Source organism: Collinsella aerofaciens ATCC 25986, assembly GCF_964237925.1.
GTDB lineage: Bacteria > Actinomycetota > Coriobacteriia > Coriobacteriales > Coriobacteriaceae > Collinsella > Collinsella aerofaciens_BJ.
Genome location: NZ_CAXSKI010000001.1, coordinates 1 through 115,343, shown reverse-complemented (window position 1 = coordinate 115,343; position 115,343 = coordinate 1). Strand labels below are relative to the sequence as shown.

Sequence of the window (115,343 nt, the reverse complement as noted above, 5' to 3'; positions counted from 1 at the left end):
GCGGCGTCTTAAAGCCAATGGCAAAGGCCTTGTTTTCGTCGTCGCACGCCAGGTACAGCAGGCGAGCGCCCGAGGCGGTGTGGCGTAGCACATAGGCGTCCGAGTCGAGCTCGGGCACGGTCTCGCAGCGCTCGACGGCAAAGCCGTGGCAGGTAGTGCCGGGTACCAGCAGCGCGGCGGCAGCGGCGCGCGGGTCGGTTGAGGTAGTGGGCATATGCAGTCTCCTTTGACGCCCCATCGGGGGCGAATCGAGTCGAATCCTCGAGAGTATACCCATATGGGGCCGCGACCCTGCGGCGAACTGAAGACGATGCCAACGGATTGGGTAAAGGCCCCGCGTGCCCGCCGCGCGAGCGTGAAAACTTGGACGCCTATCGAATGAGAGTGGATTTTCGGACGGAATCAGCCTCAAACGCCCAAAAACCGTCCAAATATCCACCCTCATTTCCCGACCGTCCAAAATCCACGCTTATCCGCCGCCCGCACATCTCTCATCTCTCATCTCTCATCTCTCATTCGTCACGAATACGAGAGATAACAGAAAGACGAGAGATAAATATGAGAGATAACTGAGCAGCAAAGAGACAAGCAATCATGGTATTATCTCAATACCGATTGTTCTACCAGCAAAAACATGTTTATATGAAACAGATGGCAGACATCTTATCTTTCATCTCTCACTTATCTCTAATATGAGAGATAACAGAAAGATGAGAGATAGTTACGAGAGATAACTGAGAGACGAAGGAAATCCATTCGCGGCATTCTTCGCAGAACCAAGCGAAAGGACGTGCAGATGAACGAAAACGAACTGACCGGTCTGCTCGAGTCTTTAAGGCGCATGGGCTCGGACGATCTTAACGTCGAGGTCAAGGAGAGCGCCACGACGCTTTCCCGCGACGTGTGGGAAACGGTGAGCGCATTCGCGAACACTGCCGGCGGAATCATCGTGCTCGGAGTGAGTGAGCGCGCAGGTTTTGTCCCGGTTGAGAACTTCGAGACCGAGAAAGTGCTCAACCAATTTGTGTCAGGCATGGGTGATGCGGGCGGTCGAGGAAAGCTGGCCAATCCGCCCAAATACACGATCGAGCGAGTGGAGCTTCAGGGCGTCATCGTTCTCGTCATTACGATTGAGGAGCTCGATCCGTCGAGCAAGCCCTGCTATGTCATAGAGCGGGGCGCCCAGGGCGGCAGCTACAAGCGCATCGATGACAAAGATGTCCCGCTTTCGTCGACCGAGGTGCTCGCATTGGCGTCATACGGTCGAGCGACTCCGAGCGATCGCGACGCGGTGGCGGGCGCGGGCGCGGACGATCTCGACGAGGCGCTGGTCGACCGTACGATAGATCGGGCTTTCTCGTTGACGCCCCGGGCAATGCGCGGCGCACCGGACAAACAAACGAAGCTGGAGCGCCTAAATTTCCTTGATTCCCAGGGCAATGTCACCAAGGCTGGACTCCTAGTTGCGGGCACCTACCCTCAGCAGTTTTATCCCAAGCTCTTTATCGACATGGCTGTCTATGCGGGGACCCGGAAAGGCACGGCGGGGTCGCTGAGGTTCATGGACCGCACAATCTGTGAGGGAACGTTGGGCGAGATGATCTCGGATGCCGTCGCGGCCGTCGCCAAGAATTTGCGGCGAACCTCGACCGTCCAAGGCGTCTCGCGTGTCGACTCGCTGGAGATTCCCGAGGAGGTTCTGCGCGAGGCAATCGCCAACGCCGTAATCCATCGAGAATACGGGGATCGGTTCTGTGGACAATCGATTACCGTCGACGTCTTTGACGATCGTGTCGAGGTGGCGAATCCTGGCGGCCTTTACGGGGGAAAGACTCGCGAGAACTTGTTTGACGGCAGCTCCCGATGCCGTAACGCGACGCTCGTGAAACTCATGTCGATTGTCCCGCTGCCGGATGGCGCAGGTTCGCCGGCTGAGGGCAATGGCTCGGGCATCCCGATGATGATCGATGCCATGCGCGCGCATGGTCTGGCCGAGCCCCTGTTCTGCCCGGGGTTCGATTGGTTCAAGGTCGTACTTTACCGTTCAAAGATCGAGCCGGTCGATCATGGCGGGGGCTTAATTGTGACGGCACTCAAACACTACGGCGAGCTGGGGACGCGTGAGCTGGCAGAACGCACGGGGCTTACAATTTCCCAGGTTAGGTCGCGCGTCAACGCGCTCATTGCTCAAGGCGAGCTTGAGCCCACGGCGCCGGCGACGAGCCGCAACCGCAAGTATCGACTGTCAGAGCGCGTGGAATAAATGCGTTAGTGGACGAGGCGACCCAATAATCGACCCTCAATTGGCGCCCACTAAGGTAAAGCGGTTGTTGCTCAGTCGACGGTGATGCTGAAGACTCGGCTTACGCCGGCATGGCCCCGAACCCGTCCATCAAGAACAGCCTAAGAACCAGCTTGATGACATATCCCGGTTTGACTTCTGCCGCGTCAAAGACGTGGCGCTCGGCGAGCTCGCTGCAGTATGCATAGATGTCGCGGATAAGGCCCGCGCCCGAAAGCGTAAACATGTATCCTGCGTCTGAAAGCGCATTGGGTGCGGCGGGCAACTTGGCCATGTGGCAGAACGTTTGCAGGTCGGGCGCCATAACATTCTGGTAGTCGAGGTGGCCGTTGGCATCCTGTGCGGCAAGCTCCAATTGGCGCACAAAATCCAGCGCCGCCGCTAACACAAAGCTCGGTGTAGGCGCATTGACGTCCTGAGTGGTCGCCACAAGCCTGCCCGCCGCTTGCGTGACAAGCCAAGCGACCTCGCGCTGGCAACGCACGGCCTTGCGCGTAACCGGCTTGATGGACGAAGAAGAAACGCTCCCCTTAGGCGGATTCGAAGCAGCCATAAGACCCTCCCATGAACAATCCGGCCCAACAAGCCCGGATGAAACACGTGCTACATCAGTATACAGGGGAGTGGGGTACGAGCGAGCCAGCGGCAAACCGAGAGCATCAACGATGCGCCGATCGCGGGATTCAGGGATCTTCTGGCCGGGCCAGGATCGGGTGAAGCAAGATCCCAATAAGACCTTTGCGCTTTCGGTCCATAACTCTAGAAAGAGCTTCTACACCGATGTACCTCCGCTCTATTTGGACGATGGTACGTGGGTCATTAAGTACTCGGTTCAAGCGCCGGGTACCGTTGGTTCTCGAGACCAGAATTACAACCGTAAAATGCTCAACTGCACGGAATGTGGCGTCCCAGTTGGAGTCATATTTGCAACCGAGGTGGGCTATAAGGTGCTCGGCCTTGCGTTTGTTGAACGGTTCGAGCCAGAAAACGGATGGTTTGGACCCAATACGGTGTTTCTTGAGGCCCATCGCATTGAGTTCGATCACTCGGAAAAGAAGCGTGAAAAGGCGGGGCTTCTGCCGTATTAGCGTATTTGGCTTTGGCGGTCTTTTAAGATCGTGTTATTTGATCGGATCGCGTTGCGATGCAATCTCGCGCCCACCCGCCGGTGCATGCTCTTCCTAATTTGTATAGCGAGAGGGGAGCGTGTATGAGCTGGCGAGGCGATATTGCGATGGGGAAGTACGGAAAACTGCCGTGTGCCCTTATAGACAACAATATGTTTCCGAACGTAGAGGTTGATTGCGGGTCGTTTGCTGTCGCCTGTCCTTGCTGCGGCTCGCAAATATCGTGTCTCGACATTCGGTTCATCGATGCACGTGACAGGTTCAGCGACGAAGTGAGGAAACGTACGGGCGTTCATATGCTGGTGTATCCGGAGCAATGCCCTGTTTGTGGCCTCGATATCGTGTACGACGCCGGCGACGAGGGATAGGTGATGCGGAGGAGCTGGCTGTGAAGGCCTCTCCGTCTCTACAAATAAACCCCCTCACCGAGTTGCCTGTGGAACTCGGCGTGATGGTCGCGTGCCCAGGTAAAGAGCGCCTGGTCAAAGTCGGTGCGCGTGGCTGGGATGCCAAAGACGCCGGCAACTTCGACGCGCACAAACTCCAGTGCCGGCAGCTTGTTGATGGCGGTGAGGGCAAACGGGGACGAGGGCTCTTCGAGCAGATAGCGACTGCCTTGCAACGCGTCGCAACTGGTGCACGTGTTGCCGAGCGACGGGGCTTTGGAGGCTCGCGCGCCTACGGGCTTGTAGCCGCAGCGCTTATGAAGGTAGTCGCGGATCTCGCCCGGCACGCAGCCAAGAGCGGGCACGATGGCGAGTGCGTTGGCGCTGGCCGTGTCGATGACAATGTGCCCGGCTTCGTTGGGCGCGTGCGCGATGGCGATGCTCTCGTCGTTATCGGTTCGATAGGGAATGCCAAAGGCCGCGACCGAGGTCTCTTTGTGACACTTCCAGCACTCACGCTTGCCCAGTACTAGATATATATACGGCGCTGAGGGGTCGGATCGGTCAACACCGGGCAGCCACTCGGCAAAGGGCTCGGGGTTGACGCCGCTGGGTACATACCAGATCTTCTTGGTCCGGTCCCATTTGGCGTCCAGCGCCTTGGCTTCTTCTTTGTGCGAAAAGGGGACATCGAGCTCGGTGCGCATAGCGGCTCCTTGGTGCGCGGGTGCAAGTGCTCCAAGGATACCGCAGCGGCGGTTGCTCGATGCGTGCGGCTGTAGATGGCCGAGTTTGTGCTGGTGGCCGGCGGTGTTTGCGGTCTTTACGGGGCGGTTGCGGCGCGGCGTTGGGCCCGTTGGACGAGTGTTTTGGCCGCCTAAGAAGTCGCGGGGCGCTTTGGCGGGGCCGTGCCGTCAAGCAAATGGGCAGGTGCGTGGCCGGCTTTTGGTCAGTTGAGCGGCAACCTTGTCAAAAGCTTGACGAATTTGCGTCTAGCGGTGAATCTCGGGGACGATACGGACACGACGGCGGCTGTGGCAGGTGGCCTTGCCGGCATCGCGTACGGATGGCGAGCCATCCCTGATGCCTGGCTCGAGAAACTGCGTGGGCGCGACGTGATAGAGCGTTGCCTCTTCGATTGATGCACGTGCAATGGACTCCGTCAAGCTGGCAAACGAGCAGGCGCAGCCACTTCAGCAGACGGGAAGCCGTCTGCTAGGCTCTGGTAGCTCGCCCGCTGATCCAGGTTGACCAGGGACCATTACGCCATCGCGGCATCCACCTTCAACATGCTCGAGGCACCGCCCCAGACACGTCGGCGCGATGCCTCGATGGCAATGTGCCCGGCTGACAGTGGCTCCATGCACGAGAGGTGGCGTCTTCTAGCTGTCCGGCCCGATTGGCTGGCGGAGAAAAGCGTGGTAGCGCTGCGCAGAGGGGCTGACAAGGTGGGAGCATCCCTCTGCCGTCCCGCATAGACGTACCATGGTAGGGCGATGCACTTGCTTTTGAAGACGATGCGCTCGCTCTGCAATTCGTAGGGGGCAATGAGCCATGAAGTACGGAATGAGGAAGCCAAGTATCAAGAAGTCGATAAGTGCCAGGACAAGGGGCCGGGCTACCCGTGCGGTGAAGAGGGCGCTCATCCCTGGATACGGCAAGAAGGGCATGGGCCTTCTCCATCCGAAGAAGGCCCTCTACAACAAGGTCTACCGCAAGACCACCTTCGGGCTGGGCGACATCCTCAAGCACCTCAAATGACCCAGGGGCCCCGCAAAGCGGCGTCGCCCTATAGATGATCGCTCCGGCACACGGCGCAATCTGGCGCGACAACCCCATGCAGATCGTCGACCTCTATGACAGGTGGTCGCGCGAGTACCAAGAGGACCAGGTCACGGTGGTCTACGACACGATGTGGGAGGGCACGACCAAGATCGCTCACGAGATTGCGGCAGAGGTCGCACGTCAGAGCCCGAGCACCGTCGTGAAGGTCTTCTCGATTGCGCATGCCGACAAGAACGAGATCATGACCGAGGTCTTCAAATCGAAGGCGATCGCGGTGGGTTCGCCGACGGTGCTTGGCAGCGGTCAGCGCCCTCATTGGTGCAACGGAGGATGCCGGGGGAGAAGGTGCTGGGCCTGCCATGAGAAAGTACGTGTGCAACGTCTGCGGCTACGTCTATGACCCGGAGAGGGGAGACCCCGACAACGGCATCGCTCCCGGGACCGCCTTCGAGGACATCTCAGATGACTGGACCTGCCCTGTCTGCGGGGTCCCCAAGGAGGACTTCAGCCCGGCGGATTAGCCAGAGCCGGGACATGGGGCATGAGAAGCGGGGAGGCGCGCCGAATGACGCACCTCCCCGCCTGCTTGCGCATGCATTGTCGAGGCACCAAGGAGACGCCGCGACAGGTGACACTCATGTTTTGCATAGTTACTTGAGACGCGCCCAACATGCTGCAAGACTGGTGGCAACAGCAGCGTTTGGAGGCATCATGCCGCACACCAGAAAGCTCGAGCCGGACATCCGCTGCCCGCTCGAGTACGGACTCGAGGTCTTCGGAGGGAAATGGAAGAGCCGCATCCTCTGCGTGCTCTCGAAGAAGCAGACCCTGAGATACGGTCAGCTGAGGGAGGAGATGACGAACATCTCCGATGCCGTGCTGTCGTCGTCCCTGAAGGAGCTCCTGCGTGATGGCCTCGTGCAGAGGAGGAGCTTCGACGAGATACCCCCGCGCGTGGAGTACTCGCTCACGGAGCGCGGCGAGTCCGTCGTCCCGATCCTGCGCGACATATGCAAGTGGGCGGGACTCACAAACCGCGAGGTGACGACCGACGCGCCGAGGCAGTGCCAGGTCTGCGACTTTGTGGACGTGAAGGTGGTGCCGGCAAGGACAGACGCACCGCTCGTCCCAGGAACCCGCAGGTAGAGACCAGTTACGGGCAACAAGAGCAACTCAAGTTCCGCCCCATATCTTCCTCCATCCGCGTGAGTCTCCTATCTTGAGCGGCATCCGATACGCAGAGCAGCGCGGTGCTGCTCGGGAGAAGGAGGAAGCCATGCTTAACGAGAACGTCATCAAGGTCCTGAACGAGTCCATGTGGGACCTCGCGACCTGCGCGGACGGAAGGCCCAACGTCGTGCCCGTCGCCTTCAAGGAGATCGACGAGGAGGGCAACCTCCACATCGGCGACGTCTTCCTGCAGACGACGCTTGCGAACCTAAAGGCCAACGGCGGCAGGATCGCCCTCTCCGCCTACAACCCCAAGACCCTCGAGGGCTACCAGATCAAGGGGACGGCAACCTACACGGCCGAGGGCGCCTACGTCGAGAAGTTCAAGGGCGAGGTCGAGTCCATGTTCAAGGGTGCAGCCACTGCCAAGGGCGCGCTCACGGTCGTGCCGGATGAGGTCATCGTCACGACGCCGGGTGCCGACAACAAGAAGGTGCTCGTCTAGCGCAGCATGAACCGCCCGAGCTCGGAGCGCTTGGAGATGCCGAGCTTGGCGTACGCGCTCGAGAGCCTGTTCTTCACCGTGCCGGCAGAGATGCCCATGTGCCGCGCTATCTCGGCGTTGCTCCATCCGCGACACGCCAGCATCGAGACGGCGAACTCCGTGGTCGAGAGGTTGTCTGCCACGCTCTCGCCGGCATCCGGGTTGTGGATCCTGCGCCAGCCGTAGCTGAAGCGGTACGTTATCTCGATCACTCGCGAGAAGTCCTCGGGGTAGCCGGCCTTCAGGCACTTCTCGACAAGTCCCTGCAATAGCCCGTGGTGCTCGCCTATGGTCTCGTACAGCCCGTCTGGCCTCGACAACGCCCACGCGCGCTCGAAGTGCTCCCTGGCGTGGTCGGACTCCTTCAGGCTCATGTATCCCATCGCCTCCCCTAGGTGTAGGAACGTCTCCGATATCGGATAGCTTCCACGCTTCATGACCAGGGCGTTCTCGGCCATGCCCACGCATTTGCCCCAGTCTCCGTTGAGGTAGGAGGCATGTGCGAGCAGGTAGCTCGCAAAGAGGCGCAGGCCCTCGGGCAGGCTTGCCGCGCACGACGCGAACTCCTCCATCGAGAAGGGCGTTGGGAGGTGGAGGAGGACGCCCGCCGCGGCACCAAAGAGCATGCGAGACGCGCGAAGCGGCTCTGACTCGCCCTCGTCGGCATCCGCCGAGCCTTCTGCCACGATCGCCCCCAGGCACGATCGCGCCTGGGCGATGTGGTTGAGCGAGAGGCTCGCGAAGCCGCAGATGAGATTTCCCGAGAGACGCAGACCGACGTCGTCGGCGTCGAGATACGCAGTCGCCGCGGCGTCCGCCGCTTCGGCCTGGCCCCGGAAGTAGAGAGCCTCGGCGCGGGCGATGGCCTGGACGTCAGGGTCGTCGAATGACGCCACCGCCGCATCGAGGCAGCCCGGCTCAAACGACGTGCACATGAGCGGCATGGGCAGCCGGGGAAGTGCCACGTTCTCGGTCTCCAATGTCTTCTCCTCTCGCCAAACGTATCTTCGCCGCTCAGCTGTCCGTTGTGCAAGGCGGAATCGGGGACCGCGATGGGGGAGACGAGGCGGGGGTCTTCCGGTTGGCCGTTTCGCCCCCCAAACGACACTACCGACTTCGTCCGCGAGAGCGTAACATTGTGGCGGATAAGACCCCGGACGAAACGGAGCCGCCCATGAAGTCCCTCTGGAAGACACTCTTCCTGTGTGTCATCTCGCTTGCTCTGGCAGGAATCGTTCTTCCCGCGCAGGCGCTTGCCGATGACGGCCCCACCGAATCCGTCACTATCACGCCCGCCAGGGTTCTGAGGGTGGGGATCTCCGGTCGGGCCTGGAACGACTCTGATGCGTTCGCTTTCAAGGTGACCGGCTTGAACGGCGCGCCCGAGCCAGCCGATACCACCATCACGGTGACAAAGGAGGACACGCTCTCCTTCTTGCCTGACCACGCCGAGATCAAGGTCGGTGCCATCACGTTCACGGAGCCTGGCACCTACCGCTACGAGGTGACCCAGGTACAGGGCTCGGATCCCGACATCGTGTACGACACGCACGTGGGCGCGTTCGAGTTCGTCGTCGGGCGCGTGCAGGGGGAGCTTGTCGCCGTGGGCAACGGGTTCTGGTCGCCGACCTTCACGAACTCCTACGAGCCCGCCCTGAACTTCACGGAGGCAGGTGGCATCACTCTGTCCGCGGTGATGAACGGGCGCGACTCCGTCTATCCCGAGTACATGGTGACCGTGGTGCCTGAAGACCAGGCGTCTAAGGCGCTGCTCCTCGGGAGGCAGGTGGGGCAGTACGTTGGAGTCTTCAGGTTCCCCAGCGCGAAGGATGGCCAGCCGGCAACGGTGGACTTCTTCGAGGTCCGCGACGGAAAGCCGATTGTCTTCACCAAGGAGGACGTCGGCAAGACCTACAGGTATTCGCTGGTTTCAGCTAAGGGCCTCAGCTACCCCGCCACCGCCTACGACATGGCCGAGCGAACGCTTGCCATCGAGGTGGGCAGGCGTGACGACGGACGTGTAACGGCCACCACGACGGTTACGACGGCTGGTGCGGATAGCGAGACCTACGTCTACACGGCAGGCGAGAAGCCCGCGAGGGCCGCGGTCGTGTCCTTCGTCAACACGTTCGCGCCGCGGGGCCAGGTACGGCTTGGGGCGAGGGTGACCCTCACCGGCCGCGAGCTTGCGGGGGGCGAGTTCTCCGTCGAGCTTCTCGACGAGCAGGGCAACGTCTTGCAGACTGCCGCGAACGCAGCGGACGGCTCAGTGACGTTTGCCCCCATCACCTATACGCGCATGGGAACGTATCGCTACTCCATCCGCGAGGTCGCGGGAGACGAGGAGGGGATCACGTACGACGCGAGGGTCTACCAGGTGACGGTCGTCGCCGAGCAGATAGACCCGGACGGCAGCCTCATACCCGAGGTCTCGTACGGTGATGGAGTCAACGAGGCCGTCTTCAACAACGCCTACGTGGCGCCGGAAAAGCCGAGCAGCTCGCCGAGTCCGAGAAGCCTGGGGGGGGTCACAGCTGCGCGTCGCCGAGGAGGCCCCCGCGCAGACGGCTTTGAAAGATGAGCCCCGCTCACCCATTCCTGCTACCGGTGACCCTTGGGCGACTCCGCATTTCCTGGGGATCGCTGCCGCGGGTGCTGCACTTCTCGTCCTTCGGGCCCGCCTACGCAATCAGTGACAGGTCCGGCGCATGACGAGGCGGTCGCCCGGCGTGTGAAATGGGCTGCCCTTCGTGCTCCTGGACTCGGACGTCGTCTGCAATGCGCTCGGCGCATGCGGCTACCAGCTGGTCTTCTCTTCGTCGGTCACGGCGCCCGATGCCTCGTCGACGAGATAGAAGCCGAGAACCTCGGCGTCCCTTCCCTCGTCCTGCGGGTACCACTTCTCGAGCACGAACTCCTCTGAGGTCAAGCCCTGCCCGTCGGTCTTCTCGCCGTTCGAATAAAGCCGGTACTCGACCGTCACGAGCTTGCCGTTCTCCTTGTCGGATGCCGTTCCCAGCCTTGCGTACATGTCGCCCTTCGCGTTCTCGTCGAAGAGAATGGCGTCGAAGACGTCCATGTCGGGCACGATGCCGTTGTCCTCCAGATAGACCGCCAGCGAGCGCATCCTATCCTTTGTGGCCTCCAGCTGCGCTTCCGCCTCGTTGCCAGAAGCATCCTGGCTTGAGCCATCGGCAGCCGTGTCGTTCGTTCCGGAGGCCGTGTCTTCCCCAGAGCCGGAAGCATCGCCTCCGGCTGAGGACGACGAGTCATTCTCGGGTGCGGGACTCTCCGTGTCGTAGAGGGCCGCCTCGCTCCACTTCTCCATCAGGAAGGGGCTGTTTGTCCTCCAATAGTCGGTCGTCGTGTCGCGTGGGTCGTATCCCGGCCACGCAACGGCGAGATAGTCGTAGACCTTGTCGGCGAACTGGTCGGGGACGCCCTGTGCCACGGCACGCTCCTCGCCGTCGTGCATGAGGGGCCCATCAATCAAGAGCTGGGCGCCAAGGCTCAGGGCAGCCAGAACGATGAAGAGGGCGAGAATCCCCCTGGCAAGCCTTGCTCCCTTCCCGTTCGCGCTCTGGAGAGGGGTCTTTCGGGCAACGCGCGCGATGGCAATTCCCAGCACGACAAGGGATGCCACAGCCAAGAGACCCGCCACCGAGGCGTAGCCGCACCTGAGCATCCAGCCTGCATCCGCATCCACGCCGTACAGCATGCCGCAGTAGGCGAGGACATGTGCCGCCATGAGGGAGAGGGCAAGCTGCAGCGCCGGATGGAGCCTCTTGGGGCCGCGGATGCCCGCCACGACGGCGCGCGCCTTGTCGACGTCCGCGTAATCGAGCCAGGATGCGGCTTCCTTCTCGTCTGGAAAGCCCGCGAACCGCTTGACGGGGACGGCGGCGTAGCGCACGAGCGCCTCCTCGGCGTTCTTGCCGCCCTCCGGAATCGCCGTCACATAGGAGAGGAGATAGAAGAGCTTGAGCTCGTCTCCCTCGAGAAGCGCGCTGTCGGCGTGCGAGAGTGCGGCGGCGGCCGCCTCGATCTTTCCGGTCTCGATGTCGGCGCGAGCCATGCCGAGGAGAAGCTCGCATGCCTTCTTCGGGTTCTTCCCGGAGCGCCCGTGGTAGAGCCTGAGCGCGTAGTCGTGCCGAGAGGTGGGGGAGAGCTTCCAGAGGTGCCGATGCATGAGGACTGCCGAGGAGAGCAGGACTCCCCATCCGAGCACGATGGCGGCGCCGAGAAGCGCGAGAAGGGCGCCTACGCCCGCGAAGGCATCGAGATTCGCGAGGAAGAACACCGTCGCCGCGATGACGAGGGCAACCGAAAGAATCCGAGGACCGATATCGAGGACATCCGCCAGACGTGCGGTGGCAATCCCCTCCTTGTCCAGGGCGAGGGGGTCTGGGATTTGCTCACTGCGGTCGTAGAGGTCTGCCCTTTTCGTGTCTGCCATGGGCTCCAGCCTTTCTCGAGCGCCTTGTCCCGCACCTCTCCTATTCCGCCTGCGCTGCCGTCATGTCGATGACGCTAGCTGCGCGCACGCCGGACTTCTCGCTGCCCTTAGCCCACAGGTCAAGTGCCTGCCAGCCAAAAAAGCCGCGCCTCCGATTGGGCGAAGGCGCCTTATTGGAAGGATACCAACGAGCGCTGCTCAGGACCATCCTGCCGAAGCACTCATCCCACTTGGTGAAGTAATCGGGCCGAAAGCTCAGCCGTCGCTCCTGTCCGCTGGCAGCTCGAATTCCCCTCGGTGGCCTTGTCTGTGTGTCAGATTTCCAAGATAGACAATGCATCGTGATACAATGCAATTCGATAATCGCGTTGTCGGGAATCCCTACTGCTGACCTGTCGGAAGGAGAACCGATGCCAAGCAATGCGATACTCAACCATCAACGGAGACGTCGGGCAGTTCTCGCGGCCTTGTCCGCGCTTGCCCTCGTCGTTGCGTCTGTGCTCCCCATGCCCGCCCTAGCGGCGACGAGCGACTCAGATGCCGGAAGCGGCTGGGAGATCCCCAAGTCCAAGACGGCGAAGTGGCTCGAGGAGGGCAAGACCGCCGAGGTCACGCTCCAGCTTCCGAGCGCCGAGGCCGTGATGTCCTCCGACATCGTCTTCGTCGTCGACAACTCCAGCTGCAGGGACGCCTCCATCGCCGGCGCCACCGACACGCTCGACCGCCTCGTCGACGAGGTGAAGGGCGTCGACCAGGTGCGCGTGGGCGTCGTGTCGTTCAAGGGCGACGGCCACGTCGAGAAGGACCTCGCCACGCTGACCGCAGACAACGTTGGCGACTTCAAGAGTGCCATCACCGGTGGGTACACCGGCACCATCAAGTCCGGCACGAACATGCATGACGGCCTGCTCAAGGCCCAGGCCATGCTCGACGCCGATTCCGCCACGCCAGCGAACCGCAAGTACGTCATCCTCGTGAGCGACGGCCTGACGCGCCTGTTCACCGGCTCCGACGGCCAGGTCAAGGACATCTACTACCAGTACACCTACTCGGACCAGAACTCCCTGAGGCCCGCGAGCGACTTCAAGGCGACGGACTTCTGGTACTTCGGCATGATCGACGAGTGGCGCCAGGCGCGTACACCCGACTCCACGTCGTACGCGATGCCGTACGGCGATTGGAACACGTACTACTCGCACCTTAAGCAGTGGGTGGCTGCCGACGGCGACAAGTACGCGCTGAACTTCACGACGTACGGAAACGACGGCGGCGCCGCTGTCGTCAACGGCCAGCGGGTGAGAAACTCGGCGGGCGAGATCACCGACCCCAACTTCACCTACATCGAGCATGGCACCCAGGCCGACCACGCTATGGCGCCCGACCGCGCGGTCTATGAGGCGTACAACACGTGGCAGGCGCTGAAGGGCGCCGGCTACAACTGCTTCGCGGTGCGCACCGGCAGCGACTCCGACTTCTCCGTCAAGTTCATGAACGAGCTCAACGGCGGCAACAACCTCGGCTTCTCGCAGATCGCCGACAACATCCTGTACGCATGCGGCGCAGGCTCCACTATCACCGACTCCATGGGCAAGAGCGAAACCTACGACTTCGACTTCGTTCCCGACTCCGTCGCGCTGAGCGTTGGCGACGAGCAGCTCGAGGCCACCGCTACCGGCGAGAACGCCTGGAGCTTCCACAGCAAGGGCGACACCAAGGCGCGCTTCACCTTGGTCTACGACCCCAGCGCGGATGCCTACACGCTCACTGCCAACGAGGCCGTGTCGAACTTCGCGCCCGTGAAGCTGACTTACAAGATCACGCTTGCGCAGGCACCCACCGAGCCGGGCGACTACTCGCTGGCGGCCAACGGGAAGGCTACGCTCTCGCCCGTCAACTCCGCTGGTGTACAGGGTGCGTCGGAGGACTTCGAGGTCCCAACCCTGGCCTACTCGGTTGCGGCGCCTACTCCCGAGCCCAAGCCCAAGCCGGAGCCCACGCCCGAGCCCAAGGACGAGGGTACTCCTCAGCCAAAGCCCGAGCCCAAGCAGCCGGCCAAGGCTAGTGCCGAGAAGATGCCCAACACCGGTGACTCCACCCCCTCGAGCGCGCTTGGGGTCTCCCTTCTCCTTGCTGGGGCCATTGCCACAGTGGCTGGCGTGAAGATCGCAAAGAGGCGCTAGCTGTTGTGTGCCAAGACGTTGTTTACGCCGACGATGCGTGACATCGGGGGCAGGCCCCCGCACGCGCTGTGCGGACGGTCCCAATTGTAGTGCTCCAGGAAGGGGACGAGGGCGGAGGCCCTCGCCCCCTTCGCTCTCCCATGCGCGGGCGTACTGCCACTCCTGCGCCAGCGTGCGGTTCATGCGCTCCACCTTGCCGTTCTGCCGGGGGCTGAAGGGGCGGGTGTACTTGTGCTTGACGCCCCGGCCCTCCAGCAGCGCGTTGAAGTCCCCGGAGCGGTAGGCCGGCCCGTTGTCGGTCATGACCCGCTCCACGGAGACGCCCAGCCCCTCGTAGAACGCGAGCGCCCGGGACATGAAGCCGCAGGCCGTGCCCTTCCTCTCGTCGGGCAGCAGCTCGGCGTAGGCGACGCGGCTGTTGTCGTCGACCGCCACGTGCAGGCACGAGAGCCCGGCCCCGCCCGGGGAGCCGCAGCCGCGCCCGAGGGCCCTGTGGCCGCCGCCGTCGGGTATGCGCGCCACCTTCTTGACGTCGACGTGGACGAGCTCCCCGGGGCGCTCGCGCTCGTAGCGCACGGCCGTCACGGGGCCGCGCCGCCGCACCTCGCCCGTGACGCGGTCGATGTCGGCCAGGCGGGGCAGGCTGTGCCTGGCGACGATCCGGGCGCACGTGCGGGCCGGCACGCCCGTCTCGGCCGCCAGGGCGAGCGGCGCCAGCAGCATGGCCCTGCGGGCCTCGCAGGCGCGCTCCTCGACCTCGGGGGGGCGTGAGCCTGGCGAGCCTGCGCGGGCGGCTGCTGCGGTCGGCGAGTCCCTCGCCTCGCCTGGCGCGGGCGAGCCACTTGGAGGCGGTCTGGCGGCTGACGCCCATCTGGCGGGCGGCCTCGGCGACGCCGAGGCCGGACCCTATGCGCGACACGAGCGTCTCGCGCCCCTTCGGGGTGAGTTTTGCGTTAGGATGCTGGGACATGGGAGGCCCCTCCTCTCTGGGAATCTAGACAACTCACAGCTTGGCAGGGGCCTCTCTATTTGTCACCACTCGGGTGTAAACAACCTGTTGACACTAAACATCTAGACGTCGACGAATGAGCGCTTTGGGTGCGCCATGGCGAAAAACCGCCGGTCGTTTATCGAAACCTTTTCCGCGCCGCTGTCCGCTACCGACGCGCATGCTATCTTCGCGCCATGAGCTACTTTATCGTTTCACATAACGCTGCCTTGGCGCTTTTGGCGCATATTCCGAACCCCCGCTTTGGGGATTCGGAACCAGAGGTCGTGTCGATTGCAAGCGCCTGCGCGCTCTGTGACCAAGAGGCGCAGGAGTTCATCGATCACTACGACCTTGGGATTGACGTGCTGGACCTGATGGTGCCGAAGCGAGCCGACCGCCGGCGGACCAAGCACGTCGCGACGCACCTGTGCACCAATGAGCTCCCGGCGGGTTCGTTTATCTCGCTGGGCCACTGGAGAGGCGACCTGGGTGCATACGTGTGCTCTCCCGAGCTGGCGTTTTTGCAGGCTGTGCACGACGGCGATGCGGCGGAGGCGATTTATGCCGGCTACGCCATGACGGCGGACTATCGGCTGGATAACCTTGCTCCCGGTGGGGTGACAAGCAGAGATATGGGCATGCGCGACGGCAAGCTTACGACCATGGAGCTCATTGCGGCGTATATCGAGAAGTCCCCTAAGGTGCGAGATATTGCGAAAGCCAAGGCATTGCTTGCATACGTGATCGAGGGGTCGCGCTCGCCAAGGGAGTCGGGGCTTTGCATGTTTATGTCGCTACCTGCGCGCTACGGTGGGTATGCGCTGGGCAAGGCCGAACTGAACAAGAAGTACTTCATTCGCGATGGGTACAACGATGGGCGCAAACGTAAGCTACGCGTGTTGGAGCGCATGCCCGATATTACGCTTACGGCGAAAGCCGAGGTGGGCGTGGACAAAGTGAGGGCCGGGCTGCCGCCCGAAGTCCTTACCGCACTGGTCGATTACGATAGCGATGCCATCCATGACGGGAGCGATAAGATCCACAAGGACGCCGAGCGCCGCAACGAGTTGCAGCTGCTCAATGGGGTGGCGTACTTTACGGTGACTACCGACCAGGCAAGCGACTACGAAAAGCTCGTTCGACTGTGCGAACGCATCCGGCGCAAGCTGCACCGGAATAAACGCCCCGTCTTTAACAGGGCAATGAACGAGAAACAGCGATATCTCGCTCTTGCGCGCGTCGAAACGAAGCGGTTTAAGCTTTGGCAAACCGTAATCGAGGCACATCTGCGTTGGTAGACGCGATTGTCGGGCGTGTAGCCAAGGCCCCTATTTCCAGGTCTAATACTTTTCCCGAGAAGTGAACGAGTCAAAACGGACCCTCGAAGCATCGACACTTTTAATGGCTCATTTCCTGCGGTTTTGTCGTTGGAATCCTGCGGTTTTGATGCCAGAAAGTGTGGGTGCTTCGAGGGTCCAAATAAGGTCGTTCACTTCTTGGGAAAAGTATTAGACCTGATTATAGGAAGGTCGATCAGATGTGGCTGCGAGGTCCATCCGAGCCCGATTGTGGTGATCGCCGGGGTTGTTGGGGCGGTTTTGGCCTTGGTTGGGGTGTTTTCGTCGGCGCAGAAGCGACTTCTGGCACGGTTGGGGTGGTTGCTGGCGTTGTTGAGGTGGCCTTGGGTGCTGCGGTGCCTTTTTGGTTTGGCGACATAAAACAAAACAGCCCAGAGACATAGCCTCTGAGCTGCGAACATTTGGTGGGCGTTAGAAGATTTGAACTTCTGACCTCTTCCGTGTCAGGGAAGCGCTCTCCCCCTGAGCTAAACGCCCGATCAAGGGTGCGCGAATGCGCAGGGAATAATATAGCGGAGCCAGGACCTGGTGGCAAGAGCATTTTTAAAAATCGTTAGCTTGTGGAGTAAGGCTCCGCGTCGATCTTGTCTTTTTAAGAGCTCGTAGCCGTGGTCCGCTTGATGCATAATGCGTTAGTCGATACGTCATGGAGTCGTGGACGAACGTCATTGACGGATTTGTCTTACCGATAAACGGCCAAGCTGTCAGCTTACGTCCTTACCGTGGTAAGGTAAGCCGAATTGTTTCCAGATTGTTTCGGGGGAGTGGAATGAGCAGAGAGCACGCTGAGCAGCTCGAAAACGCAAAAGCTTCGGTGCCTATGACCGACATTTCGAACGTTGAGGTGCCCGAAGGTACCGATGAGTTCAGTCGCAGCATTCGTCGCGCGTGGCGTGGACGTCTCAATAATGCCTCGACGCGCAAGATGATAACGGGCGTTCTGGCTACGCTGATGGGCGGTTCGTTTTGGGGCTTCTCGGGCACCAGCGCAAGTTTTCTGTTCGACACCTACCACGTCGACACGCTGTGGCTTATGAGCGTGCGACAGATTCTTGCCGGCCTGCTCTTTATGGCCGTGGTCGTCACGCGCGATCGCACGCGTCTGGTTAAGCTCTGGACCACGCCTGCCGACCGTAAGCAACTTTTGTTCTTTACCGCCTTTGGTCTGCTGTTCAACCAGTTTTGCTATCTTTCGGCCGTGCGCCTGACCAATGCCGGAACTGCGACGGTGCTCCAGTGCCTGCAGCTGGTCATCATCATGGGCTACACCTGCGTGGTCGATCGCCGCATGCCGCGCGCTCGCGAGGCGATCGGCATTGGTCTGGCCCTGGGCGGCACCTTTTTAATCGCTACCGGCGGTGATCCCACCAGCCTGAGCATCTCGCCGCTCGGCCTGGTTGCGGGCCTTATGTGTGCGGTCAGCGCCACCTGCATGGCGGTGATTCCCGCCAAGATCCTGCCCGAATACGGCAGCCCCATCGTTACAGGCTCTGCCATGCTCACGGCAGGCGTGGTCTCGTGCGTTTTCGTGCAGCCGTGGGCTCATATGCCGGCGCTCGATGCTGCCGGTATCGAGGCGCTCGCGGTGTTTGTGGTCATTGGCTCGTTTTTTGCCTACATGCTGTATATGCAGGGCGTTAAGGACATCGGCTCGGTGCGTGCGAGCCTCATCGGAACCGTTGAGCCGGTCTCGGCGACCATCACCAGCGCCGTTATGCTGGGCACGGTATTTTTGCCGACCGACTTAATTGGCTTTGCCATGATCATCGTGATGATGTTCCTGACGGTATAGCTCACGCCGCTTCCAAGACGGACACGGTGTTGCACCACAATTCCGCGAATTGGTGCCTGCATCTGGAGTTTAACTGACGATGCCAAATATGCCATAAACTAATAGCGTTATTGACTTTTAGTATTGCGAGGACTCCTCTATGGCTGGTAACCACTTTAAGAACGGCGACGGCGAGCGCTCTGCAGTTCCGCCGCGTTCAAATGGGGCTGGAAACGCTGGCGTACCGAGTGGATCCAGCCAAAACGGTGCTGGCAACCGTACGTCTCCGGGCGAAACGGCGATGTTTGCCGCTCTGTACGAACAGTCTCAAAAGGCAAAACAGGCTGGTCGCGTAGGCAGGCAGGCATTTCCGGGCGGGGCGGGCTCTGCGGCTTCGTCGGCCGGGGTCCGTCCGGCGCCAACGGGCGGTGCGAATGTTGCCGGTCCCACTGGCCCCGCTAACAACGCAAATCGCGCCCACAACGCCAGCCCCATCAACTCTGCCAATCCCGCCAATAGTGCTTCTTCTGCTGGAGACGCAGGGCTTACGGGTAACCTAGGCACCATCTATACAGGCGCTTCCGAAACCGGCACGTTTGCCCGTCTTGATGACGACGGTGCCGAGTTTAAGGGTTCGGGCTCTAAAGAAGATTATTACGATTTTGGCTTGAACTACGGCGGCGATTCCTCGACGAGCTCGACCTCGAACGGCCTGGTTCGTCATCGCCATCGCAAAGGCGAGCGCAAGAAGCGCCGCGTTACAGCCGTTGTCGCTGCCATCGTTGTGGTGGTTCTTGTCGCGTTTGGCGTGAGCGGCTTCATGCTGCTTAACTCGGCAAAAACCGTGAAGAGTCAGGCAAAGGAAACTGTCGAGATTGTCGGTGGCCTTAAGGACAAGGTCACGTCGGGCGATTTTTCGACCCTGCCCGACGATGCGAAAAAGATCGACGAGCTCTGCAGCAGCATGAAGAAGGAGACCTCGAGCCCGGTGTGGACGATGGCTTCATTCATCCCAGTGTACGGCAGCGACATTAACGCCGCCCGCACCATGGTCGACGCTCTGTCCGATGTTTCGAGCGGCGCGCTGGTCCCCATGGCCGATAATCTCGCTCAGGCAACGCCCGGCAAGCTGTTCCAGAACGGGACAATCAACGTGTCCGCGCTGCAGGCGGTCGCCGATTCGCTCTCCGATAGCTCAAAGGTGTTCAAGAGCGCCAACAAAAAGGTGCAGAGTATTGGCGATACGCATATCGCCCAGGTGACCGAGCTGGTCGATAAGGCAAAGGACGGCTTTGCCGTCCTGGACGGTGCAGTCGACGCGGCGGAGAAGGTCGCCCCCGTTCTGCCCCAGATGCTCGGCGCCAACGGCCAGACGCGCAACTATCTTGTGTACGCCATGAACAACGTCGAGATCCGTGCTTGCGGCGGTTTTGGTGGTTCGCAAGGTTTGATTTCAGTCACCGATGGCCAGATGTCAATCGGCGACTTTGTTCCCCGCATTGGACTCAGTGAGGACGAGGCGGTCGAGAGCGTCGACGAAGAGGACGAGGCGCTGTTTGGTGACCACAGTAACCTATACAACTCTGGTAACACGTATTCGCCCGATTGGCCCCGCAACTCGCAGCGTGTTGCCGCACTGTGGAAGTCCCAGTATGGGCAGGACGTCGATGGCGTCGTCGGCATCGATCCGGTGTTCTTGCAGTACCTGCTGGGCCTTGTCGGTAATGTCTCGCTGCCCGATGGCACGGTCGTCGACGGTACCAACGCGGCGAAGGTTCTCATGCACGATGTGTATTGGAACTATCCGGTCGAGGAATCGGACGGCATCTTTGCATCTGTTGCCAGCGCCGCCTTCGACAAGATTCTCGGTGGCATCGGTGACGTCGACGTTACGAAGCTTGTCGGTGCATTCGAGCGCGGTGCCGAAGAGGGCCGTCTGATTGCTTGGATGAGAAACGATGATGAGCAGAATGCCATCAAGGAGATGGGCATTGACGCTTCGCTGCCCGATCCGGATGACCCGAGTGCCGATCCCGTTGCCGGCGTTTACTTTAACAACCTGAGCTTCTCCAAGCTCGACTGGTACCTGAACGCCGACACGCAGATTGGCCAGGGCGTGAAGAACGGCGATGGCACGTACTCCTATCGCATCACCGTTACCCTGAAGAACATCATGACGCAGGAGGAGGCTGGCAAGCTGCCCGACTACGTTGCGGCGAGCGCACGCGATGCCGCACGTGACGACGAACGTCTGAATGTCTCGCTGTTTGCCCCGACGGGTGGCAGCATCAGTGACCTTACGGTTGAGGGGACCCAGTTTGGGCTAGGTGCCGCAACTTGGCATGGAATTCCCTTCTATTCGGGAACCGCTGACCTGCATGCGGGCGAGACGACAACGATCACGTATACGTTGACCACGTCGGCTGAGGCGGGGGACAAGCCGCTTGCGCTGCGTCAGACTCCTACGTGCCAGGCAGCTCGCGACAGCGCTTCGGCGTAGGGTTTTTCTGGTAGCCCAGATAATCGAGTACCATTTTGGGGCGGACAGGCAATCTGTTCGCCCCTGTTTTGTAAGGAGAGTACATGAAGTACTTTGGCACCGATGGCTTTCGCGGCGAGGCCAACGTTGGGCTGACGGTAGAGCACGCTTATAAGATCGGCCGCTTTGTGGGTTGGTATTACGGTGCCAACCGCGGGGCCAAGGCGCGCGTAATCGTGGGCAAGGACACGCGCCGCTCGAGCTATATGTTCGAGGCGGCGCTGGTGAGCGGTCTGGTCGCGAGCGGCGCAGACGCCTATATGCTGCACGTGATTCCCACGCCGGGCGTGGCACATCAGACCGTCGAGGGCTGCTTCGATTGCGGCATCATGATCAGTGCGAGCCACAATCCGTTTTGCGATAACGGCATTAAGCTCGTCAACAGCGACGGCTTTAAGATGGACGAGGACGTGCTGGAACTCATCGAGGACTATATCGATGGCAAGAGCGAGGTGCCGCTGGCCACGGGTAACCACATTGGTGCCACAGTGGACTACATGCAGGGTCGCAACCGCTATATTGCCTCGCTCATTGCAAGCGCGAACTTTTCGCTGCAGGGCGTCAAGATCGGTCTCGACTGTGCCAACGGCTCGGCTTCCTCGGTTGCCAAGCCGGTGTTCGATGCGCTGGGCGCCGATGTGCGTGTAATCAATGCCGCGCCCGATGGCTTTAACATTAACGTCGACTGCGGCTCCACGCATATGGAGCGCCTGCAGCGCCACGTGGTGGAGCAGGGCCTGGACGTGGGCTTTGCCTATGACGGCGATGCTGACCGCTGCCTGGCGGTGGATGAACGCGGCCGCGTGGTCGACGGCGACCAGATTCTGTACGTGTGCGGCGTGTATCTGAACAAGCACGGGCGTCTCTCGGGCGGTACCGTGGTGCCGACGATTGCCAGCAACTTTGGCCTGATCAAGTCACTGGAGCTTGCCGGCCTGAGCGCCGTGACCAGCGGCGTGGGCGACCGCCACGTGTATGCCAAGATGCGCGAGGGCGGCTACAGCCTGGGCGGCGAGCAGACGGGCCATACGATCTTTGGCGATATCGAGCGCACGGGCGACGGCATTATGACCTCGCTGCGCGTGATGGAAGTGATTCGTGCCGAGCGCGAGACGCTCTCGCAGCTTACGGCTCCGTGCAAGCTGCTGCCGCAGGCGCAGATTGCCGTGCGCGTGGCGGACAAGGACGCCGCGCTCGAGAACATGGGCGTGCAGAACGCCATCGCCGAGGCTGAGGCGTCGCTGGCGGATGAGGGCCGCGTGCTCGTGCGCAAGAGCGGAACCGAGTCGGTGATTCGTGTGCTGGCTGAGGCTCCGGACCAATCGGCCGCCGACGCCGCCATGAAGCGCATCGCCGCCGCACTGGAAGCTCTGTAGTTACGCGGTTTTACCAAACCGCGTAACTGCTCGACGTTGCCAAGACGTCGGCGTCAACCTAGTTGTTGGGCAACCTAGTCATTTGGGACGTTCTTAAATGACTAGTCGTTTGGGACACTCTTTGCCGGGTTGGTGGCTGGGTGCGAAGGGGCGCCGCGGGATAGATCCTGCGGCGCCCCTCTTGCGTTGGCGTGTTGCCTAGGCTTTACAGCTCGTAGAGCGTGGTGAACTTGTCCTGCAGGTAGCTGCAGTAGTAGCGGGCGTCGAATGCCATGCCGCAGGCGCCCTTGATGAGCTCCGGCGCGTCCTTGGCGCGGCCCCACTGCCAAATGTGCTCGCCCAGCCAGGCGCGGACGGGTGTCAGGTCGCCGCTCGCGCAGGCGCTGGTAAGGTCGACACCGTCGCGGCACATGGCCGGCACGAACATGGCGTCGTAGGCGCTGCCCAGCGCATAGGTGGGGAAGTAGCCAAACGAGCCGCCGCTCCAGTGCGTATCCTGCAGGCAGCCACGCGTGTCGTCGGGAACCGGAATGCCCAGGTACTCGTCCATAAAGCGATTCCAAAGCGCGGGGATATCCTTGGCTGTAGCCTCACCGGCAAACAGCATGCGCTCAATCTCGTAGCGCACCATAATATGCAGCGGGTAGGTGAGCTCGTCGGCCTCGGTACGGATCAGCGACGGCTGAGCGATGTTCACGGCGTGGTAGAGCGCATCTTCGTCCACGTTACCGTAGACCTCGGGCGCGTGACGGCGCAGCACCTCGAGCAGCGGTCCCATAAAGGCGCGGCTGCGACCCACGGTGTTCTCAAAGAAGCGGCTCTGGCTCTCGTGGATGCCCATGGAGGTGCCACCCTCCAGGCACGTGCGCGCATAGGCGGGGTTCACGCCCAGCTCGTACATGGTGTGACCGGCCTCGTGGATGATGCTGTAGACGTTGGAGATGCAATCGTCCTCGTAGATGTGTGTCGCGATGCGCGCGTCACCCACGGCAAAGCCCTCGCTAAACGGGTGCTCGGTAAAGGCAAGCGTGGTGTCGTCCAGGTTCAGGCCGACGAGCTTCATCAGGTCGAAGCTCATGGCGCGCTGGGCGGCCTCGGGCACGCGGGCGTGCAAAAAGTCGGCAGCGGGCTGCTGGCCGCGCTCGCCGATGGCGTGCACGAGCGGCACGACCGTGGCCTTGACCTCCTCGCAAAACGCGTCGAAGCTCTCGGCAGAAAGGCCGCGCTCGTACTGGTCGAGCCAAACGTCGTATGGGTCGCGCTTGGGGTCCATGAGTTCGGCCTGATGCTTAAGTTGGGCGACGATTCTATCCACATAGGGCTCAAAGCTCGCCCAGTCGTTGGCCGTCTTGGCCTTATGCCACACGGCGTCGGCCTCGCAGGTGAGCCTGGTCCAGGCCTCGGCCTCCTCGGTAGGAATAACGCTTGCCTCGCGCTGGTCGCGGCCGAGCACGCGAATCTCGTCGAGCAGCTGCGGGTCGTCTACGTGTCCGCCTGCAACCGTCTCGCGCGCTAACGAGCGTACGAGCTCAACGGACTTCTCGCTGGTCAGCAGCTTGTGATGCTCGCCGGCAAGCGTGCCCATGGCGTCGGCACGGGCGGCAGCGCCGTTGGCAGGAGCAATCGTCGCCCCATCGAACTCGGCAATCTTGAGCAGGTACTCGCGAGTCCACAGCTTGCCCTCGAGTTTGCGGAACTTTTTGACGGCCTTGTCGACTTTAGCGGCCTTGACGCCCTTGGCGGCTTTTGCCACGGCGGCCTTGGCCTTCTTATCGAGTTTCTTTCCCATACCGTATCCTTAATCTCGCAGGCCGAGCGCCGCAGGCGGGTGCGCGGCCAGTTTGCACAGCTACCTGCCTTGTACCCAGCGCGAACAAAACGGAACGCGGCGATGCGCTCGCGAAATGTGTTATCCTATAGCCCAATGCGTTGACGGAGAGGGTTTTGCCCGCCGCGTCGCCGGCAAGAGAGGGAAGGTCATGGGCTGCAAGCCTTCCTGCGGTGGCAAGGGCCAAGCGTTCACTCCCGAGCAGCGACCTCAACGGGCACGCGGCCAGTGGCAGCAAAGTCCCAGTAGGGAAGCCGTGAGCCTCGCGACAAGGGGCGCAGAGTGGGCACGGCGGGCCAGACATCCGCCGGGTCAAACAAGGTGGTACCGCGGAATTCAACCGTCCTTGGGCAATGTACATGCCCGAGGACGGTTTTTTGTTACCGAACCGGGCCGCACATCCGCAGCTATCGGGTGCTAGCCGCCCCGGCAAGCGAGATGCGCGAGAGACGAAAGGGAAGACATGAGTCTGATTGATGATCTGGTCAAACTCGAGGAAGAGGCCAAGGAGCTCGTCACTAGCGCTGACGACGCCGCCAAGCTCGAGGCCGCGCGCGTTGAGCTGCTCGGCCGCAAGGGCCGTATCACCGGCCTGATGCGCATGATGGGCAAGCTCGCTCCCGAGGATCGTCCCATGATGGGCAAACGCGCCAACGAGATGCGCCAGCTGATCGAGGGCATGCTCGACGAGCGCACCACCGAGATGAAGGCCGCCGCCCTCAAGCACGCACTCGAGCACGAGGCCGTCGACATCACGCTGCCGGGCATCCGTCCGCAGATCGGTCACCAGCACCTGATCAAGCAGATCATCGAGGAGGCCGAGGACATCTTCTGCGGCATCGGCTACACCGTCGAGTCCGGCCCCATGGTCGATACTTCCTACTACAACTTCACCGCGCTCAACGCGCCCATGGATCACCCGAGCCGCTCGGCTCGCGACACGTTCTATGTGGTCGACAACAACCCCGGCAGCGTCGCGCATCCCGAGGCTCACGCTCACGGTGAGTCCGACGTGCTGCTGCGCACCCAGACCTCGGGCGTGCAGATCCACACCATGGAGTCGCAGAAGCCGCCCATCTACATGATCTGCCCGGGCACCGTCTACCGTCCCGACACGGCCGACGCCTGCCACCTGCCGCAGTTCAACCAGATTGAGGGCCTGGTCGTCGACGAGGGCATCACCTTTGGCGATCTTAAGGGCACGCTCGACTACTTTGTTAAGTGCATGTTTGGCGAGGATCGCAAGACGCGTTACCGCCCGCACTTCTTCCCCTTCACCGAGCCCAGCTGCGAGGTGGACGTGAGCTGCCACGTGTGCGGCGGCAAGGGCTGCAACTTCTGCAAGCACAGCGGCTGGATCGAGATCCTGGGCTGCGGTATGGTCGACCCCAACGTCCTGATCAACTGCGGCATCGACCCCGAGAAGTACACCGGCTTCGCCTTTGGTATTGGCGCCGAGCGCGTCGCGGCACTGCGCTACGACCTGCCCGACCTGCGCACGTTGATGACTGGTGACATGAGGTTCTTGAACCAGTTCTAGAACGCTTTCTTCTTAGTTGCAGTTTCCGGCTCAAAGCCGCATTTATGAAAGGAGACCAGTTAGATGCGTGTTTCTTACGACTGGCTCAAGACCATGATCGATATTCCGGAGGATCCCAAGACCCTTTCGGACGAATATATCCGTACCGGCACCGAGGTCGAGGCGATCGACACCGTGGGCGAGTCCTTCGACCACGTGGTGACCGCCAAGGTGCTCACCAAGATCCCGCACCCCGATAGCGACCACATGTATGTGTGCTCGGTCGACGTGGGCGACAAGAATCTCGACGCCGACGGCAATCCCGCTCCGCTGCAGATCGTCTGCGGCGCGCAGAACTTCGAGGCCGGCGACCACATCGTCACGGCCATGATTGGCGCCGTGCTTCCCGGCGACGTCAAGATCAAGAAGAGCAAGCTTCGCGGCGTCGTGTCCATGGGCATGAACTGCTCCGCGCGCGAGCTCGGCCTGGGTGGCGACCACTCCGGCATTATGATCCTGCCCGAGGATACGCCCTGCGGCATGCCGTTTGCCGAGTACGTGGGCTCGAGCGACACCGTGCTCGACTGTGAGATCACGCCCAACCGTCCCGACTGCCTGTCCATGATCGGCATGGCCCGCGAGACCGGCGCCATCTTCGACCGCGATTTCCACGTTGAGCTGCCCGCCATCAAGGTCGAGACCGGCCGCGCGACCGACGACGAGCTTTCCGTCGAGATCGCCGACGAGGGCCTGTGCGACCGCTACGTTGCCCGCATCGTGCGCAACGTCAAGGTCGGCCCGTCGCCAGACTGGATGGTCAAGCGCCTCAACGCCCTAGGCGTGCGCCCGCACAACAACATCGTCGACATCACCAACTACGTGATGATGCTCACCGGTCAGCCGCTGCACGCCTTTGACCTGGACACCTTTGCCGAGCGCGATGGCCACCGTCGTGTGGTGGTTCGTGCCGCCCAGCAGGACGAGAAGTTCACGACGCTCGACGGCGAGGAGCGCGTGCTCGACGCCGGCATGGGCCTCATCACCGACGGCGAGCGCCCCGTGGCGTTGGCCGGCGTTATGGGTGGCATGGATTCCGAGATCGAGGACGATACCGTTGACGTGATGGTCGAGAGCGCCTGCTTCAACGCCGGCCGCACCTCGCACACCAGCCGCGACCTTTCGCTGATCTCCGACGCCTCCATTCGCTTTGAGCGCCAGGTTGACGAGACCGGCTGCGTGGATGTTGCCAACGTTACCTGCGCGCTGATTGAGGAGATCGCCGGCGGCGAGGTCGCTCCCGGCTATATGGACGTGTTCCCCGCGCCCAAGACCATCGACAGCATCAAGCTGCGCCTGGCCCGCGTGCACGCCATCTGCGGTGCCGACATCGAGTCCGACTTTATCGAGCGCTCGCTCACCCGCCTGGGCTGCACCGTCGAGCGCGACGGCGAGGACTTTATGGTCACGCCGCCGAGCTTCCGTCCCGACCTGCCGCGTGAGATCGACCTGATCGAGGAGGTCTTGCGCTTATGGGGCATGGGCCGCGTGACGGCGACCATTCCGGCTGCCAAGAACCACATCGGCGGTCTGACCCGCGAGCAGAAGCTCACTCGTAAGGTCGGCGAGATCCTGCGCGCCTGCGGCCTCAACGAGACCACGACTTTTGGCTTTGCCGCCCCGGGCGACCTGGAGAAGATCGGTATGTCCACCGAGGGTCGCGGTTGCCCCGTGGTGCTCATGAACCCGCTGGTAGCCGAGCAGACCGAGATGCGCCGCTCGCTGTTGCCAGGCCTGTTGCAGTCTGTGGCCTACAACGAGGCCCACGGCACGCCCAACGTGCATCTGTACGAGGTCGGCAGCTTGTTCCACGGTCGCGAGAACGCCAGCCTGCCCAAGGAGACCAAGTCCGTGGCGGGCGTGCTCTCGGGCCAGTGGAGCGAGCGGTCCTGGAACATGAAGTACCGTAAGCTGCGCTTCTTCTTTGGCAAGGGCATTGTCGAGGAGCTGCTTGCTCAGCTGCGCATCGAGAAGGTTCGCTTCCGTCCCGTCGAGGGCGAGGGCTATGCCTTCCTGCAGCCGGGTCGTGCGGCTGAGGTTCTGTCCGGCGGCACCGTGCTGGGCTGGGTTGGCGAGATCCACCCCAAGGCGCGCGAGGCCATGGGCATCGACGAGGTCGTCGTTGCCTTTGAGCTCGACTTGGACAAGCTGATCAAGGGCGCCCGCAACCAGGAGAACTACCGCGAGTTCTCGCAGTACCCGGCCGTTGAGCACGACCTTGCTATCGTGGTCGACAACACTGTGACCTGCGAGGATCTTGAGCGCCGTATTACCAGCGCCGGAGGCAAGCTGCTCGAGGGCGTGCGCCTGTTCGACGTCTACCGCGATCCCGTCCGTATCGGTGCGGGCAAGAAGTCCATGGCCTTTGCGCTTACGTATCGCTCCGACGACCACACGCTCACCAGCGAAGAGGTCGAAAAAGCGCACCAGAAGATCGTCACCAAGGTGTGCAAGGGCGTAAACGGCGAGGTCCGCGGCTAGGTCCTGCGCTGGGGTATGGGTCAGCGGTGGCTGCTGCCGAGTCCTACGTGACTGCTGTGCCCGGTATAAGGCACCGTTGAGCCTGCATATATGACACGCGCATTACATAACGGCGTGCTGCTTTGTCGGCAGTGCGCCGTTTTGCTATGATAGCCCGCGGCGTGTTACGAATCTGACATTACGTAACACTGGAAAGGTGATTCAAGCGGCGTTGCAATTCCGTGCGCCGATAACCGGGAGGCGTACATGCACATTCCAGATAATTATCTGTCCCCGCAGACCGATGCCGTTATGGCGGTGGCGATGGTGCCCGTTTGGATCCACTGCATCAAGAAGGTGCGCGCCACGCTCGATCGCGAGCACATGGCGTTCCTGGGCATCTGCGCCGCGTTCTCCTTCCTGCTCATGATGTTCAACGTGCCGCTGCCTGGCGGCACCACAGGCCACGCCGTTGGTGGCGCACTCATCGCGCTGCTGCTGGGCCCCGAGGCCGCGGCTATCGCGGTTTCGGTCGCGCTGGCGCTGCAAGCGCTGCTGTTTGGCGACGGCGGCATCCTGTCCTTTGGCGCTAACTGCTTTAACATGGCCTTCGTGTTGCCGTTTGCCGCAGCCATCGTGTTCCGCGCGCTTAACAGCCGTTTGCACGACAAGAGCTGGGGCACCTCGGTTTCGGCCATCGTAAGCGGCTGGGTCGGCCTGTGCCTGGCGGCCCTGTGCGCAGCAATCGAGTTTGGTATTCAGCCGATGCTTTTCACGAATGCTTCGGGCGCTCCGCTGTACTGCCCCTTCCCGCTGTCCATTGCCATTCCGGCCATGATGATCCCGCATATGTTGGCAGCCGGCGTGGTCGAGGGCGTGGCGACTGCCGCGATCTACGGCTTTATCAAGAAGACGGCGCCGAGCGTTATCGTCGGCCCCGAGGCCGCCGATGGACAGCTTGCTGCCGAGGGCGCTGCTGCCAAGAAGACCTCGCTGGTCCCCACGCTCATCTTGGTTGCCGTGCTTGTCGTGGCCACGCCGCTGGGCCTGCTGGCCACGGGTGACGCCTGGGGTGAGTGGGACGCCGAGGGCGCCGCGACCGCCGTTCAGGAGGTTGGCGACGACAGCCTGCAGGCTTCGGTCGGTCTCGACACCCCGACCTTTGCCGATGCGCTGCCTACGGGTGATTACCTGCAGGCCTATTCCGAGGAGCAGGGTCTCGGCTTTGCCGGTCAGGCTGCCATGTATATCCTGTCCGGCGTGATTGGCGTGGCGGTGCTCACCATCGCATTCCGTCTGATCTCGCTGACGGTCAAGGAAAGCGGTGCTCATGGCGATGGTCGAGCTGCCTAGCTGGCTTGCGGTCGAGCAGCGTTACGAGCCCACGGGCGCTCGTCATCGCGTGATGCAAAAGAACGTCCTGCACCTGGCGAGCCTGCTTGAGCGGGTTCGCCTGGGTGGAGGCGTACACGAGGGCGGGTCGATGGTCGACCGCGCCCTTTCTTGCGTTTCGGCTCCGGTACGCCTGGTGGGGATGTTCGTTTGCGTCCTGTGCGTGTGTCTGACGCAGAGCCCGCTGTACCTCATGTTGATGGCGGCCATTGCGCTGGTGCTCGTTGCCGTGCGCCCCGTACGCGGGCTGCGGGCAACCTTTGTGCCGGCGCTTGGCGCTGCGGGGCTCGCGGTGGTTCTAGCGCTGCCTGCCCTGCTGCTGGGCGCGTCTGCCACGGGCGCCATGCTCAAGATTGCACTCAAGACCTTCATTAATGTGTCGCTGGTGCTGGGTGTTTCGTGGACCCTCACGTGGAGCCGCATGTCGTCGGCGCTCAAGATGCTGCATCTACCCGACGAAGTTATCTTTACGTTTGATATGGCGCTCAAGCACATCGAGGTGCTGGGTCGCACGGCGCACAATCTGTGCGAATCGGTCATGCTGCGCAGCGTTGGCCGTGCGCCTGAGGGATTTTCGCGTACGGATTCGATCGCGGGTATCATGGGCATGACCTTTATCAAGGCGATGGAATGCAGCCGCGCGATGGACGAGGCTATGCTTTGCCGCGGCTTTGCCGGCGCGTATCCGGCGCCCGCACGCGCCGGGTTTGGCTGGCGCGATGCGGTTTACGCGGCCGGCGTGGCGCTGCTGGCAGTGTTATGCGCGGTGCTGTAGGCGCTGCTGGTTCCGGCTGGGGATGCAAATAGGGAAGGGCGACGTTTTGACGATCGATATGAATAATGCGGCGGGCACGAACGGTGCGGGCGGCGCCGAGGTCACGCCGCTCATCGAGCTGCGCGACGTAGTGTTCTCCTATGCGGGACATACGGTTGTCGATGGCGTGTCGCTGCAGGTCGATCGTGGCGAACTCGTTGCCCTGCTCGGTCCCAACGGCTGCGGTAAGACGACGATTATGCGCCTTATTAACGGCCTTGAACTCGCGGACGCAGGGGCATACCTGTTTGACGGGCATGTGATCGATGCGGCGTTTCTAAAGGATTCCGCTGTCGCTCAGCGTTTTCATCAGCGCGTGGGCTTTGTGTTCCAGAATGCCGACGCCCAGCTGTTCTGTGCTACGGTGGGCGAGGAAGTTGCCTTTGGTCCCGCGCAGATGGGGCTGCCGGCAGACGAGCTCGAGCGCCGCGTGCACGATGCCATGGAACTGTTTCAAGTTGCCGACCTTGCCGACGCCTCTCCCTATCAGCTCTCGGGCGGGCAAAAGAAGCGCGTTGCGCTGGCTGCGGTGGTGTCGATGAACCCGGATATCTTGGTCCTCGACGAGCCTACCAATGGGCTCGACGAGGATTCATGCGACATCGTGGTCAACTTCTTGCTGGCCTACGTCGCGGCGGGTAAGACGGTCTTGATGAGCACACATCACCAAGATTTGGTGCGACGCTTGGGTGCCCGCGCCATCTATATCGATCGATATCACCATGTGGTCGAGGCGCCTTCGCCGTCGTATGGAACCGAAAGCGGTGCTACGGACTAGTTGCTGCGTAGAGCGTGCGTAGCCGCCCGCGCGGCTTTGCCGTGATGGTATAGTTATCCAGGTTTTTTATGGGGGTGGCTATGCCAAGCTGGAACATTCATATCGCTCAGACGGAGCGTTTGCTGGAGCGCACCGGTGCGCTTGCCAAGAGCGTGCGCGACCGCAATGCCTTTTTGTTTGGCTGCGTGGTTCCGGATATCTTCGTGGGCTATATGGTCCCTGGCATCGCTGATCCCATCCCGTACCGCATTACGCACTTTGCCAAGCCTGAGCCCATCCCTAAGCCTCGTGAGCATGAGTTCTGGGATACCTATGTGGCACCGTTGCTTAAAAGTTCGCCCACCGGTGCGCCGGCCGCGGCGACCTCGATTATCGAGGAACGCGAGCGGCTGAACCGCGTGCACTATCCCCAGCGCTACAAGGATGCCGAGCCGGTTGCCGGTCCCGGCGCCTGTGAGTTCTCGCTTGCGTCCGAAGATGTGGCGCAGTCGCTGCTCGATTTAACACTGGGCGTCTGGTCGCATCTGGTGGCCGACACGGTTTGGAATACGCGTGTGAATCAGTACCTGGAGGCGCATGGCGGCAAGCCGTGTGAGGAGTTCCGCATTAAAAAGCAAGGCGACTTTGACTGGTTTGGCAAGACGCTGGGCATTGTTTCCATCCCGCGTGCGACCGATCGCCTGTATACCGCTGCGACGCGTTTTGGGCAGTATCCCATCCATAAGGAGTATGTGCTCAAGACCATCGGCGTCATGCACGAGATCGTGCGCGAAAACCCCGGCGAGCCCGATCATCCGCCGTATCGCCTGCTAACCGAGGAGTTTTTCGATGCAACGTTTACCGAGGTCATCGAGCTAACCGAGGCAGGCTTTGCGGCTCGCGTTGCTGCTTCTGACGTTCCGGCAGTCCCCCTGATCGCTAGCTGCTAGCCGGCCGGCTTTACGGAGAACAGTTCATCCCAATTGACCAACAGCTCCCGTCGCAGCGCATCTTCGGTGGTGCGTTCCTGATCGGTCTTTGGGATGTAGGGGAGCCCCGCCTTTTTATGGATGAGCTCGGCGATGTTGTTAAAGCTCTTCGTGTCTTTGATTTGCTCATAGGTTATCTGGATAACGTCATAGCCCATGCTTGTGAGGGCGGTGGTGCGCTCGGCATCAGAGAGACTTGCGGCTTCGCCACCGTGGGCGGAACGGCCTTGGCATTCCAAGATGACGCCCATGCTGTTGGTGGCACTTTCGATGAGGATATCGGCGTAGCAGCAGGTTTTGTCATACAGTGAGCGCGCGGCGTCGCTGAGTGGGATGCGCACGTTGTTTGCGATGTTGATGCCCATGCCGCCCTCGTTGCGGGGGAGCGAGACAAGCATGGAAGTCTGTACTTCGAAGGGCGAGGCGGTCTGCCCCGTCATGTGCTCGGCCGCCCAGCGCAGTTGTTTAACGCCGCGCAGGCCTGCGGCCTGCTTGGTGAACGCGGCGATATCCGCTGCGGAAAGAAGCGGCGTGCGCTTCCACAGGTTGGTATCCTTGCCGTTGACGTCGATAACCCGCTCCCAGCCGCAGTTGGGTGGAATGAGCTTAAGCGAAATAGCTTCATCGAGTTGTTGTTGCGTTCGCTCGCAGGGCTTAAACACTGCAAAGGAGCCGCACATCTCGTAGCAAGCCATGAGTAACTGGTTGCGTGAGACCTGCGTAGCAAGGTTGAGCAGCGTAAACTCGGGCGACGTGACATCAAATCCATGCTCAGTCTGCCTAAACGACCCAGGAGGCGGCTCTTGGGTTAGCAGACGGCTATGAAATAGCTTTCCGTTCGCGCGCTGTTTTCTTTCGCCCACGAATCTCCAAACTGGTGTGCCGAGCAAGTCTTTAAATACTGGTTGTTTTGAGTAATGCACCAAGCGATGGTCATGGTCGGGCGGCAGGATTGCCGGATAGAGTCCTAGTATCTGGGGCGGGATGCGATAGTACTGAAAAGCCGTGGGTCCGCAGGCAAGAAATGACATAGCGATCCGATCGTTTGAGCGTAGTTTGGGCTAGAAAAGCTATCGGTTTCGGAAGTGCGGGGAAAAAGACAAACAGGTCAACCACAAGCGGTATTTGAGCCAACTTTATCAGGGGTTTTGTTGAAATAAAAGGGCTTGTGTTCGGAGGTAAGCAATTTTTCCCCGCACTTCCGAAAACGCGGTCGATCTGACTCTTGTTAAAACGATTTAGCAGCGTCGGTTAAGGTGTGGGTTTGCTACCGGCCGAACACTTTTAGCGCTTGGGGCTTTATTTTTTGGGCCTCGGAGGGCGGATTTCGCGCTTTTGGTAAAGAAATGGGTGCGTGTCATGCCGTGCGGTAGGCATCGGCGCACAGAAAAAGGGCCCGGAAGGCTTTGCCTTCCGGGCCCTTTGCAATGCAAGTGTGCTTGCAAGTGCGATTTAGCGCACCTGAGCGACGTAAGCGACGTTGGTCGAGGAGACCTTGTCCTCGAGCTGGACGCTCATGCGGGGATCGCCGGCGGTAGCGACGGTCAAATCGCCAGTCTTGACGTAGCCGAGCTCCTTAGCGGTCTCAATCGCCTTGACGATCGTGCCGTTGACGGTGCCCTGGGTAATCTCGGCCTGGTGCGGGATAACGCCCCAGTACATGATCATCTGCTGGACGGCCCACTCGTGGCGGGAGAACGCGCAGATCGGCATGTTGGGACGGAAGTGCGAGATCAGGCGAGCGGTACGACCGGTGGTCGTCGGCACGGTGATGCACTTGGCGCCAACGGTGGTGGCCATGTTCACAGCGGACATACCCACAACGTTGTTGACGACGCGGGTGCCGTGAGCGTCAGCCGGAACCTCGAGCGGAGCGTGAGCCGGGAGGTACTTCTCGGTCTCGAGAGCAATGCTGGCCTGCATCTTGACGGCCTCGACCGGGTACTTGCCGGCAGCGGACTCGCCGGACAGCATGACGGCGTCGGTGCCGTCGTAAATGGCGTTAGCAACGTCGGCAACCTCGGCGCGCGTCGGGCGCGGGTTCTGCTGCATGGAGTCGAGCATCTGCGTAGCGGTGATAACGGGCTTGTAGGCCGCGTTGCACTTAGCGATGATCTCCTTCTGGATGTGGGGAACGAGCTCGGGCTTGATCTCGATGCCCAGGTCGCCACGGGCGACCATGATACCGTCGGAAGCCTCGAGGATCTCGTCGAAGTTCTCGACGCCCAGGGCGCACTCGATCTTCGGGAAGATCGTCACGTGCTCGCCACCGTTCTCGCGGCAAAGCTCGCGGATGCCGCGGACGGACTCGCCGTCACGGATGAAGGAAGCGGCGATGTAGTCGATGTTCTCGGTCAGGCCAAAGAGGATGTCCTGACGATCGCGCTCGGTGATGGCGGGCAGCGAGATGTTGACGTTGGGCATGTTGACGCCCTTGCGCTCGCCAATCAGGCCGTCGTTCTTGACGACGCAGGTCATGTCCTGGCCGTCGACGGACTCGACCTCGAGGGCAACCAGACCGTCATCGATCAGGATGAGGGAGCCCTTCTCGACCTCGGAGGGCAGAGCCAGGTAGTCGAGGGAGATGTGCTCAGCGGTGCCATGGAAATCCTCGGACGTGGGCTGAGCGGTGACGACGATCTTGTCGCCGGTCTTGACGGCAACCTTCTTGCCGTCGACCAGAAGGCCGGTGCGGACCTCGGGGCCCTTGGTGTCGAGCAGGATGCCGACGGGCATACCGAGCTCCTTGGAAATACGACGGACGCGCTCGATGCGACCGTGGTGCTCGTCGTAGGAGCCGTGCGAGAAGTTAAAACGGGCGACGTTCATGCCCGCCTTGATCATCTCGCGGATGGTCTCGTCGCTATCGCAGGCGGGACCCATGGTGCATACAATCTTGGTGCGCTTGTACATTCAGACCTCCATCTGACATCGTCTTGCGCTGATAGATAAACCATAAGAAATAAAACTGAGATGATTATAACGAAATGCCGACCGAATACCCCAAAAAATCGACCGTATGCCGAATTAGAAGTTCATTTTTTGCGGAAAACGGTATATGCAAAAACTTTACCAACCGTTCTAACCGCTGCTATCTGGGCGATATTTTAGTTCGATGATGCGCCGAAGAAAAAACGTTTTATCAATCTTGAGCATCACACTGTCTGCACCGTTGCGCCTGTGCCGTGTTTCCAGATGGAATGTTTTGGCTAGACGCGTCGCTTTGGGGTACCATAGCTCCACTATCAACTGCCGCTCAGCACGGCAGCCTTGATGAGCCCTTGCCCTTCTCCTGGGAATTATGATCGGGCATCAATCTGCTGAGTGGCCCGAATCCCAGGAGGGGACTCTATATGCAAAAGGAATACCTGTCCGCCGCGGCGGAGGTACTCAGCGACCAGGGTGTCGATGAGAACCTCGGCCTGAGCAACGACGAGGCGTCGTCGCGCCTCGCCAAGACAGGCCCTAACAAGCTTGAGGAAGCCGAGAAGACGCCGCTGTGGAAGCGCTTCTTTGAGCAGATGGCAGACCCCATGGTCATCATGCTGATCGTTGCCGCCGTTATCAGCGCACTTACGGGCATGGTCAAGGGCGAGCCCGATTTTGCCGACGTCGCCATTATCATGTTCGTCGTTATCGTCAACTCGGTGCTGGGCGTGGTTCAGGAGGCTAAAAGCGAGGAGGCCCTCGAGGCCCTGCAGGAGATGAGCGCGGCGCAGTCCAAGGTGCTGCGCGACGGCAAGCTCGTGCACCTGCCGAGCGCCGAGCTCGTGCCCGGCGATGTGATCATGCTCGAGGCGGGCGACTCCGTCCCGGCCGACTGCCGTGTGCTCGAGAGCGCCACGATGAAGATCGAGGAGGCCGCCCTTACCGGCGAGTCCGTGCCCGTCGAGAAGCATGCCAACGTCATTGAGCTCGCCGCCGGCATCGACGACGTGCCGCTCGGCGACCGCAAGAACATGTGCTACATGGGTTCCACCGTGGTATACGGCCGCGGTCGCGCCGTCGTGGTCGGCACCGGTATGAACACCGAGATGGGCAAGATCGCCGGCGCCCTGGCCGAGGCCAAGGAAGAGCTCACGCCGCTGCAGGTGAAGCTCGCCGAGCTCAGCCGCATCCTTACCATCATGGTTATCGTCATCTGCGTCGTCATCTTTGGCGTCGACATCATCCGTCACGGCGTGGGCAACGTCCTCACCGACCCGACAGCCTTGCTCGATACCTTTATGGTCGCCGTCTCGCTCGCCGTCGCTGCCATCCCCGAGGGCCTGGTCGCCGTCGTGACCATCGTGCTGTCGCTTGGCGTGACCAAGATGGCCAAGCGCCAGGCAATCATCCGCAAGCTTTCCGCCGTCGAGACCCTTGGCTGCACACAGACCATCTGCTCCGACAAGACCGGTACCCTCACCCAGAACAAGATGACCGTCGTCAAGCACGAGCTCGCTGCGCCTAAGGAGAAGTTCCTGGCCGGCATGGCTCTGTGCTCCGACGCCCAGTGGGACGAGGAACTGGGCGAGGCTGTGGGTGAGCCGACCGAGTGTGCGCTCGTCAACGATGCCGGCAAGGCGGGGCTCACTGGCCTGACTGCCGAGCATCCGCGCGTGGGCGAGGCCCCGTTTGACTCGGGCCGCAAGATGATGTCCGTGGTCGTCGAGACCCTGGACGGCGAGTACGAGCAGTACACCAAGGGCGCGCCCGACGTGGTGATCGGCCTGTGTACCCATATCTACGAGGGCGACAAGGTTGTCCCCCTGACCGAGGAGCGTCGCGCCGAGCTCGTGGCCGCCAACAAGGCCATGGCCGACGAGGCCCTGCGCGTGCTGGCGCTGGCGAGCCGCACCTACACCGAGGTCCCGGCCGACTGCAGCCCCGCCGCGCTCGAGCATGACCTGGTCTTCTGCGGCCTGTCCGGCATGATTGACCCGGTCCGCCCCGAGGTCGCCGACGCCATCCGCGAGGCGCACGACGCCGGTATCCGCACCGTCATGATTACGGGCGACCACATCGACACCGCCGTGGCCATCGCCAAGCAGCTGGGCATCGTCACCGATCGCAGCCATGCCATCACCGGTGCCGACCTCGATCGCATGAGCGACGAGGAGCTCGACGCGCACATCGAGGACTACGGCGTGTACGCCCGCGTCCAGCCCGAGCACAAGACCCGCATCGTCGAGGCATGGAAGTCACGCGACCAGATCGTGGCCATGACGGGCGACGGCGTCAACGACGCCCCGTCCATCAAACGCGCCGACATCGGCGTGGGCATGGGCATCACCGGTACCGACGTCACCAAGAACGTCGCCGACATGGTACTTGCCGACGACAACTTCGCCACCATCATCGGTGCCTGCGAAGAGGGGCGCCGCATCTACGACAACATCCGCAAGGTCATCCAGTTCCTGCTTTCGGCCAACCTTGCCGAGGTGTTCTCGGTGTTTATCGCCACGCTCATCGGCTTTACCATCTTTCAGCCGGTGCAGCTGCTGTGGGTGAACCTGGTCACCGACTGCTTCCCCGCGCTCGCGCTGGGCATGGAGGATGCCGAGGGCGACATCATGAAGCGCAAGCCGCGCAACGCCAAGGACGGCGTCTTTGCCGGACATATGGGTCTGGACTGCGTGGTCCAGGGCCTGATCATCACCGTGCTGGTGCTGGCGAGCTTCTTTGTGGGCGTGTACTTTGACATGGGCTACATCCACATCGCCGATATGATCGCCGGCAATGCCGACGAGGAAGGCGTGATGATGGCGTTCATCACGCTCAACATGGTCGAGATTTTCCACTGCTTCAATATGCGCAGCCGTCGTGCGTCGCTGTTCACCATGAAGAAGCAGAACAAGTGGCTGTGGGCTTCCGCCGCGCTGGCACTGGTGCTGACGGTGATCGTGACCGTGCAGCCGACGCTTGCCGAGATGTTCTTCGGCCCTGTGACGCTTGAGCTCAAGGGCGTTCTTGCCGCGCTGGGTCTGGCCTTCCTGATCATCCCGCTTATGGAGATCTACAAGGCGATCATGCGCGCGGTCGAGAAGGAGTAACGTACCTGTCCGGGCCCGACCGCCTGCGGGGTTTCCACGGGCACGTCCTCGCCGCTTTGCGGCTGCGGGATGTGCCCTTAGGAAACCCCTCCCGGCGGGCGGGCCCTGCGGTATCCTTGCTGGCTTTTCTCCCGTGCGGATGAAAAGGGCTGAGGGAAAGTTTGTGAGCTGGTCGGGCTTTGCCCGGCCAGCTCTTTTTGATTTAAAATACCTGCTCAGTTGTGATTTATGGTGCTGGGAGGCGCTTGTGGGCAAGGCTAAGGCTAAAGCGAAGAAAAAGACGACGGGGGCGCGGGCTAAGCGCGATCGTCGTCGGAAGCTTGCGACCGAGGCCCCCGCATCAGCCGAGGAGCTGCTGGCAAACGTGCCGGGACTCGACGCGCTGCAGGATGTTCCGGCGTTCGATGACCTGCCGGTCGATGAAGCTCAGCAGGCGGCATTTGACGACTTTTGCGCACATGCCGAGGAGCCCGAGCAGATGCAGCTTGGCGCCGTGGTGCGCTTGGATCGCGGGTTTCCGCTGGTGGCGACTGCCGATGACGCCTTCCGCGCCGAGCATGCCGTGGGGTTTGCCAAGTCGCGCGGCGAGGACGAGGTCCTGCTGCCTGCCGTGGGCGACCGTGTGGCGGTGCGCCGCGCTCCCGGGCACGATATGGGCGTGATTGAGTGCGTGCTGCCACGCCGTACGAGCTTTGAGCGTTGGCGCGGCCGTGCCCGTGGAGAGCGCCAGGTGCTCTGCTCCAACGTGGATAGCGTGCTAATCGTGCAGGCGCTCGGTGCCGGTGAGGTGCTGCTCGACCGCGTGGCGCGCTCGCTGGTGTTGGCGCTCGACTGCGATGCCGAGCCGGTGGTGGTGCTCACCAAAGCTGACCGCTGCGATGCCGAGGAGCTCGAGCGCGATCTGGACCGCGTGCGCCGCCTAGTGGGCCCGGACGTGCGCGTGATCGTGACGTCTTCTGCCGAGGGCCGCGGCCTGGACGAGGTCCGTGCCTGCGTGCCTGCCGGGAGCTGCGCCATGATTCTGGGCGAGTCGGGTGCCGGCAAGTCGACGCTGCTCAATGCACTGCTGGGCCACGATACGTTGGCGACCGGCGGTGTGCGCGAACGCGACGACCAGGGCCGTCACACTACCGTCGCGCGCGTGATGGTGGCGCTGCCGGGCGACGCCGGCGTGATCGCCGATGCCCCGGGCCTGCGCAGCCTACCGCTCGTGGGTCACGAGCGGGGTCTGGCGTGCGCCTTCCCCGAGATTGTCGAGGCATCGCACGCGTGCCGGTTTGGCGATTGCACGCATACCCATGAGCCGGGCTGCGCCGTTCGCGAGGCCGAGGACGCCGGGCAGATCGACAGCCTGCGTCTGGAAACGTTCCAAAACCTGGCGTCATCCATGCGCGTGAGCGCTCAAATGCTCGATCCCGATGTCCATCTGTAATTGATTTTTCCTATGACAGCCGTCTCCCAACTGTTCGGGAGACGGCTTTTTTGCTGCGGAAAAGCCTCGAAACATGCAGTTTGCTGACGTGCTGACCAAAACCTTGCCACGAGCTTGACGGGCTGGTCAGCTTTTGGTCAGCGATTGGTTTGACATCGAAAACCAAGATCGCGATTGCGCCGCTTTGCACTCTGACCACCCAGACAATGGTGGTACGGGCATTCGCCCGGCACTGCCATGAGAGGAGCGGCCGTGAACAAGAGCAAGCGCATCGCCATCAGTCTGGTCGCGGGCGTGCTCGCTGCTCTGCTCTGCATGGTTTACGGCTCGTCGATCCGCTCGCAAGCCGAACAGGTCCAGGCTGAGACCTTGGCCAAGTACGGTGGCGATCGCGTCGAGGTATGCGTCGCGGCGCGCGATATCGATGTGGGCGAGACCCTCGATGAGACCAATGTCATAACCCAGGAATGGCTGACGAGTTTGCTGCCGCGTGACGCGGCGACCGAGCTGCGCCAGGTACGCGGCGACGTGACGACTTCACGTATTCCCAAAAACGCCGTGATCTGCAATGTCTACACCAAGGCCGAGAGCCACAAGCTCGAGGTGCCTAAGGGCAAGGTCGCCGTTTCGGTGGCGGTCGATGCCGAGCACTCGGTCGGCGGTGCCACGGGCGTGGGCAGCTATGTGGACGTGTACGTGCAAAAAGATGGCGTAACCGATCGACTGTGCGGCGCGCACGTGATCGATACCAGTGAGAATTCCGGTGCCACGCGCGAGGGCAAGATCGAATGGGTGACGCTGGCGGCTGACCCCGAAGACGTCAAGGAACTGCTGGGAGCCTCGGGCAAGGGAACGGTCAGCTTGACGATTCCCGCCACGGCGCGCGGCAAAAAGAGCGGAGGCGACGAGTGATGAAGGCGATCTGGCTTGCGTGCTGCGCGTGCGGCGATTACGGGCTGTTGCAGCAGGAAGTCGAGGGCCGTGATGCGGGTGCACAGGTGCTTCGCGTGGGTGACCTGGACGGGCTGGTTTCCATGGCGCGGGCGTTTCCGTCGCGCCGCGGGGCTGCCATCATCGCGGCGTCTCTGTTTGATATCGAAGATGTGCGCAAGACTGTTGCGCGCCTGACGGCCGAAGGCCGCGTGAGTCGCGTGGTCGTGTTGATAGAAGCGCTCGATCCGTCGGATATCGAGGGACTGTTTCGCGCGGGGGCGACCGAGGTCATCGCTGCGCACAGTATATGCGGCAACGGGCGCGCGGGCGAGGGAGCGGTTGATTCCGATCGGCGCATGACGATTGAGCCCGATGCTTTTGTTGATAGGGAACCCGGGGCGCCTCGCGCTACAAGAGGCCCGCGTGTTGATGATTATGGAAAAGCGGAAGCCGAGCATGGTCGGCGCCCCCGGAACCCCCTTGTATACGATGACGCTGGAGGGCCGGCACAGCATGCTGGCGACTCCCCGGCTGTAGATATGGGATACGTGCACGGCGTGAATCTGGCGGATGAACTCGACGAAGTTGAGGGCTTTGCCGGGTGCGGCGAGTTGTCGCTGATGCAGCATGAGCAGATTGCACAGAACGAGCCTGCCTTGCAGACCGAACAAGCTGCCATGCCGGCTTGGACGCAGCGTGTGGTTGCGGCGGGGGAGACGGGGACGCTGTCGCCGACGCCCGCCCCGCCGCCTCCGATGCCGCCGGCAGACGCTGCCGCTCCGCAGCATCGAGCTCCGGTCATCTGCGCCATTTCGGGTTCGGGCGGTTGCGGCAAGTCGACGATCGTTGCCACCATGGCACACACATCGTCGCTGTTGGGCTTGCGTGCCGCCGTGCTCGACCTGGACCTGATGTTTGGAAACCTTTACGACTTGTTAGGCGTCGATGCTCCGCGCGATATGGCGGCACTTATCGAGCCGGCGGCGGCGGGCGCGCTCACCGAGCCGGATATCGTAGCCACATCGATGCGCGTGGCGCCAGGCGTTACGCTCTGGGGTCCCGTTGCGGCGCCCGAGCAAGCCGAGCTCATGGCACGTCCGGTGGAGCTACTGCTTGATGTTTTGCGTCGCGAATCCGACGTAGTCTTTATCGATACCTCGGTCTTTTGGGGCGACGCCGTGGCGGCTGCGGTGGCGGCGAGCGACCGCTGCCTGATCGTTGGCGATGCTGCGGTGTCGTCCGCGACATCGGCGTCGCGCGTCATTGAACTGGCAAGTCGAGTAGGTGTGCCGCGCACGCGCATGAGCGCCGTGTTCAACCGGTTCGGTGCGCGCGGGGCAGACGAGGACGTCGCCATGCGCTTTGAGATTGCCTGTGCGTTGAGCTCCAAGATTCGTATCGCCGATGGCGGGCAGGATCTCGCCGCGCTCATGGCGTTTGGGCGCGCTGATGAGGCAGTGGGGCAGACCAGCGCTTTTGCGACCAGCGTGCGCGAGGCCACGCGCGAGATGCTCGTGGAACTGGGGTGCGCCGTCGGCCCTTGGAGCGATATGGTCGCCGACCGTGCAACGCGCACCGAACGCCCGCGTATCCGCCTTCCCTGGTCGCGCGAGGGTGATCAGCGATGAGCCTGCAAACGAGGATTAAGGCTGCCGGCGCTGCAGCGGGGGCAGCGCCTGTAGATGCGGGGCGTCGCCGCGCGGTGAAACGACGCACCAAGTGCGCCGTGATGGACCGCATGGGTTACGACGAAGTGGCGCGTATCAGCGCCTATATCGACCCGGCACTTGCCCGCTCGGAATTGCGTCCCGCGGTGGAGGCGGCGCTCAATGTTGAGGAACCGACCGATCTCGCGACGACCGAGCGCGAGACCATCATCGACGAGATTTTGGATGACGTAGTGGGCCTGGGGCCGTTGCAGCCGCTCATCGAGGACGACACCGTTACCGAGATCATGATCAACGGCTGCCGCTCGGCTTTCTTTGAACGCGGCGGCGTCTTGCACCCCATCGAGCATGCGTTTGAGGATGATGAACAGATCCGTGTGCTTATCGACCGCATCATCTCGCCACTTGGCCGCCGTATCGACGAGCGCAGCCCCATCGTCAACGCCCGCCTCAAAACGGGCTATCGCGTCAACGCGGTGATTCCGCCTGTGGCGATTGACGGACCGATTCTCACCATCCGAAAGTTCTCGGACCGCATCTGCTCGCTGGACGAGCTTGTGGGGCTGGGGTCGCTGCCGCTTTGGTATGCGCAGCTGTTGTCGTGCGCGGTGTCGCTGCGACAGGACCTGGCGGTTGCGGGAGGCACGGGATCTGGTAAGACCACCCTGCTCAACGCGTTGTCATGTGAGATTTCCACCGGCGAGCGCATCGTGACGATCGAGGACTCTGCCGAGCTCAAGTTTGCGCATCATCCGCACGTGGTGCGTCTAGAGGCGCGCGAGGCTTCAATTGAGGGCGAGGGCGCGGTGACGATCCGCGACCTGGTGACCAATGCCCTGCGCATGCGCCCCGACCGCATCGTGGTGGGCGAGGTGCGCGGTGCCGAGTGCTGCGACATGTTGCAGGCCATGAACACGGGCCACGACGGGTCGCTCACCACGCTTCATGCGGGTTCCGAGCAGGAGACCGTGGTGCGTCTGACGTTGCTTGCACGTTATGGCATCGATCTGCCGAGCGAGCTCATCGAAGAGCAGATTGCCATGGCGCTCGACGGCATCGTGATGTCCGAGCGCCACGCCGATGGCAGGCGCTTCGTCTCCTCGTATTCGGGGGTGCGTCGCGCCGCGTCGGGCGGCGTAGAGCTCGAGCGCTATGTGACTTTCGATGCCGCCGAGCGCACCTGGACGCTTGACCGCGAGCCGCCGTTTATCGCAGAAGGCCTGCGGTCGGGGACGCTCACACAAGAGGAGGTGGACGAATGGAGGTCGCTGTGCCCCTCGTCGTAGGGGGTTTGGCAGGGTTTTCTGTCGCGACGGCGTGCGGGGCGGAACCTCGTGTGCCGCAGGTGCCGCCGGCGGAGCTGGCGCGTCAGGCGTTCGAGACGGTGGCAGAGAAGCTGCCGCGTGAGTTGGTGGAAAACGATCTGCTGAAAAAGATTGCCCGTTCGTGGGCATCGCTGGCTCCGGCGCGTCGCCTTGGCCTCGTGATCGAAGATGCTTCGGGGCGTTTGGCGTTTCTGCTGCTATCGAGCGGTGTCTGCTGCGTTTTGCTAACGATGGTGTCGTTATCGCCCCTCGGGTTTGCCTTGGGACTTGTTGCTCCGATTGCCGCTGGCGCCGCTCGGGATGGCTTTGAGAGCCGGCGCGAGCAACACGATGCAGAAGAGGCCATGCCCGAGGCGTTTACCGCACTTTCCATGTCGCTTGCCTCGGGACATTCGCTGGCCCAGGGCATGCGCTTTGTGGGCGCTCATGCGCAAGAACCGGTGCATACCGAGTTTTTGCGGGTAGCGGCGGCGATCGATTGCGGCATCTCGGCGACCGACGCGCTCGATGACTTGCTCGTGCGCATCGACGCCCCCGGCCTTTCGCTTGTGACCTTGGCGCTTAAGGTGTCTCAGCGCACCGGTGCTCCGCTTGCCGACTTACTGTCCGAGGCGTCGAGCATGGTGGGGGAGCGCATTGAGCTCAAGCGCCGCCTGGATGTTAAGACGTCGCAGGCTCGCATGTCTGCGCATATGGTCGCGGCGATGCCGGCGGGCATGTGCGCGGTGTTGGCGCTGCTTTCGGCAGATTTTCGTCGCGGTCTTGCGACGCCTGCCGGTGCGGGCGCTGTGGTGCTGGGTCTAGCCCTCAACGTCGTTGCCCTGGTGGTTATCCGGCGCATTATGCGGGTGGAGCTATGAGCGCCCTGGTTGCAGTTGTGGCTTGCCTGTGTGCCCTGAGTGTATTTGTCGCGACGGGTTTGGATCGGGCGGATGCGCGCAAGATCGCAGGGGCCTGCAAGCGCGAGGCGGTGCTGGTCGCTGCCGCGGGTCGCTCGGTGGTCGATGCCCTGACCGCGCGAGTGAAGGGCGCGGTTGGAGCGGGCGGCCCGGCGCGAGTGTCGCTCGGCGAAGTGTCCGAGATGATCGATGTTGTGCGCTTGGGTCTTTCGGCCGGCCTTTCGTTTGATGCGGCGCTTGAGATTTTCTGCGCCAACCGCCGGTCAGTGCTGGCTCTTCGCCTTGAGCGGGCCTGCATGGCGTGGCAGGTGGGCGTGGGCACGCGTGAGGACGAGTTGTTGGCCGCCGCGCGCGACCTGGACGTGCGAGCGCTCGAGACCTTTGCCATTACGGTGGGGCAGGCACTCGCCCTGGGTGCCCCACTTGCCGAGACACTGGCCGCTCAAAGTCGCGAGATCCGTGCGGCTCATCGCGCCGCGGTCGAGCGCGAGATTGAGCGTGCGCCCGTCAAGCTGCTGATTCCCACCGGCACGCTCATCTTGCCGGCGTTGCTTCTGTCCATATTGGGCCCGCTGCTGGGAGCAGGCGGGATGATGTAGGGAGGAATACATGAACACGATGACTGACGCTGCTGGCAAGGTCCAGGGCTGGGCGTTTTGCCGGGCGGCACATGTTCGTCAGCGCGCCAAGGAGCTACTGCAGGAGGAGAGTGCACAGGGTACCACCGAGTATGCCATCTTGGTCGGCGTGCTCGTGGTGATCGCGATTATCGCCATCGTCGCATTTAAGGGCAAGGTCCAAGATCTATGGAACGCTATCAGCGAGGGCATCAACAGCCTGTAGAGGGCGAGCGCCCCATCGGGGTGCTGCTGGTGTTTGCTTGCCTGACCGTGGCGATAGCGGCGGTGCTTTGGGGGCTTAACGCCGCGCGGCAGCAGCGTCCTGGGGCCGCCTTCGATTCGGGCTCAGATTCGGCGGTGGCGTCTCAAAAAGATGAGATGCGAGATGCGGACGATTCGGATGTCGCTGTCACGGCGCAAACCTTTCTGCGGACGCTCGACAAGCGGTCTGGCACTGCGACGGATTCGCCTGGGGACAACGCGATTACGGTCCGGCTTGCATGGTCTGAGGACCGACCGATGACCGAGGCAGCGGCGGATATGTTACGCGCCTACCGCGAGGTGCCAACGGCCCAGCTCGCCCTGAGCGGCTATCTTGATATTAAGGGCAACGTATGGGGCGCCATCGTGCGCGATGGGCGCGGCTGGGTCGATATGGTGACGGTTGCCGCGGATGCCGGCGATGCCTCGTGCCGCCTGCGCGTGATCCGCCTGAGCCCGCAGGCATCGAACTCAAAGGAGGGGTCGTGAAATGCATGACGTCCTGCGCGAGGAATCTGCCCAAGCGACTGTGGAATACGCCATCGTCACGGTGGCGCTGTTATCGATCGTGCTGGCGATTGTGGGACTTTGGCGTGCTGGCACCGATGGACGCTTGGCGGCGCTGGTTGAGCGGGCGGCATCCCATGGCGTTGCCTCGACGTCGGTTATCGACGCCGCTGCGGGTGCTAAGGACATCGCGTTGTATTGATATCGCGCGTGAGGACCGGGCGCAGTCTACGGTCGAGGCCGCTTTTTTGCTGCCGACGTTTCTGACGCTCATCCTTCTCGCACTGCAACCGGTGTGCCTGCTTTATACGCGCGCGGTCATGGAGTCTGCCGCCGCCGAGACCGCGCGGCTCATGACCACGACGACGGCGGAGGACGACGATCTTAAGGAGTTCACCCGCCGCCGGCTTGCCGCAGTGCCCAACGTTTCGATCTTTCATGCCGGCGGGCCGTTGTCGTGGGATATCGAGCTTGGCCGGGCCGGTGCGGGTGGCGTCTCGGCCGTGTCCGTTTCCGGCAAGGTCAAGCCGTTGCCTGTGATCGGTGCGTTTGCGCGGGCTATGGGTGGTACCGCCGAGGGCGGCTACGTTGAGCTCAAGGTCGATGTCTCGTATCAATCGCGTCCCGAATGGCTGGAGGGAGATTATGATTCGTGGATTGCTGCATGGGATTAAGCGTTTCTGGTCTAGATGCGTTTTGACGCGCCGTCCGAGCTGCCATCGCAAGCGAGGCGGCTTTATGGGCCGTGCCGGTGTCGACCTGTTTATCGAAGACGGTGCCTACACCACGCTTTCTTCTGCCGTGGTCATCCTAGTGGTGCTCACGTTGTTGTTTTCGTCGACCGCGGCGATATGGAGCATGTCGCGTGCCGGGGATACCCAGGTGGCGGCCGATAGCGGCGCGCTGGCGGGTGCCAACGTAGTGTCGTCCTATCACACGGCTGCCACGGTGGTTGATGCGAGCATCTTGAGTCTGGGGCTGGCGGGGTTTGCCACAATCGGGACGGGCCTGGTCGCCATCCTCATCCCGGGTGCCGAACCAGTTGCCGGCAATATGGTCGACACCGGGATTGAGATCATTAAAACGCGCAACAAGTTTGCCAAAAGCGCATCGGAAGGCTTACAGAAAATCGAGACGGCTCTGCCGTATCTGATCGCCGCGCGTGCCACGCAGGCGGTGTCGGCGCAGGATACCGATAGCGTGACCTATACCGGTACGGCGCTTGCCGTGCCCAGGACATCCGAGTCGGACTTCGCTGCGCTCAAAGGGTCAGAGATCTCGACCGATACCATTAAAGACACATCAGATGATTTAGAGCGTGCGGCCGAGGAGCTGCGGAAGGCTTCTGAGGACACGGCGAAGGCTAAAGAGCGCGCTTGGCTGGCGGATTGTGGCGGGTCGGACGAGAGTTCGATTGGCAAGTACTCGTGTATGTGGGAGCGTGCGAAAAGCCTAACGGATCTCTCTGGTGCTCAAAATCCACATTACGCTTCGAGCGTTACGTGGGAACCGCAAGTGGCGCTCGATCGCGCGAAGGCCTACTATCGCCAGCGCCTGGCAAATGAGAAACCGCTTGGCGAGGGTCCGGAAAAACAGGCAGATTCTGCTGCACGAAAGGTGTTCTTCGCTTATGCGAGCGAAGAAGTCGAGCGGGCATATATAACTGAAAAGGACGGCAAAGTTTCCGCCCACACCCCTTTCCTTCCGCGAAATCCAGATGAGGCGCGGGCGACTGAACTCTATACCGATGCGTGTTGGCCCACGAGTGAAGTAGATAAAGTTACCTATTTGCATTATGGGACTGACTGTCCAAATTACAAAAAAGGAAAGCCGGGTGGGCTGGCATCCGTCGCAGATTTTGACGGTCACGAAACGTGTAGCGAATGCCATTTCGGTGTGTCGTCTTTAGGGTACGTTGCGATTGCAACGACTTCTGTCGAAAGGGGCTTCGAGTACCACTTCGATAAGTTCAAAGAGGCCCTGGAAGACTACGTCGAATGCCGCAACAAGGAGTTCGAGCTCGAGCGTCAGACCGAGGACGAGGCCGACCGTGCAGGCAATGCGTTTGACCAGGCCATTAAAGCGCTTTCCGGCGAGCGCCCGCGTATCGCCCCACCTGGACGCAACGGCGTGGTCGCATTTGCAGTTTCGGGTGATATTACCAGCCCCGATCAACTTAACTCCTCGTTTAACACGGCAGTTAGGCTTGGCGATCGCGGTGCTATCTCTGCCGCGGTGCTGGCGCCCGATGACGCGACGGCGCAAAACAACGTGCTTTCGCGATTTTTCTCGACATTGAAGGAACGCTCGGGCGGCGTTGCCGGCGTGCTCGACGGCGTCATGGATGTTTGGGGACGGCTGCTCGTAGGATACGGTGATATTCAAGGTTCGGCCGACGAACTTATGGACGAGATGATTAAAGGCCTAGGAGGGGGCAGCGGCGCGTTGGGCTCCATCGCATCGTGGCTCGGCGATACCGTTTCGGCGTCCGTGGCGGCGCTGGGTTTGGAACCGTGCGACTTGCGCCTGCGAAAGCCGGTGCTGACCGATTCTGCCAACGTCATTAAGAGTCCGGGGTCTGACATTGCGGGTCTCTCTCAAGCGCAAGACAAACTGCGAAGTATTCCGTTGGGCGTGACCGATCCCAAGGCGCTTTGCGAGGCGTTGGAATATCAAGTCGAACGCACCATTAGCGGTACGGTGTTCACACTTGCGGAGATTCCTCTGCCCGGCGGCGGTTCCATCCCGCTCACCGTCGATGTCGCCACGCTGGTTGGCGCTCTGGGCGGTGGGTCGTAATGAGTATCCGCATGCGTCTGCGCGAGGAGCGCGCCCAAGCGACGGTGGAGATGGCAGTGGTTACGCCCGTTTTGCTGGTGCTGGCACTCATCGTGTACAACGTCATGATCTTTGCCGGCGCTGTCGCGCGCTTCGACCGCGTGGTGCCCGACATCGTGCTAGCGCATGCCGTGGCGTCGGAGGGGGAGGGCGACGAAAGCTCTGCCGATGCCTCGGCGACGGTCCAGACTCAAATTCTGAATGCCATGGAAGGCTATGACTTGCAGATCGAAGTGTCGAGCGAGCAAGGCGCGAAGGCATCAGATGGTGGCCTGCTCTCCCTATCCGGTACGTTTAGGACCTACACCTGCACCATGCACTATGAGCCGTGGCCGACTTCTCTCAGCATCGCTGGCGTTCCGCTGGGGGCGCCGACAACGTTGTCGCACGAGCGCGCGGTGACGGTCGATCCATGGCATCCGGGGGTGGTCATGTGACCGCGGTCTCGTCCTACATCGCCTACGCGCGGGCACTCAATAGGCTGGGTTGGACGCCGGCCGAGTTTGTGGTGGCGGAGTCGTTTGTCGTGCGCCTGCGCGGCATGCTGGGACGGCGTCCGGTTGCCGCCAACGGCCTGTCGCTCGTCATGGCGTTTCCACGCTGCTCTTCGGTCCATACGTGTTTTATGGCCTATCCCATCGACATCGCCTTCATCGATCGCGACGGCAATATCCTCGCGCGCTACGAAAACGTTCGTCCTTGGCGCATGTGCTCCTGCCTCGGCGCCTGGGCCGTACTAGAGCGTCCTTCAATCATTGTTTCGACTCCTGCTCTCCAACGCGTGCCGGCTTAAGAATTGGCGACAGTGGACTTTCGTCATACGAAATTGGGTAAGATGGAGGAGAAGATGCATGGATGTTGAGATCCATCCCAACGCTAAAAAGCACCTGACGGAAAAGCAGGTGCTTAGCGCTTGGCTTGCGGTTACTGAGTGCATTCGTCGCGAGCCGAAGGACGAGCCGCCGAGATGGCTTGCAATTGGATGGCTCTCAGACGGACGAAGCGTGGAGCTTGTCGCGGTCGAGCTTGTCCGTGGGCTGCTTATCATTCATGCCTTGTCTCCAGTCCAGAAGAAATTTTGGCAGGAGATTGAACAGGCTCGGCAAAGGGGTCGATGATGGGCAAGACGTATACGGCCGCTAATGGTCAGGTTGTAACGGATGAAATGATTGACGCGTGGTGCGAGTCGTACGAGCGCGGAGAGTTTCCGGATGGCGAACACACCGTTGGTGGGATCGTGCATGGACGGCCCCCGCTCTCAGGTGAGGGGACGGCAACGCTGTCGGTCAAGATTCCTCTGGGAATGAAGGAGGCCATTCGTCGACGGGCGGCTGCCGAGGGGATGACGCCAAGTGAGTTTGCCCGTGCGGCTCTGAGTGAAAAACTTCTTGCTGCCGGCTGATGCCTCTGACGTGCCGATTTATAGAACCGAGGCTGTGCCCAAAAACTTTTTTAAAATTCTCGGTTGACCGGAACGCGTCCTTGGTTATACTAATCAAGCCTTGAAACAAGGCACACCTCAAATGGCTGGGTAGCTCAGTTGGTAGAGCAGAGGACTGAAAATCCTCGTGTCAGGGGTTCGATTCCCTTCCCCGCCACCTTGAATTGACTAGGACCTCTGCAAAGGGGTCCTTTTCTTTTATGAAGCTCCCACATGGAATCGAACCCCGTGAGGGCGCGGAGCTGAGTAAACGCGTAAGCGTTTGCCAGCGCAGCTCGCAAGGCGCGTAAGCGCCGCAGCGGTCCGTCCGCGCAGCGCGCGGACGCGATTCCCTTCCCCGCCACCTTGAATTGACTAGGACCTCTGCAAAGGGGTCCTTTTCTTTTATTGAGGGCTCTGCGGAAATTGCGTCCCGGAATTTGGCTTCAGAGTGGGATGCGTTTTCCGCTTTGAGGCCGCTTGGGAAAGCGCGACCCGGAATCCGGCGTCAGAATGGGATGTGCTTTCCTTTTGCGGTCTTTGGCGGAAACTGCGTCCCAGATCCCGCGCTCAGAACGGGATGCGCTTTTCGGCCGCCTACTTCCGGCGCATATGTACATCTCGGCGCGCCATCTCGGGCCCGCCCAGATATTCCTCCCGCTTTTGCGCCACTTTACAGACCGTTCGGTCGTCTGTCCGCACGCGCGGGTATACTCAAAACGATACTTTTCCTATGCAATACGATGCAGGCTCGGCCTGCACGATCCGAAGGGGGCAGTGATGGAGAGGATACTCGGCGTTAATCTCTCTGGCTGGTTTATTCCCGAGCCTTGGGTGACCCCGTCGCTATACGCGGCGACCGGTGCATCCAACGCGGCCGAGCTGCAGGAGGCCATGGGCACCGCCGCCTATAACGAGCGCATGCGCCGTCATTACGAGACGTTTGTGAGCGAGGACGATTTCCGTCGCATGGCGCAGATCGGTCTCAATGCCGTGCGTCTGCCGGTGCCCTGGTATGCCTTTGGCTCGCAGGAGTCCGATGCGTCCTACATCTCGGTTGTCGACTACATTGACCGTGCGATTGAGTGGGCTGCCAAGTACGACATCCGCGTGCTGCTTGATCTAGCAACTGTGCCCGGTGGCCAGGGCGATTCCAATGATTCGCCCGCCACGCCAGAGGCTGTTGCCGAGTGGCATTCGTCCACCAACGGCCGTCATGTTGCGCTCGACGTGCTCGAGCGCCTGGCCGATCGCTACGGCGAGGCCGAGAGCCTGCTGGGCATTGAGCTGCTGGATACGCCGCAGATGAGTGTCCGCAAGAGCCTCTTCACCATGACGGATGGCATTCCGGCGCACTACCTGCGCAACTTCTATCGCGATGCCTATGAGCTCGTCCGTTCATATATGCCCGAGGATAAGATCGTCGTCTTCTCGTCGTCGGGGCATCCCAGCGAGTGGAAGCATTTTATGCGCGACGCCAAGTATAAGAACGTCTACATGGACCTTCACCTGTACCATTACCGTGACGAGCATGCGCTCGATATCACGAGCCCCCGCGGGCTGACGACGGCGATTTCGCGCAACAAGCGCGAGCTCAAAGAAGCGATTTCGACTGGGTTCCCCGTGCTGGTGGGCGAATGGTCGGGCGCGGCGATCTTTGCCAACTCGTCGGTTACGCCCGAGGGCCGCAATGCCTACGAGCGCGTGTTTATCGCCAATCAGCTGGCTTCGTTTGCGCCGGCTGCCGGTTGGTTCTTCCAAACGTGGAAGACCGAGAAGCGCATTGCAGCATGGGACGCCCGCGCGGCGCTCGGTACGCTCGAGCGCGGCATGATTGAATAGGTTGATATGACGCAAAACAGCGCCCATACGGGCAAACTCTATGTGGTCGGCACGCCCATCGGCAACCTGGGCGACCTGTCCCCGCGCGTTGGCGAGGCGTTTGCCGCCGCCGATGCCATCTGCTGCGAAGACACGCGTGTGACGTCAAAGCTGCTGATGCACCTGGGCATTTCCAAGCCGCTTGTCCGTTGCGACGAGAATGTGATCGCCAGCCGCGCCGCCGGCCTAGTCGACCGTCTGCTGGCGGGGGAGACCCTCGCCTTTGCCTCGGACGCCGGCATGCCGAGCGTGTCCGATCCCGGCCAGGCGCTAGTTGAGGCGGCGCGTGAGGCCGATGTGCCCGTCGAAGTTATTCCCGGGCCCTCTGCTTGCGTCACGGCGCTTGTTTCGTCCGGCATTCCCTGCGAGCATTTCTTCTTCGAAGGCTTTTTGGGTCGCAAGCACGGCGACCGCGTGCGCCGACTGCAGCGCCTTGCCGTGGTGCCCGGCGCGCTCATCTTCTACGAGTCTCCACATCGCATCGTGGCGACGCTCGAGGCCGTGGCGGAGGCCTTTCCCCAGCGTGAGGTTGCCGTCTGCCGCGAACTCACCAAGCTGCACGAGGAGGTCTTGCGCGGGCCCGCTGCTCAGCTTGCCGAGGAGCTGCGTGCTCGCGGCGAGGTAAAGGGCGAGATTGCGCTGGTCATCGCGCCGCCGAGCGAGGATGAGGAGGCCGGTATCGTGCCGGTTGGCGCCGCGGCAGCGGATCCCGACGAGGCCCTGCGCGAGGATATCCGCGCCGCGCTCGAGGAGGGGGAGCCCGCCTCTGCGGTGGCCAAGCGCCTGTCTCAGAAGTATTCGCGCCGCAAGCGCGATGTCTATGCCATGGTGCTCGATATGCAATAGATGGAGGATATCCAGCCCTTGCGCTAGAATCATCCCCTGTATGCAACGTTTTTCTGGAGGACAAACCCCATGGATCAAAGCAAGCCTTCGTTCTTTATCACGACGCCCATCTACTACGTCAACGCCGATCCGCACCTGGGCACGGCTTATTCCACCATCATCGCCGACGTTCAGGCTCGCTATCGTCGCTCCGCCGGCTATAACGTCAAGTTCCTGACCGGCATGGACGAGCACGGCGAGAAGGTCGCCGAGGCCGCAGCCAAGCACAACATGACGCCGCAGGAGTGGACCGATAGCCAGGCTCCGCACTTCAAGGAGCTTTGGAGCAAGCTCGAGATTTCCAATGATGACTTCATCCGCACCACCGAGCCGCGCCAGCACCATGCCGTGCAGTACCTGTGGGAGCGCATGAAGGAGTCCGGCTACCTGTATAAGGGCAGCTACGACGGCTGGTATTGCGTGCCTGACGAGACCTACTTTACCGATACGCAGGTCCAGAAGGGCGACGAGGAGTACGGCAGCGTCGGCCAGCACCTGTGCCCCGACTGCCACCGTCCGCTTGAGCGCGTGCAGGAGGAGTCCTACTTCTTTAAGCTTTCCGCTTTCCAGGATAAGCTGCTCAAGCTTTACGACGAGCACCCCGACTTTGTCGAGCCTGCGTTCCGCATGAACGAGGTACGTAGCTTTGTCGAGGGCGGCCTTAATGACCTTTCCGTGAGCCGTACGAGCTTTGACTGGGGCATTCAGGTCCCGTTTGACGAGGGTCACGTGACCTACGTGTGGTTCGATGCGCTGCTCAACTATATGACGGCCGTCGGCTACGGTGTCGACACCGACGAGGCGCGTGCCGAGCTGGCCTATCGCTGGCCCGCGCAGTTCCACATCGTGGGTAAGGACATCATCCGCTTCCACTGCGTCATTTGGCCCGCCATGCTCATGGCCATCGGCGAGGCCCTGCCCGAGCACGTCTTTGCCCACGGCTTCCTGACCGTGCGCAATGCCGAGACCGGCAAGGCCGAGAAGATGTCCAAGAGCCGCGGCAACGCCATCGCTCCGCAGGACGTTATCGACATGCTGGGCGTCGAGGGCTATCGCTACTACTTCATGACCGACGTCGTCCCCGGCACCGACGGTGCCATCAGCTTCGATCGCATGGAGCAGGTCTACAACGCCGACCTGGCCAACAGCTGGGGCAACCTTATCTCGCGTTCGCTCAACATGAGCGGCAAGTACTTTGACGGTTGCGCGCCCGCCAAGCCCGCGTCGTTCGATGCGTTCGACAACCCGCTGGCAAAGATCGCCGATGGCCTGGTCGAGCGCTACATGGCCAAGATGGACGTGCTCGATTACGGCGGAGCCAAGGATGAGGTCATGGAGCTCATCCATGCCGCCAACCACTACATCGAGGACTCCGAGCCCTGGGCGCTTGCCAAGGACGAGGCCAAGGCTGACGAGCTGGCATTTGTGATCTACAACCTGCTCGAGGCCATCCGCATTGCCGCTCACCTGCTGATGCCGCTCATGCCCCAGACTTCTGTCGAGGCCCTGCGCCGCCTGTCCTGTGAGGGCGAGGCCGCGAGCGACGACCTCAAGGGCATTTGTACTTGGGGCCTGCTTGCCGGCGGTCAGCCCGTCGAGAAGGGCGATCCGCTGTTCCCGCGTCTGGCGTAGAGACCGCGCGAGCGCCATATCGGCAATTTGCTGTTTAGCTGTAAGGGCATGGCCGCCACGGTCCATGCCCTTTTGTTTCAAGACGCCGCCATCATGCTAAGGAGGCAACCATGACAACTTCGCCTTTGGCAAACCCCACGGCCACCAGGGAGCTGCTGGAGGAGTTTGGCCTTGCGACCAAGCATCGCCTGGGCCAGAACTTTCTAATCGACAATCATGTGATCGAGCGTATCTGCGAGCTTTCCGAGCTCACGGGCGATGAGCGCGTGCTCGAGGTTGGCCCGGGCGTTGGTACGCTCACGCTTGCGCTGCTGCAGGAGGCGGCGTGTGTCACGTCGATCGAGGCCGACCCCGAGCTCGAGCCGGTGCTCGATGCCCACGCCGCCGACTACGCCAACTTCCGCTTTATCATGGGCGACGCGCTCAAGGTGGGTCCGGAGCAGATTGAGCAGGCTGCGGGCGGTGAGCCGACGGTGTTTGTCGCGAACCTGCCCTATAACGTGGCGGCGACGATCATCCTGCAGTTCTTCCAGACGATGCCTGCACTCAAGCGCGCCGTCGTCATGGTTCAAAAGGAGGTTGCCGATCGTATTGCCGCAGTGCCGGGTAACAAGACCTATGGTGGCTACACGGCAAAGCTGGGCCTGTATGCGCAGGTTACGGGTCGCTTTGAGGTTCCGCCGCGTTGCTTTATGCCGGCGCCGCACGTTGACTCGGCTGTCGTGCGTATCGACCGTGTTGACGGCGTGGTGCCCGAAGGACTCGATCGCGAATTTGTGGCCCGCGTGATTGATGCTGCATTTGCCCAGCGTCGCAAGACCATCCGCAATTCCATGAGCGCCAACGGCTTTGCCAAGGACGTGCTCGATGCCGCCTTTGAGGCTTGCGGTATCGCACCCACCACGCGCGCCGAGACGCTTGATGTTGCCGACTTTGTCCGTCTGGCCCGGGAGCTAATCCATGATGCCTAATGCCGCACGCGTGACGTTTACCAAGAAAAAGAAGACGGTCGCCTGCCCCGTGCCCTTGGCACCGCTTGCCGACACGCATGCGCATCTGCTTTCGTTTTGGGGCAAAGAAGTGCCCGAGACGCTCGTGCGCGCCAAAGCCGCGGGCGTCGACCTGTTGGTGACGATGTTCGACCCCATCGCTGACAAACGCAGCGTGACGGACTATAGCGACTGGCTCGTGCGCGAAATTCTGCCGATGCAGGATATCCCGCAGATCAAGTATCTTGCCGGCGTGCATCCGTATGGCGCGCCGGACTATACCGACGACGTTCACGCACAGGTCGTTGCCGCACTCGATGACCCTTTGTGCGCCGGTATCGGCGAGATCGGTCTGGACTACCACATGGATTACGACGACGATATCGCGCCGGCGCCCCACGACGTGCAGATCGACTGTATGGCGCGCCAACTCGAGGTCGCCGTACGCCGCAATGTGCCGGTAGAGCTGCATCTGCGTCATGAGGATACGGACGAGGAGCGCACCTCGCATGTGGACGCCTACAACGTGTTGCGCGAGGTCGACGTGCCCCAGGCCGGTTGCGTACTGCACTGCTTTGGCGAGGACCGCGCCACGATGGAGCGCTTTGTGGAGCTGGGCTGCTATATCGCCTATGGTGGCGCGGCCACCTTTAAGCGCAACGACGACGTGCGCGAGGCATTTGCGGCAACCTCACTCGATCGAATTTTGTTCGAGACGGATTGCCCGTATATGGCTCCGGAGCCCATCCGCGGTCTTGAGTGCGAGCCTGCAATGATCTCCATTACGGCAAACGCGCTGGTTAACGACCGTGTCGATCGCACAGGTGAGGACGCCGAAACAATCGCGCAAGCCGCTTGGGAAAATGCCTGCAAACTTTTTCAAAAATAGTTCTTGCGTTCGCGGTGGCGCTCCGTTATTCTAATTCCTGCACGCGGGCGTGGCGGAATTGGCAGACGCGTACGGTTCAGGTCCGTATGGGGGCAACCCCATGAAGGTTCAAGTCCTTTCGCCCGCACCATTAAATGAAAGAGCTCCCAGCAATGGGAGCTTTTTTGTTATGGGCCGTTTTTGGCAGATTTGACCTATCGATTTCGCGCGGTAGATGCCCCCGTGGTCAAAAAGTGGCAAATATGAGTACTGGCACGAAAATAGAGACATTTCACGAAGCCATTTTTGCTCATTTTGCGCAACAGATGTACGCTAATTTGACCCAATCTTGAGACAAGACGAAGTAAATTCGATAGACCTCGGGTTCAAAGAGGCGATTTTGACCCAAATACGCTGTTACTAAACTGGTAACAGTACTCATATTTGGCCTTTTTTGACCACGGGTCCTCTTGTTGGTGTCACACAGCTGCTTCGTGCGGGTATCCTAGTCCCAACGCGTGCCTATCAGAGGAGAAACCATGCTGTTGTCCGGTATCATCGCTACCCTTACGAGCCTTCTACTTCCCATCATCCTTTTGTTGCTATTGCTCCCCAACGCCTGCTATGTCGTTGAACAGCAGCATGCTGTGATCATCGAGCGCCTGGGCAAGTTCAATCGCATCGTCAACGCGGGCTTCCACATGAAGGTACCCGTGATCGACCGCAAGGCCGCCACGGTGAGTCTGCGCACCATGAAAAACGGCTTCGGCATCGACGTTAAGACCCAGGACAACGTGACCATCGGTCTTGAGGTCTCTGCTCAGTACCACGTGAGCTATGACATGGGCGCCGGCCCGGCAGATTCGGGTATCTACAAGAGCTACTACATGCTGCAGGAGCCCGTCGACCAAATGCGTGACTTCATCACCGATGCCCTGCGCTCTTCCATCCCCGTCTACACGCTCGATGAGGTCTTTGCCAAAAAAGACGATATCGCCAAGGACGTCAACGCCACCGTGTCCGAGCAGATGGCCGCCTACGGCTTCACCCTCGTGTCGACACTTATCACCAAGATCGCGCTGCCGACCGAGGTCGAGAACTCCATGAACGACATCAACGCCGCTCAGCGAAAGCGGGCCGCTGCGCAGGAGCTCGCCGAGGCCGATCGCATCAAGCGCGTTACCGAGGCGACCGCCGAGGCTGAGGCGATGGAAAAGGCGGGCGAGGGCATCGCCAACCAGCGCAAGGCCATCGCGCTGGGCATCAAGGACTCGCTCGAGATTATCCAGGAGACGGGCGTCGGCAACGATGAGGCCAACCAGCTGTTCATGTTTACGCAGTGGTCCGAGATGATGACGGAGTTCGCTCGCACGGGCAAAACCTCGACGGTCGTGCTGCCGAGCGATTTCTCACAGTCGGCCTCGATGTTCGAGCAGATGCTGACCGCCGGCAAAGTTCAAAACGATTCGAAGGAGTAGACGCGCGTGAAATACACCGTCGTTTGCGTCGGTAAGCTCAAGGAGCGCTTTTGGAAGGACGCGTGCGCTGAGTACACCAAGCGCCTAGGTGCCTATGCAAAGGTGGATATCCGCGAGGTGGCCGATATCGATCCGGCCAAGGCGGGCGGTGTGGATGTCGCGCGCAACAAAGAAGGCGCGGCGATTCTTGCTGCCCTGCCACTGCGGGCACATGTGATTCTGCTGGCTATCGAGGGCAAGGAGCGTTCGAGCGAGGAGCTCTCGACCCGTCTCGATGACCTCATGCTGCGAGGCAACAGCGACATCGCTTTTGTAATTGGCGGATCGGATGGCGTGAGCGATGCCGTGCGCGCCCGCGCCGACGAGATGCTCAGCTTTGGGCGCATTACCTTGCCGCACAACCTGGCGCGCGTGGTGCTGCTGGAGCAGATTTACCGCGCCTGCAAGATTAGCCGTGGCGAGCCGTATCACAAGTAGGTCGGCAATACGAAACAATGGCGTGGGACAATGACTTTCGTTTTGAGGAACGCATCTGAGAGGACTGTGTGATATGAAGATCGGATTTGTCGGTTTTGGCAATATGGCGAGCGCTATGGCCGATGGCTGGATTGCCGCCGGCGTGGCCGCGGGCGACATGTGCGCCTGCGCAGGCCGCTACGATGCTCTGGTTGAGCGTTGCGAGGAGCGGGGCATGGCTGCCTGCCACGATGCGACGGAGGTTGTTGCCGCGTCCGATATCGTGGTTGCGGCGGTCAAGCCGTACATGATTGAGAGGGTCTTCGCTCCACTCAAGGATGCGCTTGCCGGCAAGGCCGTCCTTTCGGTCGCCTGGACCTGGGATAGCGCCAAGTGGGAACAGGTCCTGCCAGGTGTCGCTCATATCTCGACGGTGCCCAACACGCCGGTTTCGGTGGGCGAGGGCGTTATCGCCTGCGAGAAGGCTTCCACGCTTAGCGATGAGCAGCGTGCCACGGTGCTCGATCTGCTCGGAAAGCTTGGCACGGTGGTCGAGCTCGATTCGAGCCTGCTGTTTGTGGGCGGTACCGTGGGCGGTTGCGCCCCGGCGTTTGTCGCCATGGCGATCGAGGCTCTGGGCGATGCGGCCGTCAAACACGGTATTCCGCGCGCCGATGCCTATCGCATTGTGAGCCAAATGGTGCTGGGTACGGCAAAGTTGCAGCTTGCAACTGGTCAGCATCCCGCAGCGATGAAGGATGCCGTGTGCTCGCCCGGCGGTGCTACAATCAAGGGCGTCGTCGCGCTCGAGGACGCCGGCATGCGCAGCGCCCTAGTCAAGGCCATCGACGCTACTCTCCAGTAAAACCTTCCATTTAGGGACAGGTTTATTTTGGCAGGTTTTTCCTGCGGTTTTATCTCTATAGCAAAAAGCGCCCCGCAACTGGCTCAATTCCAGTTGCGGGGCGCTTGCGTTTGCCCAGATAAAACCGACCAAAATAAGCCTGTCTCTTTTTGGCAGGTTAGTCCCAGAAGCTGTCTTCCTCATCCTCGGACTTGGGACCGCGGTCGACATACATCTTATGGGTGCGCTTCTCCATTACAAAGGCAAGAATCGCAAACAGCAGGATGCCGCCGGCGAAAAGAATGGCAAAACCGGTGCGGGTGCCAAACAAAAAGGAAAAAACTGCGTCCATTGGGTGCCTTCTTGCGTAGTTGAGTTGGGTCGTAAACGCTCATAAGTATATACTTGCCCATACATGTACAAGGTTGCAACCTAAATGGAATGTATATCGCCGGAGGATCTAATGCTTGATATCAAGTTTGTTCGCGAGAACCCCGATGCCATCGATACCGCCATGGCAAATCGCCAGACGTCTTGGGATCGCGAGAAGTTCTTTGAGCTCGACGACGAGCGCCGTGCCGTCATCACCGAGGTCGAGGAGCTCCAGGCCACGCGTAACGCCGAGTCCAAGAAGATTGGCGCCCTGATGAAGGAGGGCAAGAAGGACGAGGCCGAGGCCGCCAAGGAGGCCGTGCGCTCCGTCAACGAGAAGATCGACGGTCTGGCCGAGCGCCGTACCGCTCTCGAGCAGGAGCAGTACGACTTCATGTCTCACCTACCCAACATTCCGTGCGAGGCTACCCCGTACGGTAAGGACGAGGACGAGAACATCGAGCGTCGCCGCTGGGGCACCCCGCGCGAGTTCGACTTCGACTTTAAGCCGCACTGGGATCTGGGCACCGATCTGGACATCCTCGACTTCGAGCGTGGCAACAAGCTCTCCGGCAGCCGCTTCACCGTTCTCGGTGGCGCCGGTGCCCGCCTGGAGCGCGCTCTGATTAACTTCTTCCTGGACACGCATACGAGCCGTGGCTTCAAGGAGTGGTGGCCGCCCATCGTCGTCAAGCGTCAGACCATGTTCGGTACGGGCCAGCTGCCCAAGTTCGAGGACGACGCCTATCACGTCTCGGGCGATAACTTCCTGATCCCCACCGCCGAGGTCGTGCTTACCAACCTGCACGCCGGCGAGGTCCTCGACGCCGACACCCTGCCGCGCCGCTACACTGCCTTCACCCCCTGCTTTCGTGAGGAGGCTGGCTCCGCCGGTCGCGACACCCGCGGCATCATTCGCCAGCACGAGTTCGACAAAGTTGAGATGGTCAAGTTTGCCAAGCCGGAGGAGTCCGACGAGGAGCTCGAGAGCATGACCGCCGAGGCCGAGTACCTGCTGCAGCAGCTGGGCCTGCCGTATCGCGTGATTAGCCTGTGCACCGGCGACCTGGGCTTCTCTGCCCGTCAGACCTACGACGTCGAGGTTTGGCTGCCGAGCTACAACGCCTACAAGGAGATCAGCTCCTGCTCCAATTGCGGCGACTTCCAGGCCCGTCGTGCCAACATCAAGTATCGCGACCCCGAGAACTTCAAGGGTTCGCGCTACCTGCACACCCTTAACGGTTCCGGCCTGCCGGCTGGTCGTACCATGGCTGCTATTCTGGAGAACTACCAGAACGCCGACGGCACCATCACGATTCCCGAGGTTTTGCGTCCCTACATGGGCGGCCTCGAGAAGATCGAGCCGGTCGCGTAACTTGCCTGCATAGGGGATATGCAAGGGCGCTCCTTCGGGGGCGCCCTATTTCGTGCGCAGGTCCATACCATGCCGTGCGGACAGCTCAATAGAAAACACACGAACAACTGTTCTGTATACAGCCATCTACCTGCTATGCTTTTGCTAAATAAGAGCGAGAGAAAGGGGACGCGATGGAGCTGTTTGATGATCGGGTGGTTTTGTTTGAGAGCGACGAGGGCGGGGAGTACCTGCTTGTAACGTGTGAGCCGTCTGGCATGGGCGGCCTGGTGGTTCGGCAGACGAGTGAGGGTCCGTTGACACAATGGTGCTTTGAGGAGTCGCCGCATGTGGTCGAGACGTTTGTGGCGCACGAGGGGCTTGTGGCGCTGGAGCAATTCTATGGAGTTGGGACTTCCAACCAGGTCGCGCGCATGCTGAGTATCTCGTTTGCCGATTATGATTGTGCCCAGCGGGTGAGATCGCTCCTGAGGGAACTTGATGCCAAGTTCGACGTGATCGAAAAGCCAATCGATCGTACGGGGAACAGCGGTATATGCGGAGCAGCATGACAAAACTGCGTTTCACAAAAAAGTTTGAGATTGAGCTTGACTCCAATAAGCTAAAGTGGTTTTATATGTCTTGCGCTGCGGCGTTACCTCAGCTGGATAGAGGGTCTGACTACGAATCAGAACGTCATAGGTTCGAATCCTATACGCCGCACCAATCGAACTTGAAGCCTCCGGCAACGGGGGCTTTTCTTTTACGCCGGCACCGCATGGATTCGAACCTCGGTCGAGGCGCGGGCGTCAAAAAACGCGGAGCGTTTTCAGCCCGCGGGCGAGTCCGCCGGCAGGCGGGCGAAGCCGGTGCGGATCCGCGAAGCGGATGCGCGGAATCCTATACGCCGCACCAATTGAAATCGAAAGCCTCCGGCAACGGGGGCTTTTCTTTTACGCCGGCACCGCACGGATTCGAACCTCGGTCGAGGTGCGAGCATCTTAATCATCACTTCGTAAAATTTTTCCAAATTGTCGCTTGACCCATCGAGGGGTCACGTGCATAATAATCCGTGCGTTGCGGCGTTACCTCAGCTGGATAGAGGGTCTGACTACGAATCAGAACGTCATAGGTTCGAATCCTATACGCCGCACCAATTGAGTTTTAAGCCTCCGGAAACGGGGGCTTTTCCTTTACGGGGGCATTGCGGAGATTCGAACCTCGTTCGAGGCGCGAGCGTCAAGAAAACGCGGAGCGTTTTTAGCGAGCGGGCGAGTCCGCCGGCAGGCGGGCGAAGCCGGTGCGGATCCGCGCAGCGGATGCGCGGAATCCTATACGCCGCACCAATTGATTTTAAAGCTCCCGGCAACGGGAGCTTTTCTTATATCGCGATGCGTCGAAGATCGCATCAAGTGGTCTAAATGAGTAAAAATCAAATTCGATAACTTTTTTCGAAAAATGCTTGACCTTTATTCAGTCGATGTGCATAATAATCAACAAGTCGCGGCGTTACCTCAGCTGGATAGAGGGTCTGACTACGAATCAGAACGTCATAGGTTCGAATCCTATACGCCGCACCATTTGAGATTAAAGCTCCCGGCAACGGGGGCTTTTCTTTTACGTAAGCACTGCATGGATTCGAACCTCGGTCGAGGCGCGGGCGTGAAGAAAACGCGGAGCGTTTTTAGCCCGCGGGCGAGCGCGCCGGCAGGCGGGCGAAGCCGGTGCGGATCCGCGCAGCGGATGCGCGGAATCCTATACGCCGCACCATTTGAGATTAAAGCTCCCGGCAACGGGGGCTTTTCTTTTGCACCAGCTTGAGTGCTTTCGTCCAAAGGGACGATTTCCTGTCGACTCGTGTAAGATTCCGAGTAGGTGTCGCGGCCCATCCGCGACCACTCTTTCTCTCAACGACCGATCAGGGTGATATTTCGTGGCAGAGCGTCCGACATACAAGCTCAGGTTTCTCGATCCCAAGAAGCGCTTTCCGGCGATGCCCGAGCAGCCTGCGGGACGCTCATATGGCGTGGTCTGGAAACTCTTTGGCGAGGATCAGCATGAATCTTGTTATGTCGTCGAGTTCGTTGGCAAAAGTCATGTGTCGCTTTTGGGCTACGTAAGCGTTTCGGGTGAGGTGTACAAGGTGGACCGCCCCGTCAGCGAGGCTCCGCTGCCCAACGATCCCGACATGGAACTGGTCCTTGACGAGTCGGATTCCAGTATTGGTGAGATTATGGTAAGGGAAGCCAACGGTGCAATGCGCGCGTGTGCGCAAACTGCCGGCTCTCCCGAAGGCCCCATGCGCGAGCAGTCCGACCACGAGACATGGAATTCGACCCGCGCCCTTCCTTACGGCGAGTTCATGGCCTCGATGTTCTTGCGCTACGTGATATTTGCCAACTCCGAAAGCGCTATTGTGAACACGGCGGACGCCGGCGGACTCGACGAGGGTATGCAAAACGTAGTCGACAAGATCAAGCTCGTAAAGTTGCCCGAGCCGGTCGAGGTGTTTTTGGGCTTTAACACGGCACCGCTCCCCGATGCTATCGAGACGCTGCTTTACCGCGTTGACCATGCCGAGAATCCGAGCGGTATCGAGCGCTATGCCGCCGCCCTTATGAGCGAAATTGACTTGCCCCGCCTGCGCACCATCGCTGCCAAGTCCGAGATGAGCCTGGCTCGCATTGATCGCTCAAAGATTTTCTATCTCAATTTTGATCGTAGCCTGCTGGACCAGGACGAGATTGACATGCTGCTTGCCGTCGAGTGCCGTCTCAACCGCCTCTCCGGCATCCTTGAGCGCATCGGGGCCGGATTGGTCCCTACGGCATCCTCGCCGAGCCTTGAGGGCTGCGCGCTCTTTGATGCGTGGCATATCGCCAAGACGACCAACGATGTTCCCCGACTGCTCGATACGGCTTCGAGCGATAACCCGTGGGGCAAGCCGGGTACGGTGGCTTGCCAGCCGGGCGGCGAGTGGGACGTGCGCACCCGTTTTGCGCGAATCGTTGAGGCGCTCAACGTGGTCACGCGGCTCGACTATACCTATCGGGCAAACGTTGCCGAGGGGATTATGCTCGTTCGGTTTGGGCAGTCTGTCGTTGATGCCATGCCGCAACGTGAATACGACGCTCAGGATGACGCCTGGCGCGAGCTGGACGAGGACACGCGCGCGATCTGGGCCGCGGAGCACGATGCGCGCGTGGCACTCACGCTTGCGGCAGCGTGTTTTGCCGCGGGCACCTGCATCACGCGCTGCTGTGTGCAGATTGCTGCTCCCGACAGTGAACAGGGCGAGCGCGTTGTCACAACGTATTTCTTTGGGCGCGCGGCCTATCTGGCCGATTGCGTGTCTGTCGCCAAGGATCTTGAGAGCATGGACATGGACGATATGCCGTGCAAGCGTGTGCTTGAGGCGTATGAGTCAACCGCTCCGGAGACGATTGAGCCTGCGGAGGTTCATGCTCGTCCGCGTGATGACCATCGCACGCTGCCGCCGGCGCTGCGCGATCTGCTACTTGCCGATACGGCTGACGAGTTGGAGGTCATGGAAGAGGACGACGACCCATACGTGGCCCGTGTTGTTGAATTGCGCGAGCAGGTAAAAGTCGACCGTACAGGTGCTTTTGAAGGCTTTTCCCGTCTTGTCGAGGAGTTGGAGGCTAAGTGCACTGTCGCCGAGCTTTTGGCGACAGGTCCGGTTCAAACGCAGTTTTGCGATAACCAGCTGGTGCGCATGGTGCTACCGGTGTTGGAAGAAGACCGCTCTGTGCGGATCCTTCGTGCGCCCGATGCACTGTACTTTGCCCAGCACGAGATCTGCAGTTTTTACGCCGAGCAAGAGGACTTTGAACGAGCGCTGCCCGAGGTGCGCCATCTTTACGATCTGGCGCGTTCGTCCATGCAATCGCACTTTGCGCTCATCAACGTGCTTGCGCGTCTGGAGCGCTTTGACGAGATTATCGAGGTGGCGCGCCACGGCCTACGTATTGCCAGCGATCGTTCTGCAATCGGCTACCTGTTCTATCGCTTGGCGTTTGCCTATTGGAATTGCGATCAGCTCGACCTGGCGCTGGCTTGTTACCGTCTGGTGCCGCGCGGCGAGGAGTCGGGCAGCAGCGCGCTGGAAGAAATGCAGGGCCTTATGAACGAGATGGGCGTCAGCGAGCCTCCGACGTTCGAGGAGGCGGTCGAGACCATCCGCAAGGCTGGACTTGAGCTGCCGCCAGTGTCCGCCGTGACGAATCAGCTGGCAGATGCCGCTGTGCAACTGGTCGACAACGGCTTCTTTTTCCTGGCGCGCGGTTGCATCTTCCAAATGTGGCGTACCATGGGTAACGACGAGCTCGGCTCCCTCAACCGCTCGCTGGGGTAGGTGAAGCTTCCAAGGAGGAAAGGATGCTAGGCAATTAGAAAATTTCCTCTTGCCCATCCTTGGCTGTTTGGTTACTATAGAACGGCTGTTACGGAGAGCTGACCGAGAGGCCGAAGGTGCTCGCCTGCTAAGCGAGTATGCCCCAAAAGGGCATCTGGGGTTCGAATCCCCAGCTCTCCGCCAGTTTAACTTTAAAGAAGGGTCCCATCGGGGGCCCTTTTTTATTATCGAGAAAGGGCGCTGGGGATTCGAACCCGAGAGGGCACGGGCGTTAAGCAAACGCGAAAGCGTTTGTAGCCCGTGGGCGAAAAGCCGCCAGGCTTTGAAGCCGGAGGGCATGCGTAGCATGCCCGGACATCCCCAGCTCTCCGCCAGTATGACATGAAAGAAGGGTCCCATTTGGGGCCCTTTTTTAATTAGAAGAATGTTAACTGGGGATTCGAACCCTCAAAAAAAGAGGCATCCTTTCGGACGCTTCCTTTCAGTGGGCTGATTATTCTTGCGCTCTACATCTCAGGAGCCTTGGCGACGGTCTCGCTCTCTGCCGCAAGTGGGCGGTTGTCGATGCGGCGGCCCAGGCGGTCGAGCTTCACAAGGAGCCATTCAATGGGATTCGGCCCTGTGCCTTCCTCGTCGGCAACCAGGTCCATGACGGCGACCTTGGTGCCGTCCTGCTTGAGCGTAACGCTGCCCACCTTGTCGCCCACATGCACCGTGCCCGAAAGATCGTCGTAGCTAACCTTTTCGGTCACCTCGCCGGCAAGGGAAAACACGGTCGCTTGCGCCGTGGGATCGGCGAGCGTGGCGTCGATTGTCTTATCCGTCCAATCTGTCTGGCTAATGCGTGCCATAAGCGGGTTGCCGTTGGCGGTCTTTTCCTGCGTGTTGGCGATTGCGACCGTCACCTTGTGACCGTAGTACCAATTGGCAAGGGTTGCGGTATCGGTAAAGCGCTGGTCGGTGGTGGTGGAGTTCAAAACGATGGTGTAGATCTCGTCGCCATCGCGGTTGTAGGCACCCGTAAAGCAATAGCCTGCATCATCGGTGGTGCCGGTCTTGCCACCGATGTTGCCATCTTGGCCCAGCAAATAGTTATGCGTGTCCATGGAATGCGAATGGTCGGTGCCGTCGGCGCCCGTGACCTCGATCCAGGAATCCTCGCTCGCTACGACCTCGCGGATCGTGTCGTTTTTCATGGCCTCCTGCATCATCAGCGCTACGTCGTGTGCGGTTGAGTGCATATCGCCAGCCCACTCATCAAAGTCCAGACCATGCGGGTTTTCAAAAAGCGTACCGGTGCAGCCGAGCTTCTTAGCGCGCTCGTTCATGGCCTTCACAAATGTGGCCTCGGCGTCTTTGGTCTTAGGGTCGATCTTCTTGCCCACATATTCGGCGAGCACGATGGCGGCGTCGTTGCCCGAGGGAATCATCAGGCCGCGCAGCGCCTGCTCCACGGTAAGCTTGTCGCCTTCGAGCAAGCCGGCGGTCGAATTGCCCACGGTGGCTGCGGCGTTGCTCACCGTGACCTTCTCGTCCATCTTGCAATTCTCGACGGTTAGGATTGCGGTCATGACCTTGGTGATTGAGGCAATCTTGACCTGCTCATCGGCGTCGCGGGCATAGTAGACGGTGCCGTCTTTGCCCATGACGAGGGCATTGGTCGCATCGATATCGGGCAGGTTTTCGGCCGTGATACCGCGCACATCGGCGGTTTTGCCGCAAACATTGTCGGTCGTGAGCACTTGGGCGCCGGCGACGGTGGGCACGCCAGCGGCAAGGGCGATAGCGCAGACAAAGCCGGCGGCAAGCTGGGCTGAGCGCTTTGCAAAAGGGGTGAGGGACTTCACGGATTTCGCTTTCGACGGGATGGTCTCTTCTGGAACTAGAGTATATCGTTTGCCGGCGTCGGCGATCATCGCGTGCGTGCGTGGCCCACATCCGCACCCGAACGGGCACAAGGGTGCTTAAGGCCGACTTAATCACCCACGCTTGTTGTGTGTGGCGTGCGTCGCCTCGGGCATAATGGAGCGCGAGAGGAGCACGCATGAACGAGCGCATACTGGTAGTTGATGACGAGAAGGCCATCGCCGACTTGGTTGGTATCTACCTTACAAAAGAGGGCTTTGATGTCCAGATTGCCTATAGCGGGGCCGATGCTGCCAAGGCAATCTTGGAGCAGGAGTTCGATTTGGCGCTGCTGGATGTCATGCTGCCCGATATCGATGGATTTGAGCTGCTGCGTACGATCCGTTCCAGCCATACCTATCCTGTGATCATGCTGACGGCGCGCGATGCCCAGCAAGACAAGATCGAGGGCCTTTCGCTTGGTGCGGACGATTACGTGGTTAAGCCGTTCCGCCCGCTGGAGCTCATCGCGCGTGTGCACGCTCAGCTTCGCCGCTACACCAGCTACGGTAGCCGTGCGCAGGCGGCCGAGTCGCCGACCATTCAGCTCGACGGCTTGGAGATCAACCGCGATGCTCGTTCCGTAACGGTGGACGGTGCACCGGTACGCCTCACACCCACCGAGTATTCAATCTTGCTGTATCTGGTCGAGCATCGCGGCAGCGTGGTGGCCGTGGAGGACCTGTTCCGCGCGGTATGGAACGAGGACTTTATGCCCGGCTCCAACAATACGGTGATGGTGCACATTCGCCACTTGCGCGAAAAGATCGGCGACGACGCACAAAAGCCGCGCTTTATCAAAAACGTCTGGGGCGTCGGCTACATCATCGAATAACGCTTTTCGCTTGTGAGGATCTTGATATGACAAAAGACGATAGGCAAGCGTTCGAGGTGCCCGATCGACTCTTTGAATACGTGAGGTCAGTCGTCGACAACCGCGCACTTGCAACGGTGCTGCTCTTTTTGTTGACCTTGCTGCTGATTGGCATTGATAACATCGCTGGAATCTTGGCGGTGCTGCTTGTCGGCTTTTTGCTGATCGATCGATTTGAGATCGTGCGCCGCTGCGTGGTGATTGGCGGCGCCGCGTGGGCCATGATGTTGGCGATCGGCGCCATGGCGCTCGGCGGCTTCGAAGGGCCGGTGCTGTTCGATGCCGGCTTTGTATTCAACATGCTTGGCTTTGTGCTGGCACTTGCCGTGTGCGTGCTGTTCTTGTGCGGCCGCGCCCTGTACTACCAGGGCTACGAGCAGGGCGAGCAGCATGCCGATTGTGTGCTGGCCGCTCGTATTCAAGATCGCCTGATCGATCACCCCGACACCTGGGATAACATCGACGGCGACTTCTTGGAGGTCGAGGGCGCCCTTAACCGCGTGCGTGACCGTGAGCGCAAGGTGCAGCAAGCTCTGCGTGACGAGTCGCATCGCAAGGACGATCTGGTCACGTACTTGGCACATGACCTACGCACCCCGCTTGCCAGTGTGGTGGGCTATCTTTCGCTGCTGCAAGAGGCTCCCGAGCTGCCGGTTGAGCAACGTGCGCACTTTACGGGCGTGGCGCTCGACAAGGCGCACCGGCTCGATGCGCTCATCGAAGAGTTCTTCGATATCACGCGCTTTGACTTCCACGATATCGTGCTCACGCGCGGCTATGTTGATCTGGGGTTGCTGCTGGCTCAGGTGGCTGACGAGTTCTATCCCATCCTCAACGAGCAGCATAAGGAAGTCCAAGTTGATATTCGCGAGGACCTGACGGTGCTCGTGGATGGCGACAAAATGGCTCGCGTGTTCAACAACATCATGAAAAACGCTATTGCCTATAGCTATGAGGGCTCGACCATCACGATCGAGGCCAGACGCCGGGACGGCGGTGGCGTGCGCGTGCGCTTTATCAATCAGGGCGATCCCATCCCTGAGGCAAAGCTCAAGGTGATCTTTGAGAAGTTCTATCGCCTGGATGCGGCGCGTGCGACCAATCGCGGCGGCGCTGGACTGGGGCTTGCCATCGCCAAGGAGATCGTATGCGCGCACGGCGGTACCGTTGCATGTGAATCGACGCCCGAACACACGATATTCACCATCGAGCTGCCCGCCGCATAGCCAGTGTGCCCTTACAAACACTTGACAATGCGCTCACGTGCATATGAGCCGCGATTCCTACTATCGATACTGCTGAATTGATATCGATGTGGAGGTATGCGGTATGACGGCTGCTGCGGCTGTGGAGCCCACGGAGCTTGAAGAACTCATGAAAGCGCAGGCCGAGGCCGCGCGCGAGCGCGAGGTTGGGGATGCGACTCGCCCCACGGCAGAGGATCTTGCCGCCTCGCCGACGCGTATCGATGTCGAGGGCCTCGACCTGTTCTATGGCGACCACCATGCGCTCAAGGACGTGAATATCAAGATCCGCGACAAGCAGATCACCTCGTTCATCGGGCCTTCGGGCTGCGGAAAGTCCACGTTGCTGCGCTGCTTTAACCGCATGAACGACGGCATCAAGGATTGCCGCATCGAGGGCAAGATTGCGCTCGATGGTCAAGATATCCTGGGCGACTACGACATCTGCCGCCTTCGCCAGCGCGTGGGCATGGTGTTCCAGCGCCCCAACCCGTTTCCCATGAGCATCTACGACAACGTCGCGTATGGTCCGCGCGGTATGGGTGTGCGCGATCGCGCTGCGCTGGATGAGCTGGTCGAGGACTCCCTTCGTCGCGCTGCGCTATGGGATGAGGTCAAGGACAAGCTCAAAGAGTCGGGTCTGGGCCTTTCGGGCGGCCAGCAGCAGCGTCTGTGCATCGCCCGCGCACTTGCCGTGCAGCCCGACATTCTGCTGATGGACGAGCCGACCTCGGCACTCGACCCTGTGTCGACGCTGGTGGTGGAGCAGCTGGCCTGCGAGCTCAAAGAGACCTGCACGCTCGTGGTCGTTACGCACAATATGCAGCAGGCGGCGCGTATCTCCGATTCGGTCGCATTCTTTTTGCTGGGTGAGCTGGTGGAGCACGCGCCCACCGCGCAACTCTTCAAGAATCCGACCGATCCGCGCACGGCGGATTATTTGACGGGACGTTTTGGCTGATACCATCTAGTAAAGGTACCTTTAGGGTTAAGATGCGGTCATGCCGGCCGCAAAGGGGTTCAACATGATCTATTACGTCGAGGACGATGACAACATCAGGGATTTGACGGTCTATGCACTGCGCAAGCAGGGGATTGAGGCCGAAGGCTTTTCGTGCGACGGTGAGTTTAAGGCTGCCGTGGCGCGACGGGTACCCGATGCCGTCCTGCTCGACATCATGCTGCCCGATACCGATGGCTTGGCGATTATGCGTCGACTGCGTGCCGATCGCCTGACGGCGACGGTGCCCATCATGATGCTTACCGCCAAGGATACCGAGCTCGACAAGGTGATGGCGCTCGATGGCGGTGCCGACGATTACCTGACTAAGCCGTTTTCGCTCATGGAGCTTGCGAGCCGCTGCCGCGCACTGCTGCGTCGCGGCGGCATGGTCAAGCAGGCGAGCGATGTGCTCAGCGTGGGCGACATCGTGCTCTCGCCCAGCCATCGCGAGGTGACCGTTGCCGGCGAGCCGCTTAAGCTCACCCTGCGCGAGTTCGACCTGCTCGAGTACCTCATGCGCAAGCCCGGCGTGGTCTTTACCCGCGAGTCGTTGCTGCAGAGCGTGTGGGGCTGGGACTTCGACGGCGGTTCGCGCACCGTTGACGTGCACGTGCAGACGCTTCGCCAAAAACTGGGCGAGCATGCCAGCGCCATCGAGACCGTGCGCGGCGTGGGCTACCGCTTGGCCGAGCCTTCTGCCGGTGATGGTGCCGAAGGTGACGACACCGCGGCCACCGCATCGGAGGAGTAACCCGTGGTCTTCGCCCCCCAGGGAAAACATACGCTGTCGCACCGCGTTTTTGTGACGATCTTTGTCTGCGCCATGGCGGTTATCGTGGCGTTTACGGTGCTGGGTGCGTTCTTTGTGCAAAACACCTTGGCGGATGCCACGAGTACCAATCTGGCGCAGGAAACCGAGCTCATTGCTGCCGCTCTCGACGAACAGCAGGAGCCCATCCCGTTCTTGCGTAGCCTTGATCGCGAGGACTTGCGAATCACGCTGATTAACAAGGATGGATCGGTTGCCTACGACAACGAGGCGTCGCCTTCCACACTGCCCAACCATGGCGATCGCCCCGAGGTCATCGAGGCCTTTGAGAGTGGTTTGGGTTCCGCGGAGCGCGCAAGCTCTACGCTCGACGAGATTATGCTGTATCGCGCCGTCGCCCTTGATAACGGCCAGGTTGTCCGCTTGGCGCAGGCCCAGCCTGGCGTTACGGCGATTTTGCTGTCGATGGTGGCGCCGATGCTGCTTATCGCAGCAGCGGGTGCGGTACTCTCGTTTTTTATGGCGCGCCGCGAGTCCCGTGCCATCATCGCGCCGTTGCAAGAGGTGGATTTGGACCACCCACGCCGTAGCTATGAGCACGCCTATGCCGAGATGGTCCCCATGCTTGAGCGTATCGAGTCGCAGCGCCAGGAACTCAAGCGCCAAATGGCGGTGCTAGCGGACAACGACCGTATGCGCCGCGAGTTCACGGCGAATATCACCCATGAGCTCAAGACGCCGCTTACGGCGATTTCGGGCTATGCCGAGCTCATCGCAAACGGCATGGTCGAGGGCGAGGGCGACCTGCGCAACTTTGGCGGTCGCATCTATCGTGAGGCGGGCCGCTTGGCAGCGCTTGTCAACGATATCCTTACGCTGTCTAACTTGGACGAGGCCGAGCGTGCAACTGAGGGCGAGGCGGTGCCCATTGGTTCCACGGAGCCTATTGAGCTCTCGCGTGCCATCTACGCGGTTGAGCAGCGTCTTGAACAGGTCGCCCGTCAGGCGAATGTGACGATAAGTCATGAGACCAAGCCTGTGGTCATCGAAGGCGTGTCGCGCTTGATTGACGAGCTCATCTATAATCTGGCGAGCAACGCCATCCGCTACAATCGACCCGGCGGTGCGGTTACGCTGCAGTGCGGCACCAACGACGAAGGCCATCCGTTCCTTGCGGTCGCCGACACGGGAATCGGTATCGCGCCTGAAGAACAGGGCAAGGTATTTGAGCGGTTCTATCGCGTGGACAAGAGTAGGTCCAAGGCGCGCGGCGGAACCGGTCTGGGGCTTGCAATTGTCAAGCATGCGGCCCTGTATCATCACGCCACGCTCGATCTGTCGAGCGAGTTGGGCGTGGGAACCACCATTACGGTGACGTTTCCCATACGGCAGGACGAGCCATTCGCATAGCGATACAACATAGATATTGATGCAGACGCCGCATTTGACTTTCGGGTGCGGCGTTGTTGTGCAATTTTACGATTGCTTCCGACATTTTTACAGGAGAGCCTGTTTCTTATGTATAGAGTTTGGTCTCGGTAAAAAGATGCGATAACATACGGACAGTTTTGTCAATCCGAACTGGGGAAATGAAAGGCAAGCTGCATGACCCTTCTCGAACTGTTCCAGCTGCTGAAGAAGCACCTTCAGCTGGTCATCACCCTTCCGGTGGTCTGCGCGATCGCCATGGGCATCGTGTCCTTCGTTGCGATGGACAACACCTATACCGCGACGACGAGCATGTACATTCTCGCCAAGACCGACGATAGCGGTCAGATGAGCTACAACGATCTCTCGGCGAGTCAGATGCTTTCCAACGATATCGCCACGCTGCTGGATAGCGATAGCGTTAAGAGCGGCGCAGCCAATGAACTGGGCCTCACCGATCTGGATGACTACAAGGTGTCTGTTTCCTCCGAGACCACCACGCGTGTCATTACGCTTTCGGTTACCGGCACCGATGCCAAGGAGACGGCTAAGGTCGCAAAGGCCATGGCCAGCTCGGTGAGTACGGTCGCTCAGAACGTCGGCGCTGCCCAGAGCATCAACGTTATCGACGAGGCTAAGACCCCCGAAGCCCCCAGCGGCCCCAAGCGCACGCTGTATATTGCCGTCGCGTTCCTCGCCGGTATCTTTATCGCAGTCGCCTATGTCGTTTTGGCAGACATGCTCAATACCCGCATCCGCGGTGCCGAAGAGGCAGAAGAGCTCCTGGGCATTCCCGTTGTTGGCCGAATTCCGGCTATGAAAGGTGGTAAATAGGCATGGCTAAGGCAAAGAACACCGACAAGCTCGTTGTACAGAATGCCGCCAAGACCCTTCTGGCCAACATCCGCTTTGCGAGCGTGGACGACCCCATCCGCACCATCACCGTTACCTCCTCGATTCCCAACGAGGGCAAGTCTACGGTTTCCATTAACCTTGCTCAGGCAATCGCCACGAGCGGCAAGTCCGTGCTTCTGGTCGAGGCCGATATGCGCCGCAGGTCCCTTTCCGATATGCTCGGCGTTCGTTCGCGCGGCGGACTCTATGCGGTCCTTTCCGAGCAGATCTCCATTGACCAGGCAATTGTCGAGACGGGTCAGAAGAACTTCTACTTCCTCGATGCCGAGCCGCATATTCCCAATCCTGCCGACATCATCGTCTCTCACCGCTTTGCCAAGCTGGTAAAGGCGCTGTCCGCCAAGTTCCAGTACGTCATCTTTGATGCTCCCCCGGTCGGCACCTTCATCGATGCTGCCGAGATTGCCAGCCTGACCGACGGCACGCTGTTCGTGGTGCGTGAGGATTTCACCAAGCGCGAGGAGGCGCTCAACGCCATCGGTCAGCTTAAAAAGTCCGAGAAGGTCAAGCTCATCGGTACCGTTATGAACTACTGCGAGACCGAGACCAGCGAGTACTACTACTCCTACTACACCAAGGACGGTAAGAAGGTGAAGAAGGGCTCCGACGATCAGGGGACTTCCAAAAAGGGCATCTTCACCAACCGAGCAAACGTTTAGTTGATTAAGGCTGACCTATGCGTGACATTCATTGCCATATCTTGCCGGGTGTAGACGACGGCGCCGCCGATCTCGATGAGAGCTTGGCGATGCTCGAGGCTGCCAAGCGGGCTGGTGTAACCAGAATTGTTTGCACTCCTCACTGCCGTGATCCCTATTTTGATTACGACAAGATGTGGGATGCCTTTGAGCTGCTGCGCGATAACGCTGACGGTTTTCCGCTCCAGATGGGCTTCGAGGTCAACCATCGAAAGCTCGTTGAGCTTGGTATCGATGCCGCGGAGCACTTGCATTTCGATGGGACCAACGAGTTTCTGCTCGAGCTTTCGACGCATGCCGATGCGTATGCGTTTAGAGAGTACGAGAACACGATTTACGATTTGCAGTGCCGTGGCTACCAGGTGATCATCGCTCATCCTGAGCGCTATCGTGCGGTTCAAAAGGATGTAAGCGTGGCGGAGCGCCTGGTCGATATGGGCTGCAAGCTGCAGGCTTCGGCAGACTTTATTGCCGGCGGTCGCTTTGGTCGCGAGAAAAAGCCGGCACAGCGCCTGTTCGATCAGAACCTGTACAGCTTCATCGCGAGCGATGCCCATAACGTGGGTCATTACGATTGCCTGGCGAAGGCTCGCGCGAAGTTTAGCGTGCGCGGAGCTCATTTTCGCTAAAATCTGTCCCTAACGTTCGCATTGAATGAAAGGGCAGCCATGGATATCCAACTTAAGACGGGATGCTTTGATGACGCGGCGTTGGTGCGCCGCGTCATTTTTATGGACGAGCAGGGCTACGAGAATGAGTTCGACGCTATCGACGAGGATCCGAACTGCATTCATGTGACGCTCTATGTAGACGGCGAGCTTGCCGGTTGCTCGCGCGTGTTTCCCGAAGAGCTTGAGCGCGCGGCTGACGCAGAGGCTCCGGTGTCGCCGGCGTGCGACTTGGACGAAGGTGTCGCGGCGGGGGAGACCTACATTATGGGGCGCGTGGCCGTGCTGCCGAGCATGCGCCGTCGCGGTTTGGCGAGCAAGATTGTCGAGGCCAGTGATACGTGCGCGCGTGATGCCGGCGCCAAGCTCATTAAGCTGCATGCTCAGGAATACGTGCTGCCGCTCTATGCCAAGGCGGGCTACACGCAGATTGCCCCGGTGGACTACGAAGACGAGGGCCAGCCTCATGCCTGGATGGCCAAGCGCGTAGATGGCAGATAGGAACGTTCCTTTCCTGCCGGCAGTTTGGGACACTCCTTGGCAATTGGCGCATCAGAGCGCTCGGACATACAGTTTTTCGATTCCGTATGTATATATGCGCGTTAATGGGTTATAAAATCTAAGTCTGAACATAGCAGGTCTGCGATGCGGCTCGGGCGACCGAGCCGTTTTTGCGGACAGGGGTAGCGCGAAAGGACTGCACATGCGTCAATTTAAGACCGAGAGCAAAAAACTGCTCGACCTCATGATCAACTCCATCTACACCAATAAAGAAATCTTCCTGCGCGAGCTTATCTCTAACGCGAGCGACGCCGTCGACAAGCTCAACTTTAAGAGCCTGCAGGACCCGAGCGTCAAGATCGACCAGGGCGACCTGGCCATTCGCGTCTCCTTTGATAAAGACGCCCGCACCATTACCATCTCGGATAACGGCATTGGCATGACCGCCGAGGAGCTCGAGCGCAATCTGGGCACCATCGCCCATTCCGGCTCCGAGGAGTTTAAGACCGAGAACGCCGAGCAGCAGGGTTCGGATGTCGACATCATCGGCCAGTTTGGCGTGGGCTTCTACTCGGCTTTTATGGTCGCCAGCCATGTGAAGGTCGTCAGCCGCGCCTACGGCGCGGATGTCGCCCATGTGTGGGAATCCGACGGTCTTGAGGGCTACACCATCGAGGACGGCGAGCGTGCCGAGCACGGTACCGATGTCATCCTGACGCTGCGCGAGAACGAGAAGCTCGATGCCGACGGCGAGGCCGAGACCTACGATCGCTTCCTGACCGAGTGGGGCCTCAAGAGCCTAATTCAGCAGTACAGTAACTATGTGCGTTACCCGATCCAGATGATGGTGTCCAAGAGCCGCCAGAAGCCCAAGCCCGAGGATGCTGGCGATGACTACACGCCCGAGTACGAGGACTACCAGGAGCTCGAGACCGTCAACTCCATGACGCCGATCTGGAAAAAGCGCAGCTCCGATGTCGAGCAGAAGGACTACGACGAGTTCTACAAGTCCACGTTCCACGACTTTGACGATCCTGCGCGCACCATCAGCTTCCATGCCGAGGGCACGCTCGAGTATGACGCCCTGCTGTTTGTGCCGGGCCGCGCGCCGTTCGATCTGTACAGCAAGGATTACGAGAAGGGTCTGGCGCTCTACAGCTCCAATGTCCTGATCATGGAGAAGTGCGACGACCTGCTGCCCGACTACTACAACTTTGTCCGCGGCGTCGTGGATTCCGCCGACGTGTCGCTCAACATCTCGCGTGAGACGCTGCAGCAGAACCGTCAGCTCAAGGCCATCGCCAAGCGTGTGGAAAAGAAGATCACCGCTGACCTTGAGGATATGCGTGACAACGACCGCGAGGCCTACGAGAAGTTCTTTGAGAACTTTGGCCGCGGCCTTAAGTACGGCATCTACTCGAGCTATGGCATGAAGGCCGATGAGCTCGCCGACCTGTTGCTGTTCTGGTCTGCCAAGGAACAGAAGATGATTACACTGGCCGAGTATGCCAAGGGCATGCCCGAGGATCAGAAGGCCATCTACTACGCCGCCGGCGATTCGCGCGAGCGCTTGGCCAAGATGCCCGTGGTAAAGGGCGTGCTCGACCGCGGCTATGACGTGCTGCTTCTGACGCAGGACGTGGATGAGTTTACCTTCCAGGCCATGCGTGAGTACGTTGCCGCCGATATGCCCAAGATCTACGAGGACGATGCTGCCCGCGAGGCTGCCGAGAAGGCTGTGGCCGACGGTGCCGAGCCCGAGGTCGAGGATCGTCATCTGGAGCTCAAGAACGTCGCGACCGGTGATCTTGACCTGGCGACCGAGGATGAGAAGAAGGAGGCCGAGGACGCCACCAAGGAGAACGAGGACCTCTTTAGCGCTATGAAAGAGGCACTCGGTGACAAGGTCGAGAAAGTTGCCGTCTCCGCGCGCCTGACCGATGCCCCCGCTTGCATCACCACCGAGGGTCCGCTTTCGCTTGAGATGGAGAAGGTACTCCAGAAGGGACCCGAGGGCGCGCCCGACGGCATGCCCAAGAGCCAGCGCGTGCTCGAGCTCAACGCCAAGCACCCGGTCTTTGACAAGCTTGTCGCTGCCCAGAAGGCAGGCGACGCCGACAAGATCAAGCAGTACTCTGGTCTGCTCTACGATCAGGCCCTGCTGGTCGAGGGTATCCTCCCCGAGGACCCCGTTGCCTTCGCGGCGGCTGTTTGCAACTTGATGTAGTTAGGTAGTTACGCGGTTTTACCAAACCGCGTAACGGCTCGACGCTGCCCTCAGTTCCGCCGTTCTAACGAACGGCGGACCAGTCGACGCTGCGCGGGCGCCAGAGCGACAACTTGTCATTCAAAGAGGACGGCATGACCAGAAGGTCTATGCCGTCCTCTTTTCATGCCAATTTGTTCGCTCTGGCGCCCGCTCGCTGGCATTGCTAAAACATCGATGTTACCGTGGTCCAAACTAGTCGTTGGGGGCGTTCTTGTTTGACCAGTCGTTTAAGAACGTCCCCGATGACTATTTGAATTGCTAATTTGTGCGGGTTGTGGTTTTGTGACCTGCTGAAATTAAAGATACTGTACAACTGTACGTTAACTTATCTTCGTAGTATATTGCTACCCGCAAAACTCAGCACCATTGTGCCGTGAGACACTAAAGCGCCTACGTACAATGGTTGTCGATAGTACGATTCGATTCAACGACAGGATGGATGGTCCAAGCGTGAGTCTCGGCAGCAAACTATCCAACGCAAAGGTCTCCTTTGCGATCTTTAAGCGCGACATTAAGCGATTGCTTATGAACCCCGTCGCCTTGGTGGTTACCCTGGGCGTGTGTGTCATTCCCTCGCTATATGCCTGGTACAACATCGTGGCAAACTGGGATCCGTACGGAAACACCCAGGGCATCAAGATTGCCATCGCCAACAATGACCAAGGAACTCAAAACGACCTGGTGGGCGAGCTCAATGCGGGCGACAAGGTTGTCGACCAGCTCAAAGAGAACGATCAGCTGGGCTGGACCTTCGTCGATTCGGCCGCCGATGCCAAAGAGGGCGTCGAGAGCGGTGAATATTACGCTGCCATCGTGATCCCCAAGAACTTCTCTGACAATCTTGTCTCAATGCTCGACGGCAACTACCATCAGCCCAAGCTTACGTACTACGTCAATGAGAAGAAGAGCGCTATTGCGCCCAAGGTCACCGACACTGGCGCCAATACCATCGAGGAGCAGATCAACTCGGAATTTGTCTCTACGGTGGGCGAGACTGTTGCCGGAATCGCGAAAGATGCCGGAGTCGATTTAAAGGACAAAGCGACCCAGACCCAGGATTCGCTGGCTGGTTCGGTGTCCGAAGCGTCTGATACCCTGGGCGAAGTACGCGATTCCATCGGCGATATGAACACCGCCATCGACAAGACAAGCAGCTCGATTGCTTCGGCCGATGCTGCGTTGGCGGGCCTGCAGGGACAGGCGCCTTCGCTAACGCAGGCAATCGCTCAGGGCAATGACCTGCTGGGCGAAGCTCGCACCACGGCTGGCAAGTCCATCACCTCGCTCTCCAAGGCACTTTCGGAGGGCAGCCTTGCACTCACCAAGACGTCAGCCTCCGCGAACGCTGCGATTGGCAAGCTGACGGGTACGGTCACATCTACGACCACCCGCATCGACAACTCGCTCGAGTCTCTCCAAGCGACGATCGATCACAATAAGGCCGTTATCGGGCACTTGGAGATTCTCGTCAATGACACGTCGACAGGTTCCGAGGAAATTGACGCGCGCATTGTATCGACCATCGATTCGCTTCGCGAGCAAAACCAGAAGCTGCAGAGCATCAAGGATGGCCTATCTGCACAGTCGAGCGCCATGGCAAACGACGCTACGGCAATCTCGAACGCGAGCAACGCACTCAACGCGGCAATTCAGACCGGTACGGCTAACCTTGGTCAGGCTCAGACCGATCTGGGGCAGAACGCGCTGCCGAAGGCTTCGAGCGCGCTGGACTCCTTTGCCGCCGTTTCGGGCGATTTGACCGGCATTGTGTCGGGTATGACCCCCACGATTGCGAGCGCGCGTGGCACGCTGGCCCAACTCGATGCGACGCTCAAGCAGGCCAAGACCACGCTGGCCCAGACCGATTCCTCGCTTGCCAAGGTCCAGGACAAGCTTGCAACCGCCGCCAACGACATCGCGGCCCTGCAGACTTCCGAGTCCATGGGCGAGCTGGCTGATCTGATGGGCGTCGATGTCAATGACGTCGCAGATTTCATGGCATCTCCGGTTGAGCTCACGTCTAAGTCGATCTATCCGGTCAAGAGCTTCGGCTCGGGCATTGCTCCTTTCTACACCAATCTGGCGCTGTGGGTGGGCGGCTATGTGCTCATCGCCATCTACAAGCTCGAGGTCGACCGCGAAGGCATCGGCAGCTTTACCGCGCGTCAGGGCTACTTTGGTCGCTGGCTGCTGATGGTGATCCTGGGCGCTTTGCAGGCCATCATCGTTACGGTGGGCGATCTGGTCATTGGCGTGCAGTGCGTCAACCCGCTCCTATTTGTGCTGGGTGGTATCGCCATCTCGTTTACGTACGTCAACATCATTTACGCGCTGTCCACTACGTTTAAGCACATCGGCAAGGCAATCGGCGTCATTCTGGTTATCGTGCAGATTCCGGGTTCATCGGGTATGTACCCCATCGAGATGATGCCCGGCTTCTTCCAGTGGCTGCATCCGCTGCTGCCCTTTACCTACGGCATCAATCTGCTGCGTGAGACGGTCGGCGGCATGTACTCGTTCAACTACCTGTTTAACCTGTGCATTCTGGGGGTGTTCTTGATCGTGGCGCTCTTTATCGGCCTGCAACTGCGTCCGCTGCTGCTCAACCTCAACCTGCTCTTCGATAAGCAGCTTTCCACGACGGGTCTGATGATCTGCGAGTCCAATGACCTGCCGCGCCAGCGCTACTCGCTGCGCACGGCCATGCGTGTCATGCTCGATTCCGATTCGTACCGTCGCGAACTGCTCGATCATGCGGTCGCCTTTGAACATCGCTACCCGTACTACATCAAGGGCGGTTTCGCCGCTGTAGTCGGCGTGCAGGTGCTGCTCTTCGTTCTGTCGACGGTTCTCGATATCGACAACAATGGCAAGATCATTCTGCTGGTCATCTGGATTATCTCGGTCATTGCCATCTGCGGCTGGCTCATCAACATCGAGTACATCCGCGCAAGCCTCAACACCCAGATGCGCATCTCGGCGCTTTCGGATGAGGACCTGCGCCGCGAGATGCGCGAGCACACGGCCGCCATTCCGGCCGCTCGTCACATGTTCGGCTTGAATGCGAGCGAGCGGGGGTCTGAACCCAAGACTCAGATTGTCAGCCAATGCGGTCATCGCGATGCGGTCCATGTGCCCGAGAACGGGGATGACACGTTTGTGATGAATGAAAAGAACGCCCCGCTCGGCAAGCACTCCAAAGGAGGTGAGGCATAAATGAAGAACATCCTGCATCTGTTTAAGCGCGATGTCCAAAACGTGTCTCGCTCCGTAATCGGCTTGGTTGTCGTGATGGGCCTCGTTATCGTACCGTGCCTGTACGCGTGGTTTAATATCGCCGGCAGCTGGGATCCGTACGGCAACACCGGCAATCTTAAGATCGCCGTGGTCAACACCGATGAGGGTTACGAGAGCGATCTGATCCCCGTCGAGGTTAACGTGGGCGAAAACGTGACCGCTACCCTGCGCGGCAACGAGAGCTTCGATTGGGTTGTACTCAACAATCGAGAAAAGGCCATCGAGGGCGTCAAATCGGGCGCATACTATGCGGCTGTCGTTATTCCCAAGACGTTTAGTGCCGATATGATGACGCTCTTCTCGACCGATGTGAAGCATGCCGATATCGAGTTCTACGAGAACCAGAAGGCCAACGCTATCGCACAGATCGTGACCGAGAAAGGGTCGAGCGCCGTCCAGAGCCAGGTTAACGAAACCTTTACCGAGACCATCACGACCATCGGTCTTAAAACCGTGTCCAGCCTGCTCGATTACATGAGCACCGACCAAGTGAGCAACTTTATCGCCAACCTGTCCTCGACGCTGGGCGATTCGGTCCAGGACCTGCAAGACGTTCAGGCCAGCGCAACGTCGCTGGCGGGCATTTTGAGTTCCACGTCCGATTCGCTGACGTCGGCGGGCGGTATGCTCAAGCAGACGGGCACGGTCGATGAGTCGACTAAGCAGCTGATGGAGCATGCCAAGAGCGGTATCGATGATTCCAAAGAAGCGCTTAAGGCGGCAAACGATGCCATCGATGCCGCGATCGATGGAAGTGCGGGTTCGTTCGACAATGTGTCTGCCGAGCTCGCGAAGGCGTTCGATGCCGCGAACCAGCATGTCGACCTTACGGTGTCCCAACTCAACGATGCCGCTGCGGCCCTCAATGCGCGCGCCAAGGATATCGATGCGATGGCCGATCAGCTCCGCAGCTTTGCCGACCAGGTGAGGGATGAGAATTTGAAGGACGGCCTCAAGTCCGCTGCGACGTCGCTGGGCAGAATCGCCGTTGAGTACCGCAATAATGAGAAGGACCTGAAGGCGACCGCGAAGTCTCTCTCCGACAGCATGGCCGAGGTCAACAGCTCGCGTGCCGAGGTCGATCAGGCAATCGCGGATGCCAAGGCTGGTATCTCGGGCGCCAAGTCCGACTACGATTCCACGTTTTCGGTTAAGGCCAAGGAGCTCAAGAAGACCGTCTCGGGGGTTCTGGATTCACTGAATGGTATTTCAAGCGATCTGGATAGCGCCGTTGCAGGACTGACCGATGCGTCCGGCTCGCTGGCAAAGGGTCTGTCCAAAGCCGCAAAGCTGGTCAACAAGGCTTCCGATCAGTTGGGTGAGGCATCGGACAAGATCAGCGCGTTTAAGGACGAGCTTGACGGTGCCCTTATGTCGGACGATCTGGCCACGATCAAGACGATGATCGGCAACGACCCCGAGGGTTTGGCCGCGTCGCTTTCCGGCCCCGTCGCACTCGACCGTAAGCCGGTCTATCCGATTCGCAATTACGGCTCTGCCATGGCGCCGTTCTACACGATTCTGTCGCTCTGGGTCGGTTCGATCGTGCTGGCGGCCATGATGAAGGTGTCGGTTGACGATGAGCTCATCAACGAGCTCATCCCTGTGCGCCTGCACGAGATCTACCTGGGCCGTTACCTGTTCTTTGGCGGTCTGGCACTGCTGCAGGCAACGCTCGTGTGCGCGGGCGACATCCTGTTCTTTGGCATCCAGTGCGACAACCCGCTGCAATTTGTGCTGGCGGGCTGGATCGCGAGTCTTGTGTTCTCCAATATCGTCTATACGCTTACGGTTTCGTTTGGCGATATCGGCAAGGCGCTTGCCGTCGTGCTGCTGGTCATGCAGGTCGGCGGTTCGGGCGGTACGTTCCCCATCGAGATGACCGGTCCCGTGTTCCAGGCGATCTATCCGTTCCTGCCGTTTACCCACGGCATCAACGCCATGCACGCCGCCATGGCCGGTGCCTACCATATGGAGTACTGGATTGAGCTGGGCATTCTGGCGAGTTATCTGATTCCGTCGCTGGCGCTGGGCGTGGTCTTCCGCCGTCCGGTCATCAAAGCCAACGACTGGATTATCGAAAAGCTTGAATCAACCAAATTGATTTAGCGCGGCAATGTGGCGTTGCCGGAACATCGAGGCTTTCCTGCTCGATACTTTAGCGGGCTGGATTGCGGTGCAGCGCTGGTTGTTGCTACAGTAGCGGGGCGTACCGGGGGTCCGGTGCGCCCTGTTTTTATTTGACCATGAGGCGGCACGCAGCCATACGCGTGCGGACACCACGCCCAGATTGAGTGCGAGGATGTTCCATGGCCCAATACGCTGCCAACGAAATCGAAAACATGCCTGATGGCCCTGTGGCCCGTGAGGATTTGGGCGCGGGCGGTATTCCCCGGGGCGCCGGCGCTCGCTCGCCGCTGTTCTGGAAAGTTCTGCTGCTTTCGGTGGCGATTATCTGGGGCTACTCCTTTACCACTATGAAGGACGCGCTCGGCACCATTCCGGTGTTTGAACTGCTCTACGTGCGCTTTCTGCCTGCGGCGTTGGTCATGTTTGTCATCTTCCACAAGCGCATCATCGCGCACCTCAACGCCCGCAACCTGATCGTCGGACTTGGCATGGGCGCACTTATGTGGGCCGCCTACGCCCTGCAGACAGTCGGTCTGGCTCAGACCACGGCGGGCAAGAACGCGTTTTTGACGGGTACGTACTGCATCCTCGTGCCCTTTGCGAGCTATTTCCTGAGCGGCGAAAAGCTCACGCGTTACAACTTGGGTGCCGCATTGCTCTGTCTGGCGGGCATTGGCCTGGTGGCGCTCGATAGCGTCGAGTTCAACATCGGTGATGCCATTACGCTGGGCGGCGCGGTCTTCTTTGCCATCCAGATGTCGGTGACCGCCAAGTACGGCCGCAAGATGGACATCAACGTCATCACGTTTTGGATGTTTGTGGGCAATGGCGTCTTGAGCCTTATCTCGTCGTTGTTGTTCGAGACCCAAGCTCCTGCGTCCGTGTGGACGCCGAGCTTTATCGGCGTGATGGCCTTTCTCTCGGCGGGCTGCACGTGCGTGGCGCTGCTCATCCAAAACGTTGGATTGGCGCACGTCCCAGCCTCGACGGGCTCGCTGCTCCTTTCGATGGAGTCGCCTTCGGGTGTGCTGTTCTCGGTGCTGCTGATGGGGGAGGCGCTCACCTCGCGCCTGCTCGCCGGCTTCGCGCTCATCTTTCTTTCGATTATCTTGAGCGAGACGCATTTCGATTTTTTGCGTCGAAAGCCGCGTCCGCAATTGTAAACAATTTGTTGCGCCGCCTCCCGGGGCGGCATTTTTTATGCGTCGCCCTTAAAGTAGTACCTTGCACTTTACGCTATCAAAGTGCTTGCTGCAAAAACGTTACTGGAGGGCATCTATGGCACCAGCACTGTCCGATCTTCAACCGCAATCAGCGCCCAAGGCCACCGCGGCGGCGCAGACCGCTATCGGCGACGGTCTTGTTGCAGAAGCTCAGGCTTTTGCAGACGAGCTCGCTGCGTGGCGACACGATTTACATCAGATGCCCGAGCTGGGTAATAGCCTCCCGCAGACCTCTACGTATATCCAAGCGCGCCTGACCGAGATGGACATCCCATTTGCTACGCTCGTCGATGGTTCCTGCGTTGTGGGCCTTGTCGGCGCCGGTGCCGCCGCGGCCCAAGGCAATGGCATCTGCACGAATGAGCAGGCCGGTACGGTCATCATGCTGCGTGGCGACATGGACGCCCTGCCCGTTGCCGAGGAATCCGGCGAGCCCTTTGCATCCACCAACGGCTGCATGCACGCTTGCGGTCACGATATGCACGCGACGGCGCTGCTTGGTGCGGCTCGTATGCTCAAAGCGCGCGAGGCAGAGCTTGTTGATGCCAACGCTACGGTCAAGTTGCTGTTCCAGCCGGGCGAGGAAACCTTTGAGGGTGCCCGCGCCGCCATCGCCGACGGTCTGCTGCAGAACCCGCGTCCTCAGGTCGCCTTTGCCATGCATGTCAATAGCCAGTCGCCGCTCGGCCTGGTGCTCTACGGCAGCCCGGCGCTCTCGGGCGTGTACGGTTTTCGTATCACGCTTCAGGGCAAGGGCGGCCATGGCTCGAGCCCCGAGATTTGCATCGACCCCATCACGGCCGGCGTGCATGTGCATCTGGCGCTCCAGGAGCTTATCGCTCGCGAAGTGCCGGCGGCCAAGGAGGTCGCACTGACCGTGGGTAAGTTTGCCGGTGGCCAAGCGGCCAACGTCATCCCAGATACCTGCGTGCTCGAAGGCACGCTGCGCGGCTTTGACGTCGAGCTCATGGAGCACCTCAAGACCCGCATCGCGGAGGTCGTAAACGGCGTTGCCACAACATATCGTACGTCGGCGACCATCGAGACGCTTTCGGATGTTCCGCCGCTTGTACTCGACAGCGATATGACTCAGGTGTCGCTTGGCTACGTGGGCGCAGTGCTGCCCAAGGCGGCTTTCTTGCCGCTTTTCCATGCCATGGCGAGTGAGGACTTCGCGCTTATCTCGAGCGAGATTCCGAGTGCGTACTTTACCGTGGGCGCGGCCGTAACCGACACGGACGAACACTTTGCCCAGCACCATCCCAAGGCACGTTTTAACGATGCCGAGCTGCCGCTCGGTGCTGCGGCTTATACCGCCGTCGCTTTGGGCTATATCGCCGACCACCGGTAGCACCCAACCTTGCCTTTCAAGCCTGCGGGCATGGCCGTAAGGCCTATGCCCTTGTCTTTCAAGGCAATCTTGGGCACTACCGGCGCCCGGCGCCGGCTATTCGTTTGTTAAATAAGGAGCAGTATGTCCCAGCAGCGTAAGTTCTTCCCCGGCTGGCTCGTGGTGACCTCCGGCTTCGTGATCATGGCCACGTGCTACACGATTTTCGTCAACTGCATGAGCCTGTTCCAGCCGCTGATCGTCAGCGACCTGGGCATTTCCCTTGCGCAGTACAACATCTCCAATGCCATCTCCACCGTGGTGAGCGTCGTGGGTTCGCTCGTTATCGGCCATGTTGCCGATAAAGTGAGTGGCCGCGTATTGGGCTCGCTCACCGTTATCGCTACCTCGGCGGTGCTTGCCGGCATGAGCTTTGTCGGTGAGCTGTGGCAGGTCTACGTGCTCTTTGCCGTCTCGGGCTCCTTTGCGAGCACCTGGATCGTGTGCCTGGCGTGCTCCGTGGTCATGCTCGTGTTCCTGCTGGCATCCGAGCCCATCGCCGCCAAGCTGCGCGCGAGCGTGGCGGGGGAGTAGGTAGGCCAAAGCGCATCGCCGCTTGTCCGCTTCGTCCGCGGCGGCGCGTCTGGCCGAACGAGTCCCCATACCCTCGTTCGGTCAGGCGCGCCGCCGCGTTGCTGCTTTGTGCCGTATAATGTCCACTACCTATGACGCGATACAAAAGAAAGGTGTTTGCCCATGCAGGCACAGAAGGCGGAGGGAACCCGCGACCTTATCGGCGCCGAGATGCGCGCCTGGCAAAAGATGCAGCAGATTGCGGCCGGCGTGTTCGAGCCGTTTGGTTTTAAACCCATCGAGACGCCCGCGATCGAGCAGGTTGACGTGTTTGTCCACGGTATCGGCCAGTCGACCGACGTCGTGCGCAAGGAAATGTTCCGCGTGTTCAGCGGTGCCAACCTGGAGCGCGTCTTTACCGAGGGCACCGACACCAAACTCAAGCCCAAGCAGCGCCTGGCACTTCGCCCCGAGGGCACGGCCGGCGTGGTGCGCGCCGTCGTCGAGAACAATCTGGTGCCCCAGGGCTCCACGCCGTTTAAGGCTTACTACGCCGAGGCCATGTTCCGCGGCGAGCGTCCCCAGAAGGGCCGCCTGCGCCAGTTCCACCAGGTGGGCATCGAGTGGCTCGGCGCTCCCGATCCGGCGGCAGACGCCGAGTGCATCATCATGCTCATGGAGTTTTACAAGCGCCTGGGCTTCGATCTTTCCAAGCTTCGTCTGCTCATTAACTCGATGGGCGACGCTCAGTGCCGTCCGGCTTACCGCGAGCAAGTCAAGCAGTTTATCCTCGATCACGCAGACGAGATGTGCGATGAGTGCCGCGAGCGCGCCGAGCTCAACCCGCTGCGTGCCTTTGACTGCAAGAACGACCACTGCCGCGAGATCATGGCCGAGGCTCCGCTGATGGGTGACAACCTGTGCGATGAGTGCCGCGAGCACTACGAGCAGGTCAAGCGCTATCTGGATGCCGCCGGTATCGAGTATGTCGAGGATCCCACCTTGGTGCGCGGCCTGGACTACTACACCCGTACTGTCTTTGAGGTCGAGGCCCCTGGCGCCGGCGTCGGCTCCATCGGCGGCGGCGGCCGCTACGATGGCCTGGTCGAGCTCGAGGGTGGCAAGCCCACGGCGGGCGTCGGCTTTGCTGTCGGTTTTGAGCGCGCCCTGCTGGCCCTGCAGGCCTTTGGCAGCGATTTGGGTGCCGATGAGGCCCCGTGCGTCTATGTCGCCAACGCCGGCAAGGAGCTGCGTCAGAACGTCTTTGCCATTACGCAGGAGCTTCGCGCCGCAGGTATCGTGACCGAGGCCGACTATCAGGGTCGTTCGCTCAAGGCCCAGTTTAAGCAAGCCGATAAGGTAGGCGCCAAGCTCATCTTGGTCCTGGGTGGCGACGAGCTTGCCGCCGGCAAGGTCAAAGTGCGCGACATGCAGAGCCATGACGAGGTGCTCGCCGATCTGGACAACGTCGTCGAGGCGGTTCGCGAGCGCCTGTAGCGCATCTTTTTGAGCTTCGGGCCTGCTAACGTGCCCTGCTCATGGAGAGCGATTGTTACGGGGGTGTTTCGCTTTTATGCGGAATGCCCCCGTTTACGTATGCCGCCCACCGAGAAATACGACCATTTAGGGCAAAAACCTTTGCAATGCAGAAAATACTTTTGTGTGGTAAAGCGCAATCAGTGTCGAAAGTATTTCTCAAGCGCCTATAATGAATACCGCATGTTACGTGCATAGAAGGAGGAATGGGAGGAAACGTGGCTGAGAACCTAAGCAACCAGTCTGTACCCGAAGCCGCGGCGCGCGTCGCTGCCGTGGTCAACCGCCTCGTTAACCGAATCGGCTCGAATGCCGAGTCCAGGGAGCGTCTCGCCGAGATCGAGATCCCCGAGGAGCTGCGCGACAATCTGGCGCTGTTCTTGCGCCTGGAGCGCCGTGTGCTTAGCGAGTATGATCCCGAGATCGCGGACCTGTTCGACAAGATTTTGACAGCCGAGATTGTGGTCAATGCCGGCAACCCCGGTACCTGCGCTGCCGACGAAGCCGTCGACGAGCAGGGCGTGCCCACCGCCGACGAGCCCACTGCCGTGGCATTTCGTGAGGTCGTCGATTTGATCGACAGCCTGCCGCTCGATAAGCAGCAGGTCATCGTTCGCGCCTTTACGAGCTTTTTCCATCTGGCAAACCTGTCGGAGGAGAACTACCGTGTGGCGCAGCTGCGCGAGCGCGAGGCCGGTGCGTCGACCGATACCGAGGTCGATCCTGCCAACGAGCTTACCGTTGCCTATCACCAGCTGGTGAATGAGCTGGGTGTCGAGGGTGCCAACGAGCTGCTCGACAAGCTCGAGTTCCACCCTGTCTTTACCGCACATCCCACCGAGGCCCGTCGTAAGGCCGTCGAGGGCAAGATCCGCCGTATCTCCAACCTGCTGGAGGAGCGTCCGCGTCTGGGCGGCTCCGACCTGGTGGAGAACGAGCGCCATATGCTGCAGGAGATCGACGCCCTGGTGCGTACGAGTCCCATCGCGCTCAAGAAGCCCACGCCGGTCGAGGAAGCCGATACCATCATCGACATCTTCGATAACACGCTGTTCGACGTTATCCCCGTTATCTATCGTCGTTTTGACGATTGGGTGCTGGGCGACAAGGCCGGTACTGTGCCGCCGCTGTGCCCGGCGTTCTTCCATCCCGGCAGCTGGATCGGTTCCGACCGCGACGGTAACCCCAACGTCACCGCCAAGGTGAGCCGTGAGGTCGCCGCCAAGTACTTTACGCACATGGTGCTCAAGCTCGAGGACAAGTGCCGCCACATCGGCCGCAACCTCACGCTCGAAGCCACCTACAGCAAGCCGTCTGCCGAGCTCATCAACCTGTGGAACCATCAGGTCGAGATGAGCCCTCGTTACACGGCCCGCGCCGAGCTGATCTCCGAGCACGAGCCTCATCGCGCCGTCATGCTCGTCATGGCCGACCGCCTGAACGCCACCGTGCGTCGCATCACCGACACCATGTACCACAGCGCCGACGAGTTCCTGGATGACCTGCGCGTCGTCCAGCGTTCGCTTGCTGCCTGCGGTGCCGTCCGTGCCGCCTACGGTCCGGTCCAGACCATCATCTGGCAGGTCGAGTCCTTCGGCTTCCATATGGTCGAGATGGAGTTCCGTCAGCACTCCGTGGTGCACGCCCGCGCCCTCAAGGATATCCACGAGAACGGTATCCATGGTGACCTGCAGCCCATGACGCGCGAGGTCATTGACACCTTCCGTGCCATCGGTTCCATCCAAAAGCGCTACGGCAAGAAGATGGCGCACCGCTACATCATCTCGTTTACCAAGAGTGCCCAGCATGTGGCCGACGTCTTTGAGCTGGCCCACCTGTCCTTCGCACACGAGGAGGATGTCCCCGAGCTCGACGTGATCCCGTTGTTCGAGCAGCTCGAGGACCTCGAGGGCTGCGTCGACGTGCTCGATCAGATGCTTACGCTGCCCGTGGTGCAAAAGCGCCTTGCCCAGACCAACCGCCGCATGGAGGTCATGCTGGGCTATTCCGACTCTTCCAAGGATGCCGGTCCTACCACGGCCATGCTCGCGCTGCACTCCGCGCAGGAGCGCATCGCCAAGTGGGCAGAGAAGAACGATATCGACCTGGTGCTCATGCACGGTCGCGGCGGTGCCGTGGGCCGTGGCGGCGGCCCGGCCAACAAGGCCGTGCTGGCGCAGCCCAAGGGTTCGGTCAACTGCTTCTTTAAGCTTACCGAGCAGGGCGAAGTCATCTTTGCCCGTTACGGCAACCGCACGCTGGCTCAGCGCCATGTTGAGTCCGTTGCCGCCGCAACGCTTTTGCAGTCGGCCCCGAGTGTCGAGAAGACCAACACCGAGACCACGCAGAAGTTCTGGGATATGGCCGAGAAGCTCAACACTGCAAGCCACGAACGCTATCTGGACCTGCTGAACACCGAGGACTTTACACCGTGGTTCTCGACCGTGACGCCGCTGACCGAGGTCGGTCTGCTGCCGATCGGCTCGCGTCCCGCCAAGCGCGGTCTGGGCGCCAAGTCGCTCGATGACCTGCGTACCATCCCGTGGATCTTCAGCTGGAGCCAGGCGCGCATTAACCTGGCCGCTTGGTACGGTCTGGGCACCGCCTGCGAGCAGCTTGGCGATCTTGACCAGCTCAAGGCTGCCTACCAGGAGTGGCCGTTCTTCCGCACCTTTATCGACAACATCGAGATGTCGATTGCTAAGACCGATCAGCGCATCGCCAAGATGTATCTGCATCTGGGCGACCGCGATGATCTGTCCAAGAAGGTCTTTACCGAGATGCAGCTCACCCGTAAGTGGGTCCTTGCCATCGTCGGTGATGAGTGGCCGCTGCAGCGTCGTCGCGTGCTCGGCTGCGCCGTTCGCGTGCGTAACCCCTACGTCGACGCTCTGTCCATCGCCCAGGTCCGCGCCCTTCGCGAGGTGCGCATGAATCAGGACGAGATGGCCGAGGAGAAGAAGGCCGAGTACATGAGCCTGATTCTTTCGACTGTGACCGGCGTCTCGGCAGGATTGCAGAACACGGGGTAATCGATAGCCCTGTAGTCGTCCGGGCCCGCCATTAGTTTACTTTTAGGCACGTCCTCGGACATGCAAGAAGCCCTCGCTGCGCACTTCGTGCGGCGAGGGCTTTTTGCGTCCTGCGGAGTGTGCCTAAAAGTAGACTAATGGCGGGCCCTGCGATGTCCGGTCTTCGGCGGATTACTGGCTGGGGGAATTAATGGCGCGCTTCGCGCGTTTTGGATGGGGTCTGTCCCGGCGGCGCGTTTGGCGCTTCGCGCCGCGCGCCTTATCGATCGGGATTGAGATGCATGGGGTGCTTCTCGCCTTACGACTGTAGCGGCCGCGGTCCCGTTTGGGGTCGCGGCCGTTTTGTTGTGGGTCAAATATGAACGTTGTGTTAATGAGTCGGTGGACGGTGGTGTTTTTCGGTGAGCGGCGTATCCTTCCAACGGTTTATCTAGTGTGTCAGTTGAAAGGAAGAGGGCGCTCGTCATTGTTTGAATGTGAACTACCGTTTGACCACAAGACGTTGCATCTGGAGCTCGGGGATAAGAACTTCGCGGGTGTGATGGAAGGTCATCAAAACGAGTTTAAGACCACGAAATCGCAGGAAGAGCTGGTAGAGGAGTCGCTTGCCAACCCTTATGGCTCGCCGTCGCTCGAGGAGCTTTGTGCTGGCAAGAAGGATATCGTCATCATTAGCTCCGACCATACGCGTCCCGTTCCCTCGCGTGTGACGATGCCTATTCTGCTGCATCACATCCATTCCGCTGCGCCCGAGGCTCGCGTGCGCATTTTGGTTGCTACGGGTATGCATCGTCCGTCGACGCATGAGGAACTCGTCAACAAGTACGGCGAGGAGATCGTTGCCAACGAGGAAATCGTTATGCACGTCGCGACCGATGACAGCATGATGAAAAAGATCGGCACCCTGCCTTCTGGCGGCGAGTGCATCATCAACAAGATTGCTGCCGATTGCGATCTGCTGCTTGCCGAGGGCTTTATTGAGCCGCACTTCTTTGCCGGTTTCTCTGGTAGCCGCAAGTCCGTCCTGCCTGGCATCGCCAGCTACAAGACCATCATGTACAACCACAACGGTCAGTTTGTGAACGATTCCCATTCGCGTGCCGGCAACCTGTGCCACAACCACGTGAGCGAGGACATGTTTGCCGCTGCCGAGATGGCTCACCTTGCCTTTGTGCTCAACGTGGTGCTCAACGGCAAGCACGAGGTCATCGGCTCCTTTGCCGGCGACATCCACAAGGCGCACGAGGCTGGCTGCGAGTTCGTGAAGAGCCTTGCCGGCGTTGAGCCCGTCGAGTGCGAGATTGCCATTACCACCAACGGCGGCTACCCGCTCGACCAGAACATCTATCAGGCCGTGAAGGGCATGTGCTCTGCCGAGGCTACGCTTCCCGAGGGCGGCGTGATCATCGACGTCGCCGGCTGTGCCGACGGTCACGGTGGCGAGGGCTTCTATCACAACATCGCCGACAACGATCCGGCGGAGTTTGAGCGTGCCTGCATCGACCGTCCTAAGGACGAGACCCTGCCCGACCAGTGGACGAGCCAGATCTTTGCCCGCATCCTGGCGCATCACCCTGTGATCATGGTCACCGACCTGTGCGATCACCAGATGATCAAGGATATGCACATGACGCCGGTCAACACCCTCGATGAGGCGCTCAAGCTCGCCTTTGAGATGAAGGGTGCCGATGCCAAGGTGGCCGTCATTCCCGATGGCCTGGGCGTTGTCGTCGCACAGCACTAGTACGCGGCCTAAACGAATCGTTTATAACCGACAAGAAAGATAAGGTTTTATGCTTACCAAACTCCTCTGCGAATTCGGCGCAACGGCCCTCATGATCATCTTTGGCGTGGGTGTGCACTGCGATACCGTGCTTAAGGGTACCAAGTATCAGGGCTCCGGCCATATGTTTGCCATCACCACCTGGTCCTTTGGCATCTCGGTCTGCCTGTTTGTCTTTGGCGGTGCCGTGTGCATGAACCCCGCCATGGTGCTTGCCCAGTGCATCGTCGGCCTGGTGCCGTGGAGCAGCTGCATCCCCTTCATGATTGCCGATATGCTCGGCGGCTTTGTGGGCGCTGTAATCGCTTGGCTTATGTATGCCGATGAGTTCAAGGCTTCCGAGGGCGTCGTCGACCCCATTGCCCAGCGCAACATTTTCTCGACCAACCCCACCACCGAGGGTACGAACTATGCCCGTAATTTCTTCTGCGAGGCTATCTGCACCTTTGTGTTCATCAGCGCCATCCTTGCTGCTGCTAGCCGCGCTGGCGAGAACGTCCTGATGCTCGCCATCTGCGTTGGCCTGATCGTTTGGGCTGTTGGCATGGGCATGGGCGGCATCACCGGCTTCGCCATGAACCAGGCTCGTGACCTTGGTCCTCGTATGGCCTATCAGGTGCTGCCGATCAAGAATAAGGCCGACAACAACTGGAAGTATGGCCTGCTTGTTCCTGGCATCGCTCCGTTTGTCGGTGCCGCTCTGGCCGCGCTGTTTGTGCATGGTTTCTTGGGCATGTTCTAGTCTGAGGCTACATAGTTGTCCGCTGGCCGCATGGGGTAACTTCCCAGCGCGTCCTCGGACATGCAAAAAGGCTCGCTGCGCACTTCGTGCGGCGAGCCTTTTTGCGTCCTGCGGAATGCGCTGGGAAGTTACCCCATGCGGACAGCTGCGGGATCTTTGTTGCGTTCGTACAAGCAACCCAATATATATCTGAATTTGGATGGGAGGGGCTTGTTGCTGGTAGGGGCGTTGGGCTTCTGTCGACACTTTGGGATGGATTGTGCTTTGGGTTGGGGCGGCGCTTTGAGATGAGGTCGGAACTTTGGGATGAGGGGTTTACTCAGTTGAAGAGAGGCTTAATGGCTGATAGGTAGTCTTTGGCTACGTCGGCTTTGGCTGCTTGGAAGTTGTGCCAGGCCCACCATTGGACGGTTGCTACGAAGCTTGAGGCTATGTGGTGTAGTAGGAAACTGCGGTCCATGGTGCCGGCGGGGCCTGAGGGGTCGACGGGCACGGTTTCGGCTGCTCGCGACATGATGGTCTTGCGTAAGCAGTCGGCGAAGACGCGTGAGCCGGCGCCAGCTACCAGCGCTCGGACGCCTTGGCGACGTTCCCAGAGGTTGTTGAGGATATGCTCGACTTGTACGAGCGGATCATCGAGCGGTGTGCCATCGTCGTCGAGGGCGTGGGTGCAGATGTCGCTCACGAGTTCGGACAGTAGGTCATCTTTGCTCTTGAAGAGGCCGTAGAATGTCGCGCGGCCTACATGAGCACGCGCGATGATGTCGCCGACGGTGATCTTGCCGTAGTCCTCCTCGCGAAGGAGCTCGGAAAATGCTGCGACGATGGCGGCGCGGCTTTTGGTTTTGCGGGCATCCATGGCTATGCGTCCGCGTGAACGAGCAGGCAGCGGAGCGTACCGGAGCAACCCTCGTAGGGACGCTTGCCGGCGCCGTAGCCGACGGCTTCGATGCGGTAGCGTGAGGGCAGCTGGTCGGACGTACGCAGCGCGGTGACGATGGCGGCGCCCGTCGGCGTCACGAGCTCGCCGGCGACCGGTGCAGGCGTGAGGGCGATATTGCCCGCCTGACACAGGTTGACGACAGCGGGGACGGGAATGGGCATGAGGCCGTGGGCGCAACGGATGGTTCCGTGGCCCTCGGAGAGCGACTCGACCACGATATCCTCAATACCCAGATCGTCGAGGCAGATGGCGACAGAGCAGACGTCGACGATGGAGTCGACGGCGCCCACCTCGTGAAACAGGACGGTGTCGGGCGTTTTGCCGTGAGCCTTTGCCTCGGCATCAGCGAGTACGGAAAAAATGGCGAGGGCACGACGCTTGGCACCATCGCTTAGCCGTGAGCCATCGATGATGGCAGTGACATCCGCCAAAGAACGATGGTGATGGTGGTGGGCGTGATGATGACCCTCGTGGCCATGGCCGTGGGTCTCATGGTCATGCTCGTGGCAGTGCTCTTGTTCGTGCTCGCCATGGTCATGATGGTGGTGCTCATGCTCGTGCGTGTGCTCGACGGCTGCTTCGTTGCCGTAGAGCCAGGCCATATCGTGATCGTGGTTCTCGAGCTCCTCTGCAAGCTGGACGTCGAAATCGCAGGCGTCGATGCCATGCTTGTTTACGCGCGTGACGGCGATCGTAAAGCCGTCGACCGGCAGTGTGGCGAGCTGTTTGCGCAGGTGCTCCTCGCTGGCGCCCAGGTCGAGCAGGGCCGCGACGGTCATATCGCCGCTGATGCCCGAGGTGCCGTCGATGATAAGCGTGTGCTGATGATTGGACATGGAATGCTCCTTAGCGGGCGCGGGGTGTGCCGGCGCTCAGATGATTGATAAGACTTGCCTGGTAAGCGGCGCCAAAGCCGTTGTCGATATTGACGACCGATACGCCGCTGGCACAGGAGTTGAGCATGGCGAGCAGTGCGGCTACGCCACCAAAACTTGCGCCGTAGCCCACGCTGGTGGGAACGGCGATGACCGGACAGCTCACCAGGCCGCCGATAACGCTCGCCAACGCGCCCTCCATGCCGGCGATGGCGATGACCACCTGTGCCTGGGCAAGTTCCTCGGCATGCGCGAGTAGGCGGTGCAGGCCGGCGACGCCTACGTCGTAGAGGCGGTCGACCTCGTTGCCATAGAACTCGGCCGTCAACGCGGCTTCCTCGGCGACGGGCAGGTCGCTCGTGCCGGCGCAGGCGACGACGATGCGTCCGTTGCCGGTAGGGGAGGGCTTGCCGCCCACGAGGGCGAGCTGCGCGTCCGGGACATATCCCAGGTCGATGCCGTTGCCGAGGAGCTCCGAGGTGCGGGCTGCCTTTTCGGCATCCAGGCGCGTGACCAGGATGCGCTCCTGGCCGGCATCGCGCAGCGCTTCGATAATGGCGGCAATTTGCTCGGCGGTTTTACCGGCACCGTAGACAACCTCGCCGGCTCCCTGGCGCACTCCGCGCGAAAGATCGAGCTGCGCAAAGCCTAAATCGGCGGTCGGAGCCGTCTGGATGCGTGTGAGGGCGTCGGCAGGGGTGACTGATCCGCCGGCAACATCGCTCAGTAGCTGCTCTAGATCTCGCTTATCCATATATGTTCCCTTCGACGGCGCAAAGTCTAGCACTCAAAGGGTATGTTTCCGAACACTAAGATAAAATTGTTCGGAAACTATAGGACAGACTGATTCAATTGTTAAACGGATCGGCTAGTCACGCAGGATGATATCCATGGCGAGCATCAGGTTGCGCTCGTCGATGGCAAACGGGGCGGCCTCGCGCGTCTTGGGCTTGGCGCAAAACGCGATGCCCATGCCCGCGGCCTGAATCATGGGGATGTCGTTGGCGCCGTCGCCGATTGCCACGGTATGGGCCATGTCGACACCGCACTCAACTGCCCAGTCCAGCAGCTGGATGAGCTTGGACTCCTTGGTCACAATGTCGGCAGCTAACTTACCGGTGAGCTTGCCGTCCACGACCTCCAGACGATTGGCCAGACAAAAGTCGATACCCGCGGCAGCCACGATCTTGTCGGCGACCTCGCGGAAGCCGCCGCTTACCACGCCGACCTTCCAGCCCTTGCTGTGCGCCGAGCGCACAAGCTCTAGCGCGCCGGGGGTAAATGTCACGCGCTCAAAGGTGCGCTCGAACACGCTCTCATCCAAGCCGGCAAGCAGCCCCACGCGCTCCTCAAGCGCCTGCTTAAAGTCGAGCTCGCCGCGCATAGCGCGCTCGGTGATTTGCGCAACTTGCTCGCCCACGCCGGCCTCCTCGCCCAACAGGTCGATGACCTCCTGGTTGATGAGCGTGGAGTCGATATCCATAACAATGAGGCGTGCAGTCATGACGGGCCTTTCCAAGTGCTGTTTTATTGGGGCATATTGTCGCACGTGAATAGCGCGGGCGGGTGCCGCGGTGCGTCAATTGTTTCGTCTCCGTCAAGTCTTTGGGCAGGAGCTACTTTTTCGCGGTACATCGACACAGGTGCGATAAGATAGAACGCCATGTCTGGCTGCGCGGTTTACGCAGGCTGGGCAAATCTGTACGACGCCGCCCGGAACGACACGGGGCGGCACAGATCCATAAAGGAGGATCACTGGTATGAGCCAGACCCGTCCCATCGATGAGCATTCCATGCACACCCGTACCTGCGGCGAGCTTCGCTTCGAGAACGTGGGCGAAGAGGTCACCCTCACCGGTTGGGTGAGCCGTCGCCGCGACCACGGCGGCCTTATCTTCTGCGACCTTCGCGACCGCGAGGGCATCACGCAGCTCACCTTCGACCCCGAGCACTCCGATGGCGATGCCTTTAAGATCGCCGAGACCATGCGTCCCGAGTGGCCCATCAAGATTCACGGCGTCGTGCGCGCCCGTGGCGAGGAGACCACCAACACCAAGCTCGCGACCGGCGAGATCGAGGTCCTGACCGACCACGCCGAGGTGCTCAACACGTCCGTCACCCCGCCGTTCCAGATCGAGGACGGCATCGAGACCAGCGAGGACACTCGCCTGCGCTATCGCTATCTGGACCTCCGCCGTCCCGAGATGATGGCCAACCTCAAGCTGCGCTCCGACTTCACCTTTGCCATTCGCGAGGCGCTGCACAACCGTGAGTTCATGGAAGTCGAGACGCCCTCCCTGTTTAAGTCCACGCCCGAGGGCGCCCGCGACTTCATCGTTCCCAGCCGTATTCAGCCGGGCAACTTCTACGCCCTGCCGCAGTCCCCGCAGCTCCTGAAGCAGCTGCTCATGGTCGGTGGCGTCGAGCGCTACTACCAGGTTGCCAAGTGCTTCCGCGACGAGGACCTGCGTGCCGACCGTCAGCCCGAGTTCACCCAGGTCGATATCGAGATGTCCTTCGTGGACCAGAACGACGTCATGAGCGCGCTCGAGGAGGTCCTGGCCGACGCCTTCGGCCGCATGGGTGTCGAGATGCCCACGCCGCTGCGTCGCATGGACTACTGGGATGCCATGGACACCTATGGCTCCGACAAGCCCGATACCCGCTATGGCATGCACCTGGTCGACCTGACCGACATCTTTGCCAACTCCAAGTTCAAGGTCTTTGCGACTGCCGCAAACGAGGAGGGCTCTGTCGTCAAGGCCATCAACGCCAAGGGCGCTGGTGCCTGGGCACGTGCCAAGATCGATAAGCTTGCCGGCGTGGCCTCCACGTTTGGCGCCAAGGGCTTGGCCTGGATTGCCTTCCGCGAGGACGGCTCCATCAACAGTCCCATCGTCAAGTTCTTCTCGGACGAGGAGATGGCGGCTCTGCGCGAGCGCATGGACGTCGAGCCCGGCGACCTTGTGATGTTCGCCGCCGGCCCGCGCCTGCTCTCTGACGAGATCCTGGGCGGCATGCGTTCCCACATGGCCAACGCGCTCGAGATCAAGCGCGAGGGCCACGACTTCCTGTGGGTCGTCAACTTCCCGCTGTTCCATTGGGACGAGGACCGCAAGGCCTATGCTGCCGAGCATCAGCCCTTTACCCTGCCGACCGAGACCGACATCGCCAAGATCGAGGCCGATCCGCTGGCGGCCGGTTCGTGCACCTACGACTTTGTCATGGACGGCTTTGAGGCCGGCGGTGGCGGTATGCGTATCCACAACGCCGAGATGCAGATGTCCATGCTCAAGCTCCTGGGCTTTACCGAGGAGCGCGCCGAGTCTCAGTTTGGCTTCCTCATGGAGGCCCTCAAGTTTGGTGCGCCCCCGATGGGCGGTTTCGCTCTGGGCCTGGACCGCGTGTGCATGCTGCTCACCGGTTCCGACTCCATCCGCGACGTCATGGCGTTCCCCAAGACGGCCAGCGGCTCCGACCTTATGTCGGGCGCCCCGAGTGCCGTTTCCGGCGCCCAGCTCAAGGACGTCAGCCTGCGCCTGATGTAGGCGAGCGGCTACATAATGCCCACAACGAGGGAAGGACGCGTGCCTTCCCTCGTTTTTTATGCGCCGAGGTTGTGAGGGCATGGGGTGACCGGACGTCGAGGAAGCTGCGTCCCGGAATTTGCGTCCAGAATGGGATGTACTTTCCGCCAGGGTCGCTCAGCGGAAACTGCGTCCCAGAATCCAGCCAAATAACGGGTCGCACTTTCCGGTTGAGCCTTCTGGCGGAAACTGTGTCCCATCATTGACGCTCGAAATGGGATGCGATTTCCGTCCCGCCCTCAACAAGCATCTAACGCTACAATAACTACCACGTGGCTGGGTTTGCCGGCCGAATGTGCGATGTCGTGGGAGGGGACATGGTCGAGTTTACAAAGACGATTAAAGATCCGTTGGGATTACATGCCCGCCCGGTTGCGCTGCTCTATGACATCATTGCCAAGCATCGTAGCGACGTGTCAGTCAGCATCGGCGATCGCCACACGGATGGCCGCGATGTCATGGGACTCATGGCTCTCTACGGCGAGTGCGGCGAGGATGTTGTGTTCCGCGTTTCGGGCGTGGATGAGGCTTCCTGCGTTACGTCGATCAGAAATCTCTCGCTCTAGGCATGATAGGGCGCGGTAAAGGATGGTCCTTTGCCGCGCCTTTTTGTTTCGTATAGGAAACTTTTTCGAAATCTGAATGGGGACCCTTTCCAAAAAGTTAACCGCGTGCTAGTTTACTAAAGCGAACATAGACGTGGTTAACTTTTATCGCGTCGATGTTGAGGACGAACTGACGTTAGGAGCAACTCATGTCTTGCGGACCGCAGATGCCGGCCATGCCGCTTTCGATGGTAAAAGCGGGCGAAACCGTGCGCGTGTCTCGTGTAAAGGGCAATGAGGACATGAAACACCACCTCAAGGACCTCGGCTTTGTCGAGGGCAACGAAATCCACGTGGTGAGCTCGAGTGGTGCCAATATCATCGTCACGGTGCTGGGCGCACGCTTTGGCATCGATTCCAAGGTTGCCATGCACATCATGACCGTCGGTTAGTCCGAAGCATTTCATAAAAACCGAAAGGGGGACAAGAGGATGAAGACGTTGGGTGACGTTAAGGTGGGCGAGAGCTCTACCATCGTCAAGCTTCACGGTGAGGGTGCGCTTCGCCGCCACCTTATGGACCTGGGGCTCATCAAGGGCACTTCGTTCAAGGTCGTGAAGGTCGCGCCGCTCGGTGATCCGGTCGAGATCAACGTGCGCGGCTACGAGCTTTCCATCCGCAAGGAGGAGGCGGCCGTCGTCGAGGTCCAGTAAGGGCTCGCGGCGTATATTTCTGCAGATAAAGTTAGGTTTTTCTAACTTAATGCTGCAACTTTGAAGCACATTATCCAGCCTGCGCGGAGAAAGCAGCGCAGGCACACAAGGAAGAAGGATTGAATGGCGGATTCTCAGATCCATGTCGCGCTGGCGGGTAACCCCAACTGCGGCAAGACCACGCTTTTCAACCTGATCACCGGCGCCAACGGCTACGTTGGCAATTGGCCCGGCGTCACGGTTGAGAAAAAGGAAGCCAAGCTCCTAAGCGACAAGAACGTTACCATCACGGACCTCCCCGGCATCTACTCGCTTTCCCCCTACAGCCCCGAGGAGCAGTGCTCGCGCGATTACCTCATGAGCGGCGAGCCCGATGTTGTCGTCCAGGTTGTCGATGCCACCAACCTCGAGCGCAACCTGTACCTGGCGCTTCAGGTTATCGAGACCGGCCTGCCCGTGGTCGTCGCCCTCAACATGGCCGACTTGGTCGAGAAGAACGGTGACAAGATCGACACGGACAAGCTCTCCAAGAAGCTCGGCTGCCCGGTCATGATGATCTCCGCTCTTAAGAACAAGGGCATCAAGGAGCTGTTCGAGCAGGTCAAAAAGTCCGCTGCTTCCAAGGGGCAGGTGCCGGAGCACAAGTTCGACTCCTCCATCGAGGACGTTCTGACGCACATCGAGAACAACCTTCCGGCGAGCGTTCCCGCCAACAAGCGCCGCTATTACGCCGTCAAGCTGTTCGAGCGTGACGCAGACGCCTGCAAGCTCATCAACCTCACCAAGGAGAAGGCCGCTCGCGTGGAGCAGCTGGTCGCCCAGTGCGAGCAGGACTGCGACGACGACGCCGAGTCCATCATCACCGGCGAGCGTTACGGCGTGATTGCCCACATCATTGACGAGTGCCTCACCAAGGCTCCGGCAAAGATGAGCACCTCCGAGAAGATCGACCGCGTGGTTACCAACCGTATCCTGGGCCTGCCGATCTTTGTGGTCATCATGTTCTGCGTGTACTACATCGCCGTTTCTACCTTGGGCGGCACGGTGACCGACTTCACCAACGACCAGCTCTTCGGTACCGACGGTTGGTATGTGCTCGGCCAGGGTCGCGACGCCTACGACGCGGCCGTCGAGGCTGCGGGCGACAATGCCGACTCGGTCGACCCGGCACAGTACGGCCCCTATGTTCCGGGTATCACCACCGTGGTGCACGACGCCCTTGTGGCGGGTGGCACCGAGGACGGCGGCCTGGTCGATTCGCTCGTCTGTGACGGTATCGTCGGCGGCCTGGGCGCCATCTTCGGCTTCGTCCCGCAGATGTTCCTGCTGTTTGTCATGCTGTCCTTCCTGGAGGACTGCGGCTATATGGCCCGCGTCGCCTTCATCATGGACCGCGTGTTCCGCCGCTTTGGCCTGTCCGGTAAGTCCTTTATCCCCATGCTCGTGTCCTCGGGCTGCGGCGTCCCCGGCGTCATGGCCACCAAGACCATCGAGAACGAAAAGGACCGCCGCATGACGGTCATGACCACCACGTTCATTCCCTGTGGCGCCAAGCTGCCGATCATTGCCCTGCTCATGGGTTCCATCATCGGCGATTCTTCCACCACCGCCGCGTGGATCAGCCCGCTCTTCTACTTCCTGGGCGTCTTTGCCGTCATTGCTTCGGGCCTCATGCTCAAGAAGACCAAGCTCTTCGCCGGCCGCCCGACCCCGTTTGTCATGGAGCTCCCCGCTTACCACTTCCCGGCGATCCGCTCTTGGGCGCTGCACGTGTGGGAGCGCTGCTGGGCCTTTATCAAGAAGGCCGGCACGGTCATCTTCGCGTCCACTGTCGTGGTTTGGTTCCTGTCCAACTTTGGTAGCTACAATGGTTCCTTTGGCTTCCTGCCTGCGATGGACGGCATCCCCGAGGAGTTCATGGACTACTCCGTGCTTGCCATGCTCGGCAACCTGGTCGCTTGGATCTTCGCCCCGCTCGGCTTTAGCACCTGGCAGGCCACCGCGCTGACCGTCTCTGGCCTCGTCGCTAAGGAGAACGTCGTCGCCACCGCCGGATCGCTGCTGTCCGTCGCCGACGCGGGCGAGACCGACCCGAGCCTGTGGACCGCGTTTGCCGGCATGTTCCCGACTATGGGCGCTTGCGTTGCCTTTGGCGCATTCAACCTGCTGTGCGCTCCGTGCTTTGCCGCTATGGGCACCATCCGCAACCAGATGGACTCCGGCAAGTGGACCGCGATTGCCATCGGCTACGAGTGCGCCTTCGCATGGGTCATCGGCCTGTTCATCAACCAGTTCTACAACCTGTTCGTGCTTGGACAGTTTGGTATTTGGACGGTTGTAGCCATCGTTCTGCTGGTTGCGATGCTCTTCCAGATCTTCCGTCCCATGCCTAAGCATGTATGGACCGACGAGGACGAGACCAACGCTGCTTCCGCCGCAGTTTCCGCTTAAGTCCGAACAAGGATTAGCCCCTTTCCACGAGCCCGGGTGTCCCAGCGACACTCGGGCTTTTTGATGGGGGAGATGTGGCGTTTCCGCAGATAAAACTGACCAAAATAAACCTGTCCCTTTTTGGTAGGTGGAGAATGGGGTAAAGTAAGTGATGGCTAACTAGAGGAGGCTTGCTATGGCACCTATCGATATTGTTGTACTGGCTGTTATCGGTATTGCGTTTGTCGCGGTATGCGTGCGCATCTACCGCAAGGGCACCTGCGCCGACTGCGCTCAGGGTGGCGTTTGCACGGGGCATTGCTCCAATAAAAAGACCTGTGCCGCACTTAAGGGCGTAGACAAAATCGCCGAAGACTTGGGCCGCGGTATTAAATAAGGTCTAGGCATCCAAGCGCCTCGCGAGCATCCGTTCGCGGGGCGCTTTGCACATTTGGGGGCGAGCGCGGCGAGTTGTAGAGCGATTTTGGGGTATCGTTACCTGTACTGTTAATTGGCAACTTATCTATAACGGAGTATCCCCATGAGCGCTCGCGTAACCATGAAGGACATAGCCGCCGAGCTTGGCGTTTCCATCAATACCGTGCACAAGGCCCTGACGGGTAAGGCCGGCGTGAGCGAATCCGTGCGCTCCAAGGTGAATGCTAAGGCCGAGGCCATGGGTTACCATCGCAATACGAGTGCCTCGAGCCTGCGCCGCAAGGATATCAATCTGGTGTTTTGCCTGCCCCGCGCATCGCGCGAGGGAGCGTACTTTTTCCGTTACCTGTGGGAAGGCTGCAATCGCTTTGAACAGGAGGTCATCGACCGGGGCATTACGGTTGAGCGCGTTGAATTTGGCGTGGGCGGCTACGCTGATGCGCTCGAGCAGATTGATGAGCGTCTGCAGGTGGGCGAGAAGATTGATGGCTTGCTCGCCTATGCGCCGGGCGACGATCGTGCGACTGAGCTTTTGGGGCAGATCGCCGAGGCGGGCGTGACGATTGAGCTTGTCGACGGCGACCGTCCGCATTTGAATCGTTTGGGTGCGAGCTTGGCCGATTATTCGACGGCAGGCAGCCTTATGGCCGAGCAGGCGGCAAACCTGGTCCATGCTTCTGGGGCCGACGCCCGCGTGCTCCTTTTGACAGGCGACCCATATACCGATTCGCACTATCTAACCGCCCGCGCCTTCCACAATTACCTGCGCGAACGTGATATTCCATGGCAGGTTGAGGATCTTGCAGGTGCCCATGCGCAAGTCAAACAACTCGAGCATGAGCTCGAAAAGCGCTTGAGTGCGCCGGACGCCCCTGAACTTATCTGTAGCGTTTTTGCCGTTGGTTCCGAAGTGGTTGCCGACGCGCTCGTCTCGGCCGGCAAGGCCGGTCAGGTCATGGTGATCGGCAACGACCTGTTTCCCGAAAGCGCCCTGGCCTTGCGCCGCGGTATCTTTACCAATATTGTCTATAAGGACCCGACGAGCCTGGCGTATCGCGGCGCCAAGACACTGGGCGATTATTTGCTGTGGGGAAGGACCCCGACGGAGCCCGTCCAGAAGGGCGCCGTCGAGATGGTATTTGCCAGCAATGTCGACCGCTACTGCGAACTTGCGGGTATTTAGCCGATTGAGCAGGTACCCCCTCTTGCGACGTGCATTTTTGGGAGTATTCAGCATTGGCATGCCCTGAATGAGGTGCAGAACGACTGTTTTAAGTGCCCCCGATGGCGTAATTTGCCATCGGGGGCACTTTTTATGCCGATCGGGCGCTATCTGCGTTCCAAATAGGACGCTGAGGATGGCGCACGGCGCGCTCCAATGCTGAATACTCCCAAAAATGTACGTCGGGACATGACCCACCTGAGCAAAAGCGCTCAAGTTCGGTGTTCGGGGACGCCAACCGGTCCGCAATGCATGCAAGTCACAGCTCCGGCAACCGTTGAACGGGCAAAACCTACCGTTCACCCCATGGTTGTTAGGTGAACGTTCACCTTTTGAGTCGTAATGGATTAGTATGGTGAACGTTCACCTAGAGGATGACGAGCGTATTGTGCGCCCGCTCCGCAAACAAAGGGGTTGTTTGATGAAAAACTTCATGGACGATCAGGATTTCCTGCTGAGCACCAAGACCGGCGAGGAGCTGTTCCACAACTTTGCCGAGGGCATGCCCATCGTCGACTATCACTGCCACATTTCTCCCAAGGAGATCTGGGAGGACAAGCGTTTCGAGAACATCACCGAGGTTTGGCTGGGCGGCGACCACTACAAGTGGCGCTTGATGCGTGCCAACGGCGTCGACGAGCGTTTTATCACTGGCGACGCCCCTGCTCGCGAGAAGTTCCAAAAGTGGGCCGAGACCCTGGGTCGCTGCGTTGGCAACCCCGTCTTTGAGTGGAGCCACCTGGAGCTTAAGCGCTACTTTGGCTACGAGGGCGTCCTCAACGGCAAGACCGCCCAGGAGGTCTGGGACCTTGCCAACGCCAAGCTCGCCGAGGCCAGCTTTACCTGCCGCAACCTGATCAAGCAGTCCAACGTCCGCATGATCTGCACTACCGACGACCCCGCCGACAGCTTTGAGTGGCACAAGAAGATTGCCGCCGATGACAGTTTTGACGTTCAGGTCGTTCCCGCCATGCGCCCCGACGCCGCTCTGCGCATCGAGCGCGGCCAGGAGTTCGCCGACTACTGCAAGCACCTTTCCGAGGTTGCCGGCGTTGAGGTCAGCGACTTTGAGGGCATGAAGTCCGCCATCTCCAAGCGCTACGATGTTGCCCACGAGCTGGGCTGCCGCGCCTCCGACCACGCACTCGATTACGTTATGTATGTCCCGGCTACCGCCGATGAGATTGAGACCATCTTTGCCAAGGGCCTGGCTGCCGAGCCGCTCACCGAGGATGAGATCCTTAAGTACAAGACCGCCTTTATGCAGTTTGTCGCGGGCGAGTATGTCCGCCTGGGCTGGGCCATGCAACTGCACTTTGGCTGCAAGCGCGACAACAACCGTGCCATGTTCGCCAAGCTCGGCCCCGATACCGGTTATGACTGCATCTCCAACTACACGCCGTCCGACCAGCTCGCCGATTTCCTCAACTCCATCCAGGAGACCTGCGGCTTGCCCAAGACCATCCTGTACAGCTTGAACCCCATCGACAACACCATGATCGATACCGTCATGGGTTGCTTCCAGGAGGCCCCGACCGCTGGCAAGATTCAGAACGGCTCTGCCTGGTGGTTCAACGACAACGAGGTCGGTATGCGCGAGCAGCTCACGGCTCTGGCCAACGAGGGCGTCCTGGGCAACTTTGTCGGCATGCTCACCGACTCCCGCTCCTTTCTGTCCTATCCGCGCCACGAGTATTTCCGTCGCGTGCTGTGCAGCGTGATCGGCGAGTGGGTTGAGCAGGGCAAGTATCCGGCCGACATGGAGCTGCTGGGCACCATCGTGCGCGATATCAGCTACAACAATTCCGTTCGCTACTTTGGCTTCGATTTGGGCACCGTCGAGGCATAGATCTGTATGTGCTCCGATTGGTGAAATCGGTTGCAAAGGGGAGGGACCATATGGGAACAGGGCAACAGAAAAACGAGCAGATCGTGTCTGCTCAGGCGGATTCGAGATCTATGCAGAGCTCGCAGGATATCAAGCTGAGCTGGCGTGAGAAAATCTGCTATGGCTTTGGCGATTTGGGCAATGGATTCATGTTCGATCTTGGTCAAGCCTATCTGACCAAGTTCTACACTGACATCTGTCTGATTTCGCCGGGCGTAGTGAGCCTGATTTTCGCCGTCACCAAGATTTTCGATGCGTTCATGGACCCGATTGCCGGTGCATTCGTCGACGGTAGAAAGAAGATTGGCAAGCACGGTCGGTTTCGTCCGGTCATGATGGTTTCGGCCGTGATCCTTGCCGTTCTAACCGTGGTGACCTTCACTGCGCCCGATATTCCCATGGCAGGTAAAATTGCCTATGCGCTGATAACTTACATGATCTGGGGCGTCGTATACAGCTTCACCAACGTGCCGTACGGATCTCTGGCCACGGTAATGACGCGTGACGTCGATGACCGCGCGCACATGGCGTCAACGCGCCAGGCCGGTTCGCTTTGCGCACAGCTCATCACGGGCGTAGCGTTCATCCCATTGGTCCTGTTCTTTGCGGGTGGCGACACGCTCGACGGCAATCCGCACGGCTATACGATTGCAGCTGTCGTCATGGGACTGTGCGGCATCGCCGGATTCGCCATCTGCTTTTTGGGAACGCGCGAGCATATCCGTATCGATCGACAGGCCGAGGAGAAGGCTGCGGGAAAGGCCGGCAAGAAGTCGAGCGCATTCAGCACGTATTTCAAGGTCGTTTTCACCAACAAGAACCTGGGAGCAGTTATCCTGCTTACGCTGTTTACCATTTCGGCCATGAACACCAACAACACCATGATGGTGTATTTCTGCCAGTACAACCTGGGTAACATCGCGTTGCAGCCCGTTGTCAACGGCATCATGATCGGAACGTCGGTTGTCGCCATTCTCGCCATCCCGACGCTCGTCAAGCATTTCGGTAAGAAGCGCACGTGCGTCGCCTGCTTTATCGTCGGCGCTGTGGCAAACGGCCTCAACTTCATCCTGCCGACCAATACCGTGACGTTCATCATCTTCGTCACCATCGGCTACGTCGCGCTTGCCATCCCCAACGGTATCACCTGGAACCTGGTTTCCGATGTTATCGATTACGGTGAATGGCACACGGGAATCCGCAAGGAGGGTACGACCTACGCCGCGTTCAACTTTTCTCGTAAGCTTGCGCAATCCCTTGCCGCGATCATTTCCGGCGGCATCCTTGCCCTTACCGGATATGTGGCAAATAAGCCCCAGACGGCCGCCACGCTGCTTGGCATCAAGGGCGCTCTGACGATTTATCCCGCTTGCGCCCTTCTGGTGGCAGCCTTGATCATCTTCGCTCTCTACGACATTACCGAGAAGAAGTTCAATTCCATTTCCAACGACCTGTCGAATGGTCGCTGGGAGCGCGGCAAGATCGGCGAGAGCACTATCGAGACGATCGATAAATAGTCCCGCTGTTTAAACAATCATGAATGCAACCCGGTGCGGCGATGCCGTACCGGGACTTGAGTTGAGAGGAAAACCTCTATGAATAACATCAGCTACGAGACGCTCGAGAAGATCGGCTACGAGGGCTACGTGCTGCCCAAGGACGCCCCCGAGAAGGTCCTGCAGTTTGGCGAGGGCAATTTCCTGCGCGCCTTCGTCGATCGTTTCTTCGATATGGGCAACGAGGCCACCGGTTGGAACGGCAAGGTCGTCATGGTGCAGCCCATCAGCGGTGCCTTCGATTTCGCCGATGGTATCAATGCCCAGGATGGCCTGTACACCGTACTGGTGCGCGGCAAGGAGAACGGTGACACGGTTGACGATTCCCGCGTGATCAGCGCCTGCAGCCGTTGCCTCAATCCGTATCGCGAGGCTGACTACCGTGCCATGATGGAGGTCGCCGTTTCCGACGACCTGGAGATTATCGTCTCCAACACCACCGAGGCCGGTATCGCCTACGATCCGTCCTGCAAGGCCGACGACATGCCCCCCGCGAGCTTCCCTGCCAAGCTTGCCCAGGTGCTCCATGCCCGCTGGGCTGCCGGCAAGCAGGGCGTCATCGTGCTCGCCTGCGAGCTCATCGACCATAACGGCGAGGAGCTGCTGCGCATCATGAACCAGTACGTGAGCGACTGGGGCTGGGAGGACGAGTTTTCGCAGTGGATGGCCAACGACTGCACCGTCTGCACCACGCTCGTCGACACCATCGTTCCGGGTCGCATCCGCGATCCCAAGGAGGCCGCTGCCGTGGCCGAGCGCTTGGGCTATGAAGATCCGTTCTTGGCCGTGCGTGAGCCCTTCCAGATGTGGGGCATCCAGGGTGACGAATCGCTCAAGGAGCGTCTGCCCTTCGTGAAGGCCGGTCTGCCGGGTGTCTTTGTGACCCCCGACGTCACCCCGTACAAGAAGCGCAAGGTCCGCATCCTCAACGGCGCCCACACCGCCTTTGTCCCGGGTTCCTGGGTTGCCGGCTTTGATATCGTGCGCGATTGCATGCACGACGAGACCGTCCGCGGCTTCATGAACACTATGCTCTACGACGAGGTCATTCCGACGCTTGCCGCCGACCTGGATGTCGAGGACTGCAAGGCCTTTGCCGCCGCTGTTGAGAACCGCTTCGACAACCCGTTTATCGACCACGCGCTGCTCTCCATCTGCCTCAACTCCACGGCTAAGTGGCGTGCCCGCGACCTGCCTACGCTCAAGGACTACGCTGCCGAGACCGGCAACCTGCCCAAGTGCCTGGCGACGAGCCTGGCCACGCTCATCTCCTTCTACACGCAGGAGCTCGTGTCCCGCGAGGGCGACGGCCTGCACCTGCGTCGCTCCGACGGCACCGAGTACACCGCTCAGGACGACGCCTTTGTGCTCGACTTCTATGCTGCTCACGCCGGCGCCGACGACGCCGAGCTGGTGCACGATGTGCTCTCCAACGAGCAAATGTGGGGCGAGGATCTTACGCAGATCGCCGGCCTGGAGGAGTTTGTCGTCAACGCTCTCGCCGTCGTGCGCTCCGAGGGCGTCAAGCAGGCGTTCGCGAACGCTCAGGCCTAAATCCTTCTGTACGCCCGCCGGGTAACTGGCGGGCGTCACTCGACTTCTGCTCAACCTGTAGGGTTAGGACTCTTTGTAATGAACACTATCCAGATCAATCCGGCCGACAACGTCATCGTTGCGCTGTCGCCGCTCGCCAAGGGTGCTGCCGTCGAGGTTCCCGGCGTGGGCGAGGTCGTTGCCGCGGAGGATATCCCGCAGGGTCACAAGATGGCCGTGCGCGCCATTGCAGCCGGTGAGGATGTCATCAAGTACGGTCTTCCCATCGGCCACGTGACGAAGGACATTCAGCCCGGCCAGTGGCTGCACACGCACAACGTGAAGACCAACCTCTCGGGTGAGATCGAGTACGCCTACAATCCGACACATCCGGTCGTTGAGCCGGTCGAGGCCGAGACCTTTATGGGCTTCCGCCGTGCCGACGGTCGTGCCGCCACGCGCAATGAGCTTTGGATCATTCCCACCGTCGGTTGCGTCAACGAGGTCGCTCGTGCCATGTGCGAGCAGGCTCAGGGCCTGGTCGAGGGCTCGTTGGAGGGCGTCTATTACTTCCCGCATCCGTTCGGTTGCTCACAGACCGGCGCCGACCATGCCCAGACCCGTCGTCTGCTGGTGGCGCTGTCGCGTCACGCAAACGCCGCGGGCGTGCTGTTCTTGTCGCTCGGTTGCGAGAACTGCACGCATCAGCAGGTGCTCGACGAGCTCGGTGACTTCGATCACGAGCGCGTTCGTTTTCTCACCTGCCAGGATGTAGCCGACGAGCAGATCGAGGGCCACAAGATTCTGTCCGAGCTGGCTGACCTGGCCAAGCAGGCCAAGCGTGAGCCCATTCCGGCCTCAGAGCTGGTTATTGGTCTTAAGTGCGGCGGCTCTGACGGTCTTTCGGGCATTACCGCCAACCCCACGATCGGTCGCGTGAGCGATATGGTCGTCGCCCGTGGCGGCACGTCGGTGCTCACCGAAGTGCCCGAGATGTTTGGCGCGGAGAGCATCCTGCTCGATCGCTGCGAGAACGAGCAGGTCTTTAACGCTGCCTCTGACATGCTTAACGGTTTTAAGGATTACTTTATTAGCCATGGTGAGGTGGTCTACGAGAACCCGAGTCCCGGTAACAAGGACGGTGGCATCACCACGCTCGAGGACAAGAGTTGCGGCTGCGTGCAAAAGGGCGGCTCCGCACCCATCGTCGACGTGCTGCCGTATGCCGGTCAGGTCACCAAGCATGGCCTGAACATGCTGTGCGGCCCGGGCAACGACATGGTATCCACCACGGCGTTGACGGCTGCTGGCTGTCACGTGATTCTGTTCTCGACTGGACGCGGCACGCCGTTTGGTGCACCGGCGCCCACCCTCAAGGTGTTCACCAATCAGCGTCTGTGCGACCACAAGGCCAACTGGATGGACTTTAACGCCGGCGTGATTGCCACAGGCGAACGCACGCTCGACGAGGCTGCCCGCGACCTGTATCAGCTGGTACTGGATACAGCGAGCGGTAAGCTAACGAGTGCCGAGCGCCGCGGCTGCCACGAGATCAGTATCTGGAAAGACGGCGTCTGCCTGTAGAGAGATTCGCCATTCGTAGGGGTGGCGAATCTTTTGATCTCGATGACGGGGCTGCACAGTGGCTCCGTGCGAGGGAAGGGTTGCTACTGCGCGTTTGTGAGATGCTTTTCGGTGGCCTTTTCCGCACTGTTGACGTATCTATGGTTATAAATTCGGGCAAATTGGTTTAAGAAGCCGATTTCGTCCAGGTCGATAGAGGGGAATTGCGTGGCTATCCACATCGTTGAGGAAGCAAATCGCTGTCTGGGCTGCAAAAAGGCGTTCTGTCAAATAAAGGGCTGTCCGGTGCAGACGCCCATTCCGCAGGTTATCGACCTCTTTAAGCAGCGCCGTCTGCAAGAGGCGGGCGAGCTACTGTTCCAGAATAATCCCATGAGCGCGGTCTGCTCCATGGTGTGCAATCATTCGGGCCAGTGCGAGGGCGCTTGCATTCAGGGCCGCAAGGGCGCGCCCGTGCATTTTTCGAGCATCGAGAACTATATCTCCACGGCGTATTTGGACCGCAAAGAGTGGAGACCCGCGCCGTCGCGCGGCAAGCAGGTCGCCGTGGTCGGCTCCGGCCCAGCCGGCATTACCGTGGCAATTAAGATGGCGCAGCTGGGTTGCGCCGTCACTGTTTTTGAGCAGCGGCCCGAGATCGGCGGCGTGCTGGAGTACGGTATCCCCGAGTTCCGTCTGCCGCGTTCGCTCGTGCAAAAGTACCGCCACGTGATGTGCTCGCTCGGCGTGCGCGTTCGCCCCTCGACCACCATCGGCGGTGCGCTCCACATCGACGACCTGCTGCGCGACGGTTACGACGCGGTCTTTGTTGGTACCGGCACCTGGCGAGCTCGAAAGCTGGGTATTCCCGGCGAGTCGCGCGGCAATGTGCTCTTTGGCATCGACTACCTCGTTGACCCCACGAGCGTGGCGATCGGCGAAAACGTGGCCGTAATCGGTGCCGGCAACGTAGCCATGGATGTTGCCCGCACGGCCCTGCGCTCGGGTGCTCGCAAGGTTACCGTGTACGCCCGATCGCGCCATATCTCTGCCATCGATGACGAGGTGGAGCTGACCGAGCTTGACGGTGCCGAGATTGTGTGCGGCAAGGCGATCTGCGCCATCGACGATAACGGTCCGGTGTTCGAGACGGCTATCTTTGACGAGGACAACAACGTGGTGGGCTACGAGGAAGAGCTCGACCATGCGTCTGCCGACACGGTTGTGATTGCGGCGTCTCAGGTGCCCAAGGACAAACTCGTGCTTACAACTGGCGGTCTGGAGACCGACCATCGCGGCCTGCTTTCGGTCGACGAGCACGGCATGACCACCGTGCCTGGCGTCTTTGCCGCCGGCGACGTGGTCAACGGCCCGCTCACCGTGGTCCACGCCGTAGCTGGTGCCAAACTCGCCGTCGAAGGCATGACCACCTACCTGGGCCTTTAACTCCATCCCGCCCATCAGTTGCGGTGAAATACGGACTGATTTGGCTGTCAAAGGCCTTATCTACTCCGTATTCCACCGCAACTTTTTGTGGGGATTGGATTAAAGGCGGGGGAGTGCGAGCGGGGACGGACGCGGCGGTTGCTGATACGATAAGTACGTTAGCAACTGCCGCCGAGCGGCTTAAACGAAAGGAAGCCTGTATGGAGTCCTCTGCCTACCCGATGCTCTTTAGCCCGATCAAGGTCGGTACAACCGAGGTCAAGAACCGCGTCTTTATGCCGCCGGTGTCCACCAACCTGGCCGATCATGGCTATGTGACCGACGACTTGGTCGATCATTACCGTGCCCGCGCCAAGGGCGGCGTGGGCCTCATCATTACCGAGGTCGTGACGGTCGAGCCTACCTATACCTATCTGCCGGGTGACATGTGCTGCTACGACGACACGTTTATCCCCGGCTGGGAAAAGCTCGCCGCGGCCGTCCACGAGTATGGCTGCAAGATCATGCCGCAGCTCTTCCATCCCGCCTACATGGCCTTTAACATTCCGGGCACGCCGCGCCTGATCGCTCCGTCCTTTGTGGGCCCGTCTTACGCCCGCGAGGCACCGCGCCCCATCACGGTCGACGAGATTCACGAGCTCACGCATCAGTTTGGCGACGCTGCCGTGCGTATGCAGAAGGCTGGCGTCGATGGCGTCGAGGTCCATGCGGCGCATGCCCACGGCATGCTTGGCGGCTTTTTGACCCCGCTCTACAACAAGCGTACCGATGAGTACGGCGGCTCGCTCGACGCCCGCATGCGCTTTTTGCTCGAGGTCATCGCCGAGATTCGCGAGCGCTGCGGCAAGGACTTTATCATCGACGTCCGCATCTCGGGCGATGAGTACACTGATGGCGGCCTGACCCTCAACGACATGATCTACGTCTCGCGTCGCCTGGAGAAGGCCGGCGTCGACATGATTCATGTGTCGGGTGGTACCACCATCAAGCGCGGCTCCGCAATTCCCGCCGCCGGTACCCAGCAGGCCTCGCATGCCGCCTGCTCGCGCGAGATCAAAAAGCACGTCAACATTCCCGTCGCCACCGTCGGTCGCATTAACGAGGCCTGGATCGCCGAGGAGCTGATCGAGGACGGCGCTGCCGACATCTGCATGATGGGCCGCGCCAATCTGTGCGATGCCGAGTTCTGCAATAAGGCCGCTGCCGGCAACGCCGACGATATCCGCCCCTGCATTGGCTGCCTGCGCTGCCTGAACGGCATCATGTTCGGCAAGCGCATCTCCTGCACCGTCAACCCCGATGTTGAGCGCGACGAGGCCGGTTACGAGTCTGCCGCCGAGGCCAAGAACGTACTGGTTGTGGGCGCTGGTCCTGCGGGCATGGAGGCGGCGTTCATTGCCGCCAAGCGCGGCCACAACGTGGTGCTCGTGGACAAGCAGGACGAACCGGGCGGCGAGATGCGCATCGCGGCCGTTCCGCCAGCAAAGCAGGAGCTCACCCGCGTGATCAAGTATCAGTACCGTCGTCTGGCCGAGGCGGGCGTGAAGTGCATATTTGGCACCGAGCTTACTGCCGAGGACATTCAGCGTGACTACGCGGGCTACGAGGTTGTCCTGGCTTATGGCGCCGAGCCCATCGCTCCGGCCTTCATGCAGGGCTTTAAGCAGGTCATGACGGCCGACGACCTGCTGGGCGGCAAGGCTTTCCCGGGTAAGAAGATCGTCATCGTGGGCGGCGGCACCGTTGGCTGCGAGACGGCAGATTACCTGGCCCCGCTGGTCAACGACCTGTCGCCGGCCAATCGCGATGTCACCGTTATCGAGATGACCAAGACGCTCGCCGCCAACGAGGGCGGCGCCGGTCGCGCGGTGCTCATCACGCGCATGCTCTCAAAGGGCGTTCACGTGCTGACCGAGGCCAAGGTGACCGAGATTACCGAGGACGCCATCAGCTACGAGAAGGATGGCGAGATCCACACCATCGCCGATGCCGATACGCTGGTGCTTGCCATGGGCTATCGTCCCAATACCAAGTTGGCCGACGACCTTGCCGCTGCCGGTGTTGCCACCCACGTGTTGGGTGACGCCAACAAGTGCGGCAACATTCGCGACGCCATCGGCGACGGCTACAAGGTTGCCTGCGAACTCTAGTCAACCCCTTTGCACCAATCGATTGCAAAAAGCGGCGGCTGCCCTGTGTGTTGGGCAGCCGCCGCCTGCGTTCGACGGGAAGGCGCAGATAGTCCGATTAGGGCCCAGGAGCTCCTTGACCTTGGCGATGATGGCCTCGTCGGTGGCGTTGGCAAAGAAGTGCTCCTGGAACGGTTTTCATCTTGCAGGGCAGTTGTCGTTTCTACAGTTCAGCTTCCAGTTCGGCTTTGTGCTCGTAGAGGTAGTCGCGCATGTAGGGGATGGCAAATGAGACCTTGCCGTACGAAGGAGCCTCGATAATCGATTCTCTTAACAGGCGGCTGCGGACGGAGCTCACCTGTTGAGGCGTTTTGTTTAGGGCGTCGGCAACCATGCTGGTCGAGCTCGTCTGCCCCAAAGACGCCATGCTCAGCAGATAAGCGATGCACGTGGGCGGAATGCGCTGCAGCGCGGGCTCAATCACCATGGCGCAGAAGCGTTCGCGTGCCGTTGCAATGCCGCGCTCGGCTTCTTCTTCTCCAATAATCGGTGTATGTGCGCGTCTTGCCAACTGCCATGCGTAGTATCCAACGAGTTGGATCATGAAAGGATAACCTTGCGTTGCCTCGGCAAGTTGGCCGGCAATACCTGGCTGCAACTCCATGCCAGACGCTTCAATGGTTTCCTCGAGGGAGTACGACACTTCGGTTACTGCCACAGCCTTCAGGTCAAAGGGGAGGGCACGGCGCAAAAACGTAAGTGTCTTTCCGTTGATGATGCTTTCAATCATCGAAGGCAGCCCCGCAAAAACAAAGGCGATATCAAGGTCTTCGCCGATAACCTGCTGAATCGCAATGGAGAGCGTTCGGACCTCATCGAGCTCTGCGTCTTGAACCTCGTCGAGAGTGATGAGCAGGCCATTTTCATTCTTGGATATTGTCTGTCTCATGGCGTCGCGTAGCGATGGGCCGATTCGCTCAATATCTATGCTGCCGATGGATATGCCAGCTACGGTGGGCTCAAATCTGGCGTGTTTGGCCTGGAATTTGGGCTGCAGCTGTTCGAGAATGCGTTGGCAAAGTCCCTCGGTTGCGACCTCTTTTATGACCGTCCAGCCACGGCTTTGCGCCAAACGTGAGCACTCGTCAAGGAGGACCGTCTTGCCCGTTCCACGGACGCCGGCTATGCGCATTAGGCGCCCAGGGGCACCAGGCCCGTTGGTGAGGCCTTCACTGAATTCTTCAAGTACATCTTCGCGGCCGATAATCGTGGGAGGTGTTTTACCTGCTGTGGGCTTAAAAGGGTTTGTTTGCATGTGAGCCACCTTTGCTCAAGATATAGCAAGATATAGCAAAGTATAGCAAGATATAGCAAAGTATAGTGAGATATAGCAACGTATAGCGCTGTTTGCGGGTTCTTACGGTGGTGCTATTTTCCGAATGCCGCGCGGATAAAGCGCTGGGCGAACAGCTTGTTGGCAACTCACGAGGGCTCGGGGTGCCAATTTGGGGTGCAGTAGTGCTGCGCCACGAAAAGGGCCTATCTACTACGTTTAAGCCGCAGGGGTCAACCATAGTCTGCTTTTTCGAAAATCGACAAGCTGTCTACCTGCACTGATAATTGTTCTCGGGGGAAGCGGGCACTGCGGGGCGCGGCAACGGCGCGCGATTTCCGCGTCGCAGC

95 protein-coding genes, 7 tRNA genes and 1 pseudogene (1 of these 103 running past the window's edge) are annotated in these 115,343 nt (G+C 60.4%); 85 read left to right on the top strand and 18 right to left on the bottom strand.

The genetic code is table 11. From position 1 onward, the window contains the following. On the bottom strand, positions 1-214 hold the start of the coding sequence (locus tag ACESWY_RS00515) for an insulinase family protein (RefSeq protein ID WP_373092838.1). 2,831 nt of this gene lie to the left of the window's left edge; the window shows 214 of its 3,045 coding nt (coding positions 1-214); its start codon is at positions 212-214; its stop codon lies beyond the left edge, outside the window. A 582-nt stretch (positions 215-796) separates the two neighbouring features. Between ACESWY_RS00515 and ACESWY_RS00510 the strand changes: the two genes are divergently transcribed. Next, complete coding sequence (locus tag ACESWY_RS00510; protein ID WP_373092840.1) at positions 797-2,263, top strand: ATP-binding protein; 1,467 nt, start codon at positions 797-799, stop codon at positions 2,261-2,263. A gap of 100 nt (positions 2,264-2,363) precedes the next feature. On the opposite strand, the gene ACESWY_RS00505 is transcribed toward ACESWY_RS00510, so the two are convergent. Then, positions 2,364-2,855 carry a hypothetical protein gene (locus tag ACESWY_RS00505; protein WP_373092842.1) on the bottom strand — a complete coding sequence of 164 codons (492 nt, stop codon included), beginning with the start codon at positions 2,853-2,855 and terminating at the stop codon, positions 2,364-2,366. Between the two features lie 160 nt (positions 2,856-3,015). Between ACESWY_RS00505 and ACESWY_RS00500 the strand changes: the two genes are divergently transcribed. Continuing rightward, complete coding sequence (locus ACESWY_RS00500) at positions 3,016-3,390, top strand: hypothetical protein (protein ID WP_373092844.1); 375 nt, start codon at positions 3,016-3,018, stop codon at positions 3,388-3,390. Positions 3,391-3,835: 445 nt separating this feature from the next. On the opposite strand, the gene ACESWY_RS00495 is transcribed toward ACESWY_RS00500, so the two are convergent. Beyond that, positions 3,836-4,522 (bottom strand): DUF5710 domain-containing protein, encoded by a 687-nt coding sequence (locus ACESWY_RS00495; RefSeq protein ID WP_373092846.1) that lies wholly within the window; start codon positions 4,520-4,522, stop codon positions 3,836-3,838. Between the two features lie 201 nt (positions 4,523-4,723). Between ACESWY_RS00495 and ACESWY_RS00490 the strand changes: the two genes are divergently transcribed. From ACESWY_RS00490 to ACESWY_RS00465, 6 genes are all read left to right on the top strand, one after another. Then, positions 4,724-4,957: an ADP-ribosylglycohydrolase family protein gene (locus tag ACESWY_RS00490; protein WP_333789943.1), complete on the top strand. Its 234-nt coding sequence runs from the start codon at positions 4,724-4,726 to the stop codon at positions 4,955-4,957. 412 nt (positions 4,958-5,369) lie between these two features. Then, entirely contained in the window at positions 5,370-5,576 is a 207-nt protein-coding gene (locus ACESWY_RS00485; RefSeq protein WP_373092848.1) for a hypothetical protein, read from the top strand. Positions 5,577-5,610: 34 nt separating this feature from the next. Further along, positions 5,611-6,000 carry a hypothetical protein gene (locus tag ACESWY_RS00480; RefSeq protein WP_373092850.1) on the top strand — a complete coding sequence of 130 codons (390 nt, stop codon included), beginning with the start codon at positions 5,611-5,613 and terminating at the stop codon, positions 5,998-6,000. Then, positions 5,960-6,121: a rubredoxin gene (gene rd, locus ACESWY_RS00475; protein ID WP_333789940.1), complete on the top strand. Its 162-nt coding sequence runs from the start codon at positions 5,960-5,962 to the stop codon at positions 6,119-6,121. The genes ACESWY_RS00480 and rd overlap by 41 nt, the downstream gene beginning before the upstream one ends. Positions 6,122-6,311: 190 nt before the next feature. Then, positions 6,312-6,746, top strand: a complete 435-nt coding sequence (locus ACESWY_RS00470) for a winged helix-turn-helix transcriptional regulator (RefSeq protein WP_333789939.1) — start codon at positions 6,312-6,314, stop codon at positions 6,744-6,746. A 130-nt stretch (positions 6,747-6,876) separates the two neighbouring features. After that, on the top strand, positions 6,877-7,275 hold the full coding sequence (locus ACESWY_RS00465) for a pyridoxamine 5'-phosphate oxidase family protein (protein ID WP_333789938.1): 399 nt from the start codon (positions 6,877-6,879) through the stop codon (positions 7,273-7,275). Here the strand turns inward: ACESWY_RS00465 and ACESWY_RS00460 are convergent. Continuing rightward, a complete protein-coding gene (locus ACESWY_RS00460) occupies positions 7,272-8,279 on the bottom strand; it encodes a response regulator transcription factor (protein WP_373092853.1) in 1,008 nt (335 codons plus the stop codon). The two genes, ACESWY_RS00465 and ACESWY_RS00460, sit on opposite strands and share 4 nt — an antisense overlap. Before the next feature lie 209 nt (positions 8,280-8,488). Between ACESWY_RS00460 and ACESWY_RS00455 the strand changes: the two genes are divergently transcribed. After that, entirely contained in the window at positions 8,489-9,895 is a 1,407-nt protein-coding gene (locus ACESWY_RS00455; protein WP_373092855.1) for a Spy0128 family protein, read from the top strand. A 216-nt stretch (positions 9,896-10,111) separates the two neighbouring features. Here the strand turns inward: ACESWY_RS00455 and ACESWY_RS00450 are convergent, their stop codons facing one another. Continuing rightward, positions 10,112-11,770, bottom strand: a complete 1,659-nt coding sequence (locus tag ACESWY_RS00450; RefSeq protein ID WP_373092857.1) for a hypothetical protein — start codon at positions 11,768-11,770, stop codon at positions 10,112-10,114. 40 nt (positions 11,771-11,810) lie between these two features. Then, a complete protein-coding gene (locus tag ACESWY_RS00445; protein ID WP_373092859.1) occupies positions 11,811-11,978 on the bottom strand; it encodes a hypothetical protein in 168 nt (55 codons plus the stop codon). A gap of 259 nt (positions 11,979-12,237) precedes the next feature. Between ACESWY_RS00445 and ACESWY_RS00440 the strand changes: the two genes are divergently transcribed. Then, positions 12,238-13,950 carry a vWA domain-containing protein gene (locus ACESWY_RS00440; protein ID WP_373092861.1) on the top strand — a complete coding sequence of 571 codons (1,713 nt, stop codon included), beginning with the start codon at positions 12,238-12,240 and terminating at the stop codon, positions 13,948-13,950. Here ACESWY_RS00440 and ACESWY_RS00435 read toward each other — a convergent pair. Continuing rightward, positions 13,947-14,920: pseudogene (locus ACESWY_RS00435) on the bottom strand (IS481 family transposase). The gene ACESWY_RS00440 and the pseudogene ACESWY_RS00435 overlap by 4 nt on opposite strands. Before the next feature lie 305 nt (positions 14,921-15,225). Between ACESWY_RS00435 and ACESWY_RS00430 the strand changes: the two are divergent. Further along, positions 15,226-16,239 (top strand): hypothetical protein, encoded by a 1,014-nt coding sequence (locus ACESWY_RS00430; RefSeq protein ID WP_373092863.1) that lies wholly within the window; start codon positions 15,226-15,228, stop codon positions 16,237-16,239. A 462-nt stretch (positions 16,240-16,701) separates the two neighbouring features. On the opposite strand, the gene ACESWY_RS00425 is transcribed toward ACESWY_RS00430, so the two are convergent. Beyond that, positions 16,702-16,776: transfer RNA gene (locus tag ACESWY_RS00425), tRNA-Val, on the bottom strand. 292 nt (positions 16,777-17,068) lie between these two features. On the opposite strand from ACESWY_RS00425, the gene ACESWY_RS00420 reads away from it, so the two are divergent. The 3 genes from ACESWY_RS00420 (at position 17,069) to glmM (ending at position 21,985) form a co-directional block, all read left to right on the top strand. After that, positions 17,069-18,091: a DMT family transporter gene (locus ACESWY_RS00420; protein ID WP_373092865.1), complete on the top strand. Its 1,023-nt coding sequence runs from the start codon at positions 17,069-17,071 to the stop codon at positions 18,089-18,091. 139 nt (positions 18,092-18,230) lie between these two features. Continuing rightward, the gene (locus ACESWY_RS00415; RefSeq protein ID WP_373092867.1) at positions 18,231-20,570 is read left to right on the top strand and encodes a DUF4012 domain-containing protein; all 2,340 of its coding nucleotides are present in this window, start codon (positions 18,231-18,233) and stop codon (positions 20,568-20,570) included. Between the two features lie 83 nt (positions 20,571-20,653). Beyond that, a complete protein-coding gene (gene glmM, locus ACESWY_RS00410) occupies positions 20,654-21,985 on the top strand; it encodes a phosphoglucosamine mutase (protein ID WP_195543799.1) in 1,332 nt (443 codons plus the stop codon). 205 nt (positions 21,986-22,190) lie between these two features. On the opposite strand, the gene ACESWY_RS00405 is transcribed toward glmM, so the two are convergent. Further along, positions 22,191-23,774, bottom strand: coding sequence for a carboxypeptidase M32 (locus tag ACESWY_RS00405; RefSeq protein ID WP_373092869.1), 1,584 nt, complete (start codon positions 23,772-23,774; stop codon positions 22,191-22,193). Between the two features lie 502 nt (positions 23,775-24,276). Between ACESWY_RS00405 and pheS the strand changes: the two genes are divergently transcribed. From pheS to ACESWY_RS00375, 6 genes are all read left to right on the top strand, one after another. Beyond that, the gene (gene pheS / locus ACESWY_RS00400) at positions 24,277-25,353 is read left to right on the top strand and encodes a phenylalanine--tRNA ligase subunit alpha (RefSeq protein WP_117770495.1); all 1,077 of its coding nucleotides are present in this window, start codon (positions 24,277-24,279) and stop codon (positions 25,351-25,353) included. 63 nt (positions 25,354-25,416) lie between these two features. Beyond that, positions 25,417-27,870, top strand: a complete 2,454-nt coding sequence (pheT, locus tag ACESWY_RS00395; RefSeq protein WP_373092872.1) for a phenylalanine--tRNA ligase subunit beta — start codon at positions 25,417-25,419, stop codon at positions 27,868-27,870. 246 nt (positions 27,871-28,116) lie between these two features. Beyond that, complete coding sequence (gene cbiM / locus ACESWY_RS00390) at positions 28,117-29,202, top strand: cobalt transporter CbiM (RefSeq protein WP_270226120.1); 1,086 nt, start codon at positions 28,117-28,119, stop codon at positions 29,200-29,202. Beyond that, complete coding sequence (locus ACESWY_RS00385) at positions 29,180-30,016, top strand: energy-coupling factor transporter transmembrane component T family protein (protein ID WP_373092874.1); 837 nt, start codon at positions 29,180-29,182, stop codon at positions 30,014-30,016. The genes cbiM and ACESWY_RS00385 overlap by 23 nt, the downstream gene beginning before the upstream one ends. 46 nt (positions 30,017-30,062) lie before the next feature. Further along, the gene (locus tag ACESWY_RS00380) at positions 30,063-30,833 is read left to right on the top strand and encodes an energy-coupling factor ABC transporter ATP-binding protein (protein ID WP_373092876.1); all 771 of its coding nucleotides are present in this window, start codon (positions 30,063-30,065) and stop codon (positions 30,831-30,833) included. 80 nt (positions 30,834-30,913) lie between these two features. Continuing rightward, positions 30,914-31,762 (top strand): hypothetical protein, encoded by an 849-nt coding sequence (locus ACESWY_RS00375; protein WP_373092878.1) that lies wholly within the window; start codon positions 30,914-30,916, stop codon positions 31,760-31,762. Here ACESWY_RS00375 and ACESWY_RS00370 read toward each other — a convergent pair. Together ACESWY_RS00370 and pyk are read right to left on the bottom strand one after the other, a co-directional pair. Further along, positions 31,759-32,832, bottom strand: coding sequence for a putative endonuclease domain-containing protein (locus tag ACESWY_RS00370; RefSeq protein WP_373092880.1), 1,074 nt, complete (start codon positions 32,830-32,832; stop codon positions 31,759-31,761). The genes ACESWY_RS00375 and ACESWY_RS00370 overlap by 4 nt on opposite strands. Positions 32,833-33,253: 421 nt before the next feature. Continuing rightward, positions 33,254-34,714, bottom strand: a complete 1,461-nt coding sequence (pyk, locus tag ACESWY_RS00365) for a pyruvate kinase (protein WP_271730083.1) — start codon at positions 34,712-34,714, stop codon at positions 33,254-33,256. 440 nt (positions 34,715-35,154) lie between these two features. On the opposite strand from pyk, the gene ACESWY_RS00360 reads away from it, so the two are divergent. The 26 genes from ACESWY_RS00360 to proC all read left to right on the top strand — a co-directional run bounded on the left by ACESWY_RS00360 (position 35,155) and on the right by proC (position 58,792). Continuing rightward, on the top strand, positions 35,155-37,836 hold the full coding sequence (locus ACESWY_RS00360; protein WP_373092882.1) for a cation-translocating P-type ATPase: 2,682 nt from the start codon (positions 35,155-35,157) through the stop codon (positions 37,834-37,836). A gap of 478 nt (positions 37,837-38,314) precedes the next feature. After that, positions 38,315-39,268: a ribosome small subunit-dependent GTPase A gene (gene rsgA / locus ACESWY_RS00355; protein WP_175406139.1), complete on the top strand. Its 954-nt coding sequence runs from the start codon at positions 38,315-38,317 to the stop codon at positions 39,266-39,268. 252 nt (positions 39,269-39,520) lie between these two features. After that, positions 39,521-40,180: a Flp pilus assembly protein CpaB gene (cpaB, locus tag ACESWY_RS00350; RefSeq protein WP_227790272.1), complete on the top strand. Its 660-nt coding sequence runs from the start codon at positions 39,521-39,523 to the stop codon at positions 40,178-40,180. Next, on the top strand, positions 40,180-41,829 hold the full coding sequence (locus ACESWY_RS00345; RefSeq protein ID WP_161145129.1) for a nucleotide-binding protein: 1,650 nt from the start codon (positions 40,180-40,182) through the stop codon (positions 41,827-41,829). The genes cpaB and ACESWY_RS00345 overlap by 1 nt, the downstream gene beginning before the upstream one ends. Beyond that, on the top strand, positions 41,826-43,154 hold the full coding sequence (locus ACESWY_RS00340; protein ID WP_138113966.1) for a TadA family conjugal transfer-associated ATPase: 1,329 nt from the start codon (positions 41,826-41,828) through the stop codon (positions 43,152-43,154). The genes ACESWY_RS00345 and ACESWY_RS00340 overlap by 4 nt, the downstream gene beginning before the upstream one ends. A gap of 5 nt (positions 43,155-43,159) precedes the next feature. Then, complete coding sequence (locus ACESWY_RS00335; RefSeq protein WP_229030340.1) at positions 43,160-44,053, top strand: type II secretion system F family protein; 894 nt, start codon at positions 43,160-43,162, stop codon at positions 44,051-44,053. Then, the gene (locus tag ACESWY_RS00330; protein WP_117746903.1) at positions 44,050-44,691 is read left to right on the top strand and encodes a type II secretion system F family protein; all 642 of its coding nucleotides are present in this window, start codon (positions 44,050-44,052) and stop codon (positions 44,689-44,691) included. The genes ACESWY_RS00335 and ACESWY_RS00330 overlap by 4 nt, the downstream gene beginning before the upstream one ends. Positions 44,692-44,701: 10 nt before the next feature. Next, entirely contained in the window at positions 44,702-44,935 is a 234-nt protein-coding gene (locus tag ACESWY_RS00325; RefSeq protein ID WP_089572694.1) for a hypothetical protein, read from the top strand. A 296-nt stretch (positions 44,936-45,231) separates the two neighbouring features. Further along, positions 45,232-45,462 carry a hypothetical protein gene (locus ACESWY_RS00320; RefSeq protein ID WP_138113970.1) on the top strand — a complete coding sequence of 77 codons (231 nt, stop codon included), beginning with the start codon at positions 45,232-45,234 and terminating at the stop codon, positions 45,460-45,462. A gap of 1 nt (position 45,463) precedes the next feature. Then, positions 45,464-45,682, top strand: a complete 219-nt coding sequence (locus ACESWY_RS00315; RefSeq protein ID WP_138113972.1) for a hypothetical protein — start codon at positions 45,464-45,466, stop codon at positions 45,680-45,682. Continuing rightward, positions 45,618-46,154: a TadE/TadG family type IV pilus assembly protein gene (locus ACESWY_RS00310; RefSeq protein WP_138374417.1), complete on the top strand. Its 537-nt coding sequence runs from the start codon at positions 45,618-45,620 to the stop codon at positions 46,152-46,154. The genes ACESWY_RS00315 and ACESWY_RS00310 overlap by 65 nt, the downstream gene beginning before the upstream one ends. After that, positions 46,126-48,279 carry a hypothetical protein gene (locus ACESWY_RS00305; protein ID WP_229025965.1) on the top strand — a complete coding sequence of 718 codons (2,154 nt, stop codon included), beginning with the start codon at positions 46,126-46,128 and terminating at the stop codon, positions 48,277-48,279. Before ACESWY_RS00310 ends, ACESWY_RS00305 begins: the two co-directional genes overlap by 29 nt. Then, positions 48,279-48,755 (top strand): TadE/TadG family type IV pilus assembly protein, encoded by a 477-nt coding sequence (locus ACESWY_RS00300; protein WP_138374418.1) that lies wholly within the window; start codon positions 48,279-48,281, stop codon positions 48,753-48,755. The genes ACESWY_RS00305 and ACESWY_RS00300 overlap by 1 nt, the downstream gene beginning before the upstream one ends. After that, positions 48,731-49,111, top strand: a complete 381-nt coding sequence (locus tag ACESWY_RS00295) for a DUF192 domain-containing protein (protein ID WP_138374419.1) — start codon at positions 48,731-48,733, stop codon at positions 49,109-49,111. The genes ACESWY_RS00300 and ACESWY_RS00295 overlap by 25 nt, the downstream gene beginning before the upstream one ends. A gap of 58 nt (positions 49,112-49,169) precedes the next feature. Next, positions 49,170-49,436 (top strand): hypothetical protein, encoded by a 267-nt coding sequence (locus tag ACESWY_RS00290; protein ID WP_373092889.1) that lies wholly within the window; start codon positions 49,170-49,172, stop codon positions 49,434-49,436. Further along, complete coding sequence (locus tag ACESWY_RS00285) at positions 49,436-49,720, top strand: ATP-binding protein (RefSeq protein WP_035137167.1); 285 nt, start codon at positions 49,436-49,438, stop codon at positions 49,718-49,720. The genes ACESWY_RS00290 and ACESWY_RS00285 overlap by 1 nt, the downstream gene beginning before the upstream one ends. Before the next feature lie 123 nt (positions 49,721-49,843). Further along, positions 49,844-49,916: transfer RNA gene (locus tag ACESWY_RS00280), tRNA-Phe, on the top strand. A gap of 602 nt (positions 49,917-50,518) precedes the next feature. Beyond that, positions 50,519-51,580: a glycoside hydrolase family 5 protein gene (locus ACESWY_RS00275; protein ID WP_138374421.1), complete on the top strand. Its 1,062-nt coding sequence runs from the start codon at positions 50,519-50,521 to the stop codon at positions 51,578-51,580. A 6-nt stretch (positions 51,581-51,586) separates the two neighbouring features. Continuing rightward, positions 51,587-52,465, top strand: coding sequence for a 16S rRNA (cytidine(1402)-2'-O)-methyltransferase (gene rsmI / locus ACESWY_RS00270; RefSeq protein ID WP_373092892.1), 879 nt, complete (start codon positions 51,587-51,589; stop codon positions 52,463-52,465). Between the two features lie 69 nt (positions 52,466-52,534). Further along, the gene (gene metG, locus ACESWY_RS00265; protein ID WP_138113980.1) at positions 52,535-54,136 is read left to right on the top strand and encodes a methionine--tRNA ligase; all 1,602 of its coding nucleotides are present in this window, start codon (positions 52,535-52,537) and stop codon (positions 54,134-54,136) included. Between the two features lie 110 nt (positions 54,137-54,246). After that, positions 54,247-55,107, top strand: a complete 861-nt coding sequence (rsmA, locus tag ACESWY_RS00260) for a 16S rRNA (adenine(1518)-N(6)/adenine(1519)-N(6))-dimethyltransferase RsmA (RefSeq protein WP_138113982.1) — start codon at positions 54,247-54,249, stop codon at positions 55,105-55,107. Next, entirely contained in the window at positions 55,097-56,014 is a 918-nt protein-coding gene (locus ACESWY_RS00255) for a TatD family hydrolase (RefSeq protein ID WP_373092896.1), read from the top strand. Before rsmA ends, ACESWY_RS00255 begins: the two co-directional genes overlap by 11 nt. A gap of 43 nt (positions 56,015-56,057) precedes the next feature. Beyond that, positions 56,058-56,144 (top strand) — tRNA-Leu (locus ACESWY_RS00250). Positions 56,145-56,532: 388 nt separating this feature from the next. Continuing rightward, positions 56,533-57,471: an SPFH domain-containing protein gene (locus ACESWY_RS00245; protein WP_195239554.1), complete on the top strand. Its 939-nt coding sequence runs from the start codon at positions 56,533-56,535 to the stop codon at positions 57,469-57,471. A 6-nt stretch (positions 57,472-57,477) separates the two neighbouring features. Beyond that, the gene (rlmH, locus tag ACESWY_RS00240; protein WP_195239555.1) at positions 57,478-57,948 is read left to right on the top strand and encodes a 23S rRNA (pseudouridine(1915)-N(3))-methyltransferase RlmH; all 471 of its coding nucleotides are present in this window, start codon (positions 57,478-57,480) and stop codon (positions 57,946-57,948) included. 73 nt (positions 57,949-58,021) lie between these two features. Continuing rightward, positions 58,022-58,792 (top strand): pyrroline-5-carboxylate reductase, encoded by a 771-nt coding sequence (proC, locus tag ACESWY_RS00235; RefSeq protein WP_195239556.1) that lies wholly within the window; start codon positions 58,022-58,024, stop codon positions 58,790-58,792. A gap of 157 nt (positions 58,793-58,949) precedes the next feature. Here the strand turns inward: proC and ACESWY_RS00230 are convergent, their stop codons facing one another. Next, the gene (locus ACESWY_RS00230) at positions 58,950-59,123 is read right to left on the bottom strand and encodes a DUF6724 family protein (protein ID WP_006235069.1); all 174 of its coding nucleotides are present in this window, start codon (positions 59,121-59,123) and stop codon (positions 58,950-58,952) included. 111 nt (positions 59,124-59,234) lie between these two features. Between ACESWY_RS00230 and serS the strand changes: the two genes are divergently transcribed. The 7 genes from serS to ACESWY_RS00195 all read left to right on the top strand — a co-directional run bounded on the left by serS (position 59,235) and on the right by ACESWY_RS00195 (position 65,055). Continuing rightward, positions 59,235-60,518, top strand: a complete 1,284-nt coding sequence (gene serS, locus ACESWY_RS00225; RefSeq protein ID WP_373092900.1) for a serine--tRNA ligase — start codon at positions 59,235-59,237, stop codon at positions 60,516-60,518. Between the two features lie 173 nt (positions 60,519-60,691). Next, on the top strand, positions 60,692-61,069 hold the full coding sequence (locus ACESWY_RS00220) for a hypothetical protein (RefSeq protein WP_195239558.1): 378 nt from the start codon (positions 60,692-60,694) through the stop codon (positions 61,067-61,069). Between the two features lie 77 nt (positions 61,070-61,146). Then, positions 61,147-61,223, top strand: a tRNA-Arg gene (locus tag ACESWY_RS00215). Positions 61,224-61,576: 353 nt separating this feature from the next. Beyond that, positions 61,577-61,653 (top strand) — tRNA-Arg (locus ACESWY_RS00210). 347 nt (positions 61,654-62,000) lie between these two features. Further along, positions 62,001-62,077, top strand: a tRNA-Arg gene (locus ACESWY_RS00205). A 353-nt stretch (positions 62,078-62,430) separates the two neighbouring features. Then, on the top strand, positions 62,431-64,872 hold the full coding sequence (locus tag ACESWY_RS00200; protein WP_373092902.1) for a tetratricopeptide repeat protein: 2,442 nt from the start codon (positions 62,431-62,433) through the stop codon (positions 64,870-64,872). A gap of 92 nt (positions 64,873-64,964) precedes the next feature. Further along, a tRNA-Ser gene (locus tag ACESWY_RS00195) sits at positions 64,965-65,055 on the top strand. Between the two features lie 323 nt (positions 65,056-65,378). Here ACESWY_RS00195 and ACESWY_RS00190 read toward each other — a convergent pair. Beyond that, entirely contained in the window at positions 65,379-66,719 is a 1,341-nt protein-coding gene (locus ACESWY_RS00190; RefSeq protein WP_250786887.1) for a D-alanyl-D-alanine carboxypeptidase family protein, read from the bottom strand. Positions 66,720-66,916: 197 nt separating this feature from the next. Between ACESWY_RS00190 and ACESWY_RS00185 the strand changes: the two genes are divergently transcribed. From ACESWY_RS00185 to larD, 19 genes are all read left to right on the top strand, one after another. Next, a complete protein-coding gene (locus tag ACESWY_RS00185) occupies positions 66,917-67,612 on the top strand; it encodes a response regulator transcription factor (RefSeq protein WP_250786886.1) in 696 nt (231 codons plus the stop codon). Between the two features lie 26 nt (positions 67,613-67,638). After that, positions 67,639-68,877: a sensor histidine kinase gene (locus ACESWY_RS00180; RefSeq protein WP_373092904.1), complete on the top strand. Its 1,239-nt coding sequence runs from the start codon at positions 67,639-67,641 to the stop codon at positions 68,875-68,877. A gap of 103 nt (positions 68,878-68,980) precedes the next feature. Continuing rightward, a complete protein-coding gene (gene pstB, locus ACESWY_RS00175) occupies positions 68,981-69,856 on the top strand; it encodes a phosphate ABC transporter ATP-binding protein PstB (protein ID WP_215694906.1) in 876 nt (291 codons plus the stop codon). A 64-nt stretch (positions 69,857-69,920) separates the two neighbouring features. Beyond that, positions 69,921-70,649, top strand: a complete 729-nt coding sequence (locus ACESWY_RS00170) for a response regulator transcription factor (protein ID WP_089572665.1) — start codon at positions 69,921-69,923, stop codon at positions 70,647-70,649. A 3-nt stretch (positions 70,650-70,652) separates the two neighbouring features. After that, positions 70,653-72,077 carry a sensor histidine kinase gene (locus ACESWY_RS00165; RefSeq protein WP_250786884.1) on the top strand — a complete coding sequence of 475 codons (1,425 nt, stop codon included), beginning with the start codon at positions 70,653-70,655 and terminating at the stop codon, positions 72,075-72,077. Positions 72,078-72,272: 195 nt separating this feature from the next. After that, positions 72,273-72,929, top strand: coding sequence for a YveK family protein (locus ACESWY_RS00160; RefSeq protein WP_055309656.1), 657 nt, complete (start codon positions 72,273-72,275; stop codon positions 72,927-72,929). Positions 72,930-72,931: 2 nt separating this feature from the next. Continuing rightward, on the top strand, positions 72,932-73,669 hold the full coding sequence (locus ACESWY_RS00155) for a CpsD/CapB family tyrosine-protein kinase (protein WP_055309657.1): 738 nt from the start codon (positions 72,932-72,934) through the stop codon (positions 73,667-73,669). Positions 73,670-73,686: 17 nt separating this feature from the next. After that, positions 73,687-74,337 carry a tyrosine-protein phosphatase gene (locus ACESWY_RS00150; protein WP_022094060.1) on the top strand — a complete coding sequence of 217 codons (651 nt, stop codon included), beginning with the start codon at positions 73,687-73,689 and terminating at the stop codon, positions 74,335-74,337. A 39-nt stretch (positions 74,338-74,376) separates the two neighbouring features. Beyond that, entirely contained in the window at positions 74,377-74,877 is a 501-nt protein-coding gene (locus tag ACESWY_RS00145; RefSeq protein WP_099432637.1) for a GNAT family N-acetyltransferase, read from the top strand. A 202-nt stretch (positions 74,878-75,079) separates the two neighbouring features. Then, entirely contained in the window at positions 75,080-77,104 is a 2,025-nt protein-coding gene (gene htpG, locus ACESWY_RS00140; RefSeq protein WP_373092910.1) for a molecular chaperone HtpG, read from the top strand. Positions 77,105-77,596: 492 nt separating this feature from the next. Then, on the top strand, positions 77,597-80,362 hold the full coding sequence (locus ACESWY_RS00135; RefSeq protein ID WP_373092912.1) for a YhgE/Pip family protein: 2,766 nt from the start codon (positions 77,597-77,599) through the stop codon (positions 80,360-80,362). Further along, positions 80,363-82,552 carry a YhgE/Pip family protein gene (locus ACESWY_RS00130; RefSeq protein ID WP_373092915.1) on the top strand — a complete coding sequence of 730 codons (2,190 nt, stop codon included), beginning with the start codon at positions 80,363-80,365 and terminating at the stop codon, positions 82,550-82,552. It begins immediately after the preceding gene. 200 nt (positions 82,553-82,752) lie between these two features. Further along, positions 82,753-83,736, top strand: a complete 984-nt coding sequence (locus ACESWY_RS00125; RefSeq protein WP_373092917.1) for a DMT family transporter — start codon at positions 82,753-82,755, stop codon at positions 83,734-83,736. A 115-nt stretch (positions 83,737-83,851) separates the two neighbouring features. Next, positions 83,852-85,147: a M20 family metallopeptidase gene (locus ACESWY_RS00120; RefSeq protein WP_349109734.1), complete on the top strand. Its 1,296-nt coding sequence runs from the start codon at positions 83,852-83,854 to the stop codon at positions 85,145-85,147. A 123-nt stretch (positions 85,148-85,270) separates the two neighbouring features. Continuing rightward, complete coding sequence (locus ACESWY_RS00115; protein WP_373092921.1) at positions 85,271-85,720, top strand: MFS transporter; 450 nt, start codon at positions 85,271-85,273, stop codon at positions 85,718-85,720. 162 nt (positions 85,721-85,882) lie between these two features. After that, complete coding sequence (gene hisS, locus ACESWY_RS00110; protein WP_117640032.1) at positions 85,883-87,196, top strand: histidine--tRNA ligase; 1,314 nt, start codon at positions 85,883-85,885, stop codon at positions 87,194-87,196. Between the two features lie 257 nt (positions 87,197-87,453). Continuing rightward, positions 87,454-90,267 carry a phosphoenolpyruvate carboxylase gene (locus ACESWY_RS00105; protein WP_369832481.1) on the top strand — a complete coding sequence of 938 codons (2,814 nt, stop codon included), beginning with the start codon at positions 87,454-87,456 and terminating at the stop codon, positions 90,265-90,267. Between the two features lie 466 nt (positions 90,268-90,733). Next, the gene (gene larA / locus ACESWY_RS00100; protein WP_373092924.1) at positions 90,734-92,011 is read left to right on the top strand and encodes a nickel-dependent lactate racemase; all 1,278 of its coding nucleotides are present in this window, start codon (positions 90,734-90,736) and stop codon (positions 92,009-92,011) included. Positions 92,012-92,060: 49 nt separating this feature from the next. Continuing rightward, positions 92,061-92,792, top strand: a complete 732-nt coding sequence (gene larD / locus ACESWY_RS00095) for a D/L-lactic acid transporter LarD (RefSeq protein WP_152067525.1) — start codon at positions 92,061-92,063, stop codon at positions 92,790-92,792. Positions 92,793-93,111: 319 nt separating this feature from the next. Here larD and ACESWY_RS00090 read toward each other — a convergent pair whose 3' ends face one another. The 4 genes from ACESWY_RS00090 to serB all read right to left on the bottom strand — a co-directional run bounded on the left by ACESWY_RS00090 (position 93,112) and on the right by serB (position 96,114). Then, the gene (locus ACESWY_RS00090) at positions 93,112-93,651 is read right to left on the bottom strand and encodes a TetR/AcrR family transcriptional regulator (protein ID WP_373092926.1); all 540 of its coding nucleotides are present in this window, start codon (positions 93,649-93,651) and stop codon (positions 93,112-93,114) included. A gap of 2 nt (positions 93,652-93,653) precedes the next feature. Then, positions 93,654-94,571, bottom strand: coding sequence for a nickel pincer cofactor biosynthesis protein LarC (larC, locus tag ACESWY_RS00085; protein WP_373092928.1), 918 nt, complete (start codon positions 94,569-94,571; stop codon positions 93,654-93,656). Positions 94,572-94,581: 10 nt separating this feature from the next. Beyond that, positions 94,582-95,364: a nickel pincer cofactor biosynthesis protein LarB gene (gene larB / locus ACESWY_RS00080; protein ID WP_161115466.1), complete on the bottom strand. Its 783-nt coding sequence runs from the start codon at positions 95,362-95,364 to the stop codon at positions 94,582-94,584. Between the two features lie 114 nt (positions 95,365-95,478). Beyond that, on the bottom strand, positions 95,479-96,114 hold the full coding sequence (gene serB / locus ACESWY_RS00075) for a phosphoserine phosphatase SerB (RefSeq protein ID WP_373092931.1): 636 nt from the start codon (positions 96,112-96,114) through the stop codon (positions 95,479-95,481). Positions 96,115-96,370: 256 nt separating this feature from the next. On the opposite strand from serB, the gene aspS reads away from it, so the two are divergent. The 13 genes from aspS (at position 96,371) to ACESWY_RS00010 (ending at position 113,681) form a co-directional block, all read left to right on the top strand. Further along, entirely contained in the window at positions 96,371-98,158 is a 1,788-nt protein-coding gene (gene aspS, locus ACESWY_RS00070; RefSeq protein ID WP_373092933.1) for an aspartate--tRNA ligase, read from the top strand. Positions 98,159-98,514: 356 nt separating this feature from the next. Next, entirely contained in the window at positions 98,515-98,763 is a 249-nt protein-coding gene (locus tag ACESWY_RS00065) for an HPr family phosphocarrier protein (RefSeq protein WP_171025131.1), read from the top strand. A gap of 188 nt (positions 98,764-98,951) precedes the next feature. Continuing rightward, a complete protein-coding gene (locus ACESWY_RS00060; protein WP_022094360.1) occupies positions 98,952-99,194 on the top strand; it encodes a FeoA family protein in 243 nt (80 codons plus the stop codon). A 39-nt stretch (positions 99,195-99,233) separates the two neighbouring features. Beyond that, positions 99,234-99,455, top strand: a complete 222-nt coding sequence (locus tag ACESWY_RS00055; RefSeq protein WP_006234774.1) for a FeoA family protein — start codon at positions 99,234-99,236, stop codon at positions 99,453-99,455. A gap of 123 nt (positions 99,456-99,578) precedes the next feature. Continuing rightward, positions 99,579-101,906, top strand: a complete 2,328-nt coding sequence (gene feoB, locus ACESWY_RS00050; protein WP_373092938.1) for a ferrous iron transporter B — start codon at positions 99,579-99,581, stop codon at positions 101,904-101,906. A gap of 175 nt (positions 101,907-102,081) precedes the next feature. After that, positions 102,082-102,282 carry a hypothetical protein gene (locus tag ACESWY_RS00045; RefSeq protein ID WP_035136858.1) on the top strand — a complete coding sequence of 67 codons (201 nt, stop codon included), beginning with the start codon at positions 102,082-102,084 and terminating at the stop codon, positions 102,280-102,282. Between the two features lie 144 nt (positions 102,283-102,426). Next, a complete protein-coding gene (locus tag ACESWY_RS00040) occupies positions 102,427-103,506 on the top strand; it encodes a substrate-binding domain-containing protein (RefSeq protein ID WP_373092942.1) in 1,080 nt (359 codons plus the stop codon). A 460-nt stretch (positions 103,507-103,966) separates the two neighbouring features. Then, positions 103,967-105,394 carry a glucuronate isomerase gene (uxaC, locus tag ACESWY_RS00035; protein ID WP_373092944.1) on the top strand — a complete coding sequence of 476 codons (1,428 nt, stop codon included), beginning with the start codon at positions 103,967-103,969 and terminating at the stop codon, positions 105,392-105,394. A 50-nt stretch (positions 105,395-105,444) separates the two neighbouring features. Continuing rightward, a complete protein-coding gene (locus tag ACESWY_RS00030; RefSeq protein ID WP_368145783.1) occupies positions 105,445-106,950 on the top strand; it encodes a glycoside-pentoside-hexuronide (GPH):cation symporter in 1,506 nt (501 codons plus the stop codon). A gap of 78 nt (positions 106,951-107,028) precedes the next feature. Beyond that, positions 107,029-108,543, top strand: a complete 1,515-nt coding sequence (locus tag ACESWY_RS00025) for a tagaturonate reductase (RefSeq protein WP_373092947.1) — start codon at positions 107,029-107,031, stop codon at positions 108,541-108,543. Positions 108,544-108,621: 78 nt separating this feature from the next. Beyond that, on the top strand, positions 108,622-110,106 hold the full coding sequence (locus ACESWY_RS00020) for a UxaA family hydrolase (RefSeq protein WP_373092949.1): 1,485 nt from the start codon (positions 108,622-108,624) through the stop codon (positions 110,104-110,106). A 207-nt stretch (positions 110,107-110,313) separates the two neighbouring features. Then, entirely contained in the window at positions 110,314-111,531 is a 1,218-nt protein-coding gene (locus ACESWY_RS00015) for an FAD-dependent oxidoreductase (RefSeq protein WP_373092951.1), read from the top strand. A gap of 200 nt (positions 111,532-111,731) precedes the next feature. Continuing rightward, complete coding sequence (locus tag ACESWY_RS00010; RefSeq protein WP_373092953.1) at positions 111,732-113,681, top strand: oxidoreductase; 1,950 nt, start codon at positions 111,732-111,734, stop codon at positions 113,679-113,681. Positions 113,682-113,883: 202 nt separating this feature from the next. Here ACESWY_RS00010 and ACESWY_RS00005 read toward each other — a convergent pair whose 3' ends face one another. Beyond that, entirely contained in the window at positions 113,884-114,975 is a 1,092-nt protein-coding gene (locus tag ACESWY_RS00005) for an ATP-binding protein (protein ID WP_373092955.1), read from the bottom strand. Positions 114,976-115,343: the final 368 nt, after the last annotated feature.

Excerpts from the sequence above, each read along its gene's own strand:
- serB (WP_373092931.1), bottom strand. The coding sequence starts at position 96,114 with ATGACTGCACGCCTCATTGTTATGGATATCGACTCCACGCTCATCAAC.
- ACESWY_RS00310 (WP_138374417.1), top strand. The coding sequence starts at position 45,618 with ATGGCGTTGCCTCGACGTCGGTTATCGACGCCGCTGCGGGTGCTAAGG.
- ACESWY_RS00020 (WP_373092949.1), top strand. The coding sequence starts at position 108,622 with ATGAACACTATCCAGATCAATCCGGCCGACAACGTCATCGTTGCGCTG.
- ACESWY_RS00155 (WP_055309657.1), top strand. The coding sequence starts at position 72,932 with ATGGCTAAGGCAAAGAACACCGACAAGCTCGTTGTACAGAATGCCGCC.
- ACESWY_RS00285 (WP_035137167.1), top strand. The coding sequence starts at position 49,436 with ATGGGCAAGACGTATACGGCCGCTAATGGTCAGGTTGTAACGGATGAA.
- aspS (WP_373092933.1), top strand. The coding sequence starts at position 96,371 with ATGAGCCAGACCCGTCCCATCGATGAGCATTCCATGCACACCCGTACC.
- ACESWY_RS00470 (WP_333789939.1), top strand. The coding sequence starts at position 6,312 with ATGCCGCACACCAGAAAGCTCGAGCCGGACATCCGCTGCCCGCTCGAG.
- rd (WP_333789940.1), top strand. The coding sequence starts at position 5,960 with ATGAGAAAGTACGTGTGCAACGTCTGCGGCTACGTCTATGACCCGGAG.
- ACESWY_RS00145 (WP_099432637.1), top strand. The coding sequence starts at position 74,377 with ATGGATATCCAACTTAAGACGGGATGCTTTGATGACGCGGCGTTGGTG.
- ACESWY_RS00245 (WP_195239554.1), top strand. The coding sequence starts at position 56,533 with ATGCTGTTGTCCGGTATCATCGCTACCCTTACGAGCCTTCTACTTCCC.
- ACESWY_RS00345 (WP_161145129.1), top strand. The coding sequence starts at position 40,180 with ATGAAGGCGATCTGGCTTGCGTGCTGCGCGTGCGGCGATTACGGGCTG.
- ACESWY_RS00010 (WP_373092953.1), top strand. The coding sequence starts at position 111,732 with ATGGAGTCCTCTGCCTACCCGATGCTCTTTAGCCCGATCAAGGTCGGT.
- ACESWY_RS00340 (WP_138113966.1), top strand. The coding sequence starts at position 41,826 with ATGAGCCTGCAAACGAGGATTAAGGCTGCCGGCGCTGCAGCGGGGGCA.
- ACESWY_RS00090 (WP_373092926.1), bottom strand. The coding sequence starts at position 93,651 with ATGGATGCCCGCAAAACCAAAAGCCGCGCCGCCATCGTCGCAGCATTT.
- ACESWY_RS00290 (WP_373092889.1), top strand. The coding sequence starts at position 49,170 with ATGGATGTTGAGATCCATCCCAACGCTAAAAAGCACCTGACGGAAAAG.
- larB (WP_161115466.1), bottom strand. The coding sequence starts at position 95,364 with ATGGATAAGCGAGATCTAGAGCAGCTACTGAGCGATGTTGCCGGCGGA.
- ACESWY_RS00025 (WP_373092947.1), top strand. The coding sequence starts at position 107,029 with ATGAATAACATCAGCTACGAGACGCTCGAGAAGATCGGCTACGAGGGC.
- ACESWY_RS00360 (WP_373092882.1), top strand. The coding sequence starts at position 35,155 with ATGCAAAAGGAATACCTGTCCGCCGCGGCGGAGGTACTCAGCGACCAG.
- ACESWY_RS00005 (WP_373092955.1), bottom strand. The coding sequence starts at position 114,975 with ATGCAAACAAACCCTTTTAAGCCCACAGCAGGTAAAACACCTCCCACG.
- serS (WP_373092900.1), top strand. The coding sequence starts at position 59,235 with ATGCTTGATATCAAGTTTGTTCGCGAGAACCCCGATGCCATCGATACC.
- ACESWY_RS00445 (WP_373092859.1), bottom strand. The coding sequence starts at position 11,978 with ATGGTCCTGAGCAGCGCTCGTTGGTATCCTTCCAATAAGGCGCCTTCG.
- ACESWY_RS00055 (WP_006234774.1), top strand. The coding sequence starts at position 99,234 with ATGAAGACGTTGGGTGACGTTAAGGTGGGCGAGAGCTCTACCATCGTC.
- ACESWY_RS00125 (WP_373092917.1), top strand. The coding sequence starts at position 82,753 with ATGGCCCAATACGCTGCCAACGAAATCGAAAACATGCCTGATGGCCCT.
- ACESWY_RS00295 (WP_138374419.1), top strand. The coding sequence starts at position 48,731 with ATGGCATCCGGGGGTGGTCATGTGACCGCGGTCTCGTCCTACATCGCC.
- ACESWY_RS00160 (WP_055309656.1), top strand. The coding sequence starts at position 72,273 with ATGACCCTTCTCGAACTGTTCCAGCTGCTGAAGAAGCACCTTCAGCTG.
- ACESWY_RS00450 (WP_373092857.1), bottom strand. The coding sequence starts at position 11,770 with ATGGCAGACACGAAAAGGGCAGACCTCTACGACCGCAGTGAGCAAATC.
- ACESWY_RS00065 (WP_171025131.1), top strand. The coding sequence starts at position 98,515 with ATGGTCGAGTTTACAAAGACGATTAAAGATCCGTTGGGATTACATGCC.
- hisS (WP_117640032.1), top strand. The coding sequence starts at position 85,883 with ATGCAGGCACAGAAGGCGGAGGGAACCCGCGACCTTATCGGCGCCGAG.
- ACESWY_RS00510 (WP_373092840.1), top strand. The coding sequence starts at position 797 with ATGAACGAAAACGAACTGACCGGTCTGCTCGAGTCTTTAAGGCGCATG.
- ACESWY_RS00375 (WP_373092878.1), top strand. The coding sequence starts at position 30,914 with ATGCCAAGCTGGAACATTCATATCGCTCAGACGGAGCGTTTGCTGGAG.
- ACESWY_RS00150 (WP_022094060.1), top strand. The coding sequence starts at position 73,687 with ATGCGTGACATTCATTGCCATATCTTGCCGGGTGTAGACGACGGCGCC.
- ACESWY_RS00415 (WP_373092867.1), top strand. The coding sequence starts at position 18,231 with ATGGCTGGTAACCACTTTAAGAACGGCGACGGCGAGCGCTCTGCAGTT.
- ACESWY_RS00030 (WP_368145783.1), top strand. The coding sequence starts at position 105,445 with ATGGGAACAGGGCAACAGAAAAACGAGCAGATCGTGTCTGCTCAGGCG.
- ACESWY_RS00045 (WP_035136858.1), top strand. The coding sequence starts at position 102,082 with ATGGCACCTATCGATATTGTTGTACTGGCTGTTATCGGTATTGCGTTT.
- pyk (WP_271730083.1), bottom strand. The coding sequence starts at position 34,714 with ATGTACAAGCGCACCAAGATTGTATGCACCATGGGTCCCGCCTGCGAT.
- feoB (WP_373092938.1), top strand. The coding sequence starts at position 99,579 with ATGGCGGATTCTCAGATCCATGTCGCGCTGGCGGGTAACCCCAACTGC.
- ACESWY_RS00485 (WP_373092848.1), top strand. The coding sequence starts at position 5,370 with ATGAAGTACGGAATGAGGAAGCCAAGTATCAAGAAGTCGATAAGTGCC.
- ACESWY_RS00115 (WP_373092921.1), top strand. The coding sequence starts at position 85,271 with ATGTCCCAGCAGCGTAAGTTCTTCCCCGGCTGGCTCGTGGTGACCTCC.
- ACESWY_RS00185 (WP_250786886.1), top strand. The coding sequence starts at position 66,917 with ATGAACGAGCGCATACTGGTAGTTGATGACGAGAAGGCCATCGCCGAC.
- pstB (WP_215694906.1), top strand. The coding sequence starts at position 68,981 with ATGACGGCTGCTGCGGCTGTGGAGCCCACGGAGCTTGAAGAACTCATG.
- ACESWY_RS00220 (WP_195239558.1), top strand. The coding sequence starts at position 60,692 with ATGGAGCTGTTTGATGATCGGGTGGTTTTGTTTGAGAGCGACGAGGGC.
- ACESWY_RS00495 (WP_373092846.1), bottom strand. The coding sequence starts at position 4,522 with ATGCGCACCGAGCTCGATGTCCCCTTTTCGCACAAAGAAGAAGCCAAG.
- ACESWY_RS00370 (WP_373092880.1), bottom strand. The coding sequence starts at position 32,832 with ATGTCATTTCTTGCCTGCGGACCCACGGCTTTTCAGTACTATCGCATC.
- ACESWY_RS00230 (WP_006235069.1), bottom strand. The coding sequence starts at position 59,123 with ATGGACGCAGTTTTTTCCTTTTTGTTTGGCACCCGCACCGGTTTTGCC.
- ACESWY_RS00305 (WP_229025965.1), top strand. The coding sequence starts at position 46,126 with ATGATTCGTGGATTGCTGCATGGGATTAAGCGTTTCTGGTCTAGATGC.
- ACESWY_RS00040 (WP_373092942.1), top strand. The coding sequence starts at position 102,427 with ATGAGCGCTCGCGTAACCATGAAGGACATAGCCGCCGAGCTTGGCGTT.
- ACESWY_RS00420 (WP_373092865.1), top strand. The coding sequence starts at position 17,069 with ATGAGCAGAGAGCACGCTGAGCAGCTCGAAAACGCAAAAGCTTCGGTG.
- rsgA (WP_175406139.1), top strand. The coding sequence starts at position 38,315 with ATGCAGCTTGGCGCCGTGGTGCGCTTGGATCGCGGGTTTCCGCTGGTG.
- ACESWY_RS00455 (WP_373092855.1), top strand. The coding sequence starts at position 8,489 with ATGAAGTCCCTCTGGAAGACACTCTTCCTGTGTGTCATCTCGCTTGCT.
- htpG (WP_373092910.1), top strand. The coding sequence starts at position 75,080 with ATGCGTCAATTTAAGACCGAGAGCAAAAAACTGCTCGACCTCATGATC.
- ACESWY_RS00130 (WP_373092915.1), top strand. The coding sequence starts at position 80,363 with ATGAAGAACATCCTGCATCTGTTTAAGCGCGATGTCCAAAACGTGTCT.
- ACESWY_RS00180 (WP_373092904.1), top strand. The coding sequence starts at position 67,639 with ATGACAAAAGACGATAGGCAAGCGTTCGAGGTGCCCGATCGACTCTTT.
- pheS (WP_117770495.1), top strand. The coding sequence starts at position 24,277 with ATGAGTCTGATTGATGATCTGGTCAAACTCGAGGAAGAGGCCAAGGAG.
- ACESWY_RS00330 (WP_117746903.1), top strand. The coding sequence starts at position 44,050 with ATGAGCGCCCTGGTTGCAGTTGTGGCTTGCCTGTGTGCCCTGAGTGTA.
- ACESWY_RS00480 (WP_373092850.1), top strand. The coding sequence starts at position 5,611 with ATGATCGCTCCGGCACACGGCGCAATCTGGCGCGACAACCCCATGCAG.
- metG (WP_138113980.1), top strand. The coding sequence starts at position 52,535 with ATGGATCAAAGCAAGCCTTCGTTCTTTATCACGACGCCCATCTACTAC.
- larD (WP_152067525.1), top strand. The coding sequence starts at position 92,061 with ATGCTTACCAAACTCCTCTGCGAATTCGGCGCAACGGCCCTCATGATC.
- proC (WP_195239556.1), top strand. The coding sequence starts at position 58,022 with ATGAAGATCGGATTTGTCGGTTTTGGCAATATGGCGAGCGCTATGGCC.
- ACESWY_RS00385 (WP_373092874.1), top strand. The coding sequence starts at position 29,180 with ATGGCGATGGTCGAGCTGCCTAGCTGGCTTGCGGTCGAGCAGCGTTAC.
- larC (WP_373092928.1), bottom strand. The coding sequence starts at position 94,571 with ATGTCCAATCATCAGCACACGCTTATCATCGACGGCACCTCGGGCATC.
- ACESWY_RS00315 (WP_138113972.1), top strand. The coding sequence starts at position 45,464 with ATGCATGACGTCCTGCGCGAGGAATCTGCCCAAGCGACTGTGGAATAC.
- ACESWY_RS00405 (WP_373092869.1), bottom strand. The coding sequence starts at position 23,774 with ATGGGAAAGAAACTCGATAAGAAGGCCAAGGCCGCCGTGGCAAAAGCC.
- rsmA (WP_138113982.1), top strand. The coding sequence starts at position 54,247 with ATGACAACTTCGCCTTTGGCAAACCCCACGGCCACCAGGGAGCTGCTG.
- ACESWY_RS00505 (WP_373092842.1), bottom strand. The coding sequence starts at position 2,855 with ATGGCTGCTTCGAATCCGCCTAAGGGGAGCGTTTCTTCTTCGTCCATC.
- ACESWY_RS00320 (WP_138113970.1), top strand. The coding sequence starts at position 45,232 with ATGACCGAGGCAGCGGCGGATATGTTACGCGCCTACCGCGAGGTGCCA.
- ACESWY_RS00325 (WP_089572694.1), top strand. The coding sequence starts at position 44,702 with ATGAACACGATGACTGACGCTGCTGGCAAGGTCCAGGGCTGGGCGTTT.
- ACESWY_RS00170 (WP_089572665.1), top strand. The coding sequence starts at position 69,921 with ATGATCTATTACGTCGAGGACGATGACAACATCAGGGATTTGACGGTC.
- uxaC (WP_373092944.1), top strand. The coding sequence starts at position 103,967 with ATGAAAAACTTCATGGACGATCAGGATTTCCTGCTGAGCACCAAGACC.
- ACESWY_RS00120 (WP_349109734.1), top strand. The coding sequence starts at position 83,852 with ATGGCACCAGCACTGTCCGATCTTCAACCGCAATCAGCGCCCAAGGCC.
- ACESWY_RS00255 (WP_373092896.1), top strand. The coding sequence starts at position 55,097 with ATGATGCCTAATGCCGCACGCGTGACGTTTACCAAGAAAAAGAAGACG.
- glmM (WP_195543799.1), top strand. The coding sequence starts at position 20,654 with ATGAAGTACTTTGGCACCGATGGCTTTCGCGGCGAGGCCAACGTTGGG.
- ACESWY_RS00275 (WP_138374421.1), top strand. The coding sequence starts at position 50,519 with ATGGAGAGGATACTCGGCGTTAATCTCTCTGGCTGGTTTATTCCCGAG.
- pheT (WP_373092872.1), top strand. The coding sequence starts at position 25,417 with ATGCGTGTTTCTTACGACTGGCTCAAGACCATGATCGATATTCCGGAG.
- ACESWY_RS00300 (WP_138374418.1), top strand. The coding sequence starts at position 48,279 with ATGAGTATCCGCATGCGTCTGCGCGAGGAGCGCGCCCAAGCGACGGTG.
- cbiM (WP_270226120.1), top strand. The coding sequence starts at position 28,117 with ATGCACATTCCAGATAATTATCTGTCCCCGCAGACCGATGCCGTTATG.
- ACESWY_RS00465 (WP_333789938.1), top strand. The coding sequence starts at position 6,877 with ATGCTTAACGAGAACGTCATCAAGGTCCTGAACGAGTCCATGTGGGAC.
- rsmI (WP_373092892.1), top strand. The coding sequence starts at position 51,587 with ATGACGCAAAACAGCGCCCATACGGGCAAACTCTATGTGGTCGGCACG.
- ACESWY_RS00060 (WP_022094360.1), top strand. The coding sequence starts at position 98,952 with ATGTCTTGCGGACCGCAGATGCCGGCCATGCCGCTTTCGATGGTAAAA.